We start from the raw sequence: 115,343 nt of genomic DNA, 5'->3' as shown, positions 1-115,343 counted from the left end.
TAATTCAGGCTATACTACTTTTATTTGCAGTAGCTGATTTGGTAAAACGTGATAAAGCAACTATTAGAGGTAAAAATAAATTTATATGGATTCCAGTTTTACTTATTTCTATAATTGGACCAATTATTTACTTAACATTAGGTAAAAGAGATTAAAAAAGGGAGAAAGAAAATGAGAATTATTAATTGCCAGGGAGTATCTAAAAATTATAAAGATAAAAAAGCATTAGATAATGTAACATTTAGTATAGGAGGCACCGGATGTGTTGGATTTTTAGGACCTAATGGTGCAGGTAAAACTACCGTCCTACGTATATTAGCAGGACTCGCTTCACCTACTTCTGGTAAAGTAGAGGTTATTGGGTACGAAGCACGTAAGGACATTAAGAAAATTAGAAAAGAATTAGGTTATTGTCCTCAGACACCGAAATTTTACAATTACATGACTGGTGAAGAATGGATGGAATGGGTTGGGTCTATGTTCAATTTGGACAAACAAACAATAAAGACGAGAAGTGAAGAGCTTTTAAAAACCTGTGGGGTATGGGAAGCGAGAAAACGAAAAATTGGTGAATATAGTGGTGGAATGAAACAACGTTTGGGGATAGCTCAAGCGCTTATTAACAATCCTAAATTGCTTATACTTGATGAACCAGTATCCGCATTAGACCCACAGGGGCGTTATGACGTGCTTAATATAATAGAAGACTTAAAAGATAAAATAACAATATTTATGTCTACACATATTATTGATGATATTTCTAGAGTTGCAGATAAAATTATAATAATTAATAAAGGAGCTGTAATATTATCAGGTTCTATGGATGAAATAGTTAAAAAATATGCTGAGAAAACCATAGAATTCACTATTGAGTCAGAAGATAAAAATGTAGTGAATTTACTAAAGAATAAAGCATGGGTGTCAAGAGTAGAAGTTGAAGGAAATAAATTTAAAATCAGTACAAATCATCTAGAAATGGCACGTATAGAATTTCTTAAATTAGTTGTAAATGAGCAATTGTGCTTAACTTCATACCAAGTTAGCGGTATGACATTGGAGAACATTTTCTTGAAGGTGGTGGGTATTAATGATAAAATTACCAATGTTAAATAAAGAAATAAAAGAGTTATGTAAAACTTATAAAATTATAATTATCCCTTTGGTTTTTATATTATTAGCCCTAATGCAACCTGTATCAATGAAGATGCTCCCAACTCTATTAAAAAATGCATCAAATTTACCAGAAGGTACTATAATTAAAATTGCGGCCCCTTCTGCTAATGATGTTTTGAGGTCATTACTAGGTCAGTTTGGGCAAATGGGTACCATTGTAATTATATTAATGTTAATGGGAACAATTGCAGGTGAACGTTCATTAGAAGTAACAGCAATGGTATTGGTAAAACCAATAGGACGTGCAAGATATTATTTTGCGAAATTCTTTTCATATTCTATACTTATTATTTGCAGTATGTATTTAGCTATTGGTTTTAGTGCCTATTACATTGAAGTTTTATTTGGTAAAGTAAGTTGGTCACATATAATCCTAGGTACTACAGTCTATTTACCTAATTTAATACTTATTATTGCAATTACTATGTTCTTTTCAAGTTTTCTTAAGAGTCAAATAGCTGTAGGTGGTGCAGCCTATGGTGTATATATTATTTTAAGTACTGTTCCACAATATATGGGCGGATCCTTGAAGTCTATATCAATAAATGAATTAGTATATAGTGCAAGTGATATATTAACAGGTGAAAACAACATTAATTTTTTTAAACCAGTATTAGGTGTAATGGCAATATCAATAATATTAGTATTAGCTGGATGGCTTATATTTGATGAACAAGAAATATAAAAAAACATAATATTAATCGCTATTACATAGCATATAAAATAGTATTATAAATATTGACATTAATGTAAAAATTAATTATAATACTCTTATATGATATATCAAAAACAGGGGGGTATATATTATGCCAGATAAGGGTAAAAGTAAAGGTACTTCAACTAAAGATAATGGTAAGAAAAAAGATAAAAAGAATCAAAAAAATAAGGGACCTAAAAAGTAAATAAATTCCTGAACTCACAGAGTTCAGGAATTTATTTACTTTAATTAATATTATAAAAATGAAAAACCAAGTGATGCAACAATAATAGATAGATGGTATAATTTATAAATAAAGTTATAACAATATATAAGTTTTTTTGGGGGGATCTTCATGACAACCAGTATGTTAAAAGTTATTGCAATTTTATTAATGTTAATTGACCACACGGGGGCAGTGATTTTCCCTGAGGTTACAATTTTAAGACTTATAGGAAGATTATCGTTTCCTATATTTGCCTATTTAATTGTTGTAGGGTATACTAAAACGAATTCTTTTTCAAAATATTTAACTAGACTTATGATATTTGCAGCTTTGTCCCAATTACCGTTTTCATTAGCTTTTGGCGAACAGTTTAATATACTTAACTTGTCAGATTTTTTAAGTTTTGTTGTAGGTGGTCCAAATCCACATTTGAATATTTTCTTTACTTTAGCACTTGGACTTCTAGCAATACGTATATGGGATAAAGAAGAATCAGAAATTGCTAGAGTAATAACTGTATTAGCATTAGCTATTACATCTAAAGTGTTACATACAGATTATAATATGTATGGGGTCGCAATGATTTTAGCGTTTTATATTTTTAAGGATAATAAAATTAAAACTGTTATATCTCAAACCCTTGTATATATATTATTTGATGCATCACAAATCTTAATTTATGTGTACAAATTTCCAGGTATAACGTTAGAATTAGCTTGGTTTGGGCAAGCTTTATCGTTACTGGCATTGGTTTTTATTTTTAAGTATAACAATGAGAAGGGTAAAAATTTAAAATACTTCTTTTATGCTTTTTATCCATTGCATTTACTTATATTAGGACTTATAAAAATATTTATGTAAAACAAATTGCGAAAAGGAGTATAGAGTTATGAACTGGATAATTAAAAAATTCAATGAACTAAGTAGTGATGAACTATATGAAATTTTAAAACTTAGAAGCGAAGTGTTTGTTGTAGAGCAAGAATGTATTTATGAAGATTGTGATGGCAAAGACAAAAAATCATATCATTTATTTGCAGAACAGAACGGCGAAATCCTTGTATACTTAAGAATTTTAGAAAAAGGTGTTACTTATAATGAGATTTCTATAGGAAGGGTCTTAGCTAACAAAAAATATCGTGGGAGAGGCTTTGCAAAACAAATGATGCTAAGAGCAATAGAATTTATCGAGCACTATTTAAATGAGAATGAAATTAGAATATCAGGACAGGAATATTTGCTGGATTTTTACAGCAGTTTTGGGTTTGTTAAAGTTTCAGAAGGTTATTTGGAAGATGGTATTCCACATATAGAAATGTTATATAAAAAGCTTTAAATATATACTCATTACAGGGGGCTATTTTTTATGGAAAAACTTATAAAAGAAAAACTAGACAGACTGATAGATTTATTTCAGGAGGTATCTAGCGGTTATAAATGGGAGGGATCTTTGACTAACCATTTTACTGCATTAACTTATACATTAAATAACAGAGACTTTGATAAAGAACAGATCCAAGATGTAAGGTCTTATATGAAGAAAACTACGGGGGTATTTTCTAACTATAGAGGGATTTCTAAGATTATCTTGTCAGCATTATTAGCAGGTAAATATGATAATCCAAAACAGGAATTTGATAAAATACTAAGTTATGATAAAAGGATGAAACAAGCAGGTTTTAAGAACAATATGTATTTACCAATAGCGAGTTATGCTCTTTTGGCTAGCTGTAATGAAGAAGCTGTTCCCACAAGAATAGATAAAGCGTTAGATATATATAGTGATATGAAAAAAAATCATTTCTGGTTAACGGGAGGAGATGATTACCCACTTTCTATACTTTTAGCAAATTCTGATGCTTCTGTTAATAGTATTATAGAGAATATGGAAGAATGTTATAACCTACTAACTGAAAATGGGTTCCATAAAAATAATGGGCTTCAATTTTTATCTCATATATTAGGATTTCGCAAAGAAGATAATAAAACTAAAGTTTTAAGGTGCAAGGAAATATTTGATAGGTTAAAAGATAATAGTATGAAGGTTTATTCTAGTGGGTATGGTGTAATTGGGTTCTTATCTATACTTGGAGAAGATGGGTATGAGGCAGTAGATCAAGTTATTGAAGTTGTAAAAGTTCTTAAGTCAACTAAAAAATATAAATGGTTAACGAAAGAAACCCATTTATATACGGCGGCTGCTTTGACTTGTGATGTATATATTGAGAATATGAAAAGTCAAAAGGATCTTATTCAAACAGCTATTGGAATTTCTATTGAATCTTTAATTGCGGCACAAACAGTGGCTATCATAGCAGCAGCTAGTAGCACAGTGGCTATATCATCTGCAGCTTCATCATCTTAATAATAAATTCAAAAGATATAACTCAAAAAAACCTATCTGTATACAGATAGGTTTTTTTGAATATTAAAGCATCTATACCTTTAGTTCTGATTAATGTTAGAAGGTAAATCATCTATTGTTTTTAGCACATAACCTTGGCTTTTCCACTGAGTAATTACATCGTCTAATATCTCTGCATTTGTTTTAGATACTGCATGTAGTAGCATAATTCCACCATTGTGAGTTCTTTGCAAAATTTTATTTTTTGCCATTTCATGAGAAGGTTGTTTATTAGTAAGCCAATCCATATAAGCAAAACTCCAAAATATAGTTTTATATCCATAGTTTTGAGTGTATTGTAAGGACAACTCACTATACTTACCCATTGGAGGTCTAAAATATTTAGATATTTTTTTCCCAGTAACATTTTCAAAGGCTACTTCTACATCGGATAATTCACTTCTGAATTTTGTTTCATCTTTTATAGATGCCATTGAAGGATGCCGGGCACTATGATTACATACCAGGTGGCCTTCAGCCACCATTCTTTTAATTAATTCTGGGTTAGAAGTTATATAGGGCTTTACTACGAAAAAGGCTGCTTTTACATTATGTTTCTTTAAAACATCTAAAATTGGAGCGGTATATCCTGCTTCGTAACCCTCATCAAAAGTTAGATATAATACTTTTTTTGATGTATCTCCTAAATAATAACACTTATATTTTGATATAAGTTCACGAGTTTCTTTTGGTCCTTCAGGTGGCTGGTTGTCATTACGGGGCTGAAAATACCAATTATATTCCTTAGTACTTAATGTATTAGTAGACTCAGTAGGAATAAATACATTTTTAAAAAAATCTAATAAAGTGGGTGCTTTTAGAATTTCATTGTTAGAGTTTTTGATGGAATTATTTCTTAACTCGCTGCTATAAACAACACTTGAAAAACAGTTGATGCTAAGTAGAGAGGAAATAATTAAACACAAAAGCTTTGATTTCACATTGATCACCTCGATTTAATCTATTTCTGAAATACAAGGTTATGTTCATACATTTAGTATAAGTATACTTTTAGTATACTTATACTTTTAGTATACTCATACTCTTAGTATGCTCAGTATTTATTTATAGATACGAAAAAATGAATAGATTAGATCTTGGTAATTTTTATGAAGACATTATAATGCTTTTTAAATAAAAATTTTACTATGGGCCTTATTGTACTGTATACTAATAGTATGTCTAAAGTAGAGGTGATTAAATGGAATTGTGTTTAGAGCAACAAAAATTAATACATAGCAAACCCTCAAGGTATAGTTTGATTAGAGGTATGCAAAATTCAGGCAAAACGACGGCAGCCATTTATAGAAGTCTTTATTTGAAAAATCACTATTGCTTATATAAAGATGATAAAATATTGATGTTAGCGTCAAAGAATGAAGATATAGATTATATTAAAAACATATATAACGTAGCAGAAGTGGAAACTAGATTAGAGTATTTAAGCTTATTTTCTAATAGTGAGAGAAACTTTCATGTGGTTACATTAGAAAGTATTTTACAAAAATATTTTTTGGAATATATAAATAAATATAAATTAGAATATAAATTAATTTCGGATAATGCTAAAAAAACTAGCATCATTGAAAGTTGTATACTTCAGATTAAAGATATTTATCCGAAGCTAAGGATACTTCGCACTGATTATGTTAGATTTTTTATTGAAGAAGTAAAGTGGATAAAAAGCTGTAATTACTTAGAAATAGATTTATATTTAGAGTCAACTAGAACAGGAAGAAAATGTGTTAAAGGTCAGGGCCCTCAAAGAATCAATAAAAATTCCACTTCTAGAAGAGCAATATTTGAAATTATGCTTAAGTATAATGCAAAACTTAGATCATTGAATTTAGTTGATAAAGAAGATATTAATTTATATGCTCTTCAAATGGCAAGGACCATTAAAGTGGACAAGTATTGCCATATTATAAGCCATAAAAGTAACAATTTAACTAAAATACAGATAGAATTTATTAAGGAATTATCTAATGAAAAACCTTATTCTAGCATTATGTTCCTTGTTGATTTGGATAAATCTCATAAGAGTAACTCATGGATGGTAAAAGGTAAAAGAGTTAATACTAAACCACTAGGAGAGAAATCAAAATCATATTTCTTTAAAAGTAAATATAAAACACAAGTTGTTAACTCATTTGAAAACTTTCAATTTTGTGATATAAGACATGGCAGAGCATATGAATTCATGAGGGATTATAGTAGGATCTCAGATATTTTAGTAAGCGATGGAAAAGAAGGATATGAATATCTAAATGAGGAATTATTAGAATTACCAGTATATAGCGATATAGCAGCAGGAGAACCTATACTCATCAATTCTGAAGTAGAAGGTAATTTTTACATTCCAAAGTATTGGTTAAAAGGAGTGAAAAATTCATTTATTTTAAAGGTTAAAGGAGATAGTATGATTGGAGCAAATATTAATCATGGAGATTATGTAATAATAAGACATGAGCACGCTGCAAATAATAATGATATTGTAGCGGTTGATATAGGTGGAAATGCAACTTTAAAGAGGCTTTTAATAAAAAAAGATAAAATATTACTTATGCCAGCAAATGAAAAATATAAGCCTATTGTAATAGATAGTGAAGATACATATATTATAGGTACAGCTGTAGGAATTATAAAACATAAAAATTAATTTAAAAGGGGACGCGTAAAGATGAAAATATTTTTTATTTCAGATATCCATGGTTCACTTTTCTTTTTAGAAAAGGCTTTAGAGCGTTATAAAGAAGAAGGAGCTAGTTACATAGTACTTTTAGGCGATGCACTATATCATGGACCAAGAAATCCATTACCAAAGGATTACAATCCGCAGGCGGTAGCTAGTATCTTAAATGAGTATAAAGATAAGATAATAGCTGTCAGAGGGAATTGTGATAGTGAGGTAGATCAAATGCTCATCGAATATCCAATGATGTCGGATTATTCCATAATATTATTTGATAACAGAAGATTATTTTTGACTCATGGGCACATTTATAATGAGGATAATATGCCGAGTTTAAGCGACAATGATGTACTAATACATGGGCACACACACCTTCCTGTAGCTGAAAAACACAATGGAATATATGTGCTAAATCCAGGATCTGTAACGCTACCTAAGGAGAATTACCCTAATTCATATGCAATACTTAAGGATGATTTATTTCAAATAAAAGATCTACAGGGTACTGTTATAAAAGAAATAGTATTATAAAAATAAATCCCCAAGGGTTATCTTAGGGATTGTTTAATTCTGAATTTCTTTTTTCTTTTCATTTAAATATAGTAAATACATAAGTGTAGAAGCTGTGATGCCAACGAAAAATACGAGGATCCATGCGGAATTTATTTCTCTATTTCTAATAAATAAACCCATGATAAAGGGACCAACTGCAAAACCTGTACCAGTAATTAATGGTAGGACTGCATTAAACCTACCTCTATGAGACATTGGTGTATGATTGGCAATATATACACCGGAATTAGTAGCAGATAGTATTTCGCCTATTGTCCATATTATTGTAGAGATAATAAAGACCAAATAGGTTTTTGCTAAAAATAACATTCCAAAACCTAAAGAGAAAAATAGACCTGCTAAGGTTATATTAAGTATAGGTCTAAGTTTTTTTGTTACAACTGTTATAATTGTTGTCATAGTAACTACTACTAGTCCATTGATTGCCATTAGAGAACCATAAAGTTTTGGACCGCGGCTACTAAAAAGCGTATCCATTTGCATAGGTATAATGAAACAATGTTGTGCATACATAAACGAATATATCATTGAAACCATGGCAAAAGCTACAAGATAAGGCCTTTTTAAAAGAACGCTAAACAAGCTACCGTCTTGAGCCTTTTCTGTTTCACTATAGAAATCAGTACTGACTTTATCACATGTGATTGCTTTATCTGGCAGGGTTTCTTCTACAAATACAGCAACTAGTACTAATGATAGTATAGTTGTAGCGGCATCTCCTAAAAATAAAATTTTCATGTGATTATTGTATAAAAAACCTGCAATTAATGGTCCAAGTGAAAAACCTATATTAATACCTAAGTATAAAAGCGAGTATGCTGCTTTTCTGTTTTTTGTTGTTGTTAAATCAGCCATCATGGCACTATTTGGTGGTTGTGCAGCACCTCCGAAGAAAGATGAAAGAATTAAAAGGTAAGGTACTATTAAAGACTTTCCAAGGAATGCACAAGGAATCAGACACATTGCAGCCAAACCTTGGGAAATAATAATCACTTTTTTTCTTCCGATATGGTCAGATAATTTTCCACCTATCAGTGCGCCAGGTATAGAAGAAACCGCAGCCATCATTAAAAATAAACCAACAGTTTCTATTCCAAGTCCTAAACTTTTTGTAAGAAATAATGTTAGAAACGGATGAACAAAACTTCCCATACTGTTAATAATCCGAGCAAAGAATATAACATAAATGCTTTTCGGCAAGCCGGAGTAAGGTTTTAGAATATTTGAATTTCTCATTGATTTCTCATGGGTTTCCTCCCTTCATAAGTCATAATGAATTTTTTAATTTTTGTTTATCTTTAGTTTACTAAAAATACTTATATAATTCCAGTTAATAATGATAAATTCACAAAAAAAAGATAGCCATTGGCTATCTTTTTTAAAATTAATATTTACTTTCTAAGAAAAAAACTGAATTTATCTTTTTGCGGCGTTAATATCGATATGCTTCGTTCATGAAGCAGTTTATCAAATTCTTGAATTTGTCCATCAACTATATTTGCGTAGTCAGTTTTACCATCTTCTACCCAATTCATAAATATATATGTATGTGAGGGGCTACCTGGTTCTTCTGGTAAATCTGTAGTGAAACAAATATCTCCTTTTTTGAGTTCATTGAGGTCAGTATTTTTTTTCCATCCCATAGAAGTTAATCTTTTCAACAAACCATTAACTGTAGAGGTATTGTTAGGGATATCATAGTTGTTAGCTCTTAAAATTTCAGATAAGAGATATACTGTAATGCCTGTTTGTTTTCCATTGTTTAATTTGACTGCGTTTTCTAGCACAGATATTCTATTTTTTTCTAATTCTAAATATTTATAAATATTGGATTCCTGTTCAACTGCATTAGTAGATGCGCTATCAGCAGTAGTTTTGTTTACTTCTCCACTTACCTCTTTATTCGTTTGTTTGTCAGCTACTACATCAGTTTTGGGTTTCATTAAAGAACTGTTCATGATTATAGAAAATAGTATTATAGATACTACAACTATACCAAGTGCTAAAACAATTACATTATTCTTAAATTCGTTTTTGTCTGCTAACAGGTGCATTTCTTTTATGTATTTCTCGCTTTCGTCAATATCTTTTAACTTAGATGTCCTACTGCTATATTCGGTTTTAGGATTGTTATTATCTGAAGCGTTGTTATTTGAATACATTTTATTTATAATTTCATTATTATCGTCTGTTATAACTTTTTTATTCTCATTTTTATTTTCACTCATAATTTCCTGCTCACAAATATAGGTACCATATTAATATTTTACCTATATATCTGCAGCACCCCCTTATCTTATTAAATCTATCACTACGTCAAGTTTAAGAATTGTTTGTATCACCTACTTTTACATATTATAAGTGTAACATATCACAGAGTATTTGAGTACTATTTGTAGGAGTTTAAATAAATTTAATATATTATGAGATATATTAAATTTATTTATATAGAATAAGGATTAATTATAAACCTTCGGGGTATTGTTTACCAGAACATTGTAGTATAATATATATAATACTTAATAAGTGGGGGAAGAATAATGACTATAAAAATTGTAACGGATAGCACCTCTTACATAAGTGAAGAGCTAAAGAAAAAATATGATATTTCTATAGTTTCATTAAGTGTTATTTTCGGAAATGAAGAGCTTAAAGAGATTAATATTGAAAACAAAACTTTTTATAAAAAACTAGATGAGAGTTTGAATACACCTACTTCATCACAACCTTCTTTAGATGAAATGTATAATGTACTAGAAGAGCAAGTAATGGATAATAAGCAAGTGGTTGGTGTTTTCCTTTCTTCAGATATGAGTGGGACTTATTCAAACGCATGCCTTGCAAAAAGTATGATTCTTGAGAAATACCCAATGGCATTAATTGAGATTATAGATTCTAGGTCCAATTGTATGCAACTAGGGTTTGCAGTATTAACAGCTGCCAAAGCAGCGCAAGATGGAAAATCAATACAAGAAGTAGTTACACTCGTAAAAGACAATATAAAAAGAAGTAGGTTTTTGTTTATCCCAGATACTCTAGAGTATCTAAAAAAAGGTGGAAGAATAGGTGGCGCTAGTGCACTGCTAGGTACTATTTTTCAAATTAAGCCCATTCTTACAGTTATAGATGGGAAAACAGAATTGTTCCAAAAAGTAAGAACTAAAAAACGTGCTATACAAACTATGATTAATAAATTTACTGAAGATATAGAAAAAAATGGACTAGGCGAAGTAATGATTCATCACATAAATGATGTGGAAGGAGCACTTACTTTTGCAAAAACAGTTGAAGTATATACAGGCAAAAAAATAGAAATAGCACCAATTGGACCTGTAATAGGAACTCACGTTGGGCCTGGAGCACTAGGCATTGTATATTATACAGAGAAGGATTTATAGAAAATAAAAGAACTTCAGAAGGAATTTATATCCCTTTTGAAGTTCTTTTGCTATTAAATGTATTCAATATAGTCAACGTTATAAGTAAATTGTGAACGTGGTAGTTAAATACTATGTTTATGTCGTTACTTATGTATGAAGTACCAATTTCATTTTCATGGAATAATTCATTTAATTTATTGCGGTTATTTTCATTAAAGTAGTAATCAGATGGCACATTTTCTTCAGTCAAAACGGTTAGTATAACCAAATGATTATAAGCGGTTTTTGAAGCTGCGATTACCTTATTAATTATAATTATATCTTGGTTTTTAGTGTTCTCACTTCTTATTTCACTTAAATATGAATCAAGTGCCTTTTCTAATAAGGATATTTGGACATTTAAGTTATAAAGATTAATATTTCCCCTGAAATTAAACACATCTTCGGATGTTTCAAAAATATTATTGACTAAAATATTTCCATCCACATGCAAGTTATCTAAAAATTTAGGATGGAATATAAGGAAATTGATAAGGACTGATATAAATATTCCTACAAAAGTTTCTATAACTCTACTGAGACTATAAATTAGAGGGGTTCCTTCTCTAAGATTTGTCATTATTGCTAAAAACACTACGCAACCAATTATAATAGAATTTTTTCTATTCAAAACGTTTAAAAAGTAAATTACTAGTACTATTCCTATACTTGTAAGGAATATATTATTAGGACTTATGAGTGCGAATAACAATCCGCAAATTGCACCTATAATAGTACCAATCATTCTGTTTTTACCTGTAGTAAAGGAATTGTGTACAGTACTTTGCATAGTTATAACTGCAGCAATACAGGCATAAAATGGAAATGGATGATGGAAAATTCTTAATAAAATTATGCATAAAAAAACTGAAGTTGCAGTTTTAATATTTCTCATTCCTATATTTTTCATATTGGTTACCTCCTGGATATTCAACGGTTGATATTAATTAAATTGAATTATAAATAATTTTATATACTTTTATATGATACCAAACTTGAATTAATTTGCAATAGTTAATTATATTTATACATTGACAATTTATAAAATTTGAATTAAACTAAATAGAAATTATAAATAAAAGAAAAATACACTTTTAAGTTAGTCCTGTGAGACTAGGAAGGAGTATAGATGATTATGGCAATTGTTTTTTTTGGCACAAATTTTGAAATTAATAATAAAACTGTAGGTATGTTTTCTATTTCGTTAATAAATGTGAAAGATATATTGTGATGGATAATAGAGAGATTATTTAATTAATCTCCCTATTATCCTTTGTTTTTTTAGAAAAAAATATACTTTTATTTGACGAAGGAGGGTTAATATGAAAGGTAAATTGATATTGGAAAATGGAATGATATTTGAAGGAAATATATTTGGGTATTTGGAGGAAAGTGTAGGTGAAGTGGTATTTAATACAGGAATGACTGGTTATGAAGAAATTTTAACGGATCCATCATATTATGGGCAAATAGTAACTATGACATACCCGCTCATCGGCAATTATGGAATTAATTTAGAGGATGTTGAATCAAAATCCCCTAAGGTGAGGGGCTTCATTGTTAGAGAAAAGTGTGATGATCCTAGCAATTTTAGATGTGAAATGGATCTTGAAGGATATTTTAAGCAAAATAAGATAATAGGATTAGAAGGCATTGATACAAGAGCATTAACAAAAATACTTAGAAAAAATGGGGCTATGAAAGGGATTATAGCTACAAAGGACCTATCTCAAAGTGAAATAGAGCAAAAGCTTTCAACTTTTAATAATAATGATGCAGTTATAAATGTTACTACAAAGGAGTGTTATACAATTAATGGTAGCGGACCTCATGTAGCTATTATGGATTTTGGGATAAAAGAAAATATATTGCGCTCGTTTAAACAAAGGAATTGTAAATTAACAATATTTCCTGCTAATGCTTCTGCGACAGATATATTAAAGGTTAATCCAGATTTAGTATTTCTATCAAATGGACCTGGAGACCCAGATGATTTAAAAGAAATAATTGAGGTGTTAAAAAAAATCATAGGTAAAAAGCCTATAGTGGGAATTTGCCTAGGACATCAACTTTTAGCCTTAGCTCTTGGTGGAAAAACCCAAAAACTTAAATTTGGACACAGGGGCTGCAATCATCCAGTTAAAGATATAGAAGAAAATAAGGTTTATATTACATCTCAAAACCACGGATATTATGTCAGCAAATTGCCTAATGATATGGAGGTTACTCATGTAAGTTTAAATGATGGAACCATAGAAGGAATGAGACATAAAAATTTGCCTATATTTTCTGTGCAGTTCCATCCAGAAGCTTGCCCAGGACCTAAGGATATAGATATAATTTTTGATAAGTTTCTTAAACTTATATAATAAAGGAGGGTTTATATGCCGTTAGATAAAAGTATTAAAAAAGTACTAGTTGTTGGATCAGGACCAATAATAATAGGGCAAGCTGCTGAATTCGATTACTCAGGAACACAAGCCTGTCAAGCATTAAGAGAGGAAGGTATAGAAGTTGTACTTGTAAATAGTAATCCAGCTACAATAATGACGGATAAAGAGATTGCTGGCATTGTTTACATAGAGCCATTAACTATAGAATTTTTAGAAAAAATTATTGACAAGGAAAGACCGGATAGTGTGCTTTGTGGTATGGGAGGCCAAACGGGGCTCAATTTAGCTGTTGAACTAGCTGATAATGATGTTTTAGATAAATATAATGTAAGAGTGATTGGAACATCTATAGAAGGAATAAAAAAAGGTGAAGACAGAGAAATTTTTAGAAGTCTTATGCAGGAGATTAATCAGCCAGTTGTAGAAAGTGCAATTGTTACAGATATAGAAGGAGCATTGTGTTTTGCAACTGAAATAGGCTATCCACTAGTAGTAAGACCGGCCTATACTCTAGGAGGAAGCGGAGGCGGAATCGCTGAAACTGAAGAAGAGTTAGTAGAAATCTTACAATTAGGATTACAATTAAGTTCTATCGGACAGGTTCTGTTGGAAAAGTCGATTAAAGGTTGGAAAGAGATAGAATATGAGGTTATGAGAGACGGTAATGGTAATTGTATTTGCGTATGTAATATGGAAAATATAGATCCTGTAGGAATACATACCGGAGATAGTATTGTTGTAGCACCAAGCCAAACTCTTTCGGATAAAGAGTACCAAATGCTTAGAAGTGCATCCATAGATATTATAAATAGTGTAGGAATAGAAGGTGGTTGCAATGTTCAACTAGCTCTTAATCCTAAAAGCTTTGAGTATGCAGTTATAGAAATTAATCCAAGAGTAAGTAGATCCTCTGCACTAGCTTCAAAGGCTACAGGATATCCTATTGCTAAAGTAGCAGCGAAAATAGCGCTAGGGTATGGACTAGATGAGATAGTGAATGCAGTGACTCAAAAAACCTATGCTTGTTTTGAGCCCTCACTAGATTATGTTGTAGTTAAAATTCCTAAGTGGCCTTTTGATAAATTTCAGGGAGCAAATAGAGTTTTAGGTACTAAGATGATGGCTACAGGGGAAATAATGTCAATTGGTAGTAATTTTGAAGCAGCGCTATTAAAAGGAATTCGTTCTTTAGAAATAGGAAAATTCTCATTACAATATGATGCGCTTTCACAAAAGAGTTTACAAGAATTAAAGAAAAGAGTAATGGCGCCCGATGATGAGAGAATATTTCATTTAGCTGAAATGCTTAGACGTAATTATATGATAGAAAAAATTTCGGAAATTACAGGTATAGATAAATTCTTTGTAAATAAAATCAAGTGGATAGTAGACGAAGAAGAAAAAATCAAGAGTTCTACCGTTGAAGATATGAATAGTGATTGGTTGCAATTATTAAAGAAAAAGGGATTTTCAGACAAAGGAATATCGGATTTATTAGGGGTTAGTCCAAATGTAATTTATGAACTTAGAAACATATGGAACATTAAACCTGTCTATAAGATGGTAGATACTTGCGCAGGAGAATTTGAAGCCATGTCCACATATTACTACTCAACTTATGATGAATATGATGAGGTTGAAGTAAGTAGTAGAAGGAAGGTTATGGTATTAGGTTCAGGTCCTATAAGGATAGGACAGGGAATTGAGTTTGATTATGCATCTGTTCACAGTGTAATTGCACTTAGAAAACTTGGAATTGAAACAATAATAGTAAACAATAACCCGGAAACAGTAAGTACAGACTTTAATATTTCAGATAAATTATATTTTGAGCCTTTAACAGAAGAAGAAGTTTTGAATATTATTGAAAAAGAAAACCCTGATGGAGTTATACTTCAATTTGGAGGTCAAACTGCCATTAATCTGGCTAAATTCTTAGAAAAAAAGAATATAACTATATATGGTACTAAGCCTGAGCAAATAGATGTAGCAGAAGATAGAGAGAAATTCGATGCACTTTTAGAGAAGTTAAATATAAATAGACCTAAGGGAAGAGCGGTTTGGGATTTAAAGGAAGGCTTAAAAGAGGCTGAAAATTTAGGATATCCAGTGATTGTTAGACCATCTTATGTATTGGGTGGACAGGGAATGGAAATAACTTATGGACAAAATGAGTTAAAGCATTATTTAAAGAATGCCTTTGAGAAGGATAAGAAAAACCCTGTCCTAATTGATAGATATCTATTAGGTAGAGAAATAGAAGTTGATGCTATTTGTGACGGAGAAGAAATATTAATACCTGGTATTATGGAGCATTTAGAGAGAGCAGGGGTTCATTCTGGAGATAGCATTACAATATATCCAAGTCAAAATATATCACAAAGTATAAAAGAAAAAATATTAGATTATACTAAGAGGGTTGCAATAGGACTCAAAGTAATAGGAATGATAAATATTCAGTTTATAGAATTTAAAGATGAATTATATATAATAGAGGTTAATCCAAGAGCTAGTCGTACAGTTCCGTATATTAGTAAGGTTAGTAAAGTACCAATTGTAGAGCTTGCAACAAGGGTTATGCTGGGAGAGAAATTAAAAAATCTTGGATATGATAGCGGGGTTTATTGCGAGCCAACACTTGTGTCAGTAAAGGTTCCAGTATTTTCGACTCAAAAACTTCCAGAGGTTGAGGTGTGTCTAGGACCAGAAATGAGATCCACAGGAGAGGTGCTTGGAATAGGAAGAAGCTTCGACGAGGCTCTATATAAAGGGCTTATAGCCTCTGGAATGAGGATCAAAAAAGAAAGTGGAGTTATCCTTACAACAATAAACCCGCAGGATAAAGAAGAGTTTTTATATATAGCAAAAGCGTTTAGTGAAATGAATTATAAATTTATAGCTACAACAGGCACGGCTAAGCTGCTAAAAGAGATTGGTATTGAAGCCCTTACAGTTATGAAAATTTCAGAAGGTAGCCCTAATATAATTGATGTAATAAAGGGTAGACAGGTTGATTTAGTAATAAATACCGCTACTAAAGGAAATAATTCAAAAACAGATGGTTTTAGAATAAGGAGAACAGCTATAGAAAGTAATATAGGTATTATTACTTCATTAGATACTGCAAAGGCAGTAGTGGAACTTTTAAGGAAAAATATTATAAGTGCAAATTTAGAAGTATTTAATATTGCAGATTAGCTAAAAGATAATTTAAAAAAAGACACGAAACAGGTGCGCTAACACTTGTCTCGTGTCTTTAACTTATACAATGCATAAATATAATAAGAATATGAATAAATATAATGAAAAAGTATTGCATTATAATAAGAAGTGATATATAATAAATAAAAACAAGCCAGTTAGTTCAACAGCAAAAGTTAAAAAGAACTAAATGGCAAATAATCAAGAAAAATAAAAACTATACATACCAATGTATAAATATACATTGATATGTTCCGTTATGAATGAAGGAGTGGTACAAATGAGAAAAATTATGTTTATTGAGATAAGAGTACCAAAACATTTTTTTATCCTGCAAAAATACCGGCAAATTAATGAATACTTAAATAAAGTACTTTAGAAAAGTCTTAAAATATAAAAGATATAAATTCGGAAGGGGATATAAAAATGAAAGAAAAAGTGGTTTTAGCATATTCAGGAGGACTCGATACATCTATAATAATAGCGTGGCTTAAGGAAAATTATGATATGGATGTTATAGCAGCTTGCATTAATGTTGGTCAAGAGGATAATATGGATGCAATTGAAAAAAAAGCTTTAAGTTCAGGAGCAGAAAAAATATATATTGAAGATTTAACAGCAGAATTTATCAAAGATTATGTATTTAAAGGTGTTAAAGCAAATGCTACATATGAGGGTAAATATTTGTTAGGTACAGCTTATGCAAGACCATTAATAGCTAAAAAACTTGTGGAAATAGCTCATAAAGAAGGGGCAAAATATATATGTCACGGATGCACTGGTAAAGGAAATGATCAAGTTAGATTTGAGGTTGGCATAGCAGCTATAGACCCTTCTATAAAAATCATAGCACCTTGGAGAATTTGGGATATAAAATCAAGAGAAGATGCTATAGATTATGCAAATGCTAGAGGCATTGAAACATCAGTAACCAAAGATAAAATATATTCAGTTGATCAAAATTTATGGCATGCAAGTCATGAAGGTGGAGATATTGAAGATTTTAAAAATGATCATAAAAGAGATATGTATCTTATGGTTACACCTCCAGAAAAAGCAAAAGATGAAGCTGCATATGTAGATATATATTTTGAAAAAGGAATTGCTAAAAAAGTTGACGGCGTTGAATTAGAGCCAATAGATATCGTTAAGATATTAAATGAAATTGGTGGAGAAAATGGAATAGGTATTGTAGATTTAGTAGAAAATAGACTTGTAGGAATGAAATCAAGAGGAATATATGAAACTCCAGGTGGTACAGTTCTTTATGCTGCTCATAAAGAACTTGAGGAAATAACCATAGATAAAGATACACTTCACTTTAAATATTCAATATCACAGAAATATGGAGAATTACTTTATGATGGACTTTGGTTTACTACTATGAGAGAAGCTCTTGATGCTTTTGTAGATAAGACTCAAGAAACTGTAACAGGTTCTGTAAAACTAATGCTATACAAAGGAAATATTATGGTAGCAAGTAAAGAATCACCTAATGCACTATATGATGAGAGTATATCTTCTTTTGGAGCAAGTGTACTATATGATCATAAGGATGCAGAAGGATTTATAAACTTATTTTCATTGCCAAGTAAAATTAAGGCTTATAAACATTTAAATAATTACTAAGGAATAATACAAAATATGTAGAAAGTTATGCAGGTGATATATATGAAGCTTTGGGGCGGAAGATTTGAAGGTAATGAAAGCAAACTTATGGAGGATTTTAATAGTTCTCTAAGTTTTGATAAAAGATTATATTATGAAGATATTATGGGAAGTATAGCTCATGTTAAAATGCTTGCAAAATGCAGCATTTTAACCCAGGAAGAGTGCTCCACTATAGTTAATGGTCTAAATTCTATTCTTTCTGATATTGAAGAAGGTAAACTTAAAATCGAAGGCGATTATGAAGATATTCATAGCTTTATGGAAATACAACTTACAACACTGGTGGGTGATGTAGGCAAAAAACTTCATACAGCAAGAAGTAGAAATGACCAAGTTGCAGTAGATATGAGATTATATTCAAAACATAAGGCTCTTGAGGTTATTGAAAATTTGGATATTGTTTTATGTACTATTAAAAAATTAGGGAATGACAATGTAGTTATAATGCCAGGCTATACTCATCTACAAAGAGCCCAACCTGTAACTTTCAAACAACATATTATGGCATATTATAATATGCTAGGGCGAGATGTGAAAAGAATTAAAAGTGCCATTGACATAATGGATGAAAATCCTCTTGGGTGTTGTGCTCTAGCAGGAACTACCTATGATACAGATAGAGCTTTTACAACAAGAGAACTAGGGTTTAAAAAACCTGTGGATAATTTTATGGATGGAGTAAGTGATAGAGATTATTTGCTTGAACTTTTATCTGCTTTTTCTATAATAATGATGCATCTTAGTAGACTTAGTGAGGAACTTGTTTTGTGGAGTAGCAAAGAATTTAATTTTATTGAAATTAGTGATGAATTTTCTACTGGTAGCAGCATAATGCCACAGAAAAGAAATCCAGACGCAGCAGAACTCGTAAGAGGAAAAACTGGGAGAGTATATGGAGATCTAATGAGTTTATTTACAACCATGAAAGGAATTCCACTGGCCTATAATAAAGATATGCAAGAAGATAAGGAACCTTTTTTTGATGGAGTAGATACAGTTTTAAAATGTATAAAAATTATGAATGGTATGCTTTGTTCACTAAAAATTAAAAAGGATAATATGTATAATGCAGTTAAAACAGGATTTTTAAATGCTACGGAAGCTGCCGATTATCTTGTGAATAAAGGCGCAGCATTTAGAGATGCTCATGGAGTTATAGGTTCTATTGTTATACACTGTGAGAAGCAGCACAAGGCTATTGAAGATTTAACTTTAGAAGAACTTAAGAGCTTTAGTGATTTATTCAAAGAAGATGTGTATCAATTTATAGATTACGAAAATACTTTAAGTAGAGGTATAAAAAAAGAAATGTAAGAACCACCCTTGGGTAAAATACCTCTTTAAAATAAAAACACGTAACAGGTACCCTCTATCTGTTACGTGTTTTTTTACTTAACTATTCATTCTATTTCTTTTAATAATAGGTTTTACTATTAAATAAGAAATAGAAATGATTGCAACAATGATTACACTTACAATTAATCCCAAACGTTGGTTTGGATTAATTGTCACTCCAATTAAAGCAAGGATTACAAGTAAGATGCCCAAATATGAACTATATGGTGCAAATAACATTTTAAATACTTTACTTTTGATATTTCCCTTGAGATTACCATGAAGAGGATAGTTCTTCCGGATTTTTATTTGTGAAGCTAAGATAATAATCCAATTTCCAATCAATAATACACCTGCTGCAGTGGTTAAATACTCGTAAATGGTAGATGGTAATACCAGAGATAATAAGATAGTTATAAGTAAACCACTTGTACCTAGGAGAAGTGCAATAACATTTACACCTTTTTTATTCTTTTTCATTACAATTTTCGGTGCCTCATGATCCTTTGCTAGAGATAGTAATACATTTGTTATAGCAAAAAGTGCCCCCACAAAAGTTGAAAATGCAGCGCTTATAATAACAATATTAAAAATAGTACTTATATAAGGAAAGTGAAATGCAGAAAGTGCAGTGATAAAAGGGCTTTTGCTCACGTGAATTTGCTGCCAATACACCATTTTTAAAATTATCACGAGTGAAGTAACATATAAAACAACTAACGCTAGATTTAGCGTATTAATAGCTTTAGGAATTGATTCTCTGTTCTTTAATTCTTTTGTAGCTGCGCCTACCACTGCTACTCCAGCAAAAGGAAACAGTGCAAAAATCATAGCAGACCATAGTCCTTTTATGCCGTTTGGAAACCAATTAAGTGTAGAAACGGAAATTACTGAACCTCCAGCCGCGTACCCCTTTGGTGATATATATCCAAGAATGAATAATACACCAAAAATAATAAACAAAACAAGCGTCGTAATTTTTACAATAGCGAAAAAGGATTCAATTTCTCCAAAATCTTTTACTCCAAGCATATTAATGCCTAATCCTAAAGATGAGTATATAAGAGAAAACACCCATATTGGAATATGCGGAAACCAATATGTTGTAAACACAGATAAAGCAGTTACTTCACTAGACATAATTAATACACCTGCAATCCAAAACATCCAACCACTAATAAAACCAATATTGTCTCCAAAAGCCTTTCTAGCATAATCTCTAAAAGATCCTGTTGCCGGGTCATTGATTTTCATTTCTGCTAATGCATTAAAGGTAATATATGCCATTAGCCCTGCGATTAAAAACGCAATTATTACAGATGGACCAGTTAATGTAATGGCTAAACTTGTACCTAAAAAGAAACCGGCTCCAATGATAGAACCTATTCCAATGAGACTTAGTTGCCACCAAGTTATTCCTGTCTCGCCCCCCTGAATAATTTCCTTTTTATTATGATGATCTACTATCTGCGAAACTATCTTTTCATCATTCAAATAAATTCTCCGTCCTTCCTTTGCTTTAATAACTATTAGTATTAAAATGTAAATATATCTATAATCTTACTAGCAGATAATATTTAGCATTGTTCCTAAAAAATAATCATTATTTTATAACAATTAATTTAGTATAACACAAATTCTTTTTGTACTCAAAATCAAGTCAGCAGTCAGGGAACATAAATTTAATATGCCCTTTTATGTATTTTATATTAAACATATAAATTTCCATTGTTACTTTTCTTTCCTATTATAATAATAGGCAAATATTCTAAAACGCATAATTTTTTTTAGTGTATTGAGAAAAAATAAAGGGATTTTGAAGGTGTATATAGAATATAAGTACTTATATAGATATAAATGGGTTTTAGAACACAATTGCGCTACCAATTAAAAAAGGAAACAGTATTTTATACTAATAATTAAGAGGAGGGTTTTTATGAAAAAATTATCAATTTTTATTACAGCTTTATTAATGTTGTGTTTTATTGTTAATCCAACTAATTCTGTCCAAGCAGTAGGTTTAGATAAAATCATAAAAAATGTTGAACAAACTAATAAACAAATTAATGAGGAAATAGAAAAGGCCGTTTATGATTCACAGAAAGTACTTAACAAGTATAATGTGGATTTAAAGATTTTAGAAGAAGGAAAAGATAATGTAACAAATAAAAATGATAAAAAAATTCAAGAACTAAAAGAAAAATATACAAAGGAAATAGATGAAATAATAAATAATTTACTAAAGGTAACTAATAAGATGTCAGCAAAAACTATTAAGGCTGCAGCAAAAGAGGGCGTAGCAGTATACTGTGAGTGGATAGAGGTTACAATTGGTGGTAGAACAATTTTAGTGGACCCTATAAGAATAACAAATGGATAAAAATGTAATCTGTTTAAACTATTCAATGTGATTTTCAAAGGGGGACAAAAATGGAAGGCTTTTACTTAGGAAAAAATGAAGATTGCTTAGAAAAAGTTACTCAGAAATCAGGTGAACTCAGATTAATAGGTAGAGGTGATAGCACTGAGATTATGATACAAAAAATTGGTTCACAAGAATTTTTTTGTATTGAACCTAGTGAGAAAAATGAAACCTTGGAATTTTTTTATATTTTAGAAGGCTCAATTCATTGTGAAAGTGACGGTGAAAATATTATTTTAAACAGTGGGGATTATTTTTATGCTCATGGTTTAAAACAAGCGGTATGTTTAAAGACTATTAGTGAAGTAACTTTATTATATCTATCTACGGAACCTTTTTTTAATTATTTAAGTAAAGGCATAAAAGAGTTGAGAAGCATGAATAAAAATGTTGAAGAAAAGGATTTATATACACATGGGCACGGTCTGAGAGTCCGAAATTATACAATGAAAATATCCAAACTATTAGGTTTATCTGGTAATAGATTTGAAAATATTATAATTGCCTCACTTTGTCACGATATTGGTAAAGTTTTTGTACCAATTGAAATATTAAATAAACCAGGAAAACTTACAAAAGAGGAATTTGATTTTATAAAGAAACATCCAACTGATGGAGCGAAAATGACACAGGGAACTTTCATGGAAAATTTAGATCAAATGATAGTACAACATCATGAGAGAATAGATGGTTCTGGGTATCCTAATGGACTTAAAGGTGATGAAATATTATTAGAAGCAAAGATAATAGCCCTTGCAGACAGTTTTGATGCTATGACATCAGACAGGAGTTATAGAAAAGCTATGGACAACCAAGTGGCATTTAACGAATTAAAAAGCTTAAGTGGAATACATTATGATAAAAAGGTTGTTGAAGCTTTTGAAAAAGTATTAAGAGAAGAAAATAAAATACAGTAATTTATGCGTATGTTGATTAAGAACATACGCATAAAAAATGTACATAGCGTTGCATAAAATTTATCTATTTAATAGTATGTCTTATTTATAAGTGTTGCTTCTGAGAATTTCATGCTTTCTATAATTTATTTTCCAATTTTTGAGGAACTCTTTGGCACAAATTTCTCCGGAATTATATAAACTCATAATCTTTTCGCTGCCAATATTAAAATCCGTAGTTTTAATATCAAGAGTATTTATCTTTACAGTACGCAAATAATCCATGTCTTTTATATGAATATCATCTTGTGCTTCTAGCATAGTCTCAATAATTGAGCTAGTAAAATTAAATATATTTGTAATCTTATGTTCTCTTATTTCTTTGTTACCTCCAAGTTTAAAACCAATGGTTGGCCAGCGAGGAATGCCTTTTACATCGAAAAGCCAAACCGGATAATTGCTTAAAACCCCTCCATCAACAATAAATGACTTTTTATTAGTGTTTTCATTATTTAATTTTACAGGTTGAAAAAAATAGGGAATAGATATGCTCATTCTTATTGCCAAACCCACTTCCAGATCATCAGGATTTATACCGTATTCAGCAATGTCTTCTGGAAGGATTAGCATCTTTCCATTACTGATATCCGTTGCTATAATATGCAGTTTGTATTTTCTTTTGTACTTATTGTCATTTAAAAGTATACCGTTTTCATTTGAATTTGTTAAATCTCCAAATGTTACTTTTCTTCCATTTGGAAGTTTAAGTTTACTTGCCAGAGCTTCATCAAGCCAGTTTTTTATATAATCACCTTTAAATACTCCTTTTTTAAAAAGTAAATTGTAAGAATTAGAGAATATAGGTATGTTAAAATGAGTTTTATCGGCAACTTTTGTATAATCTAGTTGCAGCATTAATGTTTTTATTTCTTCGGCTGAGTATCCTACTGCAACTAGTGAAGCCACAATTGAACCTGCGGAGGTTCCAGAAAGGTTTTTCCACTGGTATCCATTGATCTCAAATATTTTTAAGGCTCCTACTAGTCCAATACCTTTAATTCCGCCGCCTTCAAAAACTGCATCTGCAAATTTTCGCTTACTATACATATCCATATATACCACCCCTTTATGAGTAATATATGAAGAATGTTATTTACATGACATATATCAGCAAAAATTATTTTGTGTTACACTTTTTTATATAAAGAATATATTAGATTATAACAATTTTATAAAAGAGAATATAATGAAAAAGTTAGAAGATTACACACCTTCCGAATTAGCTACTTTAGCAACAGTAACGGGCGTTATAATTGCTTCTAAACTTAATATTAATGGACAAAATGTAATAGGCAATTTTATAGAAGGTGTGGGGCAGATTGTTTTAATTATTGCCGCTCAGGCTCAAAATCTTCAAGCTCAAGAGCAAAATCAAAATAGTGGGAATAGTAGCAGCAACGCTGCTGGAAAAAATGCTGATTTACAAAAACAAATAGATGAACTTAAGGAACAAATGAAAAAGTTTGAAAACAACTGTTAGACTTAATTGACTTAATTATCTATTTGACTTATAGCAAATAAAGTAATATAATGAATCTCGTAGTGATAATTTGGCTCCTTGGTCAAGAGGTTAAGACACCACCCTCTCACGGTGGAATCAGGGGTTCAATTCCCCTAGGAGTCACCAAATGTTGAAATAGCAAGCTTTACATTTATGTAAAGCTTGCTATTTTTTTTATGGGTTTTATTCAGATATATCCATCTCTAACCCAACCTCATGCAGAATAATAATAAAGAGTACTATACTTCTTAAGTCAGGTTTATACGATGAGTATTATGAAGATATGCAAACAGCATTTCCCCCCTTTATGAACCCTGAGGTATATGGGAGAAATATTCTTGAGAATTCATCCTTTATCGCAAGCTCAGTGAATCCAGATGAAGCAGTTCATGGTCGTGGTTATGTTGCAAGACTAAGTGGATCAACAGCTGAAATGCTAAGTATGTGTTTTATCATGATGGCTGGTCATAAGGTATTCACTTATGAACATAATGAATTGAAACTTACATTTAAACCAATACTGCCAGGGTGGTTCTTAATTGAAGCAAATGAAGTGCAATTTAGGTTTCTTTCAAAAGTAGACGTAACCTACCATAATTCTAAAAAAACAAACACCTATGGAGATGATGGCGCAAAAATTTATAAGATTATCCTTACCACTATAAAAGAAGAGGTTGTTGAAATAGAGGCGGTATTCATATGAAAGAATATTTGTGCCCGTAAATAAGGACAAGGTTGAGTTAATGAGAGTAACAATAGTAAATATTAAATCTGAGGATATGAAAATCACTCCTACTGTAGCAATCAGAAAAAAGTAAATATGGTAAGCTAGTATATTTTTTTAATGCAGAAGGTTTTTGGGTAGTAATTACACCAGAAAATAATTTTCTGGTAAATCTTATTGAAAATGCTCCTAATTATGCAGTAGGAATAAGTAAAAATCATAAATCTATCCAAACTATAAAAGAGACATATTTTCAAGCAAATGAAGCATTTATTGATATATATAAAAATATAGATGAACGGTTAGCAAATACGGATAATAATTCCACTAACTTAGCTTGAATTATACATACTTTTGTGAGCTTTTTAAAACATATACAGGAGAAACTTTTGTTAATTATTTAAAAAAATTAAGAGTTGAAAAAGCCATAGAATTATTACTTGATAATCCTAATCATAAGATTTATGAAGTTGCAAATATGGTAGGCTATAAGGATGCAAAGCAGTTTACAAAGACATTTCGAAAAATAACAGGTATATCACCAATAGAGTATAAAAATAAATACAGTCACTGAGGATTCACCGTTGATAATGGAAATATCTTTGATACTCTGGTCAATTTCAATTTTAAATGCTAGCTATTTATATATCTTAATACATAAATATATCAAAATTATTATTGACAGATAAACTTTCGATATGTTAATATAAGTTTATACCCGGCATGGGTATAAACGAGGGAACTAAAGGTTATGGACTTAAGTAATTAAGACATATCATATCTGACAATTATAAAAATAATTCTAAAATAGAGGAGGACACTATGAGTATTAAATATGAAGTAAAATCCGGAAAATCATTTGATGAGGCGGTTGAAAGCTTAAAAAAGAGTTTATCTGAAAATAAGTTTGGAGTGTTATTTGAACTTAACTTTAAGGATAAACTAAAAGAAAAAGGATTAGAGTTTGATAGTAATTTTAAGATTTTAGAAGTGTGTAATCCAGTTCAAGCTCAAGAGGTATTAAACAGAAATATTGAAATAGGATATTTTTTACCTTGTAAAATGGTAGTCTATGAAAAAGAAGGCTCTATTTATATTGGAATGATTAAACCTACGGAACTTATACAGATGATAGGTAGTGAAGAAATTATAGCTTTAGCGAAGGATATTGAGAATGTACTTAAGAAATCTATTGATGCTGCGGTATAAAAATTAAAACCTATCCTGTTAAGAAGTAAAACTATGAATTTATAAAAGGATATACTCTTGCAAAGAGGGTATATATATGTTATATTAAATAACAGAAAGTTACAAAGTGATTTCAACGACTCAAGAGTTCAATTTTTCTAAAAGTCACTATCTAATTTTTCGGTTTTATTGGGGTGTAGCCAAGCGGTAAGGCACTAGACTCTGACTCTGGTATGCGCAGGTTCGAATCCTTCCACCCCAGCCAAATGAATTTAATTATATATAAAACAATAGTATTTCTGTAGACAAAATAACCCCATCAAAAATTTATTTTTGATGGGGTTATTTTTATAAAATTTGTGCATTGCTTTTAGGGACTCTTGAGTGTGCTTTTCAATTGCATTTTTGCATGGTAATAATTATAATATATATGGTGTGAAAAATTCTGTGGGGTGAAACTTTTGATTGATATTAACGAAAAAAATATACTAGAATACACGAATAAAGATTCTTATAAATTTGGAACTGAGGACTATTTAAGTAATAAGGTTTTAGATATTAATATAGAAATAAAAGAACAAGACAATTATAAGGAAACTAACATAACTTCAAATGTAGAATCTTCAAATTCAACTCTTAATAAAGTCGAAATAAGTTTTAATAATATTAGTTCTTTTATAAGTTATAAGTGCGAATGTAATGATTCATATGGTTATTTTGGCGGGAAATCTATGTGCAAACATATAGTGGCTACATGTTTAAAATATTCTAATGAAAAAGAACAAATTATTAAGAAACAGAAAATGGCTAAAACAAATAACTTAATCAAACAAATAACTAAAAATATAAGTACCATTAAAATAGCAAAACAATATTTAGATATAGAAGTAAAGTATTATCATGATTCTAATAATGATAATAGAAAAGCTTGTGTGGAACTTAAGATTGGTGAGGATAAGCTTTATGTAGTTAAAAATATAAAACAATTTTTCGCTTGCTATAATAATGGTTTAGAAATTATAGAATTCGGTAAAAAATTTACGTATAATCCATATCTTCACTTATTTAAAAAAGAAGATTTAAATATAATAGAGCTTTTCAAAGAAGCCAGTGAACTAGAGGCTGTGGCGGAAGCCTCAGAAGTATATGTTCGCCGTTCTGTAAAGTTCCTATCTGGGAAAAAGGCATATTTTACAGAGAGTATGGTTAAAAGATTATTTAAATGTTTAAGCAATAGACCTATAACAGCGGTAATAAAAGACCAAGTATTTACTAATGTTCTTATATCACATGAGGCTATGCCCCTAGAATTTGAAATCAATAGAGAAAGTAATAAATTTTTACTGAGACAAAAGGATCAGATGCCAACTATACTTTGCAATGATGGTGAATTCTTTTTTTATGAAGGAAAAATATATGAGCCGCCAAGTTGGCAAAGGTATTTATATTTACCTTTTTATAATAGATTTAAAGAGGATGATAACAATTTTATAGAATTTTATGAAGAAGAGAAAGATGATGTAGCATCGTTCCTTCTTCCAACTCTAAAAAAAATAAGTAATAGTGTTACCATTGACACATCTGTAGAAAGTGAATTTTATATAGAAACACTTAAGCCAATGGTTTTCTTTGAAAAAATTGCTGAGAATATAGAGGTGATAATAACTTTTAAGTATGGAGATACAGAGATAAATCCTTTTAATAGTAAAGAAAATAGTGCACAAGAGGGAAGGGTACTGATAAGAGATATAGATAAGGAAATGGAGATCATAAACTTATTTCACCAGTTTGGTTTTGTTAATACATATAAGGGGTTTGAAGTTACAGATGAATCAGTGCTCTTAGAGTTTTTAGTTTCAGGATTAGAAAAACTTAGAACCGTAGCCCAGGTATATTATTCTGAGGAATTCAAGAAAATTAAGATTCATGGCAACTCTTCATGTAAGTCAAACATAAAACTTAATAAAGAAAATCTTTTAGAATTTAGCTTTAGCATTGAGGGAGTTGATAAAACAGAACTTAGGGAGGTTTTTTCGGCTTTAAAAGAAAAAAGAAAATATTATAAACTCAAAAATGATAGCTTTGTATTATTGGATTCAAATAATCTATTAAAGGTTGCTCAAATGATAGAATATCTAAATATAAAGGATAGCGATTTTTTAAAAGATAAAATTATACTTTCCAAATATAATGCTATTTATATTGAAGAAAAATTAAAACATGAACAGATGGACTTTGTGGACAAAAACAAAAAATTTAAAGAGTTAATATATGCTGTTAAGGATATTAAAGAAATTAAAACCCAAGTACCTAAAAGTCTAGATATTATAATGAGGCCCTATCAAAAGGCAGGTTTTAAGTGGTTGAAAACTCTTGCCAGCTGTGGGTTTGGAGGGATACTTGCAGATGAAATGGGATTGGGTAAAACACTTGAGGCTATAGCCTTCATTCAGTCTGAAGTGGAAGGAAATGAAACTAAACAACCATCACTAGTGGTCTGTCCTACATCACTTGTATATAATTGGAAGGACGAAATAGAAAAATTTGCACCATCCTTAAATTGCATAGTAGTCTCAGGGAATAAAAGCCAGAGAGAAGATCAAAAACAAAACATTAATAATTACGATTTAGTTATAACTTCCTATGCACTTATAAGGCGGGATCTTGAAGACTACGAAAAAGTTAAATTTAGATATTGTTTTCTAGATGAGGCGCAGCAAATTAAGAATTTCAACTCATTAAATGCACACTCTGTGAAAAGTATAAATGCCTTAGGTAAATTTGCCCTTACAGGTACCCCTATTGAAAATTCTCTAACAGAGCTTTGGTCAATTTTCGATTTTATAATGCCAGGGTATCTTTTGAATCACAGTGCTTTCACAAAAAAATATGAAGTGCCAATTGTGAAAGATGGAAGTCACGAGGCGCTTCAAGAACTTAATAATCATGTAAAACCATTTATATTAAGAAGGACCAAAGCAGAGGTTGCGAAAGAGTTACCATCTAAAATAGAACATAGAATATCAGTAGAAATGACCGAAGGGCAGAAGAAGGTATATTTAGCCTATTTACAGGAGGCAAAAGGAGAACTAGAAGAAAATATAAAAAGCAAAGGTTTCAATAAAAGTAAGTTTAAAGTACTGTCAATCTTAACAAGGCTAAGACAGATATGTTGTGACCCGTCTACCTTCATAGAAAATTATAATGGAGGTAGTGGCAAACTAGAAGCACTGGATGAAATTTTAGAAAATAGTTTAGAGGAGGGTCATAGAATATTAATATTTTCTCAATTTACTAGAGTGTTAAAAAATATTTCTAAGAGGTTAGAAGACAAAGAGATAAAGTATATGTACCTAGATGGAGCTACTAAATCAGAAAAAAGAATCGAAATGGTTAAAACCTTTAATGAAGGTGATACACAGGTATTTTTAATTTCTCTAAAAGCAGGAGGTATGGGTATAAACCTTACAGGCGCAGATATGGTAATACACTTTGATCCTTGGTGGAATCCTGCAGTGGAAGCTCAAGCTACAGATAGAGCTCATAGAATAGGTCAAAAGAAAACAGTAGAAGTGATAAAATTAATAGCAAGAGGAACTATAGAAGAAAAAATATTTAAGTTGCAACAAAAGAAAAAAGCGATTATTGATAGTGTAATTAATGATGAAACAGGAGCAGAATTATTTCTTTCCCAAATGAGTTTAAATGAAATTGAAGAATTATTCATTTAACATAATTCTTCAAAACTTTACGGTTTCTCCGATTTCAGTAATTTTTATGCTACCATCATTTATTCTTTCTAAAGTATCACAAGTAACCTCATCATCATCTTGCGCTAAAATATAAGTTTTATAATGAATTGGAATCATGAATGTAGATTTTGTCATTTTAAACATTTTAAAACTTTGCTGTGGAGAACAATGCATTTCTTGAAACTCATCAGGTTTATAGCAACCTACGGGCATGATAGCAACATCCGCCATTAAATCTTTATATACATCGGTATAGGCAGTATCGCCAGCAAAAAAGATTTTTTTTGAGTTGTTTTGTATTAAATAGGAATTGCTATCAGCTTTAACGCCCCATGGGTATCTTCTACCATCATGGTTCGCTTTTAAAGCTTTTATTTCTACGTGATTATCTTTATAAGTTTCATCATTGGTTAGAAGGAATATATTTTTAAAGCCTAAAATTTTTAGTGATATGTTTAAATTTTTAGGTGCAATAACTATAGCAGTTTTATTTATCTTCCTTAAAGTGGTGTAATTCATATGATCCATATGTCCATGAGATAGCAGTATATAATCAATATTAATGGAAGCCAAGTTTAAAGAGGGTTTAATTAGTCTTTTTAATTGACCAAGATTTATACTAGTTACAGGGTCAGTTACGATAATTTTTCCGTTTAAATTAATCACTACAGTTGCATGTCCAACCCAGTGAATAGAATTTGTTACTACAGGCTCGTGTAATGGAGTAAGCATAGGTCTAAAGTAATACTTAAAGTTTCTACGATGCAATTTATACATATATTCAATTATTTTAGTAGTTTTATTAAAACTCATTTCATACCTCTTAGTTTTCAATATATTTGTTAAAGTGTGTTTAAAAATATTATTCTATATAAATTATATCATAAGAGGCAAAAATTTATACTATGTAAAATTATTATTACATCTGTTACCAAAACACAACGATTATAATTGAATTATAGAGAAATATGACGTATACTGTAAAATGTACTTAGGAATGTTTATGCGAGGTTGAAAAGAATGTAACTTTATGTAAACGAAATAAAAATCCGAATGGAGGACTTTTACATGATTCGCTTATTAAAATCATTCACGTTTGACCTATTAAAATTAACACCGGTATTTGTAATGGCCGGGCTCATGATATCTGGAATGGATGTATTGATTGCAGCACCAATTGCAACTATTTACGCAGCTATAATAGCATCGTTAACATGTAAATTTAAGTTTAATGATATTGTTAATTCTGCCGTGGATAACGTAAAAGAAATGCAGTTGGTTTTCTTTATTTTAATGGCAGCTTATGCAATGGCAGAAGCATTTATGGCCACAGGAGTAGGCGCATCAATAATTAATATTTCATTAACTCTTGGAGTAACTGCTAGAACGGTAGCTGTTACAGGATTTTTAGTGACGTCAATATTATCAATTGCAACAGGTACTTCATGGGGGACTTTTGCAGCTTGTGCTCCAATTTTCCTATGGCTTAACCATATACTAGGAGGGAATGTATTACTTACTACAGCAGCAATTGCTGGTGGAGCTTGTTTTGGAGACAATATAGGACTTATTTCTGATACAACAGTAGTAAGTTCAGGTATTCAAAAGGTTGAAGTTATTCACAGAATTAGGCATCAAGGGGTATGGTCACTTATGTGTCTAGTAATAACTGCTATTATCTTCTATTTCGTAAGCATTGGAATGGGACTACCAAATATAGCTGGTAATGCAGGGGAAGCAATAAATCAAATTCCAAAAGATGTATGGGCATCACTTGAAAAAGCCAGACCATCTGCGGTTGAACTTTTAAATCAAGTAAAAACTGGGGTTCCTGTTTATATGATAATTCCATTATTAATTGTACTTGTAGTAGCAATTAAAGGTCTTCCAACTATTGCATGTTTAGGAATTGGAATAATAGCTTCTTTAATTCTTGGTCTGGTATCAGGAACAATAGAATCTGTAACTGAATTTTTAGGATTAATGAAGACCGGATTTTCAGACGCAGGTTCCTGGGTTATTGTTATGATGATGTGGGTTGGTGCCTTTGGAGGTATAATGGGTAAAATGCATGCATTTGCTCCAATATCAAGATTCATTGCGTATATTTCAAAAAATGTACGACAACTTATGTTTTGTAATGGAGTATTGTGCATTTTAGGAAATGCCGCATTGGCAGACGAAATGGCACAAATTGTAACAGTAGGACCAATAATTAAAGATTTACTTGAAGATAACGTAGAAGCTAGCGAAGAAGATATGTACACATTACGCTTAAGAAATGCTACTTTTGGAGATGCACTTGGTGTTTTCGGGTCGCAGCTTATTCCGTGGCACGTATATATAGGTTTCTACGTGGGGATAGCATCAGCTGTTTATCCACTTCACAACTTTGTACCTATTGATATAATAAAATATAACTTTATGGCTATGGTAGCAGTAGGCTCATTGTTAATACTTACCCTAACAGGATTAGATAGATTTGTACCATTATTTAGATTACCAAGTGAACCTAAGGTAAGATTAAAGAAAAATTTGTAGATATGTAAAAACCCTGAGGAGCGTTAATAGATTTTGAGGAAAAGAAAATATAGCATCCTCAGGTAATTTCAAGGTTAAATTAATCCATAGTCAAAAATTTATCTATAACCATACTTAAATCTTCTTGAATATCTTCTTCAGAAAACTTATTTTCATCTGTGTTATGTCCCCATGTAACGTTTATTGACAAATTTCCGTAATTCTTGTCGCTTACATAATTAAATTCATAAACTATTTTTTCATCTTCTGGTATTAAAACACGTGTCCCTTCAATTTTAAGTTTATCCTTAAATAATTTTATAACTTCGTCTTTTAAAAAAAAATAAAATTCTTCTTTACTACCAACATATTTTTCTCTGGAAATCATGTATAAGCCTCCTTTTACTATAATAATATTCAGATTCAACTATAAGGGTGCTAGTAATTATATATATTTTATGAAAAATTTCATATTTTTATAAAATATTTACGTATATATATATATATAGCATAAATTAAGGGGGGATATATTGTGAAAGTAAAAATTAAAAGTATATTACCATTACTAATAGCAATAGCAATTGTTAGTATGGCTGCTGTGGGGTGCAGCAAAAAATCTAATTCTACTTCAAATTACGTATCTAAATCTCAAACGGCGGTTTCTGAAGATAAAAGTGGTTTAAGTGATAACTCTGCCACTAATGATGTGAAAAATGATAATAAGAAAGAAAATCCTTCTAAGCAGACTACAGTTGATCCACTAAATGGTCAGGGTAAGATAATAAGAAACGGCTCTATACAGATGGAAACATTAAGCTTTGATGAAACCGTAAAACAAATTTTAAGTAAGACTAGTAGTATAGGAGCATATGTGCAAAGTTCAAATGTTTCAGGTAAAAGCATTGAATCAAAATCATCTGAAGAAAATAGAAGAGGTGAATTTATACTAAGAATTCCTAAAGTCAAATTTGATAATTTCATACTAAATATTGGTAATTGGGGAAGCATTACAGATCAACAAATTTCAACTGAAGATATAACTTCTGTATATTTTGATACACAGGCACATTTAAAATCATTAACTATTCAAGAGGAAAGACTTATAGAACTTCTAAAAAAAACTGGTGAACTTAAAGATATAATAGCATTAGAAAATGAATTAAATAGAGTTCGCTATGAAATTGAAAATTTAACCGGTAGTCTTAAAAAATGGGATAACTTAATAGATTTTTGCACACTAAACATACAAATTTCTGAAGTCCATACAATTAAGGAAAATCCTGTTTCTCTTGGAGATAAAATTGCAAATGGATTTGTTAATTCAGTGAATTCGTTAATTGATTTTGGTAAAGGATTTATTGTTATTATATCTATATGCATACCTTATTTAGTTATATTGTCTATTGTACTTTTAATAATTAGATTTATATATAAACTCAGAAAAAGAAACTGAATACATGAGATCTAGTAAAAACAACAATATAAAAAAAGTAGAAGCATATGGTTATGCTTCTACTTTTTTTATTTACGAAGTTAGAAAATATACAGATAACATTAAAGATTATAAAGAATATGTCGAAATATATAATAACATTAAAAATGAAGCGGGGGTTATATTGTGAAGAAAAACTTATTCAGCAAAAAAGTTATAAAGGAAAGAAAACCAAAAGGTAAAAAATTAAGTTTCCAGTTAATATCATTGCTTATAGTGGCATCATTTCTACCTATATTATTAGTTTCTTTGGGTACATATTACAGTTTATCGAAGAATTTAAAAAGCGAATTTGATAGCAGTGCAAATCAAACTACTTCAAGAGTGAATGAGGCTATAGACTCATTATATAAATCAAATTCTGAATCTACAGAAATGTTATCTAACGATCCAAACGCAGTGATGATTAATGCAAATCCTGATTCTGCACAATGGCTAATGAAAAGCTTTGAGGGATTCATAAAAACTCATCCAGATACTTTAAACATATATCTTGGGACTACAGATAAGCAGATGTACCTTGCACCAAAGACTGACTTACCTGAAGATTATGATCCAACTTCAAGAGGTTGGTATAAGGATGCAATTACTAATGAAGGCAAAATAATTTCTACAAATCCATATATAGATGCTGCTAAACCTGAACTTAAAAAATATGTAATTACTTTTGCAAAATCAGTTAAAGATAACGAAGGAAACATTGTAGGCGCAATCGGAATAGATGTAGACTTAGAACTAATCTCTAATATGGTTCAGAATATTAAATTAGGTGAAAACGGCTATTCAGCTGTAATAGACAGCACAGGAACAATTATAGCTCACAGTGACAAAGAATTGTTAGGACAAACCACAAAAGAACAGCCTTGGATAAAAAACATTATGGATTCTAAAGAAAATAAACTTACGTTAAACATAAATGAAAAAAAATATTTAGTTTATAAGAAATTAGATGAAAAAACTAATTTAACTGCAGTAGGTTTTATTCCATTATCAGAACAAACATCAAAGATTATAACAGGATTAACAATACCCTTTATAGTTTTAGTATTATCACTTATATTTATGATTGTAGTAGGAACCATATTTTCGTCTAAAATAACAAAGCCCATGGAAAAATTAATTAGTGTATTAGCTAAAATTAAAGAAGGGGATTTCACCCAACGAGTTAATCAAAATAAAAATGCAAGCCTAGAAGTACAAGAAATTATTGAATCGGTAAATAATATGATAGGAGATATGGTTGTAGTTTTAGGGAATGTTGTAGATAGTTCAAATAAAGTTAAAGATTCAGCAGAATCTTTAGCGGCCACTACTGAAGAATCTAATGCTGTTGGGGATGAAGTTGCAAGAGCGGTGCAGCAAATTGCACAAGGTGCAAATGAGCAGTCTCAAATTCTAGAGGATAGTGTTAATTATTCCATCACACTAGGAGAAGAAGTAAATAAAACTACTATTAATGCCAAAAATATGATTAAAGCATCTTTAGAGGTTAAACACTCAACTGAAGAAGGAATTATTGTTGTTAATAATTTAAGGAGTGTATTCGAAGAAAATACTAAGGCTAATAATGAAGTAGCTAAGAAGGTAGAAATTTTAGCTGAAAATTCAAATAAAATTAGCGCAATAACTGATACTATAAAGGCAATAACAGAGCAAACAAATTTATTAGCCTTAAATGCTAGTATAGAAGCAGCAAGAGCAGGAGAGGCAGGAAGAGGCTTTGCAGTGGTTGCAGATGAGGTTAGAAAACTTGCAGAGCAATCTTCGGTTTCAGCTACTGAAATTGAAAAGGTAGTAAGCGTAATAAGGATAAGTGTTGATGGAGTCCTGGAGCAAATAATATATTCTAAAGAGTTAGACGCTAAAACTGGTAAAAATGTGCAAACTACTAATGATACATTCAAGAAGATTGAATGCGCAATGGAATTACTTCAAAATGATATGAATAGTGTAAATAACTCTTTAAAAGAAATAAGTAGTTATAAAGATAAAGTAAGTGAAAAAATTGAAAATGCAGCAGCTGTATCACAAGAGACAGCTGCAACGTCAGAAGAGGTAAGTGCTTCTACAGAAGAACAAGCTGCCGGACTTCAAGAAATAGTAAGTGCTGCGGAAAATTTAAACGCTCTTGCTGAAAATTTAAGAGAAAGTATCAGTAGATTTAAAATATAGTAAAATTTATTTTGAGTAAAGCACCTGATTTATTTAGGTGCTTTTACTATTTAGTGAATAATATTGGATTGCAGATATTAAATAATAAATGTATAGTTAGTTAAAGCCTATAAAATAACTGTATAAGGAAGGTGTTTTTATGAAGATATATTCGTGGAATGTAAATGGTATTAGAGCTATAAAAGGTAAAGGATTTATTGATTGGGTTTTAAAAGAACAGCCAGAAATTTTATGCATTCAAGAGACAAAAATTCAAGAAGTTCAAATCAGCGAAGAGCTTAAAAATATAGAAGGTTATTACTCATATTTTTCTTGTGCAGAAAAGAAAGGATATAGTGGGGTAGCTACATACACTAAGCAAAAACCTATATCTGTTACTTATGGCATTGGAATAGAGCGATTTGATAGTGAAGGTAGAATAGTAATAACCGAATTCGAAGAATTCACTCTTTTAAACATATATTTTCCTAATGGTCAAAAGGATGAAATAAGATTAAATTATAAAATGGATTTCTATGATGCACTATTAGATTACTGCGAAATACTTAGGGCAAAAGGTAAAAAATTAATTATTTGTGGAGACTATAATACTGCTCATAATGCAATTGATCTTAAAAATCCAAAGGCAAACGAAAAATATTCAGGATTCCTGCCTATAGAGAGGGCTTGGATGGATAAGTTCATATCCAGTGGGTATGTAGATACCTTTAGATATCTACACGGAGCAGAGACAAAATACTCTTGGTGGAGTTATAGGTTTAAGGCTAGAGAAAAAAATGTGGGATGGAGAATTGATTATTTCTTTGTAACCCAGGATTTGTTGTGTGAAATAAAGGGTGCAGATATTTTAAATGAGGTTATAGGATCCGATCATTGTCCTGTTAGTATTAATCTGCTGTAAAAATTATTTAATGTATATAATAAGATATTTTGAGGGAGGAAGTTATAATATATGAATATTGAGATAAACTTATATCCTATTAAACTAAAAAAGAAATACGGGTATATAGATAGGGAAGGAATAATAGTTATAGAAAATAAATTTGATTATGCAGAGGAGTTTTACGATAACCTTGCAATAGCCAGTGTAGAAGATAAGTATGGTTTTATTAATAAGGCTGGAGAGTTCGTAATTGAGCCTGTGTATGATGATGTTAGGCAGTTTAGTGAAGGCTTTGCAGAAGTAAAATTAAAAGGTCTGAGTGGATATATTGATATGCGTGGAAACCTTATTGTGAATCCAAAATATGAAGAAACTAATTTCTTTATGGAAGGAAGAGCAGCCGTGAAAAGTGGATATATGTGGGGTTATATAGATAACGAAGGTAGTGAAGTAGTTCCAACGAGTTTTCTAGATGCTCAGGATTTTAGTGAAGGACTAGCAGCAGTTCAAATAGGCGGCAAAATAGCTTATATAGATAAAGATGGAAAAGTTATAATAGATGCAAAATACGATTATGCTTATGCCTTTAAAGATGGCATTGCACCTGTTTGCACTAATGGAAGGTATGGATATATAAATAGTAGTGGAGAGAACATTATACCGCTTCATTATACAGTGGCTGGAGAATTCAATGAAGGTTTAGCACCAGTTGAAGTAAGAGATAAATACGGATTTATAGATGACAAGGGTAAGATTGTCATAAAGCCTAGCTTTCAATGGGCAGATAGCTTTTACAAGGGAATTGCTGCAATTTCTGAAAACGACAAATACGGTTTCATTGATAAAAGTGGCAGTATTATAATACCTGCTATTTTTGATGATGTGGATATTATAAGCGAAGGTTTAATAGCTGTTCAAATAGGAGAGAAGTGGGGTTACATAGATTGCATCGGTAAAATAGTAATAGATGCAAGTTTTGAAGAGGCCTATGAATTTACTGATGGAATTGCAAGAGTTGAACTAGGAAAGAGAATTGGATATATTGATAAACTAGGGGAATACCTTTGGAAATTACAATCTTAAAATTCTAGAATAAGCATCTATATAAATTATAGGTGCTTTAATTGCACCTGAAAATTTATTTTACACGAATATAGAAACTTTTACAGTATAGAATAATAGTATATAGATAAAAGAATAGAAAATAAAGTTAACATAATATTATGATTAGTTAAATGTTATAAATATGCATAAGTTAGCATAGTTATATGGTAAAAGTAGCAAGCTATAGGGGGATTTGAACCATGAAGGTTCTATTGTGTGTTAGACAAGATTATTGTAGGGATTTTGCAGGTGATTCTGTGCAAGTAATTAAGACAGCTGAGTATCTGCGGAAGTTAGGGTTAACAGTAGATATAAATAATGGAGGAATATACGATTATGCAGGTTACGATATAGTACATTTGTTTAATCTCGCAAATACGGGAGAAACATATAGATACTATAAGATTGCAAATTTTTATAAAAAACATTTAGTAATATCACCTATGCACTTAGATACGAAAAAATATAATACTATAAACAATAAAATTGAAAGCATAAAGTTATATGAAAGATGTAGAAGTTATAAAGAGGAAATTTTAAAAAAGAGTAAGGTTATATTTTGCAATAGTGAATTAGAAAAACAGCTTATTCAAAATGAATTTAATGTTAAAACAGGATATAGAGTTATTTATAATGGCGTAGAAGTTGAGGATGAAGAGATACCACTATATAATTTTAAAGAGAGGTATAATTTAGACAATTATGTTTTATCCGTGGGAAGAATATGTGAGAGTAAAAATCAACTTGCACTATGTGATGTATGTGCTAAACTCGGAAAACAGTTAGTCCTAATAGGAAGTGGTAATGACAAAGAATATCTCAAAAAATGTACTGATTATAAAAATGTAGTATATTTAGGATTTATGGATAATTACAATGTATACAATGCCTATAGATTCGCAAAGGTGCATGTGCTACCGAGCTTTGTAGAAATGCCTGGCTTATCAACACTTGAAGCAGCTGCAAGCGGTTGTAATATAGTTTCAACTGTGGAGGGTTGTGCTAGTGAATATTTTAAGGATATGGCTCTATATTGTGATCCATATGATAAGACAAGTATCTTAAAAGCAGTAAAGAGTGGATTTGAAAAACGTAAAGATAGTAAACTTAAAGATTATGTTAATGAAAATTATAACTTTGAGGGATCAATAAATGAATTATATAAAACTTATCTAGAAATTCATAATTAGATATTTTTGGGGGCACATAACAATTATTAATTGTTATGTGCCCCTAATTTATCATTTAATCTCTCAAAACAGTGAAAACTATAGCGATTTAATAATTAAAGTAGTAAACTTCTTAATTTATTACAACTTTTATTGTATAATAAGACATAGAACGTTATTAGGAGAGATGCAAATGGATAAAATTGAGTTACTAGCCCCTGCTGGAAGTATGGAAAGTGTAATAGCAGCAGTGCAGATGGGCGCAGATGCAGTTTATATAGGAGGAAGTAAATTCTCAGCAAGAGCTTTTGCTTTTAATTTTGATAATGAAAATATAGCACGAGCTGTAGATTATTGCCATATTTATGGAGTTCGTGTATATGTTACTGTAAATACCTTAGTAAAAGATAATGAATTGAAAGAAATTATGGAGTATGTAGGGTTTTTATATAGTGTTGGGGTCGATGCTTTAATCCTTCAAGATACTGGACTTATATACTTAGTAAAAAATAATTTCCCGGACTTTGAAATGCATGCGTCTACACAAATGACGATCCACAATGGTGAAGGTGCTTTGCTTTTGAAAGATATGGGCTTTAAAAGAATAGTTTTATCAAGAGAGCTAAGTCTAAAAGAAGTTAATTACATATCTAATACATTAAAAGTTGAAACAGAGGTTTTTGTACATGGAGCCTTATGTATCTGCTATTCAGGTCAGTGCCTCATGAGTAGTATTATTGGCGGTAGGAGTGGGAACAGAGGAAGATGTGCTCAACCTTGTAGACTTCCTTATACACTAATAGATAAAAACTCAAATAGGACAGATGAAGCATATCTTTTAAGCCCAAAAGATATTTGTACTTTAGATAACTTAAAAGATATTGTTGCAACGGGTACATCTTCACTAAAAATTGAAGGAAGAATGAAAAAGCCAGAATATGTTGCAGGTGTGGTGGAGATATATAGAAGAGCACTAGACAATGTTTATAATAAAACAATACAAAAACTAGATGTGGACACTAAAGTTTTAACACAATTATTTAATAGAGAAGGGTTTTCAAAGGCATATCTATATGGTAATACAGGAAAAAATATGATGGCATATAAGGTTCCGAAAAATTCAGGACTTCCAATAGGTAGGGTAGCTGCTGATTTGTCAGTAACCCTTTTAGAAAATGTAGCTTTAAAAGATGGTATAATGTTTTCAGATGATGGATTTTCTATAGCCAAAATTATTATGGACGGAAAAGATGTAGAAAAGGCAGTAACTGGGAGTAGAGTTATGTTAAAACCAACTAAATATAAAGCTGGAGACTTTTTATATAAGATATCTGATGTAGAGCTCATGAATGAACTTGCAAAAAGTTATATTGATAAATATAAGAGGAAGATAGCGCTAAATCTTTCAATAGAATTTAGTGTAAATAAGCCCCTTTGCATAAGTGCTAGTTACATGGGAAAGAACTTCCACGCTTTGGGAGATTTGGTTCAAGTAGCTGTAAATAAACCATTAGAAAGCCTACGTATTATCCAAAATCTATCTAAAACAGGAGATACCCCTTTTAAAATAAATGAAGTTAAATTTGAGAGCTTTGAAGAAGGGTTTGTACCTATGGCTGCCTTAAATTCAGTGAGGCGGGAGTTAATAAATGATATTCAAAATTATATAATAGGAAAGTATAAAAGAGAAAAAAATAATCAGATTAATTACAATAAAAAGCTCGTTGAACCTCAGAAGAATAAAGACAGTAATATACCAGAGACACTTATATATGTCACAACCCAGGAACAATTAAAAGCTGCGCTAGAAATGGGCTTTGATAATATTGCTATAAATCCTTTTATGAGACAATGTAACATTGACTTATCCCTCTGCAGTGCAAATATGTACCTTAAAATCCCTAATATTATAAAGGGTGAATTTGAAAGCGTATGTGAGTTTATAGAAAATAATTTATGCAGAGTAAAAGGTATTATTACCGCTAATCTAGGGATAATTAATAGATTCAATAAAAAAACAATTATAATTGGAGATTATAAATTAAATATTTTTAATAAATATTCTGGAGATTTTTATCAAAACTTCCTTAATGGAACTTGCATTAGTGCTGAACTAAATCAAAAGGAAATCAAAGAAATAGCAGTTAAAAGTTCACTACCACTTCAAATCATGATTTATGGAAAATATGAACTTATGGTTAGTGAATACTGTGCTATAGGAAGTGTTTTTGGTAATAAAAGCGAGAATAATACTTGCGTAGAAAAATGTACCAGTGGATCTTATACACTTAAAGACAGAAAAGGCGAGCAGTTTAGTATTAACACAGATAAATATTGTAGAAGTTATATTTACAATAATGTTCCGGTAAATTTGATTTCTAATATGTCTGAAATCGTAAAAAACAATATTTGTTCCTTTAGATTAGATTTTTTAGATGAAAACTATGACGAAACTATAGAGGTTCTTAAAAATTATATTAAAAGGGAATGGCCAGGAGAATTTAAAAACTATACTAGAGGCCACTATAAAAGAGGCGTTGATTAAACCATAATATATGATAAAGGAAAAACGGTGAAATTATGAATAAAAAATCTTTAAAAGTTTTAGAATATAATAAAATCAAGGAGAAAATCAAAGGATATTCACATACTACAGCAGGTAAGGATTTAATAGATAATTTAGAGCCTTACACTAATATTTATGAGGTAAAAGAACATTTAAAGGAAACTAATGAGGCACTACTGCTTTTATCAACAAAAGGGAGTGCACCTTTTGAGGGCATATATGATGTTCGAAGTGCAATAATAAGGGCATCTAAAGAGGCATCTCTTATGCCTTCTCAACTACTTCGAATAGCTCAAATGCTAAGATGTGCTAGATTATTCCAGAATTACGTGGGTAATAAAGATGATGAGATGTCTTCTAGAGTTTTAGAAGACATATGTATTGGAATTGTTCCAATAAAAAAATTAGAAGATGAAATTTTTATAGCTATAATAAGTGATGAAGAACTTTCGGATAGGGCTAGTAGTTTGCTCTTCAATTTAAGAAAATCACTAAAAGAAAAAAATTCTTCTGTAAAAGATAAGGTTACATCACTAGTTAGGTCCAACGCAAAATATCTTCAAGAAAGTCTTTATACTATAAGAGGGGATAGATATGTAATTCCTGTTAAAATAGAGTATAAAGGTAGTGTTCCAGGTATAGTTCATGATCAAAGTTCCTCAGGTGCTACACTATTCATTGAACCAATGAGCCTGGTAAACTTGAACAATGAAATAAAAGAAATTATGTTAAAAGAAAAAGCTGAGGTTGAAAGAATTTTAGCAGAGCTTTCCTATAAAATATATGAGAATATAAATATCGTATCAAACAATGCAAACATAGTATGGGAATTAGATTTTATTTTTGCAAAGGCAGGCTATGCCATCGAAATTAATGCTATTACTCCCAGTGTTAATGAAGATGGTATAATAGATATAATTGAGGCTAGGCATCCACTGATAGATCCAAGGGAAGTAGTGTCAAGTAATATCTATTTAGGAAGAGATTTTACCTCCTTAGTAATAACAGGACCAAATACAGGAGGTAAAACAGTAACTTTAAAAACAGTAGGCTTAATCCAGTTAATGGCTCTTAGTGGAATTTTAATTCCAGCTAGAGAAGGCTCCACAGTTAGTTTTTTTCATGAGATTTTTGCTGACATAGGAGATGAGCAAAGTATAGAGCAAAGCTTATCTACATTTTCTTCTCATATGACAAACATAGTAAATATCATTGAAAAAGCAGATGTAAAATCATTGGCACTATTTGATGAATTGGGAGCTGGAACTGATCCAACAGAAGGTGCAGCTCTTGCAGTTTCAATCTTAGAAGATTTAAGAGCAAGAGGTACAAAAGTCGTGGCAACCACACATTATAGTGAATTAAAAGGATATGCACTAAAAACAACAGGGGTAGAAAATGCTTCTGTAGAGTTTAATGTTGATACTTTAAGCCCAACCTATAGACTAATAATTGGCGTACCAGGTAAATCAAACGCTTTTGAAATATCTAAGAGATTAGGTCTGCCTGATTACATTATTAAGAATGCTAGAGAAAATATTTCTAAAGACACCCTAGAGTTTGAAGAATTAGTTCAAACTCTTCAAGAAAAGAGCATAAAGGCAGAAAGAGATGCTAGAGCCGCAGAAGGACTGAAACTAGAAGCTAGTAAGCTTAAAGATAAATATCAAGAAAAGTTGTATAAAATGGAAAATATCAGAGAAAACGCAATGTATCAGGCTCAAAGAGACGCAAAACAATTAATTAGAAATGCTAAGGAAGAATCAGATTCTATTATTAAAAAGATGAGAGAATTAGAAAAACTTGGTTACTCTTCTGACGCAAGGCAAAAGCTTGAAGAAGAAAGAATAAAAATCAAAAACAAACTGGAAAGCTTAGATATACAAGGAGTAAAGAGTACTGACGAACTAGGTGAGAAGCTAAAGTCTGTAAAACTAGGTCAAGAGGTTTATTTGCCAACTCTTAACCAAAAGGTTATTGTAATTTCTAAACCTGATAGCAAAGGCGAAGTACAGGTTCAAGCCGGAATTATAAAAATAAATGTTAAAGTAGATGACCTTAGAAAGTCAAAGATTACTGAAGAAGATAAGAAAAAGGCAAAAATTATTAAAAGAGAGCTGAAGCTGAATTTAAGAAGTGTATCCTCATCTGTAGATTTAAGAGGTATGGATTCGGAGGAAGCTATATATACTGTTGACAAGTATTTAGATGACGCCTATTTAGGCGGCCTTAAAGAAATTACCATTATCCATGGTAAGGGCACAGGGGTTCTTAGAGCAGCTATTACTGACATGTTAAAGAGGCATGGCCATGCTAAAACCTATAGACTTGGAGATTATGGTGAAGGTGGTAGTGGTGTTACTATGGTAGAACTTAAATAAGGACGGTGAGGTTATGTATATTGTGAGTGCTTGTTTATGCGGCATTAATTGTAAATATGATGGTGGAAATAATCTAGATGAAAGGGTGCTTAAACTCTTAAAAGAAGGAAAAGCAATTCCCGTTTGTCCAGAACAACTAGGTGGACAAGAAACTCCTAGGGCTCCACATGAAATTGTTAATGGAAACGGTAGGAATGTTCTAGATGGTAAAGCTAAAATTCTTGGACCTTACGGTGATGATGTAACCTCTGAGTTTTTAAAAGGAGCTTATGAAACTCTTAGAATTGCAGAAGCAGTTTCCGCGGATATTGCTATATTAAAGGCAAGAAGTCCTTCTTGCGGAACAGAGCAAATATACGACGGAACTTTTAGTGGAGCTAAAAGGCCTGGTAATGGAGTTACTGCGGAGTTATTATTAGAGCGAGGTATAAAAGTTTTCACAGAGGAAAATCTAGATAATCTTAAAGATTTATAATTATAAATTAGGAGGAATTAAAATGAGTTATAAAGAAGTTTTAAAAGAAGCTAAAGGTAATTTAAATAAAAGTTGTAGAGTATGTCCTGTATGTAATGGTGTGGCTTGTGCTGGAGAGGTACCTGGAATGGGTGGCAAAGGAACTGGAGATGCCTTTAAAATCAATATAGAGGCGCTAGCGGAGTATAAACTTAATATGAGAACTATACATGATGCAAAAGATCCTGATACATCTGTAGAATTATTTGGCCGAAAAATGGATATGCCTGTATTTGCAGCACCCATATCCGGCACTACCTTAAATATGGGTGGTAAATTTAGTGAAGAGGAGTACATATCTTGGGTTATTAGTGGATGCCTCTCTGGAGGAATTTTTCCTATGGTAGGAGATACCGCTGTAGATTCATTTCTAACAACAAATCTTTCTGAATTAGAAAAACAGGGTGGAAATGGAATTGCAATAATAAAGCCTTGGGAAAATGCCAATGTTATAGAAAAAATTAAATTAGCAGAAAAGGCTGGTGCGTTTGCTATAGGTATGGACATAGATGCTTGTGGTCTTATTACTCTAGCACTTGCTGGTAAGCCAGTTATGCCTAAAACTGTAGAAGAAATCAAAGAAATTGTTTGTTCAACTAAGCTTCCATTTATTCTTAAGGGGATAATGACTGCAGATGATGCAAAACTTGCTGTAGAGGCAGGGGTAGCTGCAATTGTAGTATCAAATCATGGAGGAAGAGTACTCGACCAAACTCCTGGCGTTGCACATGTACTAGGTGAAATTGCAGAGGAAGTTAAGGGAAAAGTAATTATTTTAGCCGATGGTGGAGTTAGAAGCGGCGTAGATATACTTAAAATGTTGGCGCTAGGTGCAGATGCTGTACTTATTGGCAGACCATTTGTAACTGCATCCTTTGGAGGTAAAGCAGAGGGAGTTAAATCTTATATTGATACAATAAAGGGCGATTTAAAATCAGCTATGGTACTTACAGGGTGTAAATCAATTGAAAATGTGAATAGTAGAATTTTATATTAGATAACTTAAAGTCACTAAATATAGTGACTTTTTTTACGTCCATAATGTGTGCTATAATTATACAGTGACAATGAAATCAAACAAGATGCCACTTGCCACGTGGGTGGCACCATATAGGAAGTGAATATAATGTTAGATAGAGAAATGCATGTTCCATTATACATACAGCTCAAGGAAGAATTAACCAATAAGATTAAAGAAGGCACATGGGAGATAGACTCTCAAATACCTACTGAAATAAAACTTATGGATGATTACAAGGTTGGTAGAGCTACCGTGAGGCAGGCTGTATCACTACTTGAAAATCAAGGGTATTTATATAAAAAACAGGGTATAGGGACTTTTGTAGGTAGAGTTCAGCCATCGCTGGGATTTGAGCCTCTAATAAGTTTATCATTTTCATTAAAAGCTCGAGGTATAAATCAGAAAAACATTATTGTGAATAATACAACCATTATGCCAGATAAAAAACTTTTGAGTATCATGAAATGGAAGGAAATGAAAGCTTGCTATTATATGAAGCGGATAAGGTATGCGGAAGGTATCCCTATTGCTGTAGAGCATTCTTACTTTCAAGATGAATACAAAGAGGCACTTAATAAATATGATCTTAGTGGATCTGTGGCAAAAATCATAATTGAAGATTTAAAACTTAATATTGTAAAGGTAAATCAAATTATTGAACTTAAAGCACCAACAAAACTAGAAGCTGAAGAACTTAAACTAGAAAAGAATATAAAACTTCTAAATATGCAAAGATGGATTTATATTGATGGTTTGGATGAGCCGTTTTTCTATTTGAATTTTATTGTTCCAGAAAATATTTGTTCTTTTCCTATATAAATTCACAGAAATATGTTGCAAAATCTACGAAACATCCATATACTTATTATTAGAGCGAGAGGTTCGGACGTCCTAATGTTAAGGAGTGGTTATTTTGAGTAATAGTTTACATCGGCTTGAAAATGAGATAAGAAAAAAAGTATCTGTAGATGTACATCTTAGGGAATGGCATTCTTCTATTGTGCTAGAAGGTACGGTTTCAACTTGGAATGGATTATTTACAGCAGGGAAAATGTGTACTAACCGAGGTTACAAAGGTGTAGTAAACAGGCTTATGGTTAACAATTTAGAAATGCCAGAAATGAGAAAACCTAAGCTTTCAGATGAATTTCTCCAAGATAAAAATTATGATGTACTTATAATAGGTGGGGGAATTACAGGGTGTGCCATAGCAAGAGAACTTTCTAAATGGAAGCTTACAATATTACTTGTGGACAAGGAAGAAGATGTGGCGATGCATGCTTCTTCTAGAAATGATGGTATGATACACCCAGGTATTGAGAGTAAGATAGGGTCTAAAAGAGCTATATTTAATGTTAAAGGAAATGAGATGTATACTAAAATTTCTGAGGAATTGAATGTAAAAATTATCAGATGCGGTTCTAGTGTTCTTTATAATAGCAAATGGATAAATATGGTTAAGCCTGTGCTGAATATACGAGCTAAAAAAATGGGAGTTAAAGGAGCCACCTTCATGTCAAGGGATGAAGTGCTTAGAAGAGAACCAAATATTGCAGTACCAATAGTTGGAGCTATACATTTTGATACTACTGGAGTAACCTCGCCCTACAAGATGACAGTTGCATATGCTGAAAATGCAGTAGACAATGGTGCTGAAATTTCTCTTAATACCGCGGTTCTTTCAATAGAAAAGAACAATGAAAAGATTTCGAGTGTACTAACAAATAGGGGAACTGTATATCCTAAAGTAGTTATTAATGCTGCTGGCGTGTTTGCAGATAAAATTGCTGATATGGTAAATGATCAATTTTTTTCTATTCATCCCAGAAAGGGAGAAATAATTTTTCTCGATAAAAAAAAGGGCAAACTTATTAACGGAGTTATAGCAAAGCCAAGTCTAGCCATGCCTTCGGGAAATACTAAGGGTGGAGGAATAGTAAAAACAGTAGATGGGAATGTGCTGATTGGGCCGGACGCTTATGAACAACCATTTACTGAGGATTTTACCACCAACATGGATAATATAAATGCACTAATGAAAAAACATTTTAAATTAATAAAAGGTTTTAGCCCGTCTGATGTTATTACCTATTGTGCCGGGATAAGAGCTGCTACTTATGAAGAAGATTTTGTTATTGAAAGATCTGAATATATAAAAAATCTAATTTATGCAGCAGGTATTCAATCTCCAGGGTTTGCGTCGGCGCCCGCCATAGCTATGGAAATTGAAAAGATAACTTGCAGTGTTTTGTCAGAGGTAATGGACGTTAAGGCAAAAGAAAAATGGAACCCTAGGAGAAAAGGCATTTCTGATCTATGTAATATGGATTATGAAACTAGAAGCAAAATAATCAAAGCAAATCCTTCATATGGTGAAATTGTTTGTAGATGTGAGGGGACAAGTAAGGGTGAAATAATTGATGCAATTAATTCGCCAGTACCAGTGTATACAGTAGATGGAATTAAGAGAAGAGTAAGAGCAGGTATGGGAAGGTGTCAAGGTGGATTCTGTCTTCCAACTGTTTTGAATATATTGTGCAATGAGACAGGCTTACCTATGACTGCTATAACAAAGAAAGGGAATAACTCAAATATATTAGTAGAAGAAACAAAAAACAGTGTTGTATATGAGGTGAACAAAAATGAAGAAATATGATGTTATAGTTTTGGGTGGCGGTCCGGCTGGTCTTTCAGCTGCAATAGCATCCTTTGATAAGGGTATGAATACTCTAATAATTGAAAGAGAGAAAAGACTAGGAGGAATACTAAAACAGTGCATACACGATGGCTTTGGATTAGTTACATTTAAAGAAAAATTAACGGGTCCAGAATATGCTGAAAGATTTATTCAATTAGTTGTGGAAATGAATATACCAACACTCCTGAATACCTTTGTAATTAAGGTGAAAAAAATAGATGCTGGTTTTATGATTACTATGGTAAATTCAAAAAATGGTGTTGAAAAAATATGGACTAAATCACTAATCCTAGCCAGTGGATGTAGGGAAAGGACATCCAAACAGGTTTTTATAACTGGCACAAGACCTGCAGGGATATTTTCAGCAGGAACTGCTCAATATTTTGTAAATATTGGAGGTTATCTTCCTTGCAAAAATTGTGTAATTTTAGGAAGTGGTGACATTGGACTTATTATGGCAAGAAGACTAACGCTGGAAGGTGCAAAAGTATTGGGAGTCTATGAAGCAAAAAGTACTCCATCAGGGCTTTCTAGAAATATTTCTCAATGTTTAAATGATTTTAATATACCTCTTCATCTTTCAACTACTATAACTAGGATATTCGGAGATGACAGGGTGGACGCAGTAGAGGTAGCGAAAGTAGATGAGAAGATGCAACCCATAAAAGGTACAGAGGAAATTATTAAATGTGATGGAGTGATACTTTCAGTGGGCTTAATACCTGAAAATGAAATAGCAGAAATGTTAGGAATTAAGTTTGATAATGCAACAAAGGGTCCTGTGGTAGATCAAAATTTCATGACTACAGTGGAAGGTGTGTTTTCCTGTGGAAATGCATTGCATGTAAACGATTTAGTAGATTATGTTTCTGAAAGTGGTAAACTTGCTGGAGAAAATGCTGGTGAATATGTTAATGGAACTCCTTTTAGAAAGTTTATAGATGTGAAAATGGTAGGAAGTGATTTTTTATATGTAGTGCCTCAATTAATTGATGTAAACTCCGAAAATAAGAGTGCAGTGTTGTATTTTAGGTCTAGGGATGTTAGAGATAATATGACGGTTACTATTAAATCAGAACAAAATATATTATTTGCTAAAAAATACATGAAACTTAAACCGCCAGAAATGGAAAGAGTTCACTTGAAGTTAGAAGGTGATTTTTCTAGTGGCGAGGTAGAAATTTTCATGGAAGAGTTCTAAAGGGGGAGGGGTAACTAGATGGAAAACTTCACATGTATATTATGTCCTAATGGTTGTAGTCTGACCGCATGCAAGGTGGGGGAAGAGTGGGAGATAAAAGGTAATAAATGCCCTAAGGGAAAGGAATTTGCAATAAACGAAATAACTGATCCAAGAAGAAGTGTATGCTCAACAATAAAGACTACATTTGAAAAGGTCCCAAGATTACCGGTGAGAACAAATGGAGAGGTTCCATTAGAAGATATATTCAATGTAATGGCTGATATAAACTCAAAATATGTTGATAAACCAGTACACACTGGAGAAGTGGTAATAGAAAATGTGTGTAATACAGGTGTAAATGTAATTGCTACATCGGATTTATACTATTTACTGGGGGAGGAGAAGAATGAATAGAGATGGAGGCTATATTTTAACCCTTGATTGTGGAACCCAAAGTGTGCGCGCAATAATATTTGATGACAGTGGAAGCATAATTGGGAAAGAAAAGATTGAAATTGAACCCTATTTTTCTAAGGTACCAGGATGGGCAGAACAAGATCCAGATGTCTTTTGGAATAATTGTTGTACTGCCTGTAAAACATTAAAAATCAAACAACCTGAGCAGTGGAAAAAAATTATCGGAGTTACAGTTACAACACAAAGAGATACTGGAGTTATAGTTGATAAACAAGGTAAACCACTAAGACCAGCAATAATATGGCTTGATCAAAGAATGGCAAAATGTGAAGAGCCACTAGCATTTTATGATAATCTACTTTTTAAAGCCATTAGAATGGATAAAGCTATTGAAATGACAAGAAGAAAAGCTAAATCTAATTGGATAATAGAAAACGAACCCGAAATATGGGAAAGAACACATAAATATCTCCTACTATCAGGCTATTTTATTTTTAAACTAACTGGTAAATTTGTAGATTCTGTAGCTAGCCAGATTGGTCATATACCCTTTGATTATAAAAATCAATGTTGGTCAAAATCTAAGAACAGTTACAGATGGAAAATGTTCGGAATAGAAAGAGAAAAATTATATGATTTAGTACAGCCTGGAGAAATAATTTCGAATGTTACAGCTTGTGCATCTGAGGAAACTGGAATTAAAGAAGGTACAACCGTTATAGCAGCAGGTTCAGATAAAGGTTGTGAAACACTAGGAGTAGGATGCCTAGATCCTTCTACTGCCAGCATGAGTTTTGGAACTACGGCTACAGTACAAATCACTTCAAAATCTTATTTGGAACCTCTTCAGTTTATGCCGCCTTATCCTGCATCTATACCAGGATATTACAATCCTGAGGTGGAAATATTTAGAGGTTATTGGATGATAAGTTGGTTTAAAAAAGAGTTTTGCTCAAGAGAAATGGTAGAAGCAAAAGAAAGGGGAATATCCCCGGAGAGTATACTTAATGAAAAATTGAACGATATACCCCCAGGATCTCAAGGGCTTATACTTCAACCTTTCTGGGGACCAGGGCTTAAGATGCTTGAGGCTAAAGGCTCACTTATTGGTTTTGGGGACGTTCATACTAGAGCACATATCTATAGGGCAATAATAGAAGGAATAAATTATGCTTTGATTGAAGGATTAGAAAAGATAGAGAAAAAGTCTAAAGTAAAAATAAAAACAGTAATAGTTTCTGGTGGAGGTTCTCAAAGTGATGCTATATGTCAAATAACAGCTGATATGTTCAATAGAACTGTACTTAGAGGACAAACCTATGAAACTTCTGGTCTTGGCGCAGCAATAAATGGATTTGTGGGGCTTAAAATATTCGAAAGTTATGAAGAGGCAGTAAAAAATATGGTTCATTATACGAGTACCTTTGAACCAGATAGTAAAAATACAGAAATATACGGGAAATTATATACAAAAGTATATTGCAAAATATATCCAAAGTTAGAAAGTTTGTTTAAAGAAATTAAAAAAATCACTAACTATCCTAATATATAAAGCAAGTTTGAGGGGGAATAAATTATGAGCAAAAAATACGAAGGCTTTACACCAGATTGGTATGAAGAAACGGCTCCTGAAAAATCATACAGGTCCATTTTAAGGTGGGGGAATCCGAAAGAATTTAAACATCCTAACTGGAGACTTTACAAGCTTATGAAAAGCACCTTTAATATGACCGATGAAGATTTTAAACAAAAGGAGAAAATGGGACTAGAAGAAGTTTCATTTAATTTGCCTATTGCACTCACAAAAGAACAAATAGATTCATTTAAGGCAATGGTAGGAGCAGAAAATGTATTGGAAGATGAATACTCAAGGCTTCAAGTGGCATATGGAAAGACAATGCTTGACCTTATGAGACTCAGAGAAGGAATTGCAGAAAATGTGCCAGACATAGTTCTTCATCCAAGGGATAGTGAAGATATAAAAAAAATAGTGGAATATTGTAATAATGAAAAGATAAATATGTATGTGTATGGTGGTGGGTCCTCAGTAACTAGAGGAGTAGAGTGCACAAAGTCTGGAATTACTCTTGATATGAGAGTGCATATGAATAAAGTAATAAAATTTAATGAAATAAATCAAACCATAACTGTAGAAGCTGGTATGTCTGGTCCTAAATTAGAAGAAACACTAAATAATGCAAAGCAGCTATTTAATGCAAAAAGAGCATATACATGTGGACATTTTCCTCAATCTTTCGAATTCTCAGTGGTAGGTGGATGGGTAGTTACAAGGGGAGCCGGTCAAAATTCTACATACTTTGGGAAAATAGAAGATATGGTTATTTGCCAAGAATATGTTACCCCAGCAGGAATAATTAAAACTGAAGAATATCCAGCAAATGCAACAGGACCATCCATCGATGAAATAATGATGGGCAGTGAGGGAGCATTTGGAATTTTAGTATCTGCAACACTTAAAATATTTAGATATATGCCTGAAAATCAAAGAAAGTTTTCATATATGTTTAAAAACTGGCAAAACGCTATGGATGCTGCCAGAGAAATAATGCAGGGTCAATTCGGTTTTCCCTCTGTGTTTAGACTTTCTGATCCAGAGGAAACAGATATAGCTATGAAACTTTATGGAATAGAAGGCACTCCTATTGAAAAAATCATGGAAATGAAAGGCTTTAAAAGTGGAGAAAAGTGTATGTTCCTTGGCTTTACAGATGGAGAAAAAGAATTTACAAAAGTTGTTAAAAAAAATGTTCACAAGATATGTAAGAAATTTGGTGCTATGTACACTACCAAATATGTAACGGAAGGATGGGAAAAAGGAAGATTCAGAGATCCATATATGAGAGAGGACCTTCAAGACTATGGAATAATGACAGATACTTTAGAATGTAGTGTTTCATGGGATATAATGAAAGATGTACACGCGGGGGTAAGGGAGTATTGTAAGAGCAGACCTAATACTATATGCATGACCCATATGTCTCATGTCTATCCACAAGGAGCAAACTTGTATTTTATATTCATAGCAAAAATAAATAACATAAAAGAATATCTAGATTATCAATATGGAATATTAGATAATATTCAAAAATATGGAGCAGCTATGAGCCATCACCATGGTATTGGCAAAATGACTGCACCTTGGCTAGAAGATCAAATTGGAAAGAATCAAATGGAAGTGTATAGAGCGCTGAAAAAGCATTTTGATCCTAACAATATTATGAATCCTGGGGGAACTATAGGCCTTGACTTACCTGATGATAAAAAGAGGGTAGTAAGAGTATAGAGAAAAGGGATGTTGGGATATATGTATTAAATCATCCTATTTTACAGGAGATAACTTAAAGTTATCTCTTTTTTAATGGTTTACTTTATTTACAAAAAGAACTGACAAAATATATTTTGTTAAAATACTTGACAAAATATTTTTTGTTAAGTATAATTGTAAATATAAGGAACGTGGGAGATGCTAATTATGAAAATTACAACAGGGCAAGCTGCACGAGGGGATAACTTTTTTAAACGGCCTATTTTAATAAATAAGTTATGGAGAAAAATAGATTCAGATAGTAGTATTATAATTTCAGCTCCAAGAAGAGTTGGAAAAACATCATTGATGAGATATATAGAAGATAATCCAGGGGATAACTTCTATGTAGTTTATGTAATTACTGAGTCAGTATACGATGAAAATAAGTATTATAAAGAAATTGTAAAGGCTATTTTAAATAGTGATTCAATAAAGAAAAGAGATAAAGTAATAAATTCAATTAAAGATTTAGCTAAAAATATTTTTAAAAGCGTAGACGAAGTAGGTATAGACTCCGTAAAGTTTAGTAAAAATATTGAATTTAATTATTATGATAAGTTTATAGAAATTATGAGATCTATTGATTTAGATGGACACAAATTAATTATAATGATAGATGAATTTGCCCAAACAATAGAAAATATTCAACAAAAGGATGGAATAACATATGCAGTTCATCTTCTTCAAAGTAATAGATCATTGAGACAAAATAGTGATATAAATAATAAATTTCAATTCATATATACTGGTTCCATAAGCCTCGAGGGTATTGCTAGACGAATGGACTCTTCAAAGTTTATAAATGACCTAGATATATTAAAAGTAACGCCACTAAGTGATACAGAAGGAAAAAATCTTATAAATGAACTTCTTAAGGGACTTGATTTTACAATGGATGATAATACTATAAATCATATGATTAATGAAATTAAGTGGTTAATTCCTTTTTATATTCAACTTGCTATGGATAAAATTCAAGATATTTATGATGAAGAGAATATATGCGCTATTTATAATAACTCAGTTGATATAGCAATTAAAAGTATGATCGAAGAAAATAATAAATTTAGTAGTTGGCATGAGAGGCTTAAGGTGTACAAAAATAATGACTATAAGTTCGTTATAGAAGTATTAAACATAATATCTATAACTGAAACCAAGAAAATAACCTATAACGAAATGCATGATTTAGCTGTGCAATATAATCTCTCTGATACATATAAAGATCTTATAGATACTCTTATAGATGACGGATATTTAAATAATGATGAGGAGGATAAAATATATACATTTACTTCTCCTATATTAAGAATGTGGTGGTGTAAAAAAATTGCAAACTAATAGTTTAAGTCTTTATAATCCTAATAACTTAAAAGAGGAAGAGTTAGTTAATAGTTTTGTAGTAAGAGTAAAAGAATTTCAAAAAATCTATAAAGATATAAAAAATTCTGACATGAAATATCCAGAACAACATTATATTATAGAAGCTGAAAGAGGATATGGTAAAACAACCTTATTAAAAAGATTATACTTTGAAATAAAAAGGGATAGTGAATTAAGTGAGAGGCTTATTCCTGTTATCCTACCAGAAGAGCAATACAATATTCGTAAACTATCTAAACTCTGGGAGGTAACGACGCAGCAGCTTGAAATGGAAAGCGACGAATTTAAAGGTCTTTATAATGAAATGGTTAAGTATTCTGAGGAAGAAGATTATGAAGATATATGTTTTAAAATCCTCGAGAAAAAACTTAAAGAAAAAAATATAAAGTTAATACTGTTAATAGATAATACATTCGACATATTTAAGAAGTTCAAAATTTACGAACTGCAAAAACTTAGAGAAATTCTCTTAACTTCTGCTGAAATACGAATTATAGGAGCATCGTCAGAGGTTTTAGAATTTACTTTTGATTACAATAAACCCTTCTATGACTTTTTTAAGCATATAAAATTGAAAGGCTTAAACTTCGATGAGACTGTTGATTTTTTTGAAAAGTTAGGCGAGCTTTCTAATAAAAAATATATAAATGAGGCGCTTAAAAGTAATGGTTCAAAAATAGAAGCTTTAAGGAGACTAACCGGCGGTGCGCCAAGGATCATGCTATTACTTTTCAATACTTTTACTAAGGATAATGGGTCAGCCTTTAAAACGCTAGAAATATTAATAGATAGAGTAACACCTATTTATAAACACACAATGGATAGTTTATCTCCAGTGCAGCAAGAAATTGCTGATGTTATAGCGTTAAGCTGGGATGCAATAACCACAAAAGAAATTTCTGATAAAATAAGAATGCAAAGCAAGGAAGTATCAGCTCATCTGAATCAATTAGAAAAAAGTGGATTAATAAGAAAAATGCCTGTAAATAAGAAAAATTACATGTATCAAATTAAAGAACGATTCTTTAACATATGGTATCTAATGAGGTTTGGAGGAGAAGAAGAGAAGCATAAAGTGCAATTGCTTGTAGATTTTCTTGTAACCTGGTGCAGTAGGGGAGAACTAGCCCTTAAGAAGTTTGATAAGGGCGATATTGAAACACTTTTTAATTCATCCAAAATTCTTCTACGGAATAATCAAATAGAAGGATCAATTGAAAAGGCCCGTTTATTTTTACAATTATCTAATAGTACAGATGAATATAATAACTCTATAAATGAATATTTCATACTGCTAATGGCTAAAAAACAAAATAACTCACTATTTAAATTATTTAGCGATAGTGAATTTGAACTAAGGGATAAGTTTAAGCCTACTTATTATGCATTAATGTACTTTATGAGGAATCAGAAGGATCAATTTGAAATAGAGTATACAAAAGTCGGTGAAGAATTAGAAGAAACTGTTGAAGAGATTATATGCGAAGTTAATAAGATAGAAGAAGATAGTTAATAAAAACACACCATATTTTGAGAGGATTGTGATTATAATATTCATTAGTATTAGTAAAAAATTTGAGGACGCAGCACGGAAGAAGGAATATAATAGCTATAAAGAAATGGTAGAACAAATGAATCACATTAAATTTGAGTCAATTAATAATGAAATCCTTTTAAATAAATCATATGAGCTTAGGAATAAGGTTTCAGGTGGTGACGCTTTGGATGGCCTAATTATAGAAGCCTTTGAGCTTGTGGGGCAAGCGGTTAAAAGAGTCCTTGGACTATCTGTTTATGACGAGCAACTGATTGCAGGCATAGCGATGCATAAGGGAAGACTTGTAGAGGTGCAGACAGGCGAAGGTAAAACTTTAGCCGCTGTATTCCCTGCATACCTTAATGCACTTGAAGGTTTGGGGTGTCATATACTTACTTTTAATGATTATTTAGCGCGTAGAGATGCAGAATGGATGGGACCCATATATGAAATGCTTGGTTTAACTGTAGGGTTTGTGCAGGAAACTATGAAAAAGCACGAAAAGCAAAAGGCTTATGCCTGTGATATTACATATGTAACTGCAAAGGTGGCTGGGTTTGATTATCTTATGGATTCACTTTGTTATAAGAAAAGTGAACTAATGCTGCGTGCATTTAATTTTGCTATAGTAGATGAGGCAGATTCCATAATAATTGATGAGGCTAGAATACCATTAGTTATTAGAGGTTTTAAGTTTATCAGAGAAGAATGGAAATAGTACTTGATAGTGTACCTTTTAATATATTGGGCATAGAAAACCCTGAACTATTTACAAATTTAACTTCCTTTTTTAGTAAAGATACTGTAGATGAACTTGAACGACAAGTAGCTTTGTATAATATAGATCAAGTATGGTCTGATTATCTTGATCATGTAGCATATATTCAAGATGGTGTAAAGCTTAGTATAATTAGGGCCAAAAACCCACTAATAGAATTTCAAATGGCAACATCAGATACATATCAAAAGGTACAGCAGGAGATAAAAGACAGGATTTTACAAGATTTTGAAGCACTAGATTTATCAGAGAATGGACTCTGTAGCTTGCAAGAACGAATAAAACCACCTTCTTCAACTTGGACCTATCTGGTTAATGATAAGTCACTTATGGAGTCACTTTCTTCAGGATTCATTGGAGGCGCAATTTCATCTGTAGCAATGATATTTTCATATCCTGTTATTTTTGTAATTTCCATTTATAAAAGGATTTACAAAAGTCATATTTCATAAAATATACACATTAAGAAAGGTGGGGCAACTATAATGGAACTGATAAAAGAGATATATGAAAAAGATATTGATTACACTAGTGAAAATACTGATGTTGTTTATAAACTTAGGAAAGCTGCAAGAGCCATAGTAATAAATGATTCAGGTAAAATAGCATTACTATACGTTTCAAAAAACAACTATCATAAGATACCAGGTGGCGGAATTGAAGAAGGTGAGAATATAGAAATTGCTTTACATCGTGAGATAATGGAAGAAGTAGGGGTTAATATTGATGTTTTAGGTGAAATTGGCATAATTATAGAATATAGAAATGCATTTCAACAACTACAAATATCATATTGCTATTATGCTAAGGTTAAAGGAGCTATTAAAGAAACAACCTTTACGGATGAAGAGATTAGTAATGGTTTTAAATTAAAATGGGTAGACTTTGACGAAGCTATATCAATACTTGAAAATGATATTCCAGACAATTATGCTGGCAAATTCATTCAAAGTAGAGATTCATTATTTTTGAGAAGGACATATGACATATTAAAGGTAAAAGAAAAAAAGTAAAGGGGTGAAGTTATTTATATGAAGTAAAAAACTATTCTACATTCTTAGTATATATGTTACTATTACTAAGGTAGTTGAAATAATTAATTAGGTTATTTTCAGAGTATACATAATAACTTATGATAAAAGGAGACCTGGAATCATGCTAGATATAACAAAAACATACCTTCAAAATAAGTACAAAATAAGTTCCGAAATAATAGGACTATATGATTTAGCAATTCAAGATGTGCAAGATGAATTTAAAATAATTGATGAAATTAGAGAATTTAACCAACTCAAGGTATTGACAGCACTACAAGATGAAAGAATTAGCGACTCCCATTTTACAAATTCCTCTGGATACGGATATGGGGACATTGGTCGTGATTCATTAGATAAAGTATATGCAAGAATTTTCAACTGTGAGTGTGCACTAGTTAGACCGCATTTTGTAAACGGAACACATGCAATTGGGGCAGCATTATTTGGTAATTTAAGACCTAATGATACCATGATGTCTGTATGCGGAACGCCGTATGATACACTTCTTAATATAATAGGTATAAATGTTACAGAAGATATAGGTTCATTAAAAGATTATGGAGTAAAATATAGACAATTAGAATTAGACCATAACTCTAAAGTCGATATTAACCTTATGAAAAAGACTTTGCTTAAAGATGAGTCAATAAAGTTAATTCATATTCAAAGATCTACTGGATATGGCTGGAGAAAAGCACTATTAATTTGTGAAATAGAAGAAATTATAAAAGTTGCAAAAACTATAAATCCAAATATAATTTGTTTTGTAGATAATTGTTATGGCGAATTTATTGAAACGACTGAGCCTACAGATGTAGGTGCTGACTTAGTTGCTGGTTCGCTAATAAAAAATATTGGCGGAGGAATTGCCCCTACAGGTGGATATATAGGAGGTAAAGAAAAATATGTGGTTCAAGCGTCTTATAGATTAACAACTCCAGGCATAGGAGGGGAGTGTGGTTCTACATTTGGTGTTATGCGTTCTTTATTCCAAGGACTATTTCTAGCACCGCATGTGGCTATGGAAGCACTGAAGGGTGCTGTTTTCTGTGCTAGAATTATGGAACTTGCTGGCTTTGAAGTTCTTCCTAAATATAACGATAAAAGAAGCGATATAATTCAAGCTATTAAATTTAACGATAAAGAAAAACTAATTAATTTCTGTAAGGGGATACAATCAGGTTCACCAATTGACTCTTTTGTAGAATGTGAACCTTGGGATATGCCAGGTTATACAGATAAGGTTATTATGGCTGCAGGAGCATTTATTCAAGGATCATCTATAGAACTATCAGCAGATGCACCGATTAGAGAACCTTATATAGCATATCTTCAGGGTGGACTTACTTTTGACCATGCTAAGATAGGGATACTAATAGCACTTTCAAAGGTTATATAAAATAAAATAATATAATAGTTATTAAGTGCAAAATCACAATGATGTTTGCACTTTTTTGTTGAAAATAAAAGGCTATTATAATTAAATATTGAAAGAATATGCGAAAATAAAAAACACCCCAAATATAAATTATTTATATAATTCTTATCAGACATGAATTTGGGTCTGCTATTATTGGAGTACCGCCAACATTATGCGGATTTACAACGTTAAGCAATAAAGTTGGCTAATTAGAACATACCCTAGATATTAGACACTAACGAAAAGTGACTATTACCTAGGTTTATTATTATTTATTTTTGGGTATTATGCTTGGATTAAATTACAGTTTTTGTTGCTTCCTTATTATCTAATCAGTTCACCAGAACACATAAACAACAAAATTCCAGCATGTCAATGCTATATATTGACATAAGTTCTAAAGTAATCTATAATTGAATTAATCATTAACGGAAACGTTTTCGATAACAAAATGACTGATAAAAAATTAAAGCTACTAAGAAAAAAACACTAATACTATAATCTATATACAAATCAATTAATAGTAGATAAAGAAGTTGAAAGTAAAGGAGTAGTTTCACTAGGTGCCATATAAACTATGAAAACTTGAATAATAAGGAAGTGAGTTTGTGATTAAATTTAGAGAACTAAAATTAGAAGAGATGGAAGCTTGGTTTGACCATTGTATGTATGTATTTAATGGGGGAACATATTCGCAGAGTTACAGACAATATTTTACAAATCATTATTATAATGACCCTTGGAGGGATTTGGAAAGTATATTAGTAGCTGTGGAAGATAAAAAAATAGTAAGTACAGTTAGAATTTTTCATAGGAGGATATATCTTAATGGGCAAATAATAGAAATGGGAGGAATAGGAGAAGTTAGTACTATTCTTGAGTATAGATGCAAAGGGTTATCCTCTAAACTACTTGCCCTTGCTATAAGAAAGATGAAGGAAAAGGGCATTAACGTTTCCATGCTTGGAGCAGATTTAGAGAAGATTGGGTTTTATAGTAAATTTGGGTGGGAAAGCTTATCAAGATGTTTTAATAAGTCCACTGTTAAAGGGAAAAACGATCTGAATATAAAAATGCGACAAGTAAATTTCGATACTGATATACCTCAGATTGCTTTTGTTTTTAATGAGTATTCTAGAAAACGCAATGGAATTGTGGTACGTGATGAGGAATGCTATTGGAGCAAGTGGGTAAAGAATGAAGTAAAGAATTTTTATGTTGTAGAAGACGAGATGGATAAAATTATTGCCTATATTGATTTTGAGAAATGCGATAAAATCATTCAAATAAGGGAATTTGGAGAGCTTTCTGGAAAAGAAAGTATATTTCCATTATTAGTACCTAAAATTATTAATCACACATGTGAGAATGAGTGCGAAGTAATTTATTCAATAGCAATACAATCCCCATTTATAGTAGATAAATTAATTGAGGAAACAAATGAAATGATAAAACTTATTAATCCTTTTAATTTTGGAGATATTAAAGTTCAAAATACAAAGGAATTTGTAAAAATTTTAAGCAATTGTGCACAACGAGAAGTGAGCAAAGCATTTGTTTCCTGGCATATAGATGGATTTTAATGTTGTACTAGTAGAAAGGAGTGAAGTAAAGCTTGTAATTGTAGTACGTTAGATACTTCAGCTATTGAAAGTGAAATAGCTGGCAAATGTTATAACTTACATGATAATGAATTTGGGTTTAAAAAAGTTTCAATTAGCTTTGAAGATAGTATGTTTGAATTTACTATAACTGATAATAAGTGTGAATATAAAATACCGGGCGGAATAGGGAAAATGGTAGAAGGTAAAACAGATTTATTAGGTAAGATGACTGCTTGTTATGCGCCCTATTTACTTGAACTTGGTAAAATGAGTATTAGCTCACTGGGTGGCTATTGGTGCGACAGTAATACCTTTGTTATAAAGTTGCAGTTTATTGAAACGCCATTTGGCAATACAATAAAGCTTTGCTTTAATGGGAATAAGATAGAAATAAGAGGAACTACTAATGTTAATAATCCACTTGGTTCTAATGAACTTCCAATATTAAAAGGAGAATTATAACGAAACATGCACATGTGCATGGAAACAGATGACAACGCATTTTACACGGCTAGAGAAATTATATGGCATTATTATATAACCATGAGTAGTCGAATTATATAATGGTAACTATGAATCAGAGTAATTATTTAAAAAAATCGAGCCTTTTTATTGGGTAGATAAACTTTCTGAAATAGATAATGTTAAAACCCTGCAATGAAAATCATTGTAGGGTTTTGCTATATGCTTAATAATTTAAAGGTTTTGAATTAATACTTTCTATAAATACCAGCAAGTACACCCAAAATTGAACAGTCCTCAACTATAATAGGGGACATAGACGAATTTTCAGGTTGAAGTCTTATATGTCCATTTTCCTTAAAAAACCTTTTTATAGTTGCTTCATTATCAATAAGAGCTACCACTATGTCTCCATTTTTCGAGACATTGGTTTTCTCAATTATAGCTAGGTCTCCATCTAATATTCCAGCCTCAATCATACTGCTACCTGAAACTTTAAGAATAAAGAGTTCATTATTGGTTCTAGTAAAATTTAAAGGAAGAGTAAATGTATCTTCAACATTTTCAACAGCTAAAATTGGTTGACCTGCAGTTATTTTTCCTATAATAGGGATATCTATTAATTCTTTTCTTATAACCGAATCCTTTAGTAATTCAATTGCTCGAGGCTTAGTAGGATCCCTACGAATATATCCTTTTCTTTCTAACCTTTCCAAATGCCCATGAACTGTGGATGTGGATTTTAATGATACAGCCTCACATATTTCTCTTACTGAAGGCGGATATCCTTTTAATTGAATTTGATCCTTTATAAAATTATATATTTCACTTTGTTTATCTTTTTTTTCAGTTATCATTGGAAACACCTCTCATTCGTAGTAGAATTATACCATATAAATGTAAAAACATCAAACTTATGTTCTCATTTTTTTGGAGAATATAAACAATTTAAAATATTAGTATTTGATTAATGAAACCTAATTTGTTATAATTGTCTATTATGATTGTGTTTTAATAAATGGAGCGGGGTGTTGTATGTCTAAAAATTGTATTTTTAACATAAATAAAATATGTGATAATTGTGGAGAATGTGAAATTTGTGAAATTAATCGCAATAAGAAATGTGATAATTGTGGCAAATGTTTAGAATTAGAAGGTTACGATGTTAAAGCAATTAAAATTGATGAAGTCTTTGAACATGAAGAGATTGAAGAAATCGTAGAGGTTGAAAAGGTAACAGAGGTTGAAGATAATTTTATTGAGAATGATGAACTCATTGTATCTGAAGAAGGAGACAATGATAAATTTAAAATTGATACACAACAAAAACTTTCAGATTATGATGCATTCTTAGCAGAGGAAGAAATTTTAAAACAAAATAAGGATGAGTATATACCTGAAAATAATGAAGTTTGGGAATATATAGATGATGTAGACGGGGCACGTGAGCTTCTTGAGAATGAAGACGATAACTCAGGATTACTTCAAGAGAAATTTCCTGGACTTATAATACTGAACGACAGGAGATAACTTATACTTCCCATTATTAAAAAGGGTGAAAAAGTATATATTACGTTAAATGCATTGAAGTAGGTTATGCATTTTTAGTAATATATACTTTTTTTTATTCTTCAGAAAGAGGATTTGACTTAACCGCAGTTCTTAATTTATCACTATCTACATGTGTATATATTTGGGTAGTACCTATATTTTCATGGCCCAGAATTTCTTGAAGGCTTCTGATATCCACATTCCCATGCTTATACATAAGAGTAGCTGAGGTATGCCTTAATTTATGAGGAGTGTACTTATCTTTATTAAGCCCAGCATTTCCAATATGTTTTTTAACAATTCTTTCTACAGTTCGTTTGTTAATTCTCCCATGTTTAGCACTAATAAAAAGCGCATCTTTATCTTCGATATGAATCTTTTCTATGTCTTCATTTCTAATAGGTAAATACTTAAAAATTGCCTTTAACGAAGCTTTATTTAAATAAATGGTTCTCTGCTTATTTCCCTTACCAATAATGGATAAGGTATCGTCTTTCATATCTGATATATTTATACTACAAAGCTCTGATAACCTGAGACCACAATTCAAAAACAGGCTAATAATACTATGATCGCGAATAGAGTGCTTATCCCTTGAGCTAGTTGCGTTTAGGAGGGTCTTGCTTTCTTTTAAAGTTAAATAAACAGGGCTTCTTTTACCTAGTTTAGGTGATTCCAAATCTAAAGTAGGGTCTGTAGTTATCACTTTAACCTTAGTAGTTAAATAGTTAAATAGGGATCTAATAGCAGCAATTTTCCTTGCTTTAGCATAGTTTCCATTTGCTCTATATTTTGAGAGATAGGAAATAAAGGCATATAAATCCTGAAGTTCAAGAGTTTTAAGAATATCTATAGTTAGGTCATTAATTGGAATATCTAAAAGGTTAAGGGATGACGTTTCTGGTACTAAGCCTTTATGTATTTTTAGAAACTTTAGAAACAGTGATAAATCGGCTGTGTATGCGACAATAGTAGAACTAGAACAGCCTCTAACAGTATCTAAATAATTAAAATAATCATTCATAAACTTTGGTATTTCATTTTTATAAATAGTATTTATAGTAGATTTCATGTGTACCTCCTGATAATTCAATAATGTCGTGAAACTTACATTTCACGACATTATTATTCTATAAGAGGGGGGCAAAATCCTTCTTTTTATAGAAAATAATTATTTATTTATTTTAATTTTGTTATAATAAAAATATAAAGCTACCAGTTTTGCCTTACTGATAGCTTTTAATTGTTTTACAATCTATATGCTTATGAGTTAGCTTATACGTTTATAGAAGTTTCTACACCTAAAGCATCTTTATTAGCCTCGAGTATTGGTTTTACATATTCATCTATAAAGTCTACAACTTGACTTGGAGCTCTACCTACAAATTTAACTGGGTCAATTACAGCTAAAATCTCATCCTTTGACATTTTAAAGATATCATCATTAATAATTCTCTCTATAAGATCATTATTTAAGCCTTCTTCTTTAACTCGTCTTGCCGCAGCCATAGAATGAACTCTAATACTTTCGTGAAGATCTTGTCTGTCCCCTCCCCTTTTAACTGCTTCCATTAGAATATTTTCTGTAGCCATAAATGGAAGCTCATTAATTACATGAGAAGCAATTACTTTTTCATATACTACCATATTTCCAGCTATATTTATATATAGATTTAATACTCCATCAAGAGCTAAAAAAGCTTCAGCTACTGATATTCTTTTATTAGCTGAATCATCTAATGTTCTTTCAAACCATTGTGTTGAAGCTGTTATAGCTGGATTTAATGAATTTACTATAACATATCTTGCTAGTGCACTAATTCTCTCAGAACGCATAGGGTTTCTTTTATATGCCATTGCAGAAGATCCAATTTGCTTCTTTTCGAAAGGCTCTTCTACTTCTTTCATATTTTGAAGTAATCTTAAATCATTACTGAATTTATATGCGCTTTGAGCTATTTCTGACAATGTATTTAGAATTATAGAATCTAGTTTTCTAGAATATGTTTGACCAGTAACTGGATATGTATCTTCAAAGCCCATTTTATTTGCTACGTATTTATCTAAATCTTTAACTTTTTTCTCATCATTATTAAATAAATTCATAAAACTAGCCTGAGTTCCGGTTGTTCCTTTAACCCCTCTTAATTTCATCTTATCTATTACAAAGTCTAAATTTTCTAAATCCATTATTAATTCTTGAATCCAAAGAGTTGCTCTTTTACCTACAGTAGTTAATTGAGCTGGCTGTAAATGAGTAAAACCCAAAGTAGGCACATCTTTATACTTTAATGCAAAGTTTGAAGATTTACTAACAACATTTACTAATTTCTTTTTAATTAATAACATGGCTTCTCTCATCACTATTAAATCAGTATTATCACCTACGTAACAACTAGTAGCCCCTAAATGGATGATTCCCTTTGCCGCTGGACATTGTACTCCATAGGCATATACATGACTCATTACATCATGTCTTATTTCTTTTTCTTTTTCTTCAGCTACTTCATAATTTACGTCATCTACATAAGACTTAAGCTCTTCAATTTGAGCCTTTGTAATATTAACTCCTAATTGCCTTTCACCTTCAGCTAGGGCAACCCATAGCTTTCTCCAAGTTTTAAATTTCATCTCATCTGAAAATAAATAGCTCATCTCTTTTGATGCATACCTGCTATTTAATGGTGTATTATAAGAATTTCTCATATTTAGCCTCCATACGTACAATTTAGATTACAAAACAAATTTCATTCAAATTATAACATACAATATAACAATATTTAATATAAATATTCGTATATTGTAATTGTGCTTTTCAAAATATTATTTATTACATTAATTTATCAACAATAACATTGTTTATGTTATGTAGAAATTATTAAATAGTTCTAAAAGATTATATTTCTAATATAATCTATACAACAGAACAATTATAAAAGTTTGGGGGGAATTATGTATAAGCTTAGTATTATAGACAAACTATCGTTCATCTTTGTATTGGTGGGTGCTTTAAACTGGGGACTTTTAGGGTTATTAAATTTTAATTTAGTTAGTTTCATTTTTGGATCTGTTCCATTCCTCGCTAGAGCAGTATACATCTTAGTAGGATTATCAGCTGTTAATATTATTGTTTTCATACTTAGAAATAAAAAAGATTAAATCTTCTTTATTAATAGTAAAAATACTCCATAGATTATTATGGAGTATTTTTACTTACTTTAACCAATTATTATTTAAAAGTCAAGTTTTACAAATCTATTTTGTTAATGATATTGGAATTCATTTAGATTTATAGTGTTGTGACTTATAAATATAACCCCTTCACTCTCCAAAAATACCTTCTGCAAATTATGTGACTCATAATCTTTTATGACAATCTCTCCTTTTACATTTACAACTCTATGCCAAGGAAGTTTATATTTTCCACTTAAGGAATGAAGAATTCTAACTACCTGCCTAGCTCCTCTAGGGCTTCCTGCAAGGGCTGCAATTTGACCGTATGTCATCACTTTACCTTCTGGTATGCTTATTATAATTTCTACAACTCTTTCGGTAAAAGGTTCCATTTTAAGCCCCCCTCTAATAACAAATGAAGCTTTGATATTTTTATTTATTTAAACTCAATAGCCCATCTTTTACATTGTTCTATTCTCATACCATTATCCCCTTGTTCCTTGTCATATGCAAAACTATCTAGTAAGTCACATGTGAAAGTTTCGCACTCACCACAATGTAATAGAGTTTTACTTTCACAACAAGACTTTACAGGACAATTTTCTCCCCAAAATGGCTTATCTATAATTACACATCCCTTACATCCTGCTGATTCTTTGTATTCACATTTTGAGCACTCAATACCACATCTTGATTCTACCATTTTAATTCCTCCTCCTATTTGATATCCTTATATTTACTTATTACATCGTCATAAACTTCTTCAATAGACTGGTTATATGATTTCCAAGCTAAACTAAAGCATTCCATCCAAATATTATTTAAATCAGCCCAAATTGACATCTCTACCTTTAATATTATAAAATTTACTCATTCCAAAAAGTACAAAAGCGCTAATCGTTAATCCTATATATATTGAATTTAATTTTTTAAAGCCCAATAAAATCCATATTAAGCTAGCAAGTGGTCCTGCAATTATAGAATATATACCTGCTTGCATTGATACTCTACCTCTAAAAAATAAGGCTACAACAACTGGAATAAAAATAGGTGTAGCTCTAAAAATCATAGAAAGGAATCCCCAATTAAGTATCATTGAATCTTTATTATTTATTACTATTATTAAAGACATAAATCCAATGAAAATTATAGTTCCTCTTAAGATATAAAGTTGCTTTTTATCTCCCGTTTTTTTATTTATGCAGTGAATATAAATGTCTCTAACAAACATAGTTGCAATGCCTAAAGTAAGGCCTGCTCCTGTTGCTATCGATGAAATCAGTACAGTTGCTATACACACTCCCCCTAGAACTGGATTCAGATAATTCATAAGAAACAAAGGAAATGCTTCACTTGGTACAATGCCAGGATGATGAATTCTCATATACATGCCAATCATTGTACATACTATGCCAACTGGTAGAATTAAAAACGCTACATAAAAAGCACTTTTTCTTGATATTTTAGAATTTTTTCCTGCCATTATAGCCTGAAAATAAGTTTGAGTGGACAATACTCCAACTATTGTAGATATTCCCGAAGCTATATCAGACGATATTCCTCCACTAAATAAATTAAACCATGGTTCTTGTGGAAGAATAGATGTTATCTCTTTAATTCCATTAAACTTAAATATTAATAATATACCACATATAATACTTGTGCCATATAGAAGGATTGTTTTTACCGCACCTACCATTGTACTTCCCCAAAAGCCACCAAATACAACATATGCTACAAGCAAACACACAACTATTACTGCAGTTTTAACAATACTCATACCAAACACTACGGTAAATAAAGCAGTACAGGCTATAACCTGGCCATTAATATGAATAAACATCCCTATTGATAACAAAATACTAGATATTGTCCTTGCTTTTTTACCATATGCATTTCCTATTATCTGTGGGATTGTTTCTACAGATTTCTTGTTTACCTGCGTTGAATAAAATAACCCTAGTAGTATACTTGCTATAGAAAGTCCAAATATAAACCACATTGCTCCAATACCCCTATTATAAGCCATTTGAGCAGTTCCTACAGTACCTGCTCCACCTATTATAGAACCCATAAGCATACTTGTGACACCTATGACTCCAAGTTTACTTCCACCTGATATAAAATCTTTAGATGTTTTAACTTTTGATTTTGATAAATAGCCAATTATTCCAGTTATAATCAAAGTAATAATGGCACTAATTATAAGCATTATGCGCATCCCCTTAAGGTTTACTATTGTGATCATTTAGCATTTATTAATCCGCGTTTTTCACCCATCCACACCCTTTAAAATCCTTACAAAAATTAACTTCAATGATTCCACAATATGGGACGTCAGTATCATAGTAAAACTGTCCCATTACCATACCATGTGTTACCACAATTATTTTTTCATAGCTTGAATATTTTTCTAAACATTTAAAAGCTCTACTTGCAACTACACTAAGTTTTTCCCATTTTTTCGTCTCACCATTAGTATATTCACCTTCACAACGAATGCATTCATCAATGGCAGTTTTAACTTCTTCATCTGACATATTGTTAAATTCTAAATCGGGTACCCACTCATGAATGTCAACTTCAATACTTATATCAAGTGACCTTTCTTTTGAAATGATTGCAGCCGTCTGTAATGCTCTAGTATACGGTGAGGATACAATAATGCTTGCACCTTGTAATCGTTTATCTTTAGCAACATTTATCGCTTGCTCAATGCCTTCAGATGTAAGTTGAGCCAAATCCATACCATGGCCCTTAAAATTCCGTTCTTTTACTAAACTATAGTCAGGTTCTCCATGTCTTATAAGTATAAGTTTTGTCATTGCACTTCTCCCCCTCTTTACTCTAAGTTATTAAAAATATACCAAACTACATTTCTATTGTTCAAATTGCTCTATCTCGTAATTTAGCTACTATGTTAAAACGAACATAGCCTCTATTATTGTATTCCATAATCCAAAACTTAACAACATTCTTTAGCTCTTCAAGACTTTCATACCCTAATGGAGATAATCTTCTCTACGTAAAGGTTTACCTTTGCGTAGAATAATTCACTTTAACATCAATCATTAGTTTGTAAAAATGGTGTTTAATGGTATAATATTTTCAATGATTAATTTATATTTGTAATTATGAACTAACTACGAACCAACAATTTATATACACTACAAGGAGAGTTATTATGGATTTCAGAAAAATGTTTGATAGATCGCATTTATGCAACAATTTTCGTACATAAAATAGTTGCGATACTAAAAAACATTAGCCCACTCAATTTAGCCTCAGCAAATCTATCCTTAAAGTATTCTCCTTTAAACAGAAAAAAATATCTGGTGTTAAAGTATACTTCATCGAATTTTTAAAATCATCTTTATTATTGAAAAATACTTTGTAATAAACTTTAAATAACTGTATATCTAACCATATTAGCAAAGGAATAATAAATATTAAAAGCCACATATATTTCCCCCTTCAACCCACTATTAATTTTAAAATTATTTTTTTAAGATTACAACCACAAGAAATATCAATTCTTCAAAAGCTCCAAATGGTTTAATAATATCTTTTTCTTGAATTACATTTTTTGAAGATAATGCTTATTCCATATTGAATATCTAACTCCATATCCAATATGTCCGCCACGTCTTAGCAATTCATCAGTCAATTTGTGACGAATAGAAACTTCTCCAATAAATTCACTGTTATCAATCAGCCAAAAATAATTACTTGGCACATTATTTTGTTCATATTCTTTTATTGCTTCAACATAAGAAAAAAAATATTCAACTGATGGCACTACTAACTCTACTATATTAGACATAATCATTCCCCTCACTCAAATATATTTTTATAACTATAGCGTAGCTTCACAATATCTATAACAATTTTTCACTGTTGATTATAGATATAACCTGTCTAGTTTATCTGATTTTCTTAGTAATTCTTAAGCTTATTCTGCTTATTAGCGGAGGTTAATCCAATATATTTGTTGCTCTTTACCTTCATGGAAATTTTCGCCTGTTAATATACCACCACAACTCATCGCAGTCTGACTTGAAGCAATATTATCTTTATCACAGATAATCATTACTTTTGGAATTTTCATATCTTTTGCAATTTCTAAAACAAGTAATAATTGTTGCTTACCATAACCTTTTTTTCGTTCAGTTGGACAAATACCATAGCCTACTTGTCCACCATGTTTTTCTAATTCATCAGTTAAAAAGTGACGGAGTTGAATAGTACCTATAATTCTATTATCAGATTTCCTTACAGAAAAGAATGTGCTGGCATGAACATTATTGTGGAGTTTATCTTTCTCAATTGAAAGAACAATTTCTAGCCATTCATCAAAATTATTATAACGGGCTAGGCCACAACCGCCATTGATATTAGTCTCGTCAAAGTCTAAATACTCTTGCTTATATTCCAGAATTTTATTTTCTAAAATCTTTGATGGGGTTACTAAAATTAACTCGCTCAATTTAATACCTCCTAATAAAATCAAAAAAATCCTTATCCGTTTAAAGTTTGTGCATTTTATATACCAATAGCACATCTAATATGTGTTAGGCTAAGTGCAACCCTATATATAAATTATAAGTCATAATTATACACATTACTATAAAAAAAAATAGTCCACCAGCCAAGGTGGACGTAACCATTTTGTTATAAGTCGTTTTAGGCACTACGCTTTGAGTATTATAGGCTTTATATGCTTTTTATTGGGATATAAATATTCATTGAAACTTTATCATATTCAAAGGAATGACAATGCTCATCATAATGCTCAAAGTCAAATTTACTTTCATCAATTTCATATTGTGAATTAGGAAACCATTGTTGAAGTATATAGGTCCAAGTTCCATTTATGGAATCTATAAAGTTATCTTCTTGCACTTCTGGTGTCGTAAATATAGCATAGGTTGCAGCAGGAATTTCTAATTTGTACATATCATCCATTGCTTTATCAAAGTTATCAACACCAACAGCCATTAGATATGAAAAGTCATCAGTATCCATATTGGTATTAATACAGATGCAATACTCTCCATGTTTTAGTGGAGTTAGCTGTTGATACAATTTTTCCTCACAATTGTTATCATCAAAACCACGTTGAGCCCAGAATGCTGGAATATCACTTGAACGTAATACATTTTTAAGGTTATTCTTAAATTCATACCCAACCACTTTAAAGCTAGGCATTTCAATTATTTTAGGTTCCATTATAATTCCTCCAGTTTGATTCTTTTGTAAATATACTAAATTTATTTTTGGTGGTAACCCTTTTGGAGCATGAATTCTGTAAAGACTTGGTGGATAGCCAAAAGCACGTTTAAAGGCTTTATTAAAACCTGCATGCGTTTCAAAGCCATAATCCATTGCTATATCAATTATCTTTGCTCCATTCGTTAGCTTTTGTAAAGCAAATTGCATTTTTCGTTTTGTTACATAATCCATTACTGATAAATGGACAAAACTACTAAATATTTTATAATAATGATAGGTTGAAAACCCTGCAATTGAGGCTAGCGTATCTACAGATAAATTATCTTCAATATGCTCATCAATATAATCAATAGTTTTTTGTATTAAGTTAATATAATCCATTAAGTCACCTCATTTAAACTCATTTAATCCCGTACGGTAATTATATAATAGCATTTATAAATAATTTTTCTTATCCTAACTTGTTAATATTTAATTAATTATATAAATTTTATAATATCCGCCTATATATACTCATATAAACTGCTTTTCCAATAACTTCTGGATGAACACAAAGGTTTTACGAAGTCACACTAATAATAAATTGTAGTTTTATTTTCTATAATACCATTTTTCAACAAATATGTTTAATTTCCTTTAAATCATAAAAGTTTCAATGTTTTTAAATTAATTTAAGTAATTACGACTCACACTTGTCTTGCTATATAAAAACAGGAACTTCTAATCATTTTCAGATTAAAAGTTCCTGACTTTTAGTATGATATTTTTATTAACGTCTTCCTGTCATCAAAAACAACGAGTATTTAACCCTTTGATCGTTTATTATTTTTTCACCATAGTAAAAAGTGTTTGATTCTATATCCTTAAATCCACAACTAACTAAAATACTTTTCAAAGCATCTTGATTAAAACCATTATGCCCATCGAATTCCGGGTATTTTTTATGAAAGGTACCATCCTCTTCATCTAAATCTACTATACACAAATAACCATCTTCATTAAGCAATTGGTGAAAACTCTCTATTATATCTTCGGTATCTGTAATATGATGCAATACCATAGAATTATAAATGACGTCAAATTTCATTTCTGATGAATTTTTACTAGATATATCTAAATTATAAGGAAACATGTTCGTTACTTCGTATTTATCAATTTTAGACTTCAGTATATCTATCATTCCTTCTGACGAATCTATAAGAGCAATACTTTTAAATATATCATAAAGATTAAAACTCACAAGACCAGTTCCACAGCCAAATTCCATTGCAGAACGATTTTTATTACTACCAATTGAATCACTAATTGCATTTGCAATAATATTAGCTCTATTAATTCTTATATCAGTATCCCAAGTTTTAGCATAATTATCAAAACCCATTTTTATGTTACCCCCAGTTATTCCTTTAATTTATGACCGCTTGCACCAGCTTTGTAGCTCTTTAAAAACAAATTATAAAATTCATCAATAATTTTTGAATTTTCAATTTCTTTATTTATTTTTAATAATTCCACTACCGCTTCGATTGTACATAAATCCCCTTCAGCAGCGCCTTTTCTTAAATCATAGTGAGATTTAAAATTTGGTTGTAATGAAATCCTAGGTAATTTATTTAGATAATCACTTTTCCTAAGTATTTTACGTGCTTCTTTCCACGTACCATCTATTAAAACAAATGCAGGAATTTTCCCTGTACTTTTATATTTAAGCTTGCCACACTTTGTTTTATCTTCTACTGGAAATACCAAATAAGAATCATATATTTCATTGTTTAAGTTTTCAATTAATTTCTCTGGATTTTTTGTTCTCTTCCAAAGGAAAATCTCAGTAGAATCTAGATTAACAAGCTTTAATAACCTTGCAGTGTTAGAAGGTCTATAAAGCTCTCTTTCAGTTGATAGAATCCAGATTCTTGCACTAGTACTGATTTTAGGTGCACTATCACATATACAAGTTATTTTTGGTAAACCACATTTGTCGCAACTATCATATGAACTTGTTATTTGCTTTATTTTATACTTACAATCCATATTTCCTCCAATTAGTCTATATTAAATGTTTTTATTTTGTCAAAAATAAAAGAACTACAACCATTATCACATGTGTTTTCCTTTTGAAATACAAAACCACATTTTTCAGTATAGAAGTGATGATTTCTCTTTGAATAGCAGGGTGTTTCAACAGTCCATTTTTTTGCATCCACAAAGCTATCTTCTATAACCTCCCACACTTTACTACCTAGATGGCTTTCCCTGTATTTAGGATCAATAAATAACATTTCCAAACTGTATTCATTATTTGGCTTAATACCAACAGTGTAAGCTCCAACTATAGTATTATTATAGATTATTTTCTTGCTTTTGAAATTCTCATGTTCATTTAGTCGTTTAATTAAACTACCGTCATTGTAACCTGTAGGACCATCCTCTTTAAGTTCAGTGTGCATCGATGTATCTTCATTAAATGCAGACGTCATTATCTTTGTTAGTTCCCTGTAATCCTTAGGATATATCTTTAAATATACTGTTTCGTTATCCATTCTGAAACCCCTCCCGATTATAATTCTTTAAAGTTCTTTAAAAAAACATCTTTAGTTTCTACTTTTATTAAAACAATTTCAATTAAATTGCTATAAGTGTTTTATACTCCTCTATTACTTTATCTACATAGTGCTCTGGACCTTCAATAATGGCCTCTGTATCTATAAATCTAATAGATAATTTTAAATTTTTAAACTCTCTAAAAAAAGGGTTTTTAAATGTAAAAACATTCTCATCTATTTCAATAGCCTTCCATTTCATTTCTTTCATTGTCAACTTTATATTTTCTTTTGCCAATAACCTATCAGCTATTATTATTGATTTACTACTATACAAATAATTTTCAAACGTCGCTAAAACCCATATAAATGCAATAACCGTAGTAATAATAAAAGTAAATATATCACTGTTTTGGTACAATTGATGTTTAGTAAGCCTTTTTAATAAAACCACAAATATATTTGTTAACACCAGCGGCACTATAAACGATGATAAAATCTTAATAAAAACATTTAATCGTTCCCAAATGTTCATATATTGTTCGCTCCCCCAATACTTTCTATAGAAACAGCCCTTACGGGTGATCCATCCGCATCTTTATTTTTAAGTGGAAGTATACTTAAAATAAAATTTTCACTACTAATGGAATCTAAATTTGTTAGATTCTCTATAATTAGGATGTCTTTTGGCATTAATATTTTATGAACTGCAAATGTGGTTGAATCCATATCATCAATTGAAATTGCATCAATACCAATGCCCTTTAAATTAAATTGTGATAACCATCTCGCTGAATTTTCACTAAGTGAAGGGAAATTCTCAAAATACTTTTTATCCCCCCAGTATTTACTCCAACCTGTCTTTATTATAATGAACTCAACATTTTTTATTTTTTTCTCATAAGGTTTTAAACTATCAATATCTATTAATTTCGTTTTCATGTTTGAAAAGTCTAAAATAGTAGCATTTCCAATAAAATGTTCTATATCTAAATTATCTAAATAAAGACCACTACTGAGCATATGTGCAGGTGCATCTATATGTGTCCCTGTATGAGAGTACATAGTGATTTTTGCCTCCTGAAAACCATCCTTTGCCAAAGTATTTGCCTTTATAAAAATTGGTTGTTCAGTTCCTGGAAAAACTGGCATATCCGAATAAATTGTGTGCGTTAAATCAGTAATTTTCATTATAAACCTCCATAATTATATTTTTTAAATGCTATTTAAGTAACCGGCAATAAATGCTGCTTGTAGTTCTCTAATCTTCTCTTTGAAATGAACATGGTCGAAATAAATATCTCTACCTAAATTTTTAGTGAAGTCATACATATCTATGCACGGAATATTATAGTTACACATTATTTCTTTTGCAGCAATATCATAAGCATATACATCTTTACTATACCTTAAGACGCCTTCGGTTCTAGCATTATGAATTTCATCTATAACAGGTGTTAATCCAATCCATATAATTTTATTTGCCATAAGATTTGATATTGCAATTATTCTTTTTAAATTCATCTTGTAAACATTTAATTCAACCTGAAGCTTATTTAAATCTCTGTCACGTCGAACATCATGTAATCCGCAATTGATAAGCAATATATCATAATTTTTATTTTGCTTACGTTCTTGTTCTAAATAATTCATAACCATTAAACTATCCCCTGCATTAGCTCCAATTGGATTGTCTAAATCTGTTATTGCTTGTTCTATACCTCGTTTTCTATCATACTCAAATTTATCTTTAATATTATTTTTAAGATATGGCCCATAATGTATTGAAACACTATCACCTATAACAAATATATTTCGCTTACCCATTTGATTTACCTCTTTCTTTTACAATTATTAATTTTAATTTATTAATATTCTATAATGAGTTTAGTCCATTTATCAACATATTCGTCTGTAGCCCATTGATTGAGGATTATACTTTCATTTTCATCTATATCAATACTTAACGATGGTTTATCAATACCAAGTTTAGGATTTGTAAAAATCAATAGTTTATTAGGAGTTAATACTGCTAACATATCATCATTAGGTGATGATACTGCATCTTTAGCTTCAGGTATTTTTTGCTTTATCTCGTTCCATTCAATACATAAACTATCATAGGACGTTATTTTAGTTGGCAGCTTAATGTCAGTGTTAATATATTTTTCTACAGTTCTTCCATTAGAACCATTCCCTTTATGTTGGTATACTCTGAAGAGTGGAACAGATACTTGCCATTTTCCTTCACTTCTAAATAACTGGAGATTTTTACTATCTATAAGTTGATCTACGTTGATGTACCCATCTAAACTAATATTTTTATCATATTTTTGGGAATATCCTTTAAGTTTTAGTTGCTCACTTTTATCTAATAAATTAAAAAGTGTTTCATAATTATCAAGCCCATCTAAATTAGATAAATTACCGATTTCATACATTTTAAAATTATCATAAGAACTATTATAAGTTCCACCACCTGTATCATAATAATTAGTCATAATAGATGCATAGTTATTTCCTACATAATAAAGCTTCTGTGTTTGCAGTTTATAAGTGTCTCCCATAGCCCCTTCCTGAGCGTTAAGATATTTTTTCTTAAATGTGTCAGTTGTAAATAAATTACTCATAGATGTGTTAGCGGGATGTGATATGATATTTGAAAAATTATAATATGAACTATAATTACTAAAAATATCATCTGGTTGATTTTCCGGATGATTAATTGGATCTGACATAATAAATTTGTTATTTCCAATCTTGTAAAAGCTTTCTTTGTACGGTGCAATTATCTCGTTTTTTTTATCTTTATAGGTTATCTTTTTATTATCTTCATAAATCCATAAAGTTCTGTAATCATTTGGTTTTCTTTCCATAGTATTCACATTTATATCTAGTTGATTATCTTTTGATAATCCTAGTAGTAAACCTGAATTAATTTTATGACTTGTATTCTCTTCAACTTTGTCTTTGTTTGTTACTATTTCAGAACTTTTATTGTTATTAGTTGATTTTTCATTTGCAGGTTGTTTACTACTACAACCAACAGATAAAATGCTAAGTAGAGCAAAACAAACTAAAAATTTATGGTTCCCAACTAAATTTTTCACGTATACAACCGCTCCCTTATATTTATTAAGTGTTATTTACTTTCTATTTTTAATTTCATTATATTCATCATAATAGCATAACAATCTTTGATAAGAACAAAAAACTTCTTCCGGAATATCTACATGCGATATAAATCCTTTTCCTTTTGGGCCATATCCATTTTCAACATCATTTAACCTTGGGATTTCACCCATTATTAGATCAATAAATCTATCCTTATCCCATAATCCCTTTATATCTTTGTTTATATATTCATAACCGTTATCAGATGCTTTTATTTGCGGTATAAATGGAGAATAACTTATAAATAATGTGTTTTCCTCTTGCCACTCTTTTAAAAAAGAAGCATGACTTCTTAATTGCATAGTCGGATCCTGAATTAATATTATAGATTTTGGGACTTTATGTTTTTCCTTAAGTACAATTAATGCTTCAGAGGCATTATCACCACAATTAGTAGATTTACTTTCTGTAATAATTTTATCTTGCTGAATATTTTCTCCTGCTACAATAATCTGTTTTAGTATTTCTGCTTCAGATTTATCATTTACTTCAATATTATTATATTTATTGTTTTCTAAGACATTTTGAATTAAATATTTAGTAGAATGCCCTATTCCACCTACTATCATTATATCTTTAGATAAACCATTTTTATAGGCTTTTGATCCAATTTCAGCTACATAGGGAATACTGTTTCCTAAGAGTATTATCATATCAACTTGGGTAATTCCAAATTCTTCAACTAAAGCGTTGCAAGTTAGTCCGCTTATATCTCGTCTAGATAAAAATTTAATTATATTATTTATATCATCTATTATTTCTAATTCAACTAAACTGTTCAAATTTACCCTCCGTTTTTGCAAAAAAAATACGTGCTATTCAAATCTATTATTTTGTATCCATTTTGTTGCAAAATCAACTCCTAATTTCATATCAAATAACTTACACTCTGCATTACCAACTTTACCAATTACTACATTATTAGTTTCTTCAAATGCTTTCCCTAATTTCTCAAAATCTTCATCAGAATTATATTCGAAGTCTTCAAACCACTTCCATATTCTTTTATTATCCTCTATTATAGCTGCACCCATTGTTTCCCTAGGCATCTTATCGTTTAATGCCTCAGCTAGATGAAAACTTGTACAAGAATCGTAGCCAACGCCTAATAAAAGTACTTTGGCATTTAGATTATACATTTTACCTAAAGGAGATTCCATTCCAAACTGAGGAGTTAACTTATGGTTACTTATAATATTATGTGCAAACTTACCCCCTGATGCAAAAGATACTTGCGGATGATTTGATCTATAAACCTCAGGTAAGGTTCTAAATAACTCAGCAATGCATCCCATTCCTCTGGTTTGTGTAAGATTCACATTAAATGCTGGCATATTTTCATATATAAGATTAATCCATTCTTTAGGAATAGGTGGATTTTCCCATTCTGCCGGATCAGAAACTGCTCCGCTATGAGCAGGCATTATCAATGTACCCTTAGTGCTTATAACCCTTTGAAGAGCAATTATGACTGCCTGAGCAGCTCCACAAACCCAACCAATACTTGACATGGAAGAATGCACTAATACAATATCTCCACTCTTAATACCCAGATTTAATAAATCAGTATATATGGTATCCACTGTATTCATATTTTTAGTAAGCCCTATTACCTTTTCTTCACTCAATACTATCATCCCCTTATTGTTCTATATAAATTAATTATGTTGATGTAAATCTATTTGCTAAATTGGAAGCAAATTTTTACCCTCCATATAGTTGTAAAACCGTCGCAAATCTTCAACAGGAAATGGCTTACCATGACCGGGATAAATTATTTTGGCACCACTTGCAATAATTAAATCCCATGAATGTATGAACATCTCAGCATCCTCTATCCATATGGTGTGCCTAGCAACGCTCGGGAAATTATTCATAGCCGCATCACCGCAGAAAAGTCTACCGTCATCTAGTAGAAGTCCGATTGAGTCTGCTGTATGACCCGGCAATAGTAAAACTGTAGCGGGTATGCTCAAGTTTTCTAATGGTTGTGTTTTCGCATCTACAACAATTGCCCTAGAAGAAACATTCACTGGCGGAAATTCTTGCTTTCCGTTTCCTATAATAGACATACAACGGCAAAATAATTGTGCTAATTTTGATGAGCAACCACCGATAAACTGGTTATGACCAAGCATCAATCTATTGATAGCCTCATGGTGTAATATCACTGGTGCCTCTGTTGCTAAAATTAGTTCACCAAGAAAACCAGCATGATCATCATGTGCATGTGTAAGAAAAATATATGAAATATCAGTCATGGAAACACCACTTTCTGAAAGTCTACGGGAAAACGCAGGAAATCCGCCAGCATATCCAGTATCTATAACCACACATCCAAATTCAGTAATAAGAACATAATTATTAACGGCCCTTCCACCAATATTGATGACTTTTATAGACATTTACACTCCTCCCATTTATCAATAAATCATAATTCTATATCGTTCTTTGTTAATTTAATCAAATCTTTAAATTGACTACCACACCTCATAAGTTCTCCCATTACTTTATCAATACCATTATCACATTTGAACCAGTTATCACTGTTAATCCCTTGTGTTTCAGTGGGGCAGATAATAAATTCAGTATCGGGGTAGCATAAATTATAGTACATTAAGCAACGCCTTGCATGATACGATTTACAGCATATGATAGCTTTTTTAATAGTGAGATTATGTTCATCTGTGACTTTTTTTGAATTAATAGCATTCTGGTATGTGTATTCAGCACTATCTTCCTTCAAGATTACAGTTTCGTCAACCCCGTTCTGAATAAGCACATCTTTTAGAAATTCCCATTCAGTACAATACATTTTATTATATTTAACTGCTTTTGACTGAGGTCCGGGAAAATATCCGAGTTTGACACTATATTTTCCAGATGGGAGAATTAAAGGGGCGTATTTTTTATGCCAAAGAATAGATGCATTTTCTGCAATTTCAGCATAAGCCCCTCCCGGAATAAAAATAATGTCCGCTTGTTCTGGCTGATTTTCAACAAAAATAAAGTTTGTTATATCATCTATAAGTTTATTCATTCCATTCACTTTTAAGCATGGAATAGTTAAGTTGGTCAAATTTATCGTCATAAATCCAATAATGCTCTCTTAACCTACCATCCAATTTAAAATTAAACTTCTCTAAAAGCTTTATAGAGGGAGTATTACTTGAAGAAGTTGTTGCGTATATCTTATTTAAATTTAATTTAGCATCTGCAAGTGATTTTTCTATGAAATGCGTTAACATTATAATTCCTAGTCCATGTTTTCTATTGCAACTTGGCATATAATATCCAAATTCAGCACTATGATTTCTTGAGTTATAATCGAATAATGTTATTTTTCCTAACGGTTTATCGTAAATTTTTTTTTCAACTAATACAAAGATTTTCACTTTTTCTTCAGAGATAATCTTTAATGTTTTGTAAGAATACTCCTCAAATGATTGTGCCATTTTTAGAGGGCGACAAGTATATTTGTCAAAGTGTTTTTCTTCAATGTTCCAATTATATAGTGGTTTAAGATGCTGTTCTGATAATGATACTAATTCATAACCACCATTGAAAGTTAAAGTTCTATTCTTCATAAATTCCTCCTGCAAATTTTATGCCCTGCTTATAAACTCTTGTATGTCTCTTTTGACAAGGCTTAAACTATTTCTCCAAAACTCTATTGAGTGAACATCTATATCCATTATCTTAGCAACATCAACAATATTATTTTTACTTGTAGCACTTAAAAATTTATTATATTGAGATACAAAAGCCTCTCCTTTTTTTATATACTCTGCATAAAGCCCCTTAGAAAATAAAACTCCAAATGAATAAGGAAAATTCAAAAATTCTTCACCAGCAAAATAATATCCAACTTTATTCATCCACATATATGGATGAATGGTTTTAGGATCAACACTATCTCCATAAGCTCCTATCATACAACTTACCATTAATTCATTTAGCTCTTCAACAGATAATTGACCTAATTTCCTTTTTTCATACAATTTCATTTCAAAATTATACCTACCATAGAAATCAACAATGAAAAATCCAACATCTGAAATGCTTTTTTCTAAGACTGATAAGCCAGCGAAATTAGCCATGATTCTGCTTTCTTTAATTGGGAAAATGTCAACACATAGTCCATAACTGCCCTTACCCTCTCTTGGCTCAGCATCAATCCATCTTTTATCAAAGGCCTTCTTTGCAAAATCAGCAAGTTCTTCACTGAAAGTTTTAAAGCTGGATACAATTAAATCTCTGGTATCTAAATAGGATATTTTTGTATTAACATCAACCACTGGAGCAAAAACATCATAAAATGGAAGGGATGCTTTATGCCCTAGAATTTGTGCCTTTTTGCGATAATATTTATGGAACATAGGAAGAGAGTAAAGACATTATCTCATCTGTATCCATATCATTTTGTATTTCTAATAAAATATCAATGGTAGGTTTTGCATACAAATTAGATACAGAGGTACTTCCAAAATGATTAATTCTTATTATATTTTTCAAATCTATTCGTTGCTCAATGTTCGTTTTTTCAGACAAATATAACGCATGCCATATTGGATTGTGCTCACTTATAATAATGGGAAAAAGCTTTCCTAATTCTTCACTAGTCATTTGCTCTAATTGTTTTTCCAAATTCTCACCACCTAACGTAAATAATGATTTCTTTAATTGAAAACAAGATTAATAGCATTTCGACGATTTGAACCATGTTGGAATAAAGGCTTCAAAATTTTTATAATATTCCATCATAATTGTTCTTCTTTCGTAAGAGTCGGTAATACTTTTTCAGCAGCATCTCCATGAACCCATGAGAGTAGTGAAAAAACTTTGGTGCTATTTCCACAGACACCAAAGTTTAATGGCATACTCATATTTATATTTAATTCTGAAATCTTTCTTAAATTCTCGTATTCCCTACTTTTCTTTTTCTTTTAATTGGATGTACTTATCTTGCGCTATGCTCCATCTAGATGGTCCAGAAAACATACAAAATATAATTAACATTACATAAATAAAAAGAAGAACAAACCATGTTAGTCTATATTCTTTAGAATAATCTGCCCAAAATAAGTATATTGGAAATATTAAAACTATAATATCACTATAATTATACATTAATACACCTATTTTGCCTCTTTCTTTTCTTTTTTCCCATGTTTTAATGAAAGTCTTATCATCTGTGTAAAATATCCTTGATATTTTACTTACCTTTATCTTATTTTTAGTAATGAGGTCTTTGAAAATTAAGTTGAAAACTGAATATACAACTAAAATTATTAAAAGAATAACCAATATATCTTTCATAATGACAATCCACCCTTTAAGATAGAATAATATTTGCAGTCTACTAAAATACCCTTATTATTCTTAAGAATTTTTACTAAAGTTCCCTCATATTCTAGACCACACTTTTTCATAACACGTCCTGACGCAGTATTTCCCACCTATATCCATAAATATATTTACCTTTCATAATTATTTTATTTCAGTTCCACCCCATTCAACAACTGTAAAGCCTTTTCTTACGAATTGTTTTAAATCTTGCTCTTCCAACTCTATAGATTTGTTTAAAGGCTTGAAAACCATCATTATTCTTAATATAGAGTCTGGCTTTGGGGTTACCTTAAGCTGTGCTACACTTTCATAATCCTCTCCTGCAAATGTTATAAGATTGTACTCGTTATCTTTCATAATAGGAAGCCAATATACTATAAATTCATTATATTCTTTTGGTGTTAATCCCAAATACTCAAGTTTTTCTTGAAGAAATTTTTCAGTTTCATTTCCTTTTACTACAAAACCCTTTGACATATCCCACTTATTATCGGAAGTTCCTTCCCAGTACAGATATGAATATTCTCTGTTGTCAGCAAGATTAGTTAATGTGCCATCTGGCTTAGCTTTTACATTCCAGCCATCTTTATATTCTGGGTAGGTGCAAGTAAGATTACCTTTATATTTTAGTTTAACGCTAACAGTTTGCTCTGAAGTTGGATACAGGTAGATTACTGGTTTCTTAGCCTTAGGTGGTTGACATGCTGTTAATAATATTAAAATAAATGACGAAAGTAGAATAAGGCTCTTTGATTTTGATGTTTTCATAGTTAATCCCCCCAAACATTCATTTAAGTTTACTTTATTCTGCATTTTCTATTTTTTTTCTTTTAGTTTGATATATTTATCTTGAACTATACGCCATCTAGATGGCGTAGTAAACAAACTAAATATAATTAACATTACATAGATAAAAAGAAGAACAAACCATATTATTCTATATTCTTTAGAATAATTTGTCCAAAATAAGTATGTTGGAAATATCAAAACTAAAATATCACTATAGTTACACATTAACACATTAAAAGAATAACTAATATTTTTTTCATAATGACAACCCGCCTTTTAAGATAGAATAATATTTGCAATCAACTAAGTATTGATTATTTCACGACTGATTTCAACACTGTCGTGATTGGGCCAAGTAAAAAACTTAGTAACTTCTGAATCTGCTGCCTTAATTTTATTCAAGTGAAATACTTTTAGAATTATTTTACTTATACAATATAATTATACAATAAAATTATACGAATTACTTGTTTTTGCAAATAAACTTATATAGTCTTGTAAGTTCCATATTAAAATTACCTGATATTGAAAACATTATACATGAATTAATTGTTCTGACTGGCATTATAAGATAGCTAATGAAGATTATTTATGTTTTTTGTAGCTGACATAAATTTGCCTGCAATCATTTTGCGAATAAATGCAATATATACTTTACATTAAGAAATGTATATAGTATACTATGCAATGTAAGGAGGTAATATATGAAAAATAAACGAATGAAAATTGCTCGTATTGAATGTGACATGAAACAAGAGGATTTAGCAAAAGCTGTGGCTGTTACACGCCAAACAATTGGACTGATTGAATCAGGTAATTATAACCCTTCATTAAACCTTTGTATTTCAATATGCGAAATACTTGGCAAAACATTAAATGAATTATTTTGGGAGGAAAAACATGAAAAATAACTTAATACAAGATGAGCGAGCTGTGGCTCAAAAACGTAAAATTGGTAGTGAAACTTGCTATCTGTTGCTTGACGGACTGATTATATCCTTACTTATTAAGGAATATGTTTTCAACGTACCTTTTTCACAATATGTTACTGAGCTTTTATGCTTATTGGGAGCTTTTATATATATTGTAATTAGGAACATTATAGCAGGGAATGATCTGTATAAAACAAAAAACAACGTTAAAAACCCAGTTGTAGCAATTAGTCTTCTAGGTGGTTTAGCAACGTGTTTAATTTCGGGAATTTCAAATTATGTACAATATGGAGATAAATATACAGACGGTAGGTTTTTTCTTATAACTTTGGCAATTCTATTTGTTAGTGGAACAGTTATATCATTCTTGATATTCTCGCCTATATATACATTAAATCAAAAAAGGCAGAAAAAAATTGCAGAAGAATTAGATAAAGAAGAAAGTGATGTAAAATAGCACTCAAATCATTATGGAGATTTAATCCGTAGTCATAATATACGCACTTTTCATATAAATCGGTACAACTGCTAAAACCAAATAACCATTCAAAAAACACAGGTATGATCCCCTGTGCTTTTGAATTAAATATTTAAATCTTATTTAAATACTTTTACATTTAAACAAACTTAGATTACGCCTGAATCCAAAATGCAAAAAGTCTCCTTACTACAATCAATTTCTGCTAGGCAACCATAAGGTATAGTTATCATAGGTGCAGTGTGCCCAAAATTCATATTATAAAGAATATGTAAATTGACTAATTTAAGTTCGTCCCTTACTACAGTTAATATGACTTTCTTATATTCTTCATAATACAAATTATCATAGGGTTTTCCAAATATTATTCCATTAGCCCTTTGTAAAATGCCTTGAGAACCATAATTACGCAACCAATACTTAACATAATTTGGATCCGGTTTTTCTTCTGATGTCTCAAAAAATATGATAGCATTATCCCATAAATCCTTAGATGGCCATAGGTCTGTTCCTTTAATCAGTTCTAGTACTTCAATGCAACCACCAATTAAGTGCCCCTTTACGATTCCAGTACCTTGTAAAAGTTCATAGCCATTATTAACTTGTGTATTTGTTCTATTAATTTATTCTTCTCTTTCCAGGGTAAATATTCACTTGTCCAAATTAGGGATGAATCGATATTTCCAATCATGGAATTATCAAATAATACTTTTTTTATCCAATGTTTTGTATAATCAAACATTTTAACATTCTCAGCAAATTCTGCTAATAATGAAGGCCCATAAAAACTCGAAATACCTGCTTTTAAGCACATCATATGAGTAATAGTTGAATCTGAGTATCCTATAAAAATCTTAGGATTATTCCTTATAATATCGAAATTAATAAATGGAAGCATCTTTACACTTTCATCCCCACCAATACATGAGAATACTGCTTTTATTGATTTATCTTTAAATGACACGGTTTTATTAAATCCATGTAAATTCCTCCCTCATATATCTAGTGTACTTGCTTACACACTGATTAATTCTTTTCAATTGTATAAAGTTCTGCCCATGCTGGAAAAAAGCCAGCATTAACAGCAATATTCTGTGAATGTATATGTGATTCTACAGTGCCGTAAAATGGTACTTTCCCCCACTTTAAAAGTTCGTCCTTTAATAGTGAAGTCAAATTTGTTCCTATTCCTTTACCTCGATATTCGGGCAAAACATCAATGCCAATTTGCCATATGGTTCTCCCGTCTGAACTGGCTCCTGCCATACCCATTATGGATTCACCATCCAATGCTGCTACTGCAAGCATATCAGGATGGTTATCATTAAAGACAAACGCTTCATTAAATCTTTCGTCATCTTCAAATTGCAAAATTTCTTCATACTCGTACCACTTTATAGTAGTTATAGGCTTTTTAGCCGGCATATTTGGATTGGCAAATAGTAGTGATGGATATCCGCAATCTCATGTCCAAATTCTTGTAGCTTTTTATCTATCCAACGAAGGTGTGGATATTCAAAAAACCATGCACTATCGCTATTGACCAGTTTTTCCTCACACCAAGACATCATTTCAGGTGATGTGTTTATAATTGTCCTTCCACCAAAACAAAGGACTTTAAGAAAGCAACCATCACTATCATATATTCGTCTGCCTGTGATAAGCTTGTTTTCAACTACTGTGTTTTCACTCTTTACAAAATCAGATATATGACAATTATAATCCAGTGCCAATTGAGTCTTAGCAATTTCTAAAATATCATGTTTTGTTTTCATAAAACTTACACTTCCTTTTACAAATTAAAAAATAGTTCCGTCTTTTCGCCTGCTTTTTTAAATCTACATTTTCTATACATGTCTTTTGCAGTGTCACCGCTATCAGTAATAAGATAAACAAATTTAACAGAATTATCTTTTGCTTCTTCTAATAGATGTTTCAATAAATAAGTACCAAATCCTTTTCTTTGATAATTTTTTAATATATCAAAATCTTCTATTTTAGCAATATCATCATTCAACATTAATTCACAATTTCCAATAGCTATATCATTGTAATTACAAACATATAAGTCTAAATTTGAATGTAGTTGCTTATATATCTCTGATTTCCTATATATTCTTTTCCTTGCAAATTCAGTCCCCATAGCTGATTCATTAGCTAAAATATCGACTTCTATTCCTTCTTTCAATACTTTTTCTGATATAGCTTTCTTTATTATGCACTCTTCGTTTCCAGTTAAATATACACTCATTTTTGGATCAATATACATGTAATCATATTTAGTTACTTCAGGAACTTGAGGCAAATTATTAATTAAATCATCCTCAACAGAAAAATTAAACTCAATTCTTAGAAATTTAGCATTTTCATCCTTTCTTTTTTCTAACTCTTTAAAAATTATCTTTCTGAAATTATCTTTACAAACACTATTTTTGATATATGTAAAATTGTGCATATGCATGTCCTGTAAATTGTTATCGTAGAACCTGATAATATCATTATCTTCATTGTTTTCAGTGAATTTCTTTGTGTATACTATTTCAGTTTCTGCGAATTTACTAAACATAATTACCATCTCCTATCATACTAATTTAATTATTAGCTGTTTCTATTTTCACAAAATAGTCATCATATACCATAAATTTCTTATTAATTGGTCGATATCCTTTTTTTACTAACGAGCTAATTCTTTCACTAGCACCTGGAATAGATTTTGTGATAATAGCTTTGACATCAAATTCCTTATAAAAATTTTTATAAACAATTTCTAGGATATCATCAATAATTGGCTGTTTTTCGAAGTTGCTCTGCAAATCAATCCGTAATATACCATAGTGATTAAATTCATCTTCTGCAATTCGATGGAACATTTCAATAGTACCAACTTTTTCGTCTGTGTCGTTTAAAATGACTGTCCATCTTACAAAATACTTATTTTCATAAGAGAATTTCCAGAAGTCGGTTGCTTCTTTCATTCTTTCTATTGTTGTATAGTGAAAATCATCTCCATTGCAATTATCAGAATTAAAAAATGGTACTGCCTTTTCATCAGAATAGCACTTTAATAATTTTTTTGCATCTTCAATGTTTGTTTGTCTTAGAGTGATAAGTTTATTTTTGTATACTGGACATTTGTTATAAATATCTTTAATCATTATGATCTCCCTTGTTATTAGACTTCAATTTTATTGTATATATTGAGTTTTATATTTTTCTCTTTGTTTTACCTTTTTTTATTAATTCAAGTCTAGCTGAATCTTTTATAACATTAATTCCATTGGTGTATATAACATTCCATGAAAATCTTATTGCCCATTCAAACCTTTAAACCCAATCGCATGATAAAAATGTACAGCATACGGAAAAGCATTTAATAATATTTAACACAGTTTATTTCAAAAAATACTCAATGGCTTCATAGCTTACAACAGATCTTAACAATTGAATACGTTTAATTTCATCTTCATCAAACCCAGCGACACCATTTTGCAGCAAAAAAGTATTATAACCCCTTTCAATAGAACCATTGTATGTAAATAGAACACAATGCTCTACTGCAAATCCACTTATAACAATACAGTCTACACCTTCCCTTTTTAAAATGGTATCCAGCTCTGTTTCCCAAAAGGCATTGCTATAGGTTTTATGTACAAAAAAATCATTGTCTGATACTACTAATTCTTCCACACACTTAAATCCATCAGTCTCTGGCCCCCCTGCTTCAAGATCCTGTATGATTACGATAGGATAGTTTTTCTTGCGGAAATATTGGCTGATTTCATTAATATATTCTACCGCTTTTTCAAACGATGCCGTGCTAGATGTAGCTTCTTTACAATCCTTTTGCATATCTATTACTAAAAGTGCTACTTTTGACATAATGTACGCCCCCTATCACTATTATCTGACATTTCTTATTAATCCTACTATTCTCATCTATATACTTATTATCCATTTTATTCACCAATATTTTAACATCACCATATTATACCAAACAGATTTAAATACACACAATGGAAAGAATGTTTATAATCATTTTTTCGTATACCCACTATTTAACGCAATAATAATAATAATAATAATAATAATAATAGGTACTCTTCCGACACCCTGCAAATATGTATGTCCACATCTTCTATAATTACAAATTATACTTATTCACTTTATTGTCTCTTCTTATTTTTGTCTGCTATAGCTTCCATTGATGCTCCAATAACAAGCCCTAAAGCAACACCAATAGAGATATTATCCATTGTTACTCCAATACCAGCACCAAAAACAATACCAAGAGCAACGTAAGTTCCATTTCCAGACAGCTTGCTTTTAAATGCTTTTTTATTTTCATCTTTGCCATTTCTATAGTTATTCTTTTCTAAATCATTCATAGTAATGACCTCCTCACATTTTGCATAAAAACACCAATCTGAATTATCTTTTTATATTTCAATAGCTAAAAAGCACTAACTGTATAGGATGCATCAGATAAACTTAAAATATCACATAACGTTTCGTGTACAAGACACCGAGAACCTCAGAACGACCGCTCTTTAACTATTTTTATGCCCAGACCTAGACTTTTTCCAAATGATTCAGTGGAACCCATCCTTTTGTAAGTGGATAATCTTTTTTAGCTCCCCATATCCAACCATTTAATGTCTTATCCATAATAAAAATTTCATCGACTTGTATATCAAATTCTCTTGCATCATAATCTTCTAATAAAAAGCCAATATTATCATTTATATTAATTATTTGCTTCGGAACCCAACCTTCATTATTCTCGTTTTTACAAAAAATCCAACCAGCCCAAGCTCCGGCTTCATTGGATTCTTCTGCACATATAACTTTGTCCCCTTCATACACAATTATTGGATTATCTGACTCAGTTTTTCTGCTTTTAATCACTCGATATTTGCACATAACTATATCTCCTCATCTTCTGAATTCATTTCATTTATTTCGGAATATCTCAATTTCTAAAACATTCATGTAGGAATGTTATTTAATATCTACACGCTTTAAATCTCATTCATAGCCAATGAGATTTATAACCATTGGGCTTTAATAAAGCTATTTATTAATCACAACTAACAATATGCTCAACATTATTCTTCATACTAAGTAATTTATCCGCAAAAAAGCTTGGATATGCAACATATTCTTTTAACTTATTAATTGGTAACCAGTGCATATATTCACGTACACCTTGAGTATAGCTATTACTATTCAACTCTTTGGTACCTCTTGATTTCATCAGAAAATAAAACGTGATTTCATGACACTTCAAACCATCGAATGTCCCTGAACCTTCAAAGAAATTCTCATGAATAAATGCTAATCTATTAATTTCATATGAAATTCCCGTTTCTTCAAATACTTCTCGCTTAACTGCATCTTCTGCCTTTTCCCCTAAATGTACTCCACCACCTATAGAATAATAGTATGAATCCAATTCATTTTTTGCAAAAAGTACAGATCCATCTTCTATAATTATTGCCGCAGCCCTATATCGGAACCATCTATCTCCATTTTCAAATCCACAATCCATAATTTACACTCCTTAATCCACATTATTTCTTAATTAATTTGACAACCACAACCTCTGGTCTATTAAAAATCCTCTGTGGAATAATACTATTACCAAGTCCTCTACCCACAATCATTATTGAACTTTCTAGCTTATGCTTTCCAGAAGTGTACTTAGGCAATATCCCCTGATTAGGCGCGATAACCCCGCCGATAAAAGGTAATCTTACTTGTCCACCATGAGCATGACCAGAAAATATCAAATCTAAGTTAAAATTAGCATAGGTTGGTAGCAACTCTGGGCGGTGGGAAAGTAATATGGTAAAATTCTCTTTCTCATTACCTTCTAATGCCTTTTGTATTTCATTTGATACAAATTCTCCGTCATCGTTATTTTGTTGCGAACTATTTGCTGCTGGGTCATCTACCCCTATAACATCAATTACTTCTCCATTCTTCTCAACACTATCTCTTGTATTCCTTAGAATTTTTACTCCACATTCCTGTAACTTCTTTTCTAAAGAACTAAATCTCCCAGACCAAAATTCATGATTCCCCGTTACATAGTATACTGGTGCTATCTTTACAATTTGCTCCATAAGTTTCAATCCCGGTTGTTCTTTATAATGCTCGCTATCGACTAAATCTCCAGTAAAAAATATAATATCAGGGTTTGCTTTCTTTACTCTAGACACTAATGCATGCTGGTTGTCACCAAACATCTTACTATGTAAATCCGATAGCTGAACAATCTTTAAACCATCAAAACTTTGTGGCAAACGATCTAGTTCTAATTCTATACTGGTAACCCCTATAAAATTATTCTGAGAATATAGAAATAATACAATAATAATTAAAACTGAGAAGCATATAAATATTTTTTTCTTTTTCATTAAAAAACCCCTTCCAATATGAACTTATTATTATTAATAATGATGGCTAACGTTTCTAATTCCCAATTATTTTTATTCTATCTTAACAAAACATTACTTAATAGCCCTAACTACAGCAGCTTTAATTATATGTTCATTGCCCTGTATATCTGTAAAATGATAACTTTTATCTTTAATATTAATGCTTTTATATCTACTAAACATTAAATATAGCTCTTCTTTTGAGGTATAAAAATGTGGTATTTCTTCCTCACCAGGTCTTCCCCCCACAAAAGTGTTTTGATCTATTTCTTTACCTATGCCATAAGTACTATCCTCTATAGTAACAAAGTCTGTAACAACAGTCCCATCATTTTGAAGAACCCTAAATATCTCATCGATTCCTTTCTGTACTTCTCTTTTAGTTCCATTCCCTTGCACCTATATACATAAAACTCCATCGAAACTATTGTCATCGTATGTCATGTTAAACATATCTTCGATTCCGTAATTTATATCTATAAAACCAAGATCATCAGTTTGCTTTTTTGAAAGTTCGATACTTGTCTTAGATATATCACATGCTGATACTTTAAATCCCCTGCTAGCAAGGTATACCGCATTTCTTCCTGTTCCACAACCCAAATCTAATACATGCTTACACTTAGCCTGTTCAAAATAATTTACGGCTTCGACTACAGTATCTAATAAATCGACTTGAACTTTGCCTTGATCTAAATATATCTTCTCCCAACTTCCATTTTTCATAAAATCGCATCCCCTTATGCTGGATTATTTTATTAAAGTATAGTTAACATCATAATTCCGTACAAATTCTTATTGATAAATCAACTAAGTTCTCTCTTATATCTTCTCTACTGTTCCATTTTCTTTCGTCCCATTCTTCACCACTTAAATCATCTCCGCCATATAATATTTGGCCTAATTCAACATTTCTAAACTTAGCAACCGCAAAGAAGGCAGCAGCTTCCATTTCAACTGTTATACATCCTTCCGATATTCTTAATGCTACCTTTTCTTTTGTTTCTCTATAAAATGCGTCCGTAGTCCAAGTCTTAGCCTTAAGATATTTTATGCCGTCTTTCTTAAATTCTCTTTCAATTACTTCTACAATAGCTTGGTTACATTCAATCTCTCTTGAAGGTTCAATATAATGATAAGATACCCCTTCATCCCTTACTGCAGATGTTGGTATAATTAAATGGCCAACCGCAATATCCTTTTGTAAAACACCTGCACCTCCACAAACAATAAATTTTCTGCATCCGAAAGCTATTAACTCTTCAAGTAATGCAGCTGATCCCGCTGATCCAAGAAAACCCAATACAAGTGCTACCCTTTTCCCGTTATACATTGTTTCATAAACTGGAATGTCCAGAGTTTCAGAATGAATATTAACAACATGTTTTAACTGCCCATTATTATTCTTCATTTCAATAATATCTCTAAAAAACGATATCACACAGCATTTTGGAATATCTATGGGTTTTATTAAATTTGACGGCTCAATATATGCACTCCTACAAGAATCAAACTCAAGTATAGGAAATTGTTTTTTCTCAAACATTATTATCACTCCATTCATTAAATTTAAAGTCCCAACTTGGGACCATTACATGTTTTTTATTGTGTTTAAACGTATATTTATAAATTACAATCACAATTAATCAAAGTTGGGGCATTCTTATCGTATTCAGCAAGAACAGGATCTAAAACATTAAAATTAACATTAAGTTCAACATCAGCGTATGATATGGTTTTGGATAAAGCTAAATCAAAATAATTATCAATTTTTATAACAACATTGGTATCATCTTCTAAAGATAAAAAGGCATGTCCAAAACCTGCTGGTATATACATTTGTTTATTGTTTTGAGGTGTTAATTCCACACAAACCCACTTTTTATATGTCTTTGAGTTATGTCGCAAATCAATGGCAAAATCTAGGCCTCGTCCTTTTGTGCAAAACAATAATTTTGTTTGAGCTTTAGGATTATTTTGAAAATGAATTCCATATAGCGTTCCTTTTTTTACAGGGCAATATAAAAATTCTTCTACAAATTCGGTAAAAATTCCAACCTCCTCTAATTCTTCCTTTGAAAATATTTTATATGAGGTTCCTCTATTATCTTCTTTGAAGTCATATTCCAATACTAATACTTCTTCTATATCTAAGCGTGTTACCTTTATCATTAGAATGCCTCCTCATACATACAATTATATTTAAAGAAAATTTCATCCTCTGCCTCAAGGCCTATTATTTGTTGATTAAATCCATAATTACAATATATTTTTATAGCCACAGCATTATTTGGATGTAAACTTAACCATATTTCTTTATTCTTAGTTTCATTTTTTATTATATCCATTAGCTTTATCAAAGCCTCTTTACCATATCCATTTCCTTGAGAATGCTTGTCTATCATTAATTTATAAAGATTCATATCCCCTTGCTCATCTAAAATATATGAGGCAAATCCTATCATAACGTCACCTAAGTATACTCCGAGTATTTTCATTCCAATCTCAAATCTTTATTCTTCTATAGAATATAAATTTGGTGGTATAAATTTCTTTTGGCTTTCAGAAACCTCTAATTTAATACATTCTCTCCAGTTAGTACTATCAATTTTTTTTAACCTTATATCCACAATATCACTCCTCATAAAATAATAATTAATACCTTTAGATATTATACTTATAGTAATTCATTACAGATTTCTCTTGAAACCCACATGCTTTATATAAATTAAGTGCAGCATTGTTTTTACATTCCACATCCAATTCCACATCATTTATGTTTTCTTCATTAATTATGTGCAAAATTGCTATTAAAGCTGCTTTACCATATCCTTTACCTCTAAAACATGGTAATATTCCAAAACCACTAATAAAGGCTGAATTATCGACGTATTCTATCCTAATTTTGCCTATAGTCACTTCCTCTAATTCAACCATATATGTTATCTCATTTATAAATTCCTCTTCCTCTGGAAAATCTTCACACTCTTCAGAATCATAAAAAAATATTGTATTTTGTCTCGCTATTTCTTTTCTGTCTACGTTCTTGGCTTTTCTTAAACTGATATAATTTATATTTTCTAAAGTAGTTTTGTTAAGTAGCTTCATTCTATACTCTGAAAAATCATATTTAGCGCACGAAGCCTTTATAAACTCCATTCCTAATATTGACTTACCATCTGATAATAGAAATATCTTATTAAAGTTTCTCCTCTGGCACGCCTCTATTGCAAGTTGAAAAAGCTTTGTAAATAACCCTTTTCTTCGAAAGTCTGGATGAGTCATACCATTAATTTCGCCATTATTACCCCCAAAGCTTGAAATGCCAATGTAGGCTACTAAAATACCCTCAATATAATATAAAAACTCATTAATGTTTGTTATCCCTGTTTCAGAGCTCCTACTCATATTTATCTTATAGTCTAATTCTAGCTTTAGATTAGTTTTGTCCTGTAATCTACAAATATCCTTAAGTTGATTTATTTCTTTATACTCTTTTTCTGTGATATATTGTTTTAAACAAATAGATTGATTTAATACTTTTTCTAACATTTCAAATCTCCTTTTATATAAATAATTTAGGATTAAATAACCTCTTTAGATCTTCTATTTTTATACTATACTCCGCATTTTAGGTTTTTGGGCCTAGCTCTATGTTTTCTAGTAGAATCATATTTTTCCCAATAAATTCTTTTCTCATTATATTGAGTTCTTGACTGTTTTTCTTCATCAGCATATCCTATATACGCAATCCCCAAGGGAATTACATACTCAGGCATATTTAAAGCTTTTCTTACTGATTCAATATAACTTTGCATTGGATATACTCCTATCCATACTGAACCTAAACCAATTGATGTTGCAGCCAATAATATGTTCTGTAACGCCGCACTACAAACTTGGTCCCAATGATTTTTAAATCCACCCATTGCTAGTTTCATATTGCCACAAACCACAATTGCAGCTGGTGCATTATACCTACCCATGACCATTCCGTTTCTTAATTTATCCATAGTTTCTTTTTCTCTGACAGCAATAAATTCCCATGGCTGATTATTACACGCTGCTTAAGCAGCCATACCAGATTTTATTAGCATTTCTAGTATTTCTTTGTCTACTTGTTTATCTTTATATTTTCTGATACTTCTTCTCTGAAAAATACAATCCATTAATTCCATGTTACCCTCCGATTATTAACAATAGTTAGTACTCCAGCACAATGAGATATTTGTATAAACTGACATAAAAATTCATTATTTAGATTGCTTTTAATTTCTTCTGCGGTAAAATAGACTTCATCATTATCCCAATACTCATTGTATTTAGCTTTACATTTTTCTAATTGAGTTCTTGTTTCAAAAGAAACATCACCTAAAAGTATCATTCCTTTTTTATTCAGCAATGGGAAAAGCGCCTTGATAAAATTAATTTTTTCATTGTCTGTTAAATGATGAATTGCATATGTGCTAATTATAAAGTCAAACCGACGATTTTTAATTTCATCTGGTAAACCCCTGGAGAAATCTTGATTTATCAATGTTGCTTGAGGCATTTTTTGCTTTGCAATATCTATCATATTGCTTGAGAAATCAATGCCAGTAATATTATATCCATTATTATATAGTTGAGTTGATAAAATTCCAGTTCCAATCCCAATATCTAAAACATTTGCATCCTCTTTTATTCTTACTTGGTTATAAACATAATTTAACACTTCTTTATAACCTGCAAATGGGTACTCATTATTTTTCTCACTAAGGTTTACACTCATATCATAACCATTAGCCCATAGATCAAATCCTGTACTATCTAACATAATTTTTACCTCCCTAAACTGTTAAAAGAACTCCAATTAATTATATTAACATTATATAATAAATTAAGACTCTATCCAGTATCTTTGAGTTATTTCAGCATCATCTAGGACTTCATTTTCTAGAACACCACCATTATTAATCATAGTTTTAGCTGAACCTACATTGTTTTTATCACAAGTAATCAGAACCTTATTAATTCCGAGCTCCTTTGCTATTGGCAAAGCCATAGATAACATCAATGACGCATATCCTTTTTTTCGTTCTGATGGACGAATGCCATAACCAATATGCCCACCAAAGTTAAATAAATAGTCATTTAGACAATGCCTAATATTTATTGCACCTATAATCCTTTTATTTTCTTGAATTAAAAAGTATGTATGTGCAGGAACAAAATTCGGTGGACAAGTATCTTTATTTTCAATTTTATATGTATAATCCAACCATGTTTTATAATTCATATCTAATAATCTTGCGGCATATGGGACAATTTCCTCATCATTATTTTGCCAATCATTAATGAAATCATAATATTGCTCTTCCATTTCGATATTAGCCCTTGATAATTCTACTTTCATATCTATTCCTCCATCATTTTTGATTATTCTCTGTACATTATATCTACACACCTTTAAATTTCTATAAAGTTATAGGAACGGTTAATTGTTCACCTCTACTCAAATAACCATATATTATATAATATGTATGGCCCGCTGAATTAACTTATTATATAGATAAACATCCTTACCATCAAAATAATCTTCATTAAACATATTCAAAGAAAACCAATTCACATCGCTATTTTCATCTTCCTTTACTATAAGTGTTTCTCTTTCACTTGCGATAAGAACATATGCTACCGAAAGGTGTAGGTGTGCACTAACATACTTATTCCTTTTCATATGACCATATACCGGTAGAATATCTATAGCTATGATGTCTTTTGTAAGAGCTGTAGCAACTTTTATACCTGTTTCTTCTTTTGCTTCTTTTATTGCAACATGTAAAAAGTCTGCATCTCCATCTACATGGCCTCCTGTCCAAGCCCAAGTATTTCGTATATTGTGGTGAACCATTAGCACTTTGTCCATTTCTTTGTTCATTATAAATCCTGAACTTGTAATATGTGCAAATACATTTTCTCTTAACAAAATATTATCTGGAAATTTTTTAATATAATCAAGAATTATCTTTTTATCTTGGTTTTCTTGTTCATTGGTAGGAATAAATTCGAAAATCTGTTTTATATAATTCATGGATGTCCCCCCTATCATTTATTTTATTACTCTCCTCTAAAATCAGAATGTTTTATTAACCTAGAAATAGATTAGAATACATAAATTTATATAGTAGCTAAAGGTAGTAATTACATTGCAAATATCGTGTCTAAACCGGCAAAATCGAAATAATATATCCACCGACAATTAAACTTATAAAATTTGCAATAAAAACATAAGCCAAGATACGGCTCTTTTCATGTTCCCTAATAAAAATTGGAAAAGCAATCATTTCAGTAATAAATACAAAAAACTCTCCTAGAATTAAACTTAAAATTAAATAGCTTGGCATCAGCGACCCTTCGCTATTCAACCAAATATTCAAGGCCCCCTGTGTAACAAGATTAATACAAATAAATATAATCCAACTTCTCCTTTGTCTAAAATGAAAGAGCCAAAAGATAATACCTTCAAGCAAAAGCGTAAGTAATAACCGTATAGATATTAAGATCCACCTGCGAAGAGGGTATGTTCCGGGTGTAAGTTCTCGATTGGGTATGTCCAAAGTAAATACGGTGTTATATTGCTGCAATGGTATTTCAATTGTGCATTCGAAGCTCTCCACATTTGTAGTGACCTTGAATGTATAATCCCCCGTCGCCTGCATATCTCTCGAATAAAAAGCATAATATCCTTCCCATGCAACCCGCGTAACTCTTGCTTTCGGTTGACTTCCATTAGACACTAATACAATTGAAAAATCTTTTGGCGGATTATTTACGAGTATAACCAATGCTGGCGGTTCCGCAGAATTTGCTAAGGCTGTTGTCGGTAGTATTAATATTATCAACGTAAATAGTAGAATAATAAATTTCACCCGTTTATAAGTTTTATTCACATTGACCCTCCTACTTTGACATTTCTATTAGTTCATGAATTTTTTTTATTATTACATTTGGATAATTCCAATGAATGTAATGTGATGATCCAATTACCTCTTCTTGTTTACTGTTGTTCGACCAAGATTTTAATTGAATTTGGCTTTCTTTCCACTCTTTAGTGCCATTTCCTGCAGTTAATACTACTAGTGGTATATCACCTATTTTTCCGTTTTTTATAACTTCATCAGCATTTTCATTAATAGTTCTCAGTGAATTTCTATTTTTATCAAGTCCCAATTTATTATAGAACATTATCTTATCTACCTGTTGTATATCATGTGGAAGCGACTTTTGTCTCTGATTCTCATAAGTAAAAGGGAGAAAAATCCCAATGTTGCCCAAAGCCCTAGCTATTCCTGTCACTCTTATCGCCTCAGAGAAGCGATTTAAGGCTAAAGCTGAAAATTCACTGTAATTAGCATAGAATGTTGGATTACCGCCATCAATTAGAATAATACCAACTAATTCCTCAGGATATTTTTGTGCATAATGAATTACCTCTAGAGAAGAAAGTGAGTGTCCTACTAAAATGTATGGGGGCTTCTCTCCTGCCTTGCATAATAACTCATGTAACTCGTTAACTTGATTACCTATCGTTCTTGGTATAGCTGTTGGCTCGCTCCAACCAAATCCTGGTCTATCATAAGAAATTGTTCTAACAGTCTTTGATATTTCTTTCTGAATATAATAATAGTCAGTATAAGCACATGGAGTACCTGAGCCAACGGTAAATACTACTGTAGGCGAGCTTTCACCCTCTACATAAATATGCATATTATGATTGTCCACTTTTCTTAGTTGTCCTGGTGGATTATACACTTCTTTCTCGTATTCACTCATGGCGTGTTGCCATAATGTACCAATGAATAGAATGATTAAAATAAGTGCAATTACGCGAAATATTCTTCTTTTATATAATTTTTGAATAGTTAAAATACCATCTATCATTGTTTTCACCTCATACTATATCTAAATAATACTGTGTAAATACTAAAATTTAATCAGCAATTTTAAAACTTACACTTCCTTTTGCATTATTACCTGTAACAGTAAACATATAGGTTCCTGTTTTGTCTACATTGAGTGAAAACTCACTTGAACTTGCATTGTCACCCTTATATATTTCTTCACCATTAATCTCCTCCACAAGAACATCTACATCACCAGATTTGCTTATTATAATAGCATTAATAATTGCTCCTTTTTCTAATTTTATCTCATGTGTTTTTGTACAATTCAAAACAGAGTACTCCATTGCAAACTGTGTATCATTACTTGTATCATCACCATCAAATTCTTGTTTGCTACAACCCATAGCAATAACAATTATTAGTATACTTAGAATCATTAATAAAGAATGTCTTTTCATAATATTTAGTCCCCCTAATAGATATTATTTTTTAGTGTGAAATACAACTAACAAAAACTACATTATAAATTGAATTGAGTAATTCTACGATTTTGAATTACTTCTACCATTATATAACATAATAGTAAAGATTAAAAGTAATTAACGTTTACTCCAACATAATTAACTAAGTCACAGTTTGAAGGAGCTAACTTATAGTCAGCTCCTTAATTTATTTTTTTGTAGATTGATCTATGAAGGATTTTGCAATAGCTGCTGTTTCATTCATAGAAAGTTCATTATCTGAGAGAAAAGTTATTGAATAAAAGACTCCATTTGAACACCAGTAAAACATATGTGCAGTTTTAATATCCGTTGGCTTCTTGCTCATATCTTGTTGTGTGAGATCATTCTTCTCTATTAAAGGATATGATGGAAACTGTACTTCATGCCAATAACCTAGTGTACCATTTAAATCTACTTTTTTTGAGGTAGAAGATGAAAGGAGATTTTTTATTTCTGCCGAAACGGGCGCAATAGAAATAAATAATTGGTTTTTATCATTTATGTATTGTGCTCCAACTCCCCTTGTTGGTTCATAGCTAGTTAGGCTATTAAATACATCCTCATCATCAATGGCCTTAAGAATATCTGGTTGAAGCTTTTGACCATCTTCATAGGTCATTTTATTTAGGTGAATTGATTCGAATTTATCAGTAAGATTCATGTCGCTACAAAGACTTTTCGGAAAAAAAACTTTAAATCCATTTTTTTTTGTGAGTTGATTATCACTTAAGATTGTATCTTTTGACGTTGATGGATATATAAATGTAGTGTCAGCATCCTTTTCTACTACCTTATTTGTTTCATCTAGCACAAATATAGTTTTTATGTGGTTTATTGCTTCTGTAGCAAATGCTTTAAGATTATTTGAGGTGCTAAAAGAAACAATACTAATTATCATAAAAGCACACAAAATGCCTGTTGTTAATCTTTTGCCGCCTATATTTAAAATTTTATTTTTAAACATATTAAAATTTCCTTTCTTAGTATTTGTTACATCATTTATAATTTTGGAGTACAATTCATCAGAAGGGGATAGTTCATTACCTTTTAATTTCAAATCTATTCTAATTCTTTCTTCAAAGTCTTGCTCATTTTTCATTATCTACGCACTCCTTTTCAGTATAATATGTTTTGATGACAGGTACTTTTACATGCTCTCCAATAACGTGTCTTAGCTGTTTTTTTGCATTATGAAGTCTAGATTTAACGGTTCCTTCAAAACATCCAAGTACTTTTGAGATATCTTTAATAGTCATGTCATTGAAATAATATAAAACTATGACTGTTCTCAGGTGAAGGCTAAGCTTTGCTAATGATTCATAAATCGTGATTTTGGCTTCGCATGATTTAAATTTCTCAAAGGCATTATAATCTATCATAGTATCTATTGTCTCTGGTTCATCTAGGAGTAAAGTTCTTTTATTTTTAGAAACCATCCTCCAACCTGTTCTAGTTACTATTTTATAGAACCATACATCAAAGGTTTCAATATTCTTTAATGTTTTTATTGAGTGAAAGCATTGAATAAATGATTCCTGCACGATGTCCTCTGCAAAAGATTTTTGGCCTGCTATAAGATAAGCAGTTCCCAGTGCTTTTTTACAATATAAACTATAAAGTTCACTAAAGCTTGACATATCACCCAGCTGGAAGTGTTTTATCAAGTCTGATTTATCCATATCATATCTCCCCTTCCTTTTTTTTGGAGCTCCTATGTATAAGTGTATTACATATTAGTAAAAGGTTCATTTTTTTAATTAAAATTAAAAAATTCCTACATTCATCGATGTTAAATCTATTGTAATAGAGTATTCTAATCATTCCAATTCAATTGAATAATAATGTGGAACAGAACACAAATAAAGCTCTTTTTTAAACTCTAAAAAGGGCTAATCAGATGTTGCTTGCTCTATATAATTTGAAGGAATAAGTCGTTTACCCTCCCAAACCCCTTTACTAAAAATCAATTGACCGAACCTAGATAATTGCTCTGCTGTTAAATATAAGCCTGAAAATCCTTGTGGGATTCCAGTATTTATATAATTTTCTTCATTTTAATAAATTCAAATTCTCCACCATTTGTTTTATGCATATATTTATCTGCATAGTGAAACCCTAACCTCTCATATGCTCTTATTGCTCGGTTATTAAATGAAGCCACTGACAACATAATACAGTTCTTTTTATATTTAAACTTCTCTACTCCAAAGTTAATACCTGCATTCACAAATTCAGGTCCAATTCTACGTCCGGTTAATGCAGGTTTGAGCCCCAAACCTATACTCATAATTTCATATTCAAAGAAAAATGAATAAAAACCGACTAATTCATTTTTGTCATCTAATGCTGCGAAATAATGGTCTGTCCAACTAGTCTCATTAAGAAACTCCATTAAATCATCTTCATCGGCCGTCATGTCATAAAACGAGTAAATCCCATTATATTTCCAATTATATGCAATCTCATTTGCATAATTTTTATTCATAGGAACAAATTTATAATTCACTGTTCACACCTCATAATTTTCTTAATTTATAGGTTATAATCTTTTCTTATTATAGCTAATATAACATCATCCTCAAACTTTCCCTTCATAATGCTTCTTTCTCTAACAATACCTTCTTGAAGAAAGTTAGCTTTCTTCAATGCTTTCACAGAAGCATCATTACCAAGGGTTACAGTAGCCTCTATTCTATTAAAATTCATAATGTCAAATCCAAATTTCACTAAAACTTTTATAGCTTCAGTAGCATATCCCTTATTCCATTCATCACGATTAAATCCATACCCAATCTCACTTCTTCTTGAATCATCACTAAAACTTCCTAAGCAGCAATAACCAATAATCTTATTATCATATTTTCTTGCCACACCCCAAGTAAGCTCTTCTTTATTTTGAAATTCTCTTCCATAACGATTTATTATAGAAATTGCATCATCCTTAGTAGCAATTGGTTTATACCAATCATATTTAGCAACCTCAGGATCACTATAAATTTTATATATATCTTCTACATCCTCTGAAGTTACTTGCCTGTATTTCAATCTTTCAGATTCCAATTCTGGAAATATGTTAAAACAAGATTTATTTATTTTCATTACCTGCATATTTTTACTATTGTCCATTTAAATTGCTCCTCTCAATATCATACAACCCCGCAGTATAATATACGTCGTATTCCACGAACTCTGCTTAATTTAGGAATATAATTATCACTGGTTCTAAGGATATGGACCAAATAATGCTCATTGCAGCCCAGTACATGAAGATTCCAAAATGCTCTTTTTGTCATATACTCTGTTTCTAACCATTCATCATCTCGCTCTTCTCTTATTGTGATATTCTCCATTCTGACCACCCTTTCCACTATAACAAAATTACTATTTCAACTACTATCATTCAATTTATTCACATGATAAAAATAATTAATCTTATCTAGATACTGTTTTTAAGTTTGAAATATCTTGGACTGACTATTATTCATAAACACAGCCGCTACTATATTTAGACCAAAGAAAATGCCCTTTACTACCCCCTGATTAACCACAAATACCATTGAAACCATAACTGCTAATATAATAAATGTAATAGCTAATAAGTAATTTCTTTTTTTGATAACCCTAATCTACCATAATTTAAAGAATATAAAATACCAGCAGGTAGAAAAGAAAATAAGATACTGAGAATCAAGAAGCCCTTAGGATTCCATAACTTCTTTCCAGTACCCTGGTTTGTTTCTTTTACATTGCTTAGTCCCATATTTTCACTAGTGTTTTCCATAATAATCCTCCTAATTCTCTATTCCTATATTCTCAATTAACATTTCATGTTGTCGAAGTTTTCCAACCTTAGATATCTCCTATCTTAGCTCTAAAATCTTTCTTATTATTAGTTTTACTATCCCTTAAGCATATATCATCTCGTTACTATTTAAAACATTTGAAAAGTTTCTATTGTTTCATATAATCTAAGGCATGGCGGACGGCAACATTTTATTATGTGGTATTTCAGGTCTTGTACTCTCAGTGTAGCGGGAAATTTTCATTAATTCAGTTATGATTTAATTCACAATCTTTTTTTACCCTCATTTATTGTAGCTATATAGCTATAGCTTAGTACTATTCTATATATAGATTATAAGTCATAAATATACACTTTACTATATAAATGTACCACCAGTTAAAACTGGTGGTACATTTATTAGAACATTGTGAATATATCCATAATTCATTACTTATACAAAACTTTGCGAATTGTTTCTATGGAAAGGCAATAATCATTTGCCAGTTCTTCTATGGGAACATTTTTATTAGCAAATTTTATGCGTATTTCTTCATTTCGTCGTTCATAATAGCCTCGGGCTCCAGAACGTTCACCCCATTTTTTACGTTCATTGTTTTTAGGGATATATAAGGCTTTTCCTTGTGCATACTTTTGAACCTCTTGGAGCAACTCATCAGGCAATATATCAGAGGCATTTACATATTTCATTATTTGCCTCCTTTATATTATCCAATTTGCCTTAGAAACTCATCCATATTTTTAAATATTTTAATTTTGACGTCATGCATTTTAATTGCAGATATAATCTTCTGCTCAATCTCTTCTGCATGTTTGCGTAAGACACTTAAATCATCCGGATCAAAAATATTCATAAGTTCCATTCTCTCTAGTCCGAATTCCTCTGTCACATTATCAACTTCACTTTGCATTCTACATCCCCATACAAAGCAGCCTAGTTCATTCTTTATGTCACAATAATAATAAATTCTACGAAACCAATAAGTAATTTCCTGATACCAGTCTGCTAAATCCTGAAAATTATAATTTCTTACTTTTGTTTCCTGTTTTGGTTTTCTCACACTAAAGAAATCACGGGTATTAGCAAGCATTTTATGGCATATATCTTTTGATTCTTCTATAGTTTTTGCTGAAACCACATTCAGATATAGATCAATAAAGCCATCAGGAACTTCTGAAAGCTTATTCAGTATGGCTATCTCGGTTTCAGGCCCTCCCTTAAAATAAGTTCCATTTACACAAGCGATTGCTTCAGACAAATATGAAGCAACATAGCCACTTGCTTTACGTATACTGCTGAGGGATTTTTCAAAAATCATGTTTTGGAGCAATTCCATTGCTATACTAATCTTTTCTAGTCCCTTCTTATAAGTAAATTCCTTATCCTTCAGATTATCTTGTAGTTGTTTCTGCAATTTAACAAAACGTTCTTTATCTTCGATATTTCGTGCATATAAGATAACTCCATCCGCCAAAACACCTGTAATACTTTCATTTAGGCTCGAAATTCCTTCCAATCTATCCCATGATATTGGGAATAAGTCATAACCAATGTCTTCAATTATAAATGTCTGAGATAGGTTATAGCCTCTTTCTGTAGAAGGAATAAAAAAGTTAAACGCTATTTCATCCCCATCAGGTGTAATTTTCCAGTGCTCGTGTCCGATTAACAAAGCTACATCGTCAGGAAACTCCTTCTTAATTTTATCAATCGCCCAAGCATTTAATTCACCACTAATATATTTCATTCCATTGACCTCCTTTTATTGAATTAGATAACAGCTGTCTGTCTATGAGTATATATTATCAGTAAACTACTTGATATTGTATACCCAAAACGATTATACTAATTCTGTACCAAAGATTTCCATTAAAAATTGAACCATGGTAATATCTCTCTTACTTTAAGATCACCTATGACGTTCCTTGTTACCACGGCAGCATTTTGTCATTGTTTAACCTCCACAAAAATTTAATTTTGCGAGTTATAAGTTCGCTTCAATAATAGAATTAATACTTTCTTTAAGTAAATCATTATTGAAGGTGGAGTTATTAACTTTATATTTAACTAATATAAGCGAATCATACATAGCACTTTCAAGTCTGCTTCTTGATTCAATTACTTGCATAACTCCATCTAATCCCTTTAAGTTATTTGCCAATCCATAACCCTGGTTTGTATAATAGTTTGTAAATCCCTCAATCCACTCTTTGGGTCTTTCACCTACAGCTCTGTTAAATGACACTTTAATATCCTCTTGTTTCACATATATTAACACAGAATTTAATGACACAATTATTTCAGCTAACCTATTTATATGACTCATAGTAACAGCTTTAGGAGAATTATTCCTGACCATACTCACTGTTACTGGGTTTTGAATAAAACAACATTCAAATATAACAACCTTATCTTCATTAATATAATTATTAACAAAACCATCCCAGATGCTCACTATTAATTCTGTATGAATCTCAATTGGCAACTCATATATATCTTGTTTAGTTATATCACTAAACAACTTGTCTTCAAATAATATATGTTGTTCTTCCGTATATCAATTTTCGAATAACCCATTCTTCTAAAATCAACAATATCTGCATGAGATATTCCTCTTGATGTTTCTCCACTAATTAGCCCTTTAAATTCTCCCCATTTAGCTGAGCTTGGTGTAACTAAACCATCGTTATCTCCTTTGATTAGTTTAACAATAAAATGAGGAATGACCATAAAAATAATATCACTAAAAGAATTTTTCATTATTGAAGCATAATTAACCCTAACTGTTTACTCCATTCAATCAAATATTTAATGAGCTCTGTTCCAATTCCATTTTCCCAATATTCTTCTAAAACACTAACACCAAATTCTCCAGTATGTTCAATTCTTGGTCTTTTACCTGCTGAGAAATTCAAACTTCCAACTATCTTATCATTAATTTCAGCAATTATATATATTGCGCTGATTTGTTTCAATGAATTATCAAGATATTTTTCTTCCTGTTCAATGCTCATTATAAATTCTCCTTGACCAAATGTTAAAAAATCTGATTCACTACTAATTGTATTAACATATTCTAAGACTTTCTTTGCATCGGAACCCTTTGCTTCTCTAATTAAAAGTGTATCTCCATTTTTTAGCATCAAACATTTCATCTAATAACCCTCCCTGTATGATTTTCAACCGTCACATCTAACAATAAGTCTCAATTAATTCAAACCCCTAGCTTATATACACTTGCATGGATAGCTTGTCCATATATTACCTACATTTTTACAATGTAATTAACTTTTCATTAGGGCATTCACCCACTCTAGCCATAATAATAACTGATAGATAATCTTGTATCATATCTCTAGTAACATTCATTTGAACAAGATATAAATCTGCTAGTGTTTTCTTGAATCGTAAAAGCATTGCTCTATCGTCAACTTCTATTGGCACAGGTGTATATTCCACCAAAAATACAGTTCTTGCAACATCATATAAAAAATTTCCATGACATACATTCATAAAATCTATAACCATTGGATATCCATCCAATATTAATATATTACCAGGATGGGGTACCGCCAACATTACCGACAAAACCCACGTTAAGACATAAAATGGATAAAACCCGAACTTTTGCTAACTTTAAGATGCTATATGGAAGTATTCTTATTATGAGTAACATGAAGCTTACAAATGCACTAAACTAGCTTAATACGCTATATTCTTTAATATTATATATATTCTCATTTATATAAAGTAAATGTAATATTTACTTTGAAAAGACTTGTATTTACAAAACCTTAGAAGTAATTTTACATTAATAGTATTATATGTTATATTAAAGATAAAAGTTTAATGGAGTGGTGATTAATGAAAAAAGTAATAGCTAGTATAATATTGTGTACTTCAATATTCATGTCAGGGTGTAATAAGGAAATTAAAAATGTAGACAATATCTCAACTAATCAGCAAGTAAACATGGAAACAAAGAATAGATTTTACTTTATGCAAGAGGGAAATAAGCTTCTTTCTAGAGAACTGTTTGATAAAAGGAAAGATGAGTATTTCAAAAAGTACTATACAAATGCAAAGGATGACTTGCTTAAAAAAACTAAGGATGAAATTATAAATATATTTGATACGCCCACCTATAGGTTAAGCTTAGCAGAATCTAAAGATAGCGAGATTTCAAAGATGAGTAAGGTTCAAGACAAGATAGTTTGGATATATAGTATAGATGGGGAAGACTCAACCTCTGTCTACATATTCATAAAGGATGATAAAGTTATAGATTATAAATTGGATGAGTACATTGGCTTAAGCAATGCTGATATTGTTAATTTATTTGAATCCTTTTAGATTATTTTTAAACTAATTCAATAAAATGGAATATTAATAGTGTAAGCTTATAATGATTTAATTAAAAAAGCAAATGCTTTTAATGATATTTATATAAAACTAACTTAAAGACAAAAGCATAAAACCATATCCGGTTTTATGCTTTCACTAAGGTTAAAGTAAATAAATTAGTAGTTAATAATTTTTTAGTCATCTGCTTATATTAAAAGTATTCAATAATAATTAAAATTTATTATAGTGGTGTTATTCCTAAGACATAAGCAGCTACCTTATTTCTTATATTTTCAAGATTGTTGTATACTTTGGTTCCTGGGCATTCATTTGCTTCATAATCCCTATGACCTTTTATATAAGCATAGGACACGGAATAAGTAGTTTTAATCCAGGCTAATAACTTAATCAAACTATTTTCTTGAGCTGTACTAATATAAGTGCTTGTAAAATTCCCTATCAAAGATACACCTATACTATTTATATTACCTCCATTTGGTGCACAATGTGCCCCTTGGTAGCTTATAGATCTTCCCTCGAATATTAACCCATCATGTGATATAAGGAAGTGATATCCTATATCACTATAGTTCTTTGGAGAATCCATATGATTTTTTTGGATACTGCGGACTGCAGCATACGCAGTACTACCTGTTGCACCAGAATTTCCTGCTGTGTGATGCACTAAAATCTTGTTAACTCCACCAATAGATGTCATTGATGATTTTGGAGCTACTGCTCCCCATTGTGATCTTGTAACCATTGACGGCTTAGTAATTGCCATAATATAACCTCCTTATTTTGTAATAATTGTTTATTGGCCAATAAACTTTGTCTTACATTTTTAAAAAATTGTTTAAGTCTTACAATAAATAGAAACGATATTAAAATTTAAATGTAAACCAGATTTTCTAGAATTTTTTATATTTTTTTATTAATCATAGTTTCTTTGATTTCCTGGACATTTTTTTTAATATTATCTACAACATCAAGCTTGACAGTAAGATTTTCAATAATATTTTGGTAATTTTGTTCTCTTTCCTCTTGTTTTATATCTCTCTTTTCTTGTGTTTTTAAAATATAGAAAATAAGTGCCACGCTTAATGCTGTCCAAATTCCTTGAGTTGATGCCATTTTTATTAATTCATTCTCCATAGCTACCTCCTACGCAACTACATAATAGGTTATATAATCTCTTAAAGTGTTCAAGGCTTTGTTTTTGCTCTTATTAACAGCTTGACGTGAAATGTGTAAATAGTTAGCAATCTCAGCATCAGACTGACATTTAAAATATTTTTCTATTATTATAAACAGTTGCTTTTTTGAAAGCTTGTCTAGCAATTCTGCGATAAATAATTTATCGTCTATATTTTCTTTGATACTGTCACCCATAATATCAAAATTAAACTCTATTTCGTGAGTCTTTTTGAGAACGTACTTTCTAAAAAGATCAATTGATCTATTACGTATCGAATTACATATAAATGTTACAATTGCACAATCACCATAAGTTTCAAAATTTTTCAAATCGATCGAAAATAAAATTTCAATTATAGCGATTGTCAAATCCGTTTCAGATTCCTCATAGTTTAGTTTCCTTTTGTACTTTTGAATCAAGGGTTTAAATTTGTCAATTATAGTTAATAATTCACCTGTATTTCCTCCCTGAATGTGTAAAATCCGCTCATGTAATACCCTTTCCATCCTCTTACCCCCTTTTAGATAAAATAAATTTATTTTATTTTAGCTATCAAGAACGTAAGTTTTAGTGAAAATGTAAACCGCAATATATAAAATATAACATAATTTACAATTAATTTAAAATTTTCATTTAATATGATGTTTAAAGAGTACCATAAACGGTCGTTTTTGGAACTAAAAGAGTTAGATACTTTTTTAGTTCTAATTTTTATACTTTTCTGTACCAAAACTATTACCAAAAACAAAGTTTCAAAATTGACTACCATCTAACATTTTTGGTACTATTAAAGTGAGGTGATAGTGTGAATATAGGTTACGCTCGAGTAAGTACTGAAAATCAAAACTTAGACCGGCAACTAGATATACTAAAACAGGCTGGTTGCGATAGAGTTTATGAAGAAAAAGTGTCTGGTATAAAAAAGGAACGTCCTGAACTTAATAAAATATTAGATCAGATTCGTACTGGTGATGTAATAATAATAGCAGACCTTACAAGATTGAGCCGAAGTGTTAAAGACCTTTTTAGTCTTGTTGAGCAGATTGAAGAAAAAGGTGCTAATATTAAATCGATTAAGGAATCTTGGGTCGATACTACAACAGCACAAGGAAAACTGATGTTTACTATCTTTGCAGGTATTAGTCAGTTTGAAAGAGATCTCATATCGCAGAGAACAATAGAAGGACTTAATGCAGCACGTGCAAGAGGAAAAAAAGGTGGACGTCCAAAGACAAATGATAAAGATATTAATTTAGCAGTTAAGATGTATAACAGCAAAAATTACAGTATTTCTGAAATCACGAAAGCAACTGGTGTTAGCAAAACTACTCTTTACCGATATATCAATAACAATAAATAGTTCTAGTATTTAAATAAAGGAGTTGATAGGTAGTGGCAACACCAGAAATTTTACTTACAGAAGATCAAAGACTTGAATTTACCCAAATACCTCAAAATATAAGTGAATGGGAAATTGCAAAATATTATACCCTAACTGAGAATGATATTGAAAATGTTAATCGACACAGAAGAGATTATAATCGTCTTGGATTTGCTGTTCAATTGTGTGTTCTTCGTAACCATGGATGGTCATTAGGAAATACACAAGAAATTCCTGAATCAGTATTATTTTATATTTCAGAGCAGCTTAAGATAAATCCAAAAGAATTTGAGTTATATTTCCAAAGAGAAAATACAAGGATGGAACATTTTCAAGAAATACGTGAGTTCTATGGGTATAAAACATATTCAGAGAAAGACTACAAGTATCTAATTGATTATCTTATGCCTCTTGCAATGGAGAATGATAATGTAGTTCGTCTTATGAAAGCTGTAATTGATGAATTAAGAAATAATATGATTATTCTTCCAGGTATTACTACAATTGAAAGGATTGTAAATGAAGTCATAACAAAATCAGATAATTTAGTTATTGATATTATAAATAACTCATTGACTGAATCCCAAAAGAAATCATTAGATTTTATCATAGAATCACCAAATGAAACTACTAAAACAACACTTGCATGGTTAAAAGAAGATCCTGGACAATCATCACCAAACGCATTTCTTGAAGTCATAAAAAGACTTGATAAAATAAGGGATTTAAAGTTAAATTTAAACATTGAAGGTGTTCATCCGAATAGAATTAAACAATTATCAAGGCTCGGATCTAAATATGAACCATATTCATTTAGACGATTTGAGGATAATAAACGTTATGCTATGCTTTCTTTGTATTTATATGAACTCAGTCAAACGCTTGTTGATCTTGCTATACATATCCATGATAGACAAATTAATATATTCCTTTCAAAAGGTCGTAAAGAGCAGGAATCAATTCAAAAGCAGAACGGAAAATTTCTTAATGAAAAGGTTATTCAATTTGTGGATATTGGAGCAGCTTTAATCAAAGCTAAAAATGAAGGGCTTGATCCATTTAAAACAATTGAAGAAGTAATGCCTTGGGATAAAATAATTAAATCTGTAGAGGAAGCTAAAACTTTAGCAAGACCGATAAATTATGACTATATAGATTTGCTAGATAAAAGATATTCCCAGTTACGAAAGTACACACCTGCTTTATTAAAACATCTTCAATTTAGTTCAACAAATAAATCATTAGACTCTTTAATAGACGCTCTGGATGTTATCAATAAGGTGAATGAAACAGGTAAAAGAAAACTTCCTGATGATATACCCTTGGATTTTATTTCTAACCGTTGGAACAAGTATGTATTTGAATCCGATGGTAATATTAATCGTCACTATTATGAGATAGCAGCATATACAGAACTAAAAAACAGAATCCGTTCTGGAGATATTGCAGTTAAAGGCAGTAGGAATTATAAAAATTTTGATGAATACTTAGTATCTAAAAATGATTGGGATGATAAGAAAGGACTTACACCTAAGATCGCTGTAAGTCTCGATTTTGAAGATTATATCACTGAAAGAATGGATTCTTTGGATAAACGTCTTCAATGGGTATCGAAGAATGCTGATAAATTAGATGGTATAAGTATAGGTACTGATAGAATCCATGTTGAGAAGCTTGAAAAAGAAGCTCCTGAAGAAGCAAAATTATTAAGTGAAAAACTATATAAGTTACTCCCTAGAGTTAAGCTTCCAGATCTTCTTATTGAAGTATCCAAGTGGACAGGCTTTGATAAGAATTTTGTTCATGCTTCTACAGGAAATGTTTCTAATGATGAAGAAAAAACAATTTTAATGGCTGCATTAATGGCAATGGGAACAAACATTGGATTAGTAAAAATGTCAGATGCTACGCCTGGTATATCCTATCGTCAGATGGCTAATACAGCCCAATGGCGTATGTATGACGATGCTATGAAAAGGGCACAAGCAACCTTGGTTAGTTATCAACATAAGCAATTTTTATCTTCATATTGGGGTGATGGAAGCACATCATCTTCAGATGGAATGAGAGTACAGGTTGGAGTATCAGCATTAAATGCAGAGCATAATCCACATTATGGATCTGAAAAGGGTGCTACAATTTATAGACACGTTAGCGACCAATACTCAAGCTTTTATACTAAAGTTATAAATACTAATGCAAGGGATGCAGTACATGTAATTGACGGATTACTTTACCATGAAACAGAACTCCATATTGATGAACACTATACTGATACTGCTGGTTATACTGATCAAATATTTGGATTAAGCCATTTATTAGGGTTTCATTTTGCTCCAAGGATAAGAGATATATCTGAGCTCACGCTTTATTCATTTAACAAACCCAGTAAATACTGTAAGATAGAAAAAATAATCAAAGGTAAGATTCATTTGAAAATAATCAAAGAAAATTATGATGATATTTTAAGGTTAACCCAGTCTATAAGTGAAGGTAAAGTATCGGCTTCCCTTATTATGGGTAAACTAGGTTCCTATGCTAGACAAAACACTCTAGCTACAGCCCTTCGAGAAATTGGAAGGATAGAGAAGACTATATTTTTACTTGATTATATTTCAAATAAGCCCTTGCGTAGACGCATACAACGAGGATTAAATAAAGGCGAATTTATGAATGCTTTAGCTAGAGCGATATTCTTCGGTAAACGTGGAGAACTTCGAGAACGTGAATTACAGGATCAGCTACAAAGAGCTAGTGCATTAAATATCATTATAAATGCTATAAGTGTTTGGAATACTGCATACTTACAGAAAGCAATTGACCACCTTAAACAAACAAGCAGTATTGATGAAAGTCTATTAGAGCATATAGCCCCACTTGGATGGGAACACATAAATTTTCTTGGAGAATACAAATTTGAACTTAGAAGCGTTCATGAAACTGATGATTTAAGACCTTTAAATTTAGGGGTTTAGAAATGTTTTCTTAAAGGGGGTGAAATGGCCATATTTTATTCAACTAATTCCTTAGAGGGGGTTTTGTCGGAAATGCTGGCGACACCCCAGGATGAAAATCACCATGACAAAGTGTATTTCCATCTTGCAGTTTATCTAGCATTTGCAATACTTCTTCTCGTTTTTTAGAATTAGATAATGGTATATTTACTATATTACATCTTAAAAATTCCTTGTAGTTCGGTACATTACTAATCCTATTCTTACCGATTGCCTTATGTAGCTTTGCCATATATACTGCACATTTCTGAACATCACCAGTTTTCATAACCCAATCCAACAGAGATTCCCCTTCCACTCTGTCATATATAATACCCATCCGCTCTTCGCAGAAAATAATTTCATATACCTTTGATTTTGGAAAATCCATACTTTTTATTGCCTTTGCATTATGAAATTCTCTTTCTACTGCTTGTTTTGAATAGCCTTTGTAAAAAAGCTTAAGCACCTTACCGTCTTCCCATTTATATACAGTTGCCGTATTGCCTACGCCAATTATTTTTCCATATTTCATTTATTTTTCTCCTTATCCTACAAAAGATTAACTTATTCATTAATCTTTATTTTAATTATATAAACGCTACTTATTTCATAGTATAATACATCGTTGTAATTTTCATAAAAAAATCTTATCCTATAAACTCTTAACCATAATTAAACATGGATTTGTTTCTCCCCATATTTCCTTTATTTCTTCCAAGGGATAAAATTCAGCTTTATTATAAAATTCCCTAGTATTTTTATAGTGTTTGTCTGGATGCGATTCACCTAAAGTTTTCACCATTAGGAATTTAACTTTCCTGTTAATTAGTATTTGTTGCGATATTTCTAAAAACATTTTACCAATACCACGATTATGATATTCCTTTTTTAGTCCTATAACATATATCTCTGATGTGTAACTATTATTTGATTTTATGCTTATAAATCCAACTGGTATATTTGAATCGTATGCAACATAGTAATCAGTATTTTTTACTCCATTTACATATTCAACTATTCCTTCTTCTATACCAAACCACTCTGGCAACTTTCTTAATATAGAATTTGTAATGTTTTGTTTTTCATCATTATTTGTTATAGTAATTATTTTAATCATATAACTTCCTCCAATTTAACAAGCTATTTTGTTAGTGGATGTGCAATGCTCTATAATTTCTATGTGCTAGCATAAATAAGTTATTGATAATTACTTAATAGAAATATAATTATTATCAAAATAGAAATAATTGACCTTATAAGATGATGTTTTATATTTATTTTTCCATACAGTTTAAATCCATTATTTATTGTTGAAAGATGAATTAATAACAATCATGGTTAAACTTGATAATGTATTAATCTTTATTAATTATATGGTTTAGGTTGTTAGGTAATAATAGTAGTTTTTCCTTTAAGAAGCTTGGTCTTATATCTAAACTTTTTAATTCATTAACTCATACTTCGCAGGAGAAAAATGCCTGCAACCCCTTATGTATAAATACTTGTGTAGCTTAAAATAGCATTAATATTTGCTTTTAAGCTACTTTTTTAACATTAAATTTCTCAGCAAAATGTTT

The 115,343-nt window shown here is 30.9% G+C and carries 126 protein-coding genes, 2 tRNA genes and 1 pseudogene (1 of these 129 running past the window's edge); 54 read left to right on the top strand and 75 right to left on the bottom strand.

The genetic code is table 11. The features are described 5' to 3' along the window. The 6 genes from ACREWB_RS13075 to ACREWB_RS13050 all read left to right on the top strand — a co-directional run. Window positions 1-155 carry the 3' portion of a PLDc N-terminal domain-containing protein gene (locus ACREWB_RS13075; RefSeq protein ID WP_431547885.1) on the top strand. The gene continues 37 nt to the left of window position 1, outside the view, so 155 of the gene's 192 nt are visible here — the last part of the coding sequence; its start codon lies beyond the left edge, outside the window; it ends in the stop codon at window positions 153-155. A 16-nt stretch (window positions 156-171) separates the two neighbouring features. After that, the gene (locus tag ACREWB_RS13070; protein ID WP_431547884.1) at window positions 172-1,113 is read left to right on the top strand and encodes an ABC transporter ATP-binding protein; all 942 of its coding nucleotides are present in this window, start codon (window positions 172-174) and stop codon (window positions 1,111-1,113) included. After that, window positions 1,088-1,858 carry an ABC transporter permease gene (locus ACREWB_RS13065; protein ID WP_431547883.1) on the top strand — a complete coding sequence of 257 codons (771 nt, stop codon included), beginning with the start codon at window positions 1,088-1,090 and terminating at the stop codon, window positions 1,856-1,858. The genes ACREWB_RS13070 and ACREWB_RS13065 overlap by 26 nt, the downstream gene beginning before the upstream one ends. Before the next feature lie 367 nt (window positions 1,859-2,225). Beyond that, complete coding sequence (locus tag ACREWB_RS13060) at window positions 2,226-2,957, top strand: TraX family protein (RefSeq protein WP_431547882.1); 732 nt, start codon at window positions 2,226-2,228, stop codon at window positions 2,955-2,957. 28 nt (window positions 2,958-2,985) lie between these two features. After that, a complete protein-coding gene (locus tag ACREWB_RS13055; RefSeq protein WP_431547881.1) occupies window positions 2,986-3,432 on the top strand; it encodes a GNAT family N-acetyltransferase in 447 nt (148 codons plus the stop codon). Between the two features lie 30 nt (window positions 3,433-3,462). After that, entirely contained in the window at window positions 3,463-4,461 is a 999-nt protein-coding gene (locus ACREWB_RS13050) for a DUF4003 family protein (RefSeq protein ID WP_431547880.1), read from the top strand. A gap of 80 nt (window positions 4,462-4,541) precedes the next feature. On the opposite strand, the gene pdaA is transcribed toward ACREWB_RS13050, so the two are convergent. Beyond that, window positions 4,542-5,441 (bottom strand): delta-lactam-biosynthetic de-N-acetylase, encoded by a 900-nt coding sequence (gene pdaA, locus ACREWB_RS13045; protein WP_431547879.1) that lies wholly within the window; start codon window positions 5,439-5,441, stop codon window positions 4,542-4,544. A 260-nt stretch (window positions 5,442-5,701) separates the two neighbouring features. Between pdaA and ACREWB_RS13040 the strand changes: the two genes are divergently transcribed. Further along, window positions 5,702-7,159, top strand: a complete 1,458-nt coding sequence (locus tag ACREWB_RS13040) for a LexA family protein (RefSeq protein WP_431547878.1) — start codon at window positions 5,702-5,704, stop codon at window positions 7,157-7,159. A 21-nt stretch (window positions 7,160-7,180) separates the two neighbouring features. Then, window positions 7,181-7,723 (top strand): phosphodiesterase, encoded by a 543-nt coding sequence (gene yfcE / locus ACREWB_RS13035; protein WP_431547877.1) that lies wholly within the window; start codon window positions 7,181-7,183, stop codon window positions 7,721-7,723. A gap of 33 nt (window positions 7,724-7,756) precedes the next feature. Here the strand turns inward: yfcE and ACREWB_RS13030 are convergent, their stop codons facing one another. Continuing rightward, a complete protein-coding gene (locus ACREWB_RS13030; protein WP_431547876.1) occupies window positions 7,757-9,001 on the bottom strand; it encodes an MDR family MFS transporter in 1,245 nt (414 codons plus the stop codon). Window positions 9,002-9,156: 155 nt separating this feature from the next. After that, a complete protein-coding gene (locus ACREWB_RS13025) occupies window positions 9,157-9,993 on the bottom strand; it encodes a hypothetical protein (protein WP_431547875.1) in 837 nt (278 codons plus the stop codon). Between the two features lie 312 nt (window positions 9,994-10,305). On the opposite strand from ACREWB_RS13025, the gene ACREWB_RS13020 reads away from it, so the two are divergent. Then, on the top strand, window positions 10,306-11,163 hold the full coding sequence (locus ACREWB_RS13020; protein WP_431547874.1) for a DegV family protein: 858 nt from the start codon (window positions 10,306-10,308) through the stop codon (window positions 11,161-11,163). Window positions 11,164-11,188: 25 nt separating this feature from the next. On the opposite strand, the gene ACREWB_RS13015 is transcribed toward ACREWB_RS13020, so the two are convergent. Continuing rightward, a complete protein-coding gene (locus ACREWB_RS13015) occupies window positions 11,189-12,094 on the bottom strand; it encodes an FUSC family protein (RefSeq protein WP_431547873.1) in 906 nt (301 codons plus the stop codon). Between the two features lie 412 nt (window positions 12,095-12,506). On the opposite strand from ACREWB_RS13015, the gene ACREWB_RS13010 reads away from it, so the two are divergent. The 4 genes from ACREWB_RS13010 to argH all read left to right on the top strand — a co-directional run bounded on the left by ACREWB_RS13010 (window position 12,507) and on the right by argH (window position 19,763). Continuing rightward, window positions 12,507-13,553 (top strand): carbamoyl phosphate synthase small subunit, encoded by a 1,047-nt coding sequence (locus ACREWB_RS13010; protein ID WP_431547872.1) that lies wholly within the window; start codon window positions 12,507-12,509, stop codon window positions 13,551-13,553. Window positions 13,554-13,568: 15 nt separating this feature from the next. Beyond that, entirely contained in the window at window positions 13,569-16,775 is a 3,207-nt protein-coding gene (gene carB, locus ACREWB_RS13005) for a carbamoyl-phosphate synthase large subunit (RefSeq protein WP_431547871.1), read from the top strand. A gap of 429 nt (window positions 16,776-17,204) precedes the next feature. Continuing rightward, entirely contained in the window at window positions 17,205-18,407 is a 1,203-nt protein-coding gene (locus tag ACREWB_RS13000) for an argininosuccinate synthase (RefSeq protein ID WP_431547870.1), read from the top strand. Between the two features lie 42 nt (window positions 18,408-18,449). Continuing rightward, entirely contained in the window at window positions 18,450-19,763 is a 1,314-nt protein-coding gene (argH, locus tag ACREWB_RS12995) for an argininosuccinate lyase (RefSeq protein ID WP_431547869.1), read from the top strand. Window positions 19,764-19,841: 78 nt separating this feature from the next. On the opposite strand, the gene ACREWB_RS12990 is transcribed toward argH, so the two are convergent. Continuing rightward, window positions 19,842-21,278, bottom strand: a complete 1,437-nt coding sequence (locus ACREWB_RS12990; protein WP_431547868.1) for an amino acid permease — start codon at window positions 21,276-21,278, stop codon at window positions 19,842-19,844. Between the two features lie 442 nt (window positions 21,279-21,720). On the opposite strand from ACREWB_RS12990, the gene ACREWB_RS12985 reads away from it, so the two are divergent. Together ACREWB_RS12985 and ACREWB_RS12980 are read left to right on the top strand one after the other, a co-directional pair. Further along, window positions 21,721-22,164 (top strand): hypothetical protein, encoded by a 444-nt coding sequence (locus ACREWB_RS12985; protein WP_431547867.1) that lies wholly within the window; start codon window positions 21,721-21,723, stop codon window positions 22,162-22,164. Window positions 22,165-22,214: 50 nt separating this feature from the next. Beyond that, on the top strand, window positions 22,215-23,123 hold the full coding sequence (locus ACREWB_RS12980) for an HD-GYP domain-containing protein (RefSeq protein WP_431547866.1): 909 nt from the start codon (window positions 22,215-22,217) through the stop codon (window positions 23,121-23,123). 81 nt (window positions 23,124-23,204) lie between these two features. Here ACREWB_RS12980 and ACREWB_RS12975 read toward each other — a convergent pair whose 3' ends face one another. Further along, a complete protein-coding gene (locus tag ACREWB_RS12975; RefSeq protein ID WP_431547865.1) occupies window positions 23,205-24,215 on the bottom strand; it encodes a patatin-like phospholipase family protein in 1,011 nt (336 codons plus the stop codon). A gap of 133 nt (window positions 24,216-24,348) precedes the next feature. Here ACREWB_RS12975 and ACREWB_RS12970 point away from each other — a divergent pair, with 133 nt between their 5' ends. The 7 genes from ACREWB_RS12970 to ACREWB_RS12940 all read left to right on the top strand — a co-directional run bounded on the left by ACREWB_RS12970 (window position 24,349) and on the right by ACREWB_RS12940 (window position 30,306). Beyond that, the gene (locus tag ACREWB_RS12970; RefSeq protein ID WP_431547864.1) at window positions 24,349-24,642 is read left to right on the top strand and encodes a hypothetical protein; all 294 of its coding nucleotides are present in this window, start codon (window positions 24,349-24,351) and stop codon (window positions 24,640-24,642) included. A 72-nt stretch (window positions 24,643-24,714) separates the two neighbouring features. Then, window positions 24,715-24,789 (top strand) — tRNA-Glu (locus ACREWB_RS12965). A gap of 157 nt (window positions 24,790-24,946) precedes the next feature. Next, window positions 24,947-25,366 carry a hypothetical protein gene (locus tag ACREWB_RS12960; protein WP_431547863.1) on the top strand — a complete coding sequence of 140 codons (420 nt, stop codon included), beginning with the start codon at window positions 24,947-24,949 and terminating at the stop codon, window positions 25,364-25,366. Window positions 25,367-25,724: 358 nt separating this feature from the next. Further along, the gene (locus ACREWB_RS12955; protein ID WP_431547862.1) at window positions 25,725-25,961 is read left to right on the top strand and encodes a helix-turn-helix domain-containing protein; all 237 of its coding nucleotides are present in this window, start codon (window positions 25,725-25,727) and stop codon (window positions 25,959-25,961) included. Window positions 25,962-26,209: 248 nt separating this feature from the next. Then, on the top strand, window positions 26,210-26,596 hold the full coding sequence (locus ACREWB_RS12950; protein ID WP_431547861.1) for a DUF302 domain-containing protein: 387 nt from the start codon (window positions 26,210-26,212) through the stop codon (window positions 26,594-26,596). 169 nt (window positions 26,597-26,765) lie between these two features. Further along, window positions 26,766-26,840 (top strand) — tRNA-Gln (locus ACREWB_RS12945). Between the two features lie 199 nt (window positions 26,841-27,039). Then, entirely contained in the window at window positions 27,040-30,306 is a 3,267-nt protein-coding gene (locus ACREWB_RS12940) for a DEAD/DEAH box helicase (RefSeq protein ID WP_431547922.1), read from the top strand. Window positions 30,307-30,315: 9 nt separating this feature from the next. Here the strand turns inward: ACREWB_RS12940 and ACREWB_RS12935 are convergent, their stop codons facing one another. After that, window positions 30,316-31,140, bottom strand: coding sequence for an MBL fold metallo-hydrolase (locus ACREWB_RS12935; RefSeq protein ID WP_431547860.1), 825 nt, complete (start codon window positions 31,138-31,140; stop codon window positions 30,316-30,318). 255 nt (window positions 31,141-31,395) lie between these two features. Here ACREWB_RS12935 and ACREWB_RS12930 point away from each other — a divergent pair, with 255 nt between their 5' ends. Further along, a complete protein-coding gene (locus ACREWB_RS12930; protein WP_431547859.1) occupies window positions 31,396-32,868 on the top strand; it encodes a Na+/H+ antiporter NhaC family protein in 1,473 nt (490 codons plus the stop codon). A gap of 79 nt (window positions 32,869-32,947) precedes the next feature. Here ACREWB_RS12930 and ACREWB_RS12925 read toward each other — a convergent pair whose 3' ends face one another. Next, window positions 32,948-33,235: a hypothetical protein gene (locus tag ACREWB_RS12925; RefSeq protein ID WP_431547858.1), complete on the bottom strand. Its 288-nt coding sequence runs from the start codon at window positions 33,233-33,235 to the stop codon at window positions 32,948-32,950. A 144-nt stretch (window positions 33,236-33,379) separates the two neighbouring features. Between ACREWB_RS12925 and ACREWB_RS12920 the strand changes: the two genes are divergently transcribed. From ACREWB_RS12920 to ACREWB_RS12805, 24 genes are all read left to right on the top strand, one after another. Next, window positions 33,380-34,300 carry a DUF4349 domain-containing protein gene (locus ACREWB_RS12920; protein WP_431547857.1) on the top strand — a complete coding sequence of 307 codons (921 nt, stop codon included), beginning with the start codon at window positions 33,380-33,382 and terminating at the stop codon, window positions 34,298-34,300. Between the two features lie 4 nt (window positions 34,301-34,304). Next, entirely contained in the window at window positions 34,305-34,469 is a 165-nt protein-coding gene (locus tag ACREWB_RS12915) for a hypothetical protein (protein ID WP_431547856.1), read from the top strand. Next, window positions 34,466-36,511 carry a methyl-accepting chemotaxis protein gene (locus tag ACREWB_RS12910; RefSeq protein WP_431547855.1) on the top strand — a complete coding sequence of 682 codons (2,046 nt, stop codon included), beginning with the start codon at window positions 34,466-34,468 and terminating at the stop codon, window positions 36,509-36,511. The genes ACREWB_RS12915 and ACREWB_RS12910 overlap by 4 nt, the downstream gene beginning before the upstream one ends. A gap of 139 nt (window positions 36,512-36,650) precedes the next feature. Then, on the top strand, window positions 36,651-37,412 hold the full coding sequence (locus ACREWB_RS12905; RefSeq protein WP_431547854.1) for an exodeoxyribonuclease III: 762 nt from the start codon (window positions 36,651-36,653) through the stop codon (window positions 37,410-37,412). Window positions 37,413-37,463: 51 nt separating this feature from the next. Then, window positions 37,464-38,477, top strand: coding sequence for a WG repeat-containing protein (locus ACREWB_RS12900; RefSeq protein WP_431547853.1), 1,014 nt, complete (start codon window positions 37,464-37,466; stop codon window positions 38,475-38,477). 221 nt (window positions 38,478-38,698) lie between these two features. Then, window positions 38,699-39,688 carry a glycosyltransferase family 4 protein gene (locus tag ACREWB_RS12895; RefSeq protein ID WP_431547852.1) on the top strand — a complete coding sequence of 330 codons (990 nt, stop codon included), beginning with the start codon at window positions 38,699-38,701 and terminating at the stop codon, window positions 39,686-39,688. Between the two features lie 172 nt (window positions 39,689-39,860). Continuing rightward, window positions 39,861-42,212 (top strand): U32 family peptidase, encoded by a 2,352-nt coding sequence (locus tag ACREWB_RS12890; RefSeq protein WP_431547851.1) that lies wholly within the window; start codon window positions 39,861-39,863, stop codon window positions 42,210-42,212. Window positions 42,213-42,247: 35 nt separating this feature from the next. Further along, entirely contained in the window at window positions 42,248-44,614 is a 2,367-nt protein-coding gene (locus ACREWB_RS12885; protein ID WP_431547850.1) for an endonuclease MutS2, read from the top strand. A 13-nt stretch (window positions 44,615-44,627) separates the two neighbouring features. Next, window positions 44,628-45,089 (top strand): 2-thiouracil desulfurase family protein, encoded by a 462-nt coding sequence (locus ACREWB_RS12880; protein WP_431547849.1) that lies wholly within the window; start codon window positions 44,628-44,630, stop codon window positions 45,087-45,089. 22 nt (window positions 45,090-45,111) lie between these two features. Continuing rightward, a complete protein-coding gene (locus ACREWB_RS12875) occupies window positions 45,112-46,125 on the top strand; it encodes an alpha-hydroxy-acid oxidizing protein (protein WP_431547848.1) in 1,014 nt (337 codons plus the stop codon). Window positions 46,126-46,254: 129 nt separating this feature from the next. Beyond that, complete coding sequence (locus ACREWB_RS12870; protein ID WP_431547847.1) at window positions 46,255-46,968, top strand: GntR family transcriptional regulator; 714 nt, start codon at window positions 46,255-46,257, stop codon at window positions 46,966-46,968. A 94-nt stretch (window positions 46,969-47,062) separates the two neighbouring features. Then, window positions 47,063-48,805: an NAD(P)/FAD-dependent oxidoreductase gene (locus ACREWB_RS12865; protein WP_431547846.1), complete on the top strand. Its 1,743-nt coding sequence runs from the start codon at window positions 47,063-47,065 to the stop codon at window positions 48,803-48,805. Further along, complete coding sequence (locus tag ACREWB_RS12860; RefSeq protein WP_431547845.1) at window positions 48,792-50,048, top strand: NAD(P)/FAD-dependent oxidoreductase; 1,257 nt, start codon at window positions 48,792-48,794, stop codon at window positions 50,046-50,048. Before ACREWB_RS12865 ends, ACREWB_RS12860 begins: the two co-directional genes overlap by 14 nt. An 18-nt stretch (window positions 50,049-50,066) precedes the next feature. Further along, window positions 50,067-50,444 carry a DUF1667 domain-containing protein gene (locus ACREWB_RS12855; RefSeq protein ID WP_431547844.1) on the top strand — a complete coding sequence of 126 codons (378 nt, stop codon included), beginning with the start codon at window positions 50,067-50,069 and terminating at the stop codon, window positions 50,442-50,444. Continuing rightward, the gene (locus ACREWB_RS12850) at window positions 50,437-51,999 is read left to right on the top strand and encodes an FGGY-family carbohydrate kinase (protein ID WP_431547843.1); all 1,563 of its coding nucleotides are present in this window, start codon (window positions 50,437-50,439) and stop codon (window positions 51,997-51,999) included. The genes ACREWB_RS12855 and ACREWB_RS12850 overlap by 8 nt, the downstream gene beginning before the upstream one ends. Window positions 52,000-52,023: 24 nt before the next feature. Further along, on the top strand, window positions 52,024-53,751 hold the full coding sequence (locus ACREWB_RS12845) for an FAD-binding oxidoreductase (protein WP_431547842.1): 1,728 nt from the start codon (window positions 52,024-52,026) through the stop codon (window positions 53,749-53,751). Between the two features lie 189 nt (window positions 53,752-53,940). Continuing rightward, window positions 53,941-55,116 (top strand): ATP-binding protein, encoded by a 1,176-nt coding sequence (locus ACREWB_RS12840; RefSeq protein ID WP_431547841.1) that lies wholly within the window; start codon window positions 53,941-53,943, stop codon window positions 55,114-55,116. Beyond that, window positions 55,106-56,671: an ATP-binding protein gene (locus tag ACREWB_RS12835; protein ID WP_431547840.1), complete on the top strand. Its 1,566-nt coding sequence runs from the start codon at window positions 55,106-55,108 to the stop codon at window positions 56,669-56,671. Before ACREWB_RS12840 ends, ACREWB_RS12835 begins: the two co-directional genes overlap by 11 nt. Before the next feature lie 28 nt (window positions 56,672-56,699). Further along, window positions 56,700-57,413, top strand: coding sequence for a DEAD/DEAH box helicase (locus ACREWB_RS12830; protein WP_431547839.1), 714 nt, complete (start codon window positions 56,700-56,702; stop codon window positions 57,411-57,413). Then, window positions 57,404-57,925, top strand: coding sequence for a hypothetical protein (locus ACREWB_RS12825; RefSeq protein WP_431547838.1), 522 nt, complete (start codon window positions 57,404-57,406; stop codon window positions 57,923-57,925). Before ACREWB_RS12830 ends, ACREWB_RS12825 begins: the two co-directional genes overlap by 10 nt. A gap of 33 nt (window positions 57,926-57,958) precedes the next feature. Beyond that, a complete protein-coding gene (locus ACREWB_RS12820; protein ID WP_431547837.1) occupies window positions 57,959-58,486 on the top strand; it encodes an NUDIX hydrolase in 528 nt (175 codons plus the stop codon). 142 nt (window positions 58,487-58,628) lie between these two features. Beyond that, the gene (locus ACREWB_RS12815; RefSeq protein WP_431547836.1) at window positions 58,629-59,909 is read left to right on the top strand and encodes a methionine gamma-lyase family protein; all 1,281 of its coding nucleotides are present in this window, start codon (window positions 58,629-58,631) and stop codon (window positions 59,907-59,909) included. A gap of 629 nt (window positions 59,910-60,538) precedes the next feature. After that, window positions 60,539-61,513, top strand: a complete 975-nt coding sequence (locus ACREWB_RS12810; protein ID WP_431547835.1) for a GNAT family N-acetyltransferase — start codon at window positions 60,539-60,541, stop codon at window positions 61,511-61,513. Between the two features lie 150 nt (window positions 61,514-61,663). Then, a complete protein-coding gene (locus ACREWB_RS12805; RefSeq protein WP_431547834.1) occupies window positions 61,664-61,996 on the top strand; it encodes a hypothetical protein in 333 nt (110 codons plus the stop codon). Window positions 61,997-62,244: 248 nt separating this feature from the next. On the opposite strand, the gene lexA is transcribed toward ACREWB_RS12805, so the two are convergent. Continuing rightward, window positions 62,245-62,853, bottom strand: a complete 609-nt coding sequence (gene lexA / locus ACREWB_RS12800; protein WP_431547833.1) for a transcriptional repressor LexA — start codon at window positions 62,851-62,853, stop codon at window positions 62,245-62,247. Window positions 62,854-63,031: 178 nt separating this feature from the next. On the opposite strand from lexA, the gene ACREWB_RS12795 reads away from it, so the two are divergent. Continuing rightward, on the top strand, window positions 63,032-63,526 hold the full coding sequence (locus tag ACREWB_RS12795) for a hypothetical protein (RefSeq protein WP_431547832.1): 495 nt from the start codon (window positions 63,032-63,034) through the stop codon (window positions 63,524-63,526). Between the two features lie 94 nt (window positions 63,527-63,620). Here the strand turns inward: ACREWB_RS12795 and ACREWB_RS12790 are convergent, their stop codons facing one another. Both ACREWB_RS12790 and purB read right to left on the bottom strand, forming a co-directional pair. Then, window positions 63,621-64,619, bottom strand: coding sequence for a tyrosine recombinase XerC (locus ACREWB_RS12790; protein ID WP_431547831.1), 999 nt, complete (start codon window positions 64,617-64,619; stop codon window positions 63,621-63,623). Between the two features lie 203 nt (window positions 64,620-64,822). Continuing rightward, window positions 64,823-66,253: an adenylosuccinate lyase gene (purB, locus tag ACREWB_RS12785; RefSeq protein ID WP_431547830.1), complete on the bottom strand. Its 1,431-nt coding sequence runs from the start codon at window positions 66,251-66,253 to the stop codon at window positions 64,823-64,825. A gap of 246 nt (window positions 66,254-66,499) precedes the next feature. Between purB and ACREWB_RS12780 the strand changes: the two genes are divergently transcribed. Next, on the top strand, window positions 66,500-66,706 hold the full coding sequence (locus ACREWB_RS12780) for a DUF378 domain-containing protein (RefSeq protein ID WP_431547829.1): 207 nt from the start codon (window positions 66,500-66,502) through the stop codon (window positions 66,704-66,706). Window positions 66,707-66,810: 104 nt separating this feature from the next. On the opposite strand, the gene ACREWB_RS12775 is transcribed toward ACREWB_RS12780, so the two are convergent. The 23 genes from ACREWB_RS12775 to ACREWB_RS12665 form a co-directional block, all read right to left on the bottom strand. Continuing rightward, window positions 66,811-67,113: an MGMT family protein gene (locus ACREWB_RS12775; protein ID WP_431547828.1), complete on the bottom strand. Its 303-nt coding sequence runs from the start codon at window positions 67,111-67,113 to the stop codon at window positions 66,811-66,813. Between the two features lie 44 nt (window positions 67,114-67,157). Beyond that, window positions 67,158-67,424, bottom strand: a complete 267-nt coding sequence (locus tag ACREWB_RS12770; RefSeq protein WP_431547827.1) for a DUF3795 domain-containing protein — start codon at window positions 67,422-67,424, stop codon at window positions 67,158-67,160. 123 nt (window positions 67,425-67,547) lie between these two features. Next, window positions 67,548-68,933: a sodium:solute symporter family protein gene (locus tag ACREWB_RS12765; RefSeq protein ID WP_431547826.1), complete on the bottom strand. Its 1,386-nt coding sequence runs from the start codon at window positions 68,931-68,933 to the stop codon at window positions 67,548-67,550. Between the two features lie 46 nt (window positions 68,934-68,979). Continuing rightward, on the bottom strand, window positions 68,980-69,546 hold the full coding sequence (locus tag ACREWB_RS12760) for a histidine phosphatase family protein (protein ID WP_431547825.1): 567 nt from the start codon (window positions 69,544-69,546) through the stop codon (window positions 68,980-68,982). A 752-nt stretch (window positions 69,547-70,298) separates the two neighbouring features. Beyond that, window positions 70,299-70,544, bottom strand: coding sequence for a GNAT family N-acetyltransferase (locus ACREWB_RS12755; protein ID WP_431547824.1), 246 nt, complete (start codon window positions 70,542-70,544; stop codon window positions 70,299-70,301). Between the two features lie 141 nt (window positions 70,545-70,685). After that, a complete protein-coding gene (locus ACREWB_RS12750) occupies window positions 70,686-71,207 on the bottom strand; it encodes a GNAT family N-acetyltransferase (protein WP_431547823.1) in 522 nt (173 codons plus the stop codon). Window positions 71,208-71,434: 227 nt separating this feature from the next. Next, window positions 71,435-72,334 carry an AraC family transcriptional regulator gene (locus ACREWB_RS12745; protein ID WP_431547822.1) on the bottom strand — a complete coding sequence of 300 codons (900 nt, stop codon included), beginning with the start codon at window positions 72,332-72,334 and terminating at the stop codon, window positions 71,435-71,437. Between the two features lie 388 nt (window positions 72,335-72,722). Continuing rightward, on the bottom strand, window positions 72,723-73,334 hold the full coding sequence (locus tag ACREWB_RS12740; RefSeq protein WP_431547821.1) for a class I SAM-dependent DNA methyltransferase: 612 nt from the start codon (window positions 73,332-73,334) through the stop codon (window positions 72,723-72,725). 17 nt (window positions 73,335-73,351) lie between these two features. Continuing rightward, entirely contained in the window at window positions 73,352-73,984 is a 633-nt protein-coding gene (locus ACREWB_RS12735) for a tRNA-uridine aminocarboxypropyltransferase (RefSeq protein ID WP_431547820.1), read from the bottom strand. Between the two features lie 11 nt (window positions 73,985-73,995). Then, window positions 73,996-74,493 (bottom strand): GNAT family N-acetyltransferase, encoded by a 498-nt coding sequence (locus tag ACREWB_RS12730; RefSeq protein WP_431547819.1) that lies wholly within the window; start codon window positions 74,491-74,493, stop codon window positions 73,996-73,998. A gap of 82 nt (window positions 74,494-74,575) precedes the next feature. Further along, window positions 74,576-75,028, bottom strand: a complete 453-nt coding sequence (locus ACREWB_RS12725; protein ID WP_431547818.1) for a hypothetical protein — start codon at window positions 75,026-75,028, stop codon at window positions 74,576-74,578. Further along, window positions 75,025-75,684: a cyclase family protein gene (locus tag ACREWB_RS12720; protein WP_431547817.1), complete on the bottom strand. Its 660-nt coding sequence runs from the start codon at window positions 75,682-75,684 to the stop codon at window positions 75,025-75,027. The genes ACREWB_RS12725 and ACREWB_RS12720 overlap by 4 nt, the downstream gene beginning before the upstream one ends. 24 nt (window positions 75,685-75,708) lie before the next feature. Next, on the bottom strand, window positions 75,709-76,320 hold the full coding sequence (locus tag ACREWB_RS12715) for an SGNH/GDSL hydrolase family protein (protein WP_431547816.1): 612 nt from the start codon (window positions 76,318-76,320) through the stop codon (window positions 75,709-75,711). A gap of 41 nt (window positions 76,321-76,361) precedes the next feature. Then, entirely contained in the window at window positions 76,362-77,603 is a 1,242-nt protein-coding gene (locus ACREWB_RS12710; protein WP_431547815.1) for a hypothetical protein, read from the bottom strand. Between the two features lie 36 nt (window positions 77,604-77,639). Then, on the bottom strand, window positions 77,640-78,449 hold the full coding sequence (locus ACREWB_RS12705) for a YdcF family protein (protein ID WP_431547814.1): 810 nt from the start codon (window positions 78,447-78,449) through the stop codon (window positions 77,640-77,642). Window positions 78,450-78,482: 33 nt separating this feature from the next. Further along, the gene (locus tag ACREWB_RS12700) at window positions 78,483-79,295 is read right to left on the bottom strand and encodes an AAC(3) family N-acetyltransferase (protein ID WP_431547813.1); all 813 of its coding nucleotides are present in this window, start codon (window positions 79,293-79,295) and stop codon (window positions 78,483-78,485) included. A 57-nt stretch (window positions 79,296-79,352) separates the two neighbouring features. Next, a complete protein-coding gene (locus ACREWB_RS12695; RefSeq protein WP_431547812.1) occupies window positions 79,353-80,072 on the bottom strand; it encodes an MBL fold metallo-hydrolase in 720 nt (239 codons plus the stop codon). Between the two features lie 26 nt (window positions 80,073-80,098). Continuing rightward, a complete protein-coding gene (locus ACREWB_RS12690; RefSeq protein ID WP_431547811.1) occupies window positions 80,099-80,758 on the bottom strand; it encodes a YdcF family protein in 660 nt (219 codons plus the stop codon). After that, window positions 80,700-81,254, bottom strand: coding sequence for a GNAT family N-acetyltransferase (locus tag ACREWB_RS12685; protein ID WP_431547810.1), 555 nt, complete (start codon window positions 81,252-81,254; stop codon window positions 80,700-80,702). The genes ACREWB_RS12690 and ACREWB_RS12685 overlap by 59 nt, the downstream gene beginning before the upstream one ends. An 18-nt stretch (window positions 81,255-81,272) precedes the next feature. Further along, window positions 81,273-82,046 (bottom strand): gluzincin family metallopeptidase, encoded by a 774-nt coding sequence (locus ACREWB_RS12680; protein WP_431547809.1) that lies wholly within the window; start codon window positions 82,044-82,046, stop codon window positions 81,273-81,275. Further along, window positions 82,036-82,314, bottom strand: coding sequence for a GrpB family protein (locus ACREWB_RS12675; RefSeq protein ID WP_431547808.1), 279 nt, complete (start codon window positions 82,312-82,314; stop codon window positions 82,036-82,038). Before ACREWB_RS12675 ends, ACREWB_RS12680 begins: the two co-directional genes overlap by 11 nt. A 282-nt stretch (window positions 82,315-82,596) precedes the next feature. Then, entirely contained in the window at window positions 82,597-82,986 is a 390-nt protein-coding gene (locus ACREWB_RS12670; protein ID WP_431547807.1) for a hypothetical protein, read from the bottom strand. A gap of 171 nt (window positions 82,987-83,157) precedes the next feature. Next, window positions 83,158-83,784 (bottom strand): hypothetical protein, encoded by a 627-nt coding sequence (locus ACREWB_RS12665; protein WP_431547806.1) that lies wholly within the window; start codon window positions 83,782-83,784, stop codon window positions 83,158-83,160. A 725-nt stretch (window positions 83,785-84,509) separates the two neighbouring features. Between ACREWB_RS12665 and ACREWB_RS12660 the strand changes: the two genes are divergently transcribed. Both ACREWB_RS12660 and ACREWB_RS12655 read left to right on the top strand, forming a co-directional pair. Further along, a complete protein-coding gene (locus ACREWB_RS12660; RefSeq protein WP_431547805.1) occupies window positions 84,510-84,716 on the top strand; it encodes a helix-turn-helix transcriptional regulator in 207 nt (68 codons plus the stop codon). Further along, the gene (locus ACREWB_RS12655) at window positions 84,706-85,194 is read left to right on the top strand and encodes a DUF6773 family protein (RefSeq protein WP_431547804.1); all 489 of its coding nucleotides are present in this window, start codon (window positions 84,706-84,708) and stop codon (window positions 85,192-85,194) included. The genes ACREWB_RS12660 and ACREWB_RS12655 overlap by 11 nt, the downstream gene beginning before the upstream one ends. A 170-nt stretch (window positions 85,195-85,364) precedes the next feature. On the opposite strand, the pseudogene ACREWB_RS12650 reads toward ACREWB_RS12655, so the two are convergent. The 36 genes and pseudogenes from ACREWB_RS12650 to ACREWB_RS12475 all read right to left on the bottom strand — a co-directional run. Next, a pseudogene (locus ACREWB_RS12650) lies at window positions 85,365-86,176 on the bottom strand (S66 family peptidase); the annotation flags it as partial. 65 nt (window positions 86,177-86,241) lie between these two features. Continuing rightward, window positions 86,242-86,640 (bottom strand): GNAT family N-acetyltransferase, encoded by a 399-nt coding sequence (locus ACREWB_RS12645; protein WP_431547803.1) that lies wholly within the window; start codon window positions 86,638-86,640, stop codon window positions 86,242-86,244. After that, complete coding sequence (locus ACREWB_RS12640) at window positions 86,619-86,990, bottom strand: hypothetical protein (protein ID WP_431547802.1); 372 nt, start codon at window positions 86,988-86,990, stop codon at window positions 86,619-86,621. Before ACREWB_RS12640 ends, ACREWB_RS12645 begins: the two co-directional genes overlap by 22 nt. A gap of 17 nt (window positions 86,991-87,007) precedes the next feature. Next, window positions 87,008-87,781, bottom strand: a complete 774-nt coding sequence (locus ACREWB_RS12635; protein ID WP_431547801.1) for a GNAT family N-acetyltransferase — start codon at window positions 87,779-87,781, stop codon at window positions 87,008-87,010. Between the two features lie 25 nt (window positions 87,782-87,806). Then, window positions 87,807-88,370 carry a GNAT family N-acetyltransferase gene (locus ACREWB_RS12630; protein ID WP_431547800.1) on the bottom strand — a complete coding sequence of 188 codons (564 nt, stop codon included), beginning with the start codon at window positions 88,368-88,370 and terminating at the stop codon, window positions 87,807-87,809. Window positions 88,371-88,605: 235 nt separating this feature from the next. Further along, window positions 88,606-89,094, bottom strand: a complete 489-nt coding sequence (locus ACREWB_RS12625) for a cysteine hydrolase family protein (RefSeq protein WP_431547799.1) — start codon at window positions 89,092-89,094, stop codon at window positions 88,606-88,608. Window positions 89,095-89,378: 284 nt separating this feature from the next. After that, window positions 89,379-89,600, bottom strand: coding sequence for a glycine zipper domain-containing protein (locus tag ACREWB_RS12620; RefSeq protein ID WP_431547798.1), 222 nt, complete (start codon window positions 89,598-89,600; stop codon window positions 89,379-89,381). A gap of 184 nt (window positions 89,601-89,784) precedes the next feature. Further along, window positions 89,785-90,135: an SH3 domain-containing protein gene (locus ACREWB_RS12615; RefSeq protein ID WP_431547797.1), complete on the bottom strand. Its 351-nt coding sequence runs from the start codon at window positions 90,133-90,135 to the stop codon at window positions 89,785-89,787. Between the two features lie 157 nt (window positions 90,136-90,292). Continuing rightward, window positions 90,293-90,763, bottom strand: coding sequence for an NUDIX hydrolase (locus ACREWB_RS12610; protein WP_431547796.1), 471 nt, complete (start codon window positions 90,761-90,763; stop codon window positions 90,293-90,295). 22 nt (window positions 90,764-90,785) lie between these two features. Continuing rightward, the gene (locus ACREWB_RS12605; RefSeq protein WP_431547795.1) at window positions 90,786-91,634 is read right to left on the bottom strand and encodes a metallophosphoesterase; all 849 of its coding nucleotides are present in this window, start codon (window positions 91,632-91,634) and stop codon (window positions 90,786-90,788) included. Between the two features lie 93 nt (window positions 91,635-91,727). Next, window positions 91,728-92,054 (bottom strand): hypothetical protein, encoded by a 327-nt coding sequence (locus ACREWB_RS12600; protein ID WP_431547794.1) that lies wholly within the window; start codon window positions 92,052-92,054, stop codon window positions 91,728-91,730. Further along, the gene (locus tag ACREWB_RS12595; RefSeq protein WP_431547793.1) at window positions 92,055-92,381 is read right to left on the bottom strand and encodes a class I SAM-dependent methyltransferase; all 327 of its coding nucleotides are present in this window, start codon (window positions 92,379-92,381) and stop codon (window positions 92,055-92,057) included. Between the two features lie 49 nt (window positions 92,382-92,430). Continuing rightward, window positions 92,431-93,201, bottom strand: coding sequence for a nucleoside phosphorylase (locus tag ACREWB_RS12590; RefSeq protein WP_431547792.1), 771 nt, complete (start codon window positions 93,199-93,201; stop codon window positions 92,431-92,433). A 77-nt stretch (window positions 93,202-93,278) separates the two neighbouring features. Continuing rightward, window positions 93,279-93,827, bottom strand: coding sequence for a dTDP-4-dehydrorhamnose 3,5-epimerase family protein (locus ACREWB_RS12585; RefSeq protein WP_431547791.1), 549 nt, complete (start codon window positions 93,825-93,827; stop codon window positions 93,279-93,281). Further along, the gene (locus tag ACREWB_RS12580) at window positions 93,827-94,153 is read right to left on the bottom strand and encodes a GNAT family N-acetyltransferase (RefSeq protein ID WP_431547790.1); all 327 of its coding nucleotides are present in this window, start codon (window positions 94,151-94,153) and stop codon (window positions 93,827-93,829) included. Before ACREWB_RS12580 ends, ACREWB_RS12585 begins: the two co-directional genes overlap by 1 nt. 166 nt (window positions 94,154-94,319) lie before the next feature. Further along, window positions 94,320-95,207: a GNAT family N-acetyltransferase gene (locus ACREWB_RS12575; RefSeq protein ID WP_431547789.1), complete on the bottom strand. Its 888-nt coding sequence runs from the start codon at window positions 95,205-95,207 to the stop codon at window positions 94,320-94,322. A 65-nt stretch (window positions 95,208-95,272) separates the two neighbouring features. Then, window positions 95,273-95,668 (bottom strand): nitroreductase family protein, encoded by a 396-nt coding sequence (locus ACREWB_RS12570; protein ID WP_431547788.1) that lies wholly within the window; start codon window positions 95,666-95,668, stop codon window positions 95,273-95,275. Between the two features lie 54 nt (window positions 95,669-95,722). Then, window positions 95,723-95,833: a nitroreductase family protein gene (locus tag ACREWB_RS12565; RefSeq protein WP_431547787.1), complete on the bottom strand. Its 111-nt coding sequence runs from the start codon at window positions 95,831-95,833 to the stop codon at window positions 95,723-95,725. Beyond that, on the bottom strand, window positions 95,824-96,471 hold the full coding sequence (locus ACREWB_RS12560; RefSeq protein WP_431547786.1) for a class I SAM-dependent methyltransferase: 648 nt from the start codon (window positions 96,469-96,471) through the stop codon (window positions 95,824-95,826). The genes ACREWB_RS12565 and ACREWB_RS12560 overlap by 10 nt, the downstream gene beginning before the upstream one ends. Window positions 96,472-96,534: 63 nt before the next feature. Further along, window positions 96,535-97,050 carry a GNAT family N-acetyltransferase gene (locus ACREWB_RS12555; protein ID WP_431547785.1) on the bottom strand — a complete coding sequence of 172 codons (516 nt, stop codon included), beginning with the start codon at window positions 97,048-97,050 and terminating at the stop codon, window positions 96,535-96,537. Between the two features lie 114 nt (window positions 97,051-97,164). Then, window positions 97,165-97,728, bottom strand: coding sequence for an NUDIX hydrolase (locus tag ACREWB_RS12550; RefSeq protein ID WP_431547784.1), 564 nt, complete (start codon window positions 97,726-97,728; stop codon window positions 97,165-97,167). 130 nt (window positions 97,729-97,858) lie between these two features. Then, window positions 97,859-98,587: a hypothetical protein gene (locus tag ACREWB_RS12545; RefSeq protein ID WP_431547783.1), complete on the bottom strand. Its 729-nt coding sequence runs from the start codon at window positions 98,585-98,587 to the stop codon at window positions 97,859-97,861. 10 nt (window positions 98,588-98,597) lie between these two features. Next, a complete protein-coding gene (locus ACREWB_RS12540) occupies window positions 98,598-99,578 on the bottom strand; it encodes an alpha/beta fold hydrolase (protein ID WP_431547782.1) in 981 nt (326 codons plus the stop codon). A 49-nt stretch (window positions 99,579-99,627) separates the two neighbouring features. Beyond that, window positions 99,628-99,999, bottom strand: coding sequence for a hypothetical protein (locus ACREWB_RS12535; RefSeq protein WP_431547781.1), 372 nt, complete (start codon window positions 99,997-99,999; stop codon window positions 99,628-99,630). Window positions 100,000-100,210: 211 nt separating this feature from the next. Beyond that, complete coding sequence (locus ACREWB_RS12530) at window positions 100,211-101,143, bottom strand: hypothetical protein (RefSeq protein ID WP_431547780.1); 933 nt, start codon at window positions 101,141-101,143, stop codon at window positions 100,211-100,213. Continuing rightward, window positions 101,133-101,723, bottom strand: coding sequence for an RNA polymerase sigma factor (locus tag ACREWB_RS12525; protein WP_431547779.1), 591 nt, complete (start codon window positions 101,721-101,723; stop codon window positions 101,133-101,135). Before ACREWB_RS12525 ends, ACREWB_RS12530 begins: the two co-directional genes overlap by 11 nt. A 356-nt stretch (window positions 101,724-102,079) precedes the next feature. Then, a complete protein-coding gene (locus ACREWB_RS12520) occupies window positions 102,080-102,550 on the bottom strand; it encodes a GNAT family N-acetyltransferase (RefSeq protein WP_431547778.1) in 471 nt (156 codons plus the stop codon). A 26-nt stretch (window positions 102,551-102,576) separates the two neighbouring features. Continuing rightward, window positions 102,577-103,170, bottom strand: coding sequence for a GNAT family N-acetyltransferase (locus ACREWB_RS12515; protein ID WP_431547777.1), 594 nt, complete (start codon window positions 103,168-103,170; stop codon window positions 102,577-102,579). Window positions 103,171-103,190: 20 nt separating this feature from the next. Then, on the bottom strand, window positions 103,191-103,394 hold the full coding sequence (locus tag ACREWB_RS12510; protein ID WP_431547776.1) for a hypothetical protein: 204 nt from the start codon (window positions 103,392-103,394) through the stop codon (window positions 103,191-103,193). Between the two features lie 242 nt (window positions 103,395-103,636). Further along, window positions 103,637-103,825: a hypothetical protein gene (locus ACREWB_RS12505; protein ID WP_431547775.1), complete on the bottom strand. Its 189-nt coding sequence runs from the start codon at window positions 103,823-103,825 to the stop codon at window positions 103,637-103,639. Window positions 103,826-104,275: 450 nt separating this feature from the next. Then, a complete protein-coding gene (locus tag ACREWB_RS12500) occupies window positions 104,276-104,536 on the bottom strand; it encodes a CD3324 family protein (RefSeq protein WP_431547774.1) in 261 nt (86 codons plus the stop codon). Between the two features lie 17 nt (window positions 104,537-104,553). Then, complete coding sequence (locus ACREWB_RS12495) at window positions 104,554-105,594, bottom strand: hypothetical protein (protein WP_431547773.1); 1,041 nt, start codon at window positions 105,592-105,594, stop codon at window positions 104,554-104,556. 237 nt (window positions 105,595-105,831) lie between these two features. Further along, a complete protein-coding gene (locus tag ACREWB_RS12490; RefSeq protein WP_431547772.1) occupies window positions 105,832-106,368 on the bottom strand; it encodes a P-loop NTPase family protein in 537 nt (178 codons plus the stop codon). Then, window positions 106,353-106,607, bottom strand: a complete 255-nt coding sequence (locus ACREWB_RS12485) for a hypothetical protein (RefSeq protein ID WP_431547771.1) — start codon at window positions 106,605-106,607, stop codon at window positions 106,353-106,355. The genes ACREWB_RS12490 and ACREWB_RS12485 overlap by 16 nt, the downstream gene beginning before the upstream one ends. Then, window positions 106,607-107,002 carry a GNAT family N-acetyltransferase gene (locus ACREWB_RS12480; protein ID WP_431547770.1) on the bottom strand — a complete coding sequence of 132 codons (396 nt, stop codon included), beginning with the start codon at window positions 107,000-107,002 and terminating at the stop codon, window positions 106,607-106,609. Before ACREWB_RS12480 ends, ACREWB_RS12485 begins: the two co-directional genes overlap by 1 nt. Window positions 107,003-107,120: 118 nt before the next feature. Continuing rightward, complete coding sequence (locus ACREWB_RS12475; RefSeq protein WP_431547769.1) at window positions 107,121-107,426, bottom strand: phosphotransferase; 306 nt, start codon at window positions 107,424-107,426, stop codon at window positions 107,121-107,123. Window positions 107,427-107,711: 285 nt separating this feature from the next. Here ACREWB_RS12475 and ACREWB_RS12470 point away from each other — a divergent pair, with 285 nt between their 5' ends. Next, window positions 107,712-108,200 carry a hypothetical protein gene (locus ACREWB_RS12470; RefSeq protein WP_431547768.1) on the top strand — a complete coding sequence of 163 codons (489 nt, stop codon included), beginning with the start codon at window positions 107,712-107,714 and terminating at the stop codon, window positions 108,198-108,200. Between the two features lie 232 nt (window positions 108,201-108,432). On the opposite strand, the gene ACREWB_RS12465 is transcribed toward ACREWB_RS12470, so the two are convergent. The 3 genes from ACREWB_RS12465 to ACREWB_RS12455 form a co-directional block, all read right to left on the bottom strand. Continuing rightward, window positions 108,433-108,975: a peptidoglycan recognition protein family protein gene (locus tag ACREWB_RS12465; RefSeq protein ID WP_431547767.1), complete on the bottom strand. Its 543-nt coding sequence runs from the start codon at window positions 108,973-108,975 to the stop codon at window positions 108,433-108,435. A 137-nt stretch (window positions 108,976-109,112) separates the two neighbouring features. Continuing rightward, complete coding sequence (locus tag ACREWB_RS12460) at window positions 109,113-109,346, bottom strand: BhlA/UviB family holin-like peptide (protein ID WP_431547766.1); 234 nt, start codon at window positions 109,344-109,346, stop codon at window positions 109,113-109,115. A gap of 9 nt (window positions 109,347-109,355) precedes the next feature. Continuing rightward, a complete protein-coding gene (locus ACREWB_RS12455) occupies window positions 109,356-109,895 on the bottom strand; it encodes a sigma-70 family RNA polymerase sigma factor (RefSeq protein ID WP_431547765.1) in 540 nt (179 codons plus the stop codon). Window positions 109,896-110,194: 299 nt separating this feature from the next. On the opposite strand from ACREWB_RS12455, the gene ACREWB_RS12450 reads away from it, so the two are divergent. Next, window positions 110,195-110,749, top strand: a complete 555-nt coding sequence (locus ACREWB_RS12450) for a recombinase family protein (protein ID WP_431547764.1) — start codon at window positions 110,195-110,197, stop codon at window positions 110,747-110,749. A gap of 32 nt (window positions 110,750-110,781) precedes the next feature. Then, the gene (locus tag ACREWB_RS12445; protein WP_431547763.1) at window positions 110,782-113,745 is read left to right on the top strand and encodes a Tn3 family transposase; all 2,964 of its coding nucleotides are present in this window, start codon (window positions 110,782-110,784) and stop codon (window positions 113,743-113,745) included. Between the two features lie 43 nt (window positions 113,746-113,788). Here the strand turns inward: ACREWB_RS12445 and ACREWB_RS12440 are convergent, their stop codons facing one another. Together ACREWB_RS12440 and ACREWB_RS12435 are read right to left on the bottom strand one after the other, a co-directional pair. Beyond that, window positions 113,789-114,298, bottom strand: a complete 510-nt coding sequence (locus ACREWB_RS12440) for a phosphotransferase (RefSeq protein WP_431547762.1) — start codon at window positions 114,296-114,298, stop codon at window positions 113,789-113,791. A 120-nt stretch (window positions 114,299-114,418) separates the two neighbouring features. Next, a complete protein-coding gene (locus ACREWB_RS12435) occupies window positions 114,419-114,883 on the bottom strand; it encodes a GNAT family N-acetyltransferase (protein WP_431547761.1) in 465 nt (154 codons plus the stop codon). Between the last annotated feature and the right edge of the window lie 460 nt (window positions 114,884-115,343).

This window comes from Clostridium sp., from assembly GCF_050717635.1.
Taxonomy (GTDB): Bacteria; Bacillota; Clostridia; order Clostridiales; family Clostridiaceae; genus Clostridium_AD.
The sequence above is the reverse complement of the archived record's forward strand: the minus strand, read 5'-3'. Positions and strand labels throughout refer to the sequence as shown.

Excerpts from the sequence above, each read along its gene's own strand:
- ACREWB_RS13070 (WP_431547884.1), top strand. The coding sequence starts at position 172 with ATGAGAATTATTAATTGCCAGGGAGTATCTAAAAATTATAAAGATAAA.
- ACREWB_RS13065 (WP_431547883.1), top strand. The coding sequence starts at position 1,088 with ATGATAAAATTACCAATGTTAAATAAAGAAATAAAAGAGTTATGTAAA.
- ACREWB_RS13060 (WP_431547882.1), top strand. The coding sequence starts at position 2,226 with ATGACAACCAGTATGTTAAAAGTTATTGCAATTTTATTAATGTTAATT.
- ACREWB_RS13055 (WP_431547881.1), top strand. The coding sequence starts at position 2,986 with ATGAACTGGATAATTAAAAAATTCAATGAACTAAGTAGTGATGAACTA.
- ACREWB_RS13050 (WP_431547880.1), top strand. The coding sequence starts at position 3,463 with ATGGAAAAACTTATAAAAGAAAAACTAGACAGACTGATAGATTTATTT.
- ACREWB_RS13040 (WP_431547878.1), top strand. The coding sequence starts at position 5,702 with ATGGAATTGTGTTTAGAGCAACAAAAATTAATACATAGCAAACCCTCA.
- yfcE (WP_431547877.1), top strand. The coding sequence starts at position 7,181 with ATGAAAATATTTTTTATTTCAGATATCCATGGTTCACTTTTCTTTTTA.
- ACREWB_RS13030 (WP_431547876.1), bottom strand. The coding sequence starts at position 9,001 with ATGAGAAATTCAAATATTCTAAAACCTTACTCCGGCTTGCCGAAAAGC.
- ACREWB_RS13025 (WP_431547875.1), bottom strand. The coding sequence starts at position 9,993 with ATGAGTGAAAATAAAAATGAGAATAAAAAAGTTATAACAGACGATAAT.
- ACREWB_RS13020 (WP_431547874.1), top strand. The coding sequence starts at position 10,306 with ATGACTATAAAAATTGTAACGGATAGCACCTCTTACATAAGTGAAGAG.
- ACREWB_RS13015 (WP_431547873.1), bottom strand. The coding sequence starts at position 12,094 with ATGAAAAATATAGGAATGAGAAATATTAAAACTGCAACTTCAGTTTTT.
- ACREWB_RS13010 (WP_431547872.1), top strand. The coding sequence starts at position 12,507 with ATGAAAGGTAAATTGATATTGGAAAATGGAATGATATTTGAAGGAAAT.
- carB (WP_431547871.1), top strand. The coding sequence starts at position 13,569 with ATGCCGTTAGATAAAAGTATTAAAAAAGTACTAGTTGTTGGATCAGGA.
- ACREWB_RS13000 (WP_431547870.1), top strand. The coding sequence starts at position 17,205 with ATGAAAGAAAAAGTGGTTTTAGCATATTCAGGAGGACTCGATACATCT.
- argH (WP_431547869.1), top strand. The coding sequence starts at position 18,450 with ATGAAGCTTTGGGGCGGAAGATTTGAAGGTAATGAAAGCAAACTTATG.
- ACREWB_RS12985 (WP_431547867.1), top strand. The coding sequence starts at position 21,721 with ATGAAAAAATTATCAATTTTTATTACAGCTTTATTAATGTTGTGTTTT.
- ACREWB_RS12980 (WP_431547866.1), top strand. The coding sequence starts at position 22,215 with ATGGAAGGCTTTTACTTAGGAAAAAATGAAGATTGCTTAGAAAAAGTT.
- ACREWB_RS12975 (WP_431547865.1), bottom strand. The coding sequence starts at position 24,215 with ATGGATATGTATAGTAAGCGAAAATTTGCAGATGCAGTTTTTGAAGGC.
- ACREWB_RS12970 (WP_431547864.1), top strand. The coding sequence starts at position 24,349 with ATGAAAAAGTTAGAAGATTACACACCTTCCGAATTAGCTACTTTAGCA.
- ACREWB_RS12960 (WP_431547863.1), top strand. The coding sequence starts at position 24,947 with ATGCAAACAGCATTTCCCCCCTTTATGAACCCTGAGGTATATGGGAGA.
- ACREWB_RS12950 (WP_431547861.1), top strand. The coding sequence starts at position 26,210 with ATGAGTATTAAATATGAAGTAAAATCCGGAAAATCATTTGATGAGGCG.
- ACREWB_RS12935 (WP_431547860.1), bottom strand. The coding sequence starts at position 31,140 with ATGAGTTTTAATAAAACTACTAAAATAATTGAATATATGTATAAATTG.
- ACREWB_RS12930 (WP_431547859.1), top strand. The coding sequence starts at position 31,396 with ATGATTCGCTTATTAAAATCATTCACGTTTGACCTATTAAAATTAACA.
- ACREWB_RS12925 (WP_431547858.1), bottom strand. The coding sequence starts at position 33,235 with ATGATTTCCAGAGAAAAATATGTTGGTAGTAAAGAAGAATTTTATTTT.
- ACREWB_RS12915 (WP_431547856.1), top strand. The coding sequence starts at position 34,305 with ATGAGATCTAGTAAAAACAACAATATAAAAAAAGTAGAAGCATATGGT.
- ACREWB_RS12905 (WP_431547854.1), top strand. The coding sequence starts at position 36,651 with ATGAAGATATATTCGTGGAATGTAAATGGTATTAGAGCTATAAAAGGT.
- ACREWB_RS12900 (WP_431547853.1), top strand. The coding sequence starts at position 37,464 with ATGAATATTGAGATAAACTTATATCCTATTAAACTAAAAAAGAAATAC.
- ACREWB_RS12895 (WP_431547852.1), top strand. The coding sequence starts at position 38,699 with ATGAAGGTTCTATTGTGTGTTAGACAAGATTATTGTAGGGATTTTGCA.
- ACREWB_RS12890 (WP_431547851.1), top strand. The coding sequence starts at position 39,861 with ATGGATAAAATTGAGTTACTAGCCCCTGCTGGAAGTATGGAAAGTGTA.
- ACREWB_RS12885 (WP_431547850.1), top strand. The coding sequence starts at position 42,248 with ATGAATAAAAAATCTTTAAAAGTTTTAGAATATAATAAAATCAAGGAG.
- ACREWB_RS12880 (WP_431547849.1), top strand. The coding sequence starts at position 44,628 with ATGTATATTGTGAGTGCTTGTTTATGCGGCATTAATTGTAAATATGAT.
- ACREWB_RS12875 (WP_431547848.1), top strand. The coding sequence starts at position 45,112 with ATGAGTTATAAAGAAGTTTTAAAAGAAGCTAAAGGTAATTTAAATAAA.
- ACREWB_RS12870 (WP_431547847.1), top strand. The coding sequence starts at position 46,255 with ATGTTAGATAGAGAAATGCATGTTCCATTATACATACAGCTCAAGGAA.
- ACREWB_RS12860 (WP_431547845.1), top strand. The coding sequence starts at position 48,792 with ATGAAGAAATATGATGTTATAGTTTTGGGTGGCGGTCCGGCTGGTCTT.
- ACREWB_RS12855 (WP_431547844.1), top strand. The coding sequence starts at position 50,067 with ATGGAAAACTTCACATGTATATTATGTCCTAATGGTTGTAGTCTGACC.
- ACREWB_RS12850 (WP_431547843.1), top strand. The coding sequence starts at position 50,437 with ATGAATAGAGATGGAGGCTATATTTTAACCCTTGATTGTGGAACCCAA.
- ACREWB_RS12845 (WP_431547842.1), top strand. The coding sequence starts at position 52,024 with ATGAGCAAAAAATACGAAGGCTTTACACCAGATTGGTATGAAGAAACG.
- ACREWB_RS12840 (WP_431547841.1), top strand. The coding sequence starts at position 53,941 with ATGAAAATTACAACAGGGCAAGCTGCACGAGGGGATAACTTTTTTAAA.
- ACREWB_RS12825 (WP_431547838.1), top strand. The coding sequence starts at position 57,404 with ATGGAAATAGTACTTGATAGTGTACCTTTTAATATATTGGGCATAGAA.
- ACREWB_RS12820 (WP_431547837.1), top strand. The coding sequence starts at position 57,959 with ATGGAACTGATAAAAGAGATATATGAAAAAGATATTGATTACACTAGT.
- ACREWB_RS12815 (WP_431547836.1), top strand. The coding sequence starts at position 58,629 with ATGCTAGATATAACAAAAACATACCTTCAAAATAAGTACAAAATAAGT.
- ACREWB_RS12805 (WP_431547834.1), top strand. The coding sequence starts at position 61,664 with ATGTTTGAATTTACTATAACTGATAATAAGTGTGAATATAAAATACCG.
- lexA (WP_431547833.1), bottom strand. The coding sequence starts at position 62,853 with ATGATAACTGAAAAAAAAGATAAACAAAGTGAAATATATAATTTTATA.
- ACREWB_RS12795 (WP_431547832.1), top strand. The coding sequence starts at position 63,032 with ATGTCTAAAAATTGTATTTTTAACATAAATAAAATATGTGATAATTGT.
- ACREWB_RS12790 (WP_431547831.1), bottom strand. The coding sequence starts at position 64,619 with ATGAAATCTACTATAAATACTATTTATAAAAATGAAATACCAAAGTTT.
- purB (WP_431547830.1), bottom strand. The coding sequence starts at position 66,253 with ATGAGAAATTCTTATAATACACCATTAAATAGCAGGTATGCATCAAAA.
- ACREWB_RS12780 (WP_431547829.1), top strand. The coding sequence starts at position 66,500 with ATGTATAAGCTTAGTATTATAGACAAACTATCGTTCATCTTTGTATTG.
- ACREWB_RS12775 (WP_431547828.1), bottom strand. The coding sequence starts at position 67,113 with ATGGAACCTTTTACCGAAAGAGTTGTAGAAATTATAATAAGCATACCA.
- ACREWB_RS12770 (WP_431547827.1), bottom strand. The coding sequence starts at position 67,424 with ATGGTAGAATCAAGATGTGGTATTGAGTGCTCAAAATGTGAATACAAA.
- ACREWB_RS12765 (WP_431547826.1), bottom strand. The coding sequence starts at position 68,933 with ATGCTTATAATTAGTGCCATTATTACTTTGATTATAACTGGAATAATT.
- ACREWB_RS12760 (WP_431547825.1), bottom strand. The coding sequence starts at position 69,546 with ATGACAAAACTTATACTTATAAGACATGGAGAACCTGACTATAGTTTA.
- ACREWB_RS12755 (WP_431547824.1), bottom strand. The coding sequence starts at position 70,544 with ATGTCTAATATAGTAGAGTTAGTAGTGCCATCAGTTGAATATTTTTTT.
- ACREWB_RS12745 (WP_431547822.1), bottom strand. The coding sequence starts at position 72,334 with ATGGATTATATTAACTTAATACAAAAAACTATTGATTATATTGATGAG.
- ACREWB_RS12740 (WP_431547821.1), bottom strand. The coding sequence starts at position 73,334 with ATGGGTTTTGATAATTATGCTAAAACTTGGGATACTGATATAAGAATT.
- ACREWB_RS12735 (WP_431547820.1), bottom strand. The coding sequence starts at position 73,984 with ATGGATTGTAAGTATAAAATAAAGCAAATAACAAGTTCATATGATAGT.
- ACREWB_RS12730 (WP_431547819.1), bottom strand. The coding sequence starts at position 74,493 with ATGGATAACGAAACAGTATATTTAAAGATATATCCTAAGGATTACAGG.
- ACREWB_RS12725 (WP_431547818.1), bottom strand. The coding sequence starts at position 75,028 with ATGAACATTTGGGAACGATTAAATGTTTTTATTAAGATTTTATCATCG.
- ACREWB_RS12720 (WP_431547817.1), bottom strand. The coding sequence starts at position 75,684 with ATGAAAATTACTGATTTAACGCACACAATTTATTCGGATATGCCAGTT.
- ACREWB_RS12715 (WP_431547816.1), bottom strand. The coding sequence starts at position 76,320 with ATGGGTAAGCGAAATATATTTGTTATAGGTGATAGTGTTTCAATACAT.
- ACREWB_RS12695 (WP_431547812.1), bottom strand. The coding sequence starts at position 80,072 with ATGTCTATAAAAGTCATCAATATTGGTGGAAGGGCCGTTAATAATTAT.
- ACREWB_RS12690 (WP_431547811.1), bottom strand. The coding sequence starts at position 80,758 with ATGACGATAAATTTGACCAACTTAACTATTCCATGCTTAAAAGTGAAT.
- ACREWB_RS12685 (WP_431547810.1), bottom strand. The coding sequence starts at position 81,254 with ATGAAGAATAGAACTTTAACTTTCAATGGTGGTTATGAATTAGTATCA.
- ACREWB_RS12680 (WP_431547809.1), bottom strand. The coding sequence starts at position 82,046 with ATGTTCCATAAATATTATCGCAAAAAGGCACAAATTCTAGGGCATAAA.
- ACREWB_RS12670 (WP_431547807.1), bottom strand. The coding sequence starts at position 82,986 with ATGAAAGATATATTGGTTATTCTTTTAATAATTTTAGTTGTATATTCA.
- ACREWB_RS12665 (WP_431547806.1), bottom strand. The coding sequence starts at position 83,784 with ATGAAAACATCAAAATCAAAGAGCCTTATTCTACTTTCGTCATTTATT.
- ACREWB_RS12660 (WP_431547805.1), top strand. The coding sequence starts at position 84,510 with ATGAAAAATAAACGAATGAAAATTGCTCGTATTGAATGTGACATGAAA.
- ACREWB_RS12655 (WP_431547804.1), top strand. The coding sequence starts at position 84,706 with ATGAAAAATAACTTAATACAAGATGAGCGAGCTGTGGCTCAAAAACGT.
- ACREWB_RS12645 (WP_431547803.1), bottom strand. The coding sequence starts at position 86,640 with ATGCCGGCTAAAAAGCCTATAACTACTATAAAGTGGTACGAGTATGAA.
- ACREWB_RS12640 (WP_431547802.1), bottom strand. The coding sequence starts at position 86,990 with ATGAAAACAAAACATGATATTTTAGAAATTGCTAAGACTCAATTGGCA.
- ACREWB_RS12635 (WP_431547801.1), bottom strand. The coding sequence starts at position 87,781 with ATGTTTAGTAAATTCGCAGAAACTGAAATAGTATACACAAAGAAATTC.
- ACREWB_RS12630 (WP_431547800.1), bottom strand. The coding sequence starts at position 88,370 with ATGATTAAAGATATTTATAACAAATGTCCAGTATACAAAAATAAACTT.
- ACREWB_RS12625 (WP_431547799.1), bottom strand. The coding sequence starts at position 89,094 with ATGTCAAAAGTAGCACTTTTAGTAATAGATATGCAAAAGGATTGTAAA.
- ACREWB_RS12620 (WP_431547798.1), bottom strand. The coding sequence starts at position 89,600 with ATGAATGATTTAGAAAAGAATAACTATAGAAATGGCAAAGATGAAAAT.
- ACREWB_RS12615 (WP_431547797.1), bottom strand. The coding sequence starts at position 90,135 with ATGTGCAAATATCGAGTGATTAAAAGCAGAAAAACTGAGTCAGATAAT.
- ACREWB_RS12610 (WP_431547796.1), bottom strand. The coding sequence starts at position 90,763 with ATGGATTGTGGATTTGAAAATGGAGATAGATGGTTCCGATATAGGGCT.
- ACREWB_RS12605 (WP_431547795.1), bottom strand. The coding sequence starts at position 91,634 with ATGAAAAAGAAAAAAATATTTATATGCTTCTCAGTTTTAATTATTATT.
- ACREWB_RS12595 (WP_431547793.1), bottom strand. The coding sequence starts at position 92,381 with ATGAAAAATGGAAGTTGGGAGAAGATATATTTAGATCAAGGCAAAGTT.
- ACREWB_RS12590 (WP_431547792.1), bottom strand. The coding sequence starts at position 93,201 with ATGTTTGAGAAAAAACAATTTCCTATACTTGAGTTTGATTCTTGTAGG.
- ACREWB_RS12585 (WP_431547791.1), bottom strand. The coding sequence starts at position 93,827 with ATGATAAAGGTAACACGCTTAGATATAGAAGAAGTATTAGTATTGGAA.
- ACREWB_RS12580 (WP_431547790.1), bottom strand. The coding sequence starts at position 94,153 with ATGAAAATACTCGGAGTATACTTAGGTGACGTTATGATAGGATTTGCC.
- ACREWB_RS12575 (WP_431547789.1), bottom strand. The coding sequence starts at position 95,207 with ATGTTAGAAAAAGTATTAAATCAATCTATTTGTTTAAAACAATATATC.
- ACREWB_RS12570 (WP_431547788.1), bottom strand. The coding sequence starts at position 95,668 with ATGGATAAATTAAGAAACGGAATGGTCATGGGTAGGTATAATGCACCA.
- ACREWB_RS12565 (WP_431547787.1), bottom strand. The coding sequence starts at position 95,833 with ATGGAATTAATGGATTGTATTTTTCAGAGAAGAAGTATCAGAAAATAT.
- ACREWB_RS12560 (WP_431547786.1), bottom strand. The coding sequence starts at position 96,471 with ATGTTAGATAGTACAGGATTTGATCTATGGGCTAATGGTTATGATATG.
- ACREWB_RS12555 (WP_431547785.1), bottom strand. The coding sequence starts at position 97,050 with ATGAAAGTAGAATTATCAAGGGCTAATATCGAAATGGAAGAGCAATAT.
- ACREWB_RS12550 (WP_431547784.1), bottom strand. The coding sequence starts at position 97,728 with ATGAATTATATAAAACAGATTTTCGAATTTATTCCTACCAATGAACAA.
- ACREWB_RS12540 (WP_431547782.1), bottom strand. The coding sequence starts at position 99,578 with ATGATAGATGGTATTTTAACTATTCAAAAATTATATAAAAGAAGAATA.
- ACREWB_RS12535 (WP_431547781.1), bottom strand. The coding sequence starts at position 99,999 with ATGAAAAGACATTCTTTATTAATGATTCTAAGTATACTAATAATTGTT.
- ACREWB_RS12530 (WP_431547780.1), bottom strand. The coding sequence starts at position 101,143 with ATGAAAAATGAGCAAGACTTTGAAGAAAGAATTAGAATAGATTTGAAA.
- ACREWB_RS12525 (WP_431547779.1), bottom strand. The coding sequence starts at position 101,723 with ATGGATAAATCAGACTTGATAAAACACTTCCAGCTGGGTGATATGTCA.
- ACREWB_RS12515 (WP_431547777.1), bottom strand. The coding sequence starts at position 103,170 with ATGGACAATAGTAAAAATATGCAGGTAATGAAAATAAATAAATCTTGT.
- ACREWB_RS12510 (WP_431547776.1), bottom strand. The coding sequence starts at position 103,394 with ATGGAGAATATCACAATAAGAGAAGAGCGAGATGATGAATGGTTAGAA.
- ACREWB_RS12505 (WP_431547775.1), bottom strand. The coding sequence starts at position 103,825 with ATGGAAAACACTAGTGAAAATATGGGACTAAGCAATGTAAAAGAAACA.
- ACREWB_RS12500 (WP_431547774.1), bottom strand. The coding sequence starts at position 104,536 with ATGAAATATGTAAATGCCTCTGATATATTGCCTGATGAGTTGCTCCAA.
- ACREWB_RS12495 (WP_431547773.1), bottom strand. The coding sequence starts at position 105,594 with ATGAAATATATTAGTGGTGAATTAAATGCTTGGGCGATTGATAAAATT.
- ACREWB_RS12485 (WP_431547771.1), bottom strand. The coding sequence starts at position 106,607 with ATGAAAAATTCTTTTAGTGATATTATTTTTATGGTCATTCCTCATTTT.
- ACREWB_RS12480 (WP_431547770.1), bottom strand. The coding sequence starts at position 107,002 with ATGAAATGTTTGATGCTAAAAAATGGAGATACACTTTTAATTAGAGAA.
- ACREWB_RS12475 (WP_431547769.1), bottom strand. The coding sequence starts at position 107,426 with ATGTTGGCGGTACCCCATCCTGGTAATATATTAATATTGGATGGATAT.
- ACREWB_RS12470 (WP_431547768.1), top strand. The coding sequence starts at position 107,712 with ATGAAAAAAGTAATAGCTAGTATAATATTGTGTACTTCAATATTCATG.
- ACREWB_RS12465 (WP_431547767.1), bottom strand. The coding sequence starts at position 108,975 with ATGGCAATTACTAAGCCGTCAATGGTTACAAGATCACAATGGGGAGCA.
- ACREWB_RS12460 (WP_431547766.1), bottom strand. The coding sequence starts at position 109,346 with ATGGAGAATGAATTAATAAAAATGGCATCAACTCAAGGAATTTGGACA.
- ACREWB_RS12455 (WP_431547765.1), bottom strand. The coding sequence starts at position 109,895 with ATGGAAAGGGTATTACATGAGCGGATTTTACACATTCAGGGAGGAAAT.
- ACREWB_RS12440 (WP_431547762.1), bottom strand. The coding sequence starts at position 114,298 with ATGAAATATGGAAAAATAATTGGCGTAGGCAATACGGCAACTGTATAT.
- ACREWB_RS12435 (WP_431547761.1), bottom strand. The coding sequence starts at position 114,883 with ATGATTAAAATAATTACTATAACAAATAATGATGAAAAACAAAACATT.